At 59.5% G+C, this 115085-nt stretch carries 102 protein-coding genes and 2 pseudogenes (2 of these 104 cut by a window edge); 45 read left to right on the top strand and 59 right to left on the bottom strand.

All coding sequences use genetic code 11. From position 1 onward, the window contains the following. The 3 genes in view from AB8W27_RS10155 to opgC are tightly spaced (at most 14 nt apart) and all read right to left on the bottom strand, a layout consistent with a single transcriptional unit that may run on beyond the window. Nucleotides 1–704, bottom strand: partial view of a PP2C family protein-serine/threonine phosphatase gene (locus AB8W27_RS10155; RefSeq protein WP_015741270.1) — the 5' portion only. Its footprint begins 517 nt before the window's first position; 704 of the gene's 1221 nt are visible here — the first part of the coding sequence; its start codon is at nucleotides 702–704; the stop codon falls past the left edge of the window. A 9-nt stretch (nucleotides 705–713) separates the two neighbouring features. After that, the gene (locus AB8W27_RS10150; protein ID WP_041923551.1) at nucleotides 714–1628 is read right to left on the bottom strand and encodes a hypothetical protein; all 915 of its coding nucleotides are present in this window, start codon (nucleotides 1626–1628) and stop codon (nucleotides 714–716) included. Between the two features lie 14 nt (nucleotides 1629–1642). Further along, nucleotides 1643–2863, bottom strand: coding sequence for an OpgC domain-containing protein (gene opgC / locus AB8W27_RS10145; RefSeq protein WP_041923552.1), 1221 nt, complete (start codon nucleotides 2861–2863; stop codon nucleotides 1643–1645). Between the two features lie 327 nt (nucleotides 2864–3190). Here opgC and AB8W27_RS10140 point away from each other — a divergent pair, with 327 nt between their 5' ends. The 8 genes from AB8W27_RS10140 (at nucleotide 3191) to AB8W27_RS10105 (ending at nucleotide 16376) form a co-directional block, all read left to right on the top strand. Beyond that, complete coding sequence (locus AB8W27_RS10140) at nucleotides 3191–5005, top strand: glycosyltransferase (RefSeq protein ID WP_015741274.1); 1815 nt, start codon at nucleotides 3191–3193, stop codon at nucleotides 5003–5005. Further along, nucleotides 5002–6342 (top strand): DUF3131 domain-containing protein, encoded by a 1341-nt coding sequence (locus AB8W27_RS10135; RefSeq protein ID WP_015741275.1) that lies wholly within the window; start codon nucleotides 5002–5004, stop codon nucleotides 6340–6342. Before AB8W27_RS10140 ends, AB8W27_RS10135 begins: the two co-directional genes overlap by 4 nt. After that, a complete protein-coding gene (locus AB8W27_RS10130; RefSeq protein WP_041923553.1) occupies nucleotides 6339–7889 on the top strand; it encodes a DUF3131 domain-containing protein in 1551 nt (516 codons plus the stop codon). Before AB8W27_RS10135 ends, AB8W27_RS10130 begins: the two co-directional genes overlap by 4 nt. Continuing rightward, a complete protein-coding gene (locus tag AB8W27_RS10125; RefSeq protein WP_041923554.1) occupies nucleotides 7874–9271 on the top strand; it encodes a DUF3131 domain-containing protein in 1398 nt (465 codons plus the stop codon). The genes AB8W27_RS10130 and AB8W27_RS10125 overlap by 16 nt, the downstream gene beginning before the upstream one ends. Next, a complete protein-coding gene (locus AB8W27_RS10120; RefSeq protein WP_015741278.1) occupies nucleotides 9268–9705 on the top strand; it encodes a globin in 438 nt (145 codons plus the stop codon). The genes AB8W27_RS10125 and AB8W27_RS10120 overlap by 4 nt, the downstream gene beginning before the upstream one ends. Next, nucleotides 9702–12386, top strand: a complete 2685-nt coding sequence (locus AB8W27_RS10115) for a response regulator (protein WP_041923555.1) — start codon at nucleotides 9702–9704, stop codon at nucleotides 12384–12386. Before AB8W27_RS10120 ends, AB8W27_RS10115 begins: the two co-directional genes overlap by 4 nt. Next, nucleotides 12383–14590 (top strand): glycoside hydrolase family 2 protein, encoded by a 2208-nt coding sequence (locus tag AB8W27_RS10110; RefSeq protein ID WP_041923556.1) that lies wholly within the window; start codon nucleotides 12383–12385, stop codon nucleotides 14588–14590. Before AB8W27_RS10115 ends, AB8W27_RS10110 begins: the two co-directional genes overlap by 4 nt. A gap of 145 nt (nucleotides 14591–14735) precedes the next feature. Then, nucleotides 14736–16376, top strand: coding sequence for an alpha,alpha-trehalase (locus AB8W27_RS10105; protein ID WP_015741281.1), 1641 nt, complete (start codon nucleotides 14736–14738; stop codon nucleotides 16374–16376). Between the two features lie 64 nt (nucleotides 16377–16440). Here the strand turns inward: AB8W27_RS10105 and AB8W27_RS10100 are convergent, their stop codons facing one another. From AB8W27_RS10100 to sad, 10 genes are all read right to left on the bottom strand, one after another. Continuing rightward, nucleotides 16441–18420, bottom strand: a complete 1980-nt coding sequence (locus AB8W27_RS10100) for an autotransporter domain-containing esterase (protein ID WP_041923557.1) — start codon at nucleotides 18418–18420, stop codon at nucleotides 16441–16443. Nucleotides 18421–18689: 269 nt separating this feature from the next. Continuing rightward, nucleotides 18690–20141, bottom strand: a complete 1452-nt coding sequence (locus tag AB8W27_RS10095; RefSeq protein WP_041923558.1) for a tagaturonate reductase — start codon at nucleotides 20139–20141, stop codon at nucleotides 18690–18692. Between the two features lie 117 nt (nucleotides 20142–20258). Continuing rightward, nucleotides 20259–20786 (bottom strand): GNAT family N-acetyltransferase, encoded by a 528-nt coding sequence (locus AB8W27_RS10090; protein WP_041923559.1) that lies wholly within the window; start codon nucleotides 20784–20786, stop codon nucleotides 20259–20261. A gap of 87 nt (nucleotides 20787–20873) precedes the next feature. Then, nucleotides 20874–21845 carry a sensor domain-containing diguanylate cyclase gene (locus AB8W27_RS10085; protein ID WP_041923560.1) on the bottom strand — a complete coding sequence of 324 codons (972 nt, stop codon included), beginning with the start codon at nucleotides 21843–21845 and terminating at the stop codon, nucleotides 20874–20876. Nucleotides 21846–21914: 69 nt separating this feature from the next. Then, a complete protein-coding gene (locus tag AB8W27_RS10080; RefSeq protein WP_041924169.1) occupies nucleotides 21915–22907 on the bottom strand; it encodes a diguanylate cyclase in 993 nt (330 codons plus the stop codon). A gap of 224 nt (nucleotides 22908–23131) precedes the next feature. Continuing rightward, a complete protein-coding gene (locus AB8W27_RS10075; RefSeq protein WP_041923561.1) occupies nucleotides 23132–24574 on the bottom strand; it encodes a GGDEF domain-containing protein in 1443 nt (480 codons plus the stop codon). Between the two features lie 129 nt (nucleotides 24575–24703). Continuing rightward, complete coding sequence (locus AB8W27_RS10070) at nucleotides 24704–25051, bottom strand: DUF4186 domain-containing protein (protein ID WP_015741288.1); 348 nt, start codon at nucleotides 25049–25051, stop codon at nucleotides 24704–24706. Between the two features lie 9 nt (nucleotides 25052–25060). Next, nucleotides 25061–25987 carry a glutaminase B gene (gene glsB, locus AB8W27_RS10065; protein ID WP_041923562.1) on the bottom strand — a complete coding sequence of 309 codons (927 nt, stop codon included), beginning with the start codon at nucleotides 25985–25987 and terminating at the stop codon, nucleotides 25061–25063. A gap of 51 nt (nucleotides 25988–26038) precedes the next feature. Then, the gene (locus AB8W27_RS10060; RefSeq protein ID WP_041923563.1) at nucleotides 26039–27628 is read right to left on the bottom strand and encodes a methyl-accepting chemotaxis protein; all 1590 of its coding nucleotides are present in this window, start codon (nucleotides 27626–27628) and stop codon (nucleotides 26039–26041) included. Between the two features lie 229 nt (nucleotides 27629–27857). After that, a complete protein-coding gene (gene sad / locus AB8W27_RS10055) occupies nucleotides 27858–29246 on the bottom strand; it encodes a succinate-semialdehyde dehydrogenase (RefSeq protein WP_015741291.1) in 1389 nt (462 codons plus the stop codon). 141 nt (nucleotides 29247–29387) lie between these two features. On the opposite strand from sad, the gene AB8W27_RS10050 reads away from it, so the two are divergent. Then, nucleotides 29388–30263, top strand: coding sequence for a LysR family transcriptional regulator (locus AB8W27_RS10050; protein WP_015741292.1), 876 nt, complete (start codon nucleotides 29388–29390; stop codon nucleotides 30261–30263). Here AB8W27_RS10050 and AB8W27_RS10045 read toward each other — a convergent pair. Continuing rightward, on the bottom strand, nucleotides 30220–30696 hold the full coding sequence (locus AB8W27_RS10045; protein ID WP_015741293.1) for a GNAT family N-acetyltransferase: 477 nt from the start codon (nucleotides 30694–30696) through the stop codon (nucleotides 30220–30222). The genes AB8W27_RS10050 and AB8W27_RS10045 overlap by 44 nt on opposite strands. Nucleotides 30697–30865: 169 nt before the next feature. On the opposite strand from AB8W27_RS10045, the gene AB8W27_RS10040 reads away from it, so the two are divergent. Continuing rightward, nucleotides 30866–31810 carry an L-lactate dehydrogenase gene (locus AB8W27_RS10040; RefSeq protein WP_007761316.1) on the top strand — a complete coding sequence of 315 codons (945 nt, stop codon included), beginning with the start codon at nucleotides 30866–30868 and terminating at the stop codon, nucleotides 31808–31810. A gap of 36 nt (nucleotides 31811–31846) precedes the next feature. On the opposite strand, the gene AB8W27_RS10035 is transcribed toward AB8W27_RS10040, so the two are convergent. Beyond that, the gene (locus AB8W27_RS10035) at nucleotides 31847–32644 is read right to left on the bottom strand and encodes a PhzF family phenazine biosynthesis protein (RefSeq protein ID WP_041923564.1); all 798 of its coding nucleotides are present in this window, start codon (nucleotides 32642–32644) and stop codon (nucleotides 31847–31849) included. A 211-nt stretch (nucleotides 32645–32855) separates the two neighbouring features. Between AB8W27_RS10035 and AB8W27_RS10030 the strand changes: the two genes are divergently transcribed. From AB8W27_RS10030 to marB, 4 genes are all read left to right on the top strand, one after another. Beyond that, nucleotides 32856–34055: a sugar transporter gene (locus AB8W27_RS10030; RefSeq protein WP_041924170.1), complete on the top strand. Its 1200-nt coding sequence runs from the start codon at nucleotides 32856–32858 to the stop codon at nucleotides 34053–34055. 246 nt (nucleotides 34056–34301) lie between these two features. Further along, nucleotides 34302–34736, top strand: a complete 435-nt coding sequence (marR, locus tag AB8W27_RS10025; RefSeq protein WP_041924171.1) for a multiple antibiotic resistance transcriptional regulator MarR — start codon at nucleotides 34302–34304, stop codon at nucleotides 34734–34736. A gap of 18 nt (nucleotides 34737–34754) precedes the next feature. Beyond that, the gene (marA, locus tag AB8W27_RS10020; RefSeq protein ID WP_004384918.1) at nucleotides 34755–35129 is read left to right on the top strand and encodes an MDR efflux pump AcrAB transcriptional activator MarA; all 375 of its coding nucleotides are present in this window, start codon (nucleotides 34755–34757) and stop codon (nucleotides 35127–35129) included. 68 nt (nucleotides 35130–35197) lie between these two features. Beyond that, on the top strand, nucleotides 35198–35410 hold the full coding sequence (gene marB / locus AB8W27_RS10015) for a multiple antibiotic resistance protein MarB (protein WP_015741299.1): 213 nt from the start codon (nucleotides 35198–35200) through the stop codon (nucleotides 35408–35410). A gap of 27 nt (nucleotides 35411–35437) precedes the next feature. Here marB and eamA read toward each other — a convergent pair whose 3' ends face one another. After that, on the bottom strand, nucleotides 35438–36334 hold the full coding sequence (eamA, locus tag AB8W27_RS10010) for an O-acetylserine/cysteine exporter (RefSeq protein ID WP_015741300.1): 897 nt from the start codon (nucleotides 36332–36334) through the stop codon (nucleotides 35438–35440). 208 nt (nucleotides 36335–36542) lie between these two features. Between eamA and ydeE the strand changes: the two genes are divergently transcribed. Next, on the top strand, nucleotides 36543–37736 hold the full coding sequence (ydeE, locus tag AB8W27_RS10005; protein WP_015741301.1) for an efflux MFS transporter YdeE: 1194 nt from the start codon (nucleotides 36543–36545) through the stop codon (nucleotides 37734–37736). Between the two features lie 38 nt (nucleotides 37737–37774). Here ydeE and AB8W27_RS10000 read toward each other — a convergent pair whose 3' ends face one another. From AB8W27_RS10000 to AB8W27_RS09940, 13 genes and pseudogenes are all read right to left on the bottom strand, one after another. Beyond that, nucleotides 37775–38185, bottom strand: a complete 411-nt coding sequence (locus tag AB8W27_RS10000; protein WP_015741302.1) for a hypothetical protein — start codon at nucleotides 38183–38185, stop codon at nucleotides 37775–37777. A gap of 81 nt (nucleotides 38186–38266) precedes the next feature. Further along, complete coding sequence (locus tag AB8W27_RS09995) at nucleotides 38267–38581, bottom strand: DUF1493 family protein (protein WP_041924173.1); 315 nt, start codon at nucleotides 38579–38581, stop codon at nucleotides 38267–38269. Between the two features lie 196 nt (nucleotides 38582–38777). After that, nucleotides 38778–39476: an urea ABC transporter ATP-binding subunit UrtE gene (gene urtE / locus AB8W27_RS09990; protein ID WP_015741304.1), complete on the bottom strand. Its 699-nt coding sequence runs from the start codon at nucleotides 39474–39476 to the stop codon at nucleotides 38778–38780. A 9-nt stretch (nucleotides 39477–39485) separates the two neighbouring features. Continuing rightward, nucleotides 39486–40283, bottom strand: coding sequence for an urea ABC transporter ATP-binding protein UrtD (gene urtD / locus AB8W27_RS09985; RefSeq protein WP_041923565.1), 798 nt, complete (start codon nucleotides 40281–40283; stop codon nucleotides 39486–39488). Then, nucleotides 40283–41356, bottom strand: a complete 1074-nt coding sequence (gene urtC, locus AB8W27_RS09980; protein ID WP_015741306.1) for an urea ABC transporter permease subunit UrtC — start codon at nucleotides 41354–41356, stop codon at nucleotides 40283–40285. The genes urtD and urtC overlap by 1 nt, the downstream gene beginning before the upstream one ends. Then, entirely contained in the window at nucleotides 41353–42918 is a 1566-nt protein-coding gene (gene urtB / locus AB8W27_RS09975; protein WP_041923566.1) for an urea ABC transporter permease subunit UrtB, read from the bottom strand. Before urtB ends, urtC begins: the two co-directional genes overlap by 4 nt. Before the next feature lie 167 nt (nucleotides 42919–43085). Next, nucleotides 43086–44357: an urea ABC transporter substrate-binding protein gene (gene urtA, locus AB8W27_RS09970; protein WP_015741308.1), complete on the bottom strand. Its 1272-nt coding sequence runs from the start codon at nucleotides 44355–44357 to the stop codon at nucleotides 43086–43088. Nucleotides 44358–44393: 36 nt separating this feature from the next. Then, the gene (locus tag AB8W27_RS09965) at nucleotides 44394–45095 is read right to left on the bottom strand and encodes a GntR family transcriptional regulator (RefSeq protein ID WP_041923567.1); all 702 of its coding nucleotides are present in this window, start codon (nucleotides 45093–45095) and stop codon (nucleotides 44394–44396) included. 74 nt (nucleotides 45096–45169) lie between these two features. Beyond that, a pseudogene (uca, locus tag AB8W27_RS09960) lies at nucleotides 45170–48777 on the bottom strand (urea carboxylase). A 10-nt stretch (nucleotides 48778–48787) separates the two neighbouring features. Further along, on the bottom strand, nucleotides 48788–50602 hold the full coding sequence (gene atzF / locus AB8W27_RS09955) for an allophanate hydrolase (protein ID WP_041923569.1): 1815 nt from the start codon (nucleotides 50600–50602) through the stop codon (nucleotides 48788–48790). A gap of 427 nt (nucleotides 50603–51029) precedes the next feature. Beyond that, nucleotides 51030–52133 carry a cobalamin-independent methionine synthase II family protein gene (locus AB8W27_RS09950; protein WP_015741312.1) on the bottom strand — a complete coding sequence of 368 codons (1104 nt, stop codon included), beginning with the start codon at nucleotides 52131–52133 and terminating at the stop codon, nucleotides 51030–51032. A 207-nt stretch (nucleotides 52134–52340) separates the two neighbouring features. Then, nucleotides 52341–53114, bottom strand: a complete 774-nt coding sequence (locus tag AB8W27_RS09945) for an OBAP family protein (RefSeq protein ID WP_015741313.1) — start codon at nucleotides 53112–53114, stop codon at nucleotides 52341–52343. Between the two features lie 111 nt (nucleotides 53115–53225). Next, a complete protein-coding gene (locus AB8W27_RS09940; RefSeq protein WP_004386224.1) occupies nucleotides 53226–53396 on the bottom strand; it encodes a general stress protein in 171 nt (56 codons plus the stop codon). 313 nt (nucleotides 53397–53709) lie between these two features. On the opposite strand from AB8W27_RS09940, the gene AB8W27_RS09935 reads away from it, so the two are divergent. The 4 genes from AB8W27_RS09935 to mgtS all read left to right on the top strand — a co-directional run bounded on the left by AB8W27_RS09935 (nucleotide 53710) and on the right by mgtS (nucleotide 56027). Next, nucleotides 53710–53874 (top strand): hypothetical protein, encoded by a 165-nt coding sequence (locus AB8W27_RS09935; protein WP_007671379.1) that lies wholly within the window; start codon nucleotides 53710–53712, stop codon nucleotides 53872–53874. An 80-nt stretch (nucleotides 53875–53954) separates the two neighbouring features. Continuing rightward, nucleotides 53955–54866 (top strand): bestrophin family protein, encoded by a 912-nt coding sequence (locus AB8W27_RS09930; protein WP_015741314.1) that lies wholly within the window; start codon nucleotides 53955–53957, stop codon nucleotides 54864–54866. Between the two features lie 166 nt (nucleotides 54867–55032). After that, on the top strand, nucleotides 55033–55836 hold the full coding sequence (locus AB8W27_RS09925; protein ID WP_041923570.1) for a MerR family transcriptional regulator: 804 nt from the start codon (nucleotides 55033–55035) through the stop codon (nucleotides 55834–55836). Nucleotides 55837–55931: 95 nt separating this feature from the next. Continuing rightward, complete coding sequence (gene mgtS, locus AB8W27_RS09920) at nucleotides 55932–56027, top strand: protein MgtS (protein ID WP_146378559.1); 96 nt, start codon at nucleotides 55932–55934, stop codon at nucleotides 56025–56027. A 132-nt stretch (nucleotides 56028–56159) separates the two neighbouring features. On the opposite strand, the gene dcp is transcribed toward mgtS, so the two are convergent. After that, the gene (gene dcp / locus AB8W27_RS09915) at nucleotides 56160–58205 is read right to left on the bottom strand and encodes a peptidyl-dipeptidase Dcp (RefSeq protein ID WP_015741316.1); all 2046 of its coding nucleotides are present in this window, start codon (nucleotides 58203–58205) and stop codon (nucleotides 56160–56162) included. A gap of 159 nt (nucleotides 58206–58364) precedes the next feature. Between dcp and ydfG the strand changes: the two genes are divergently transcribed. From ydfG to ydfZ, 4 genes are all read left to right on the top strand, one after another. Beyond that, nucleotides 58365–59111: a bifunctional NADP-dependent 3-hydroxy acid dehydrogenase/3-hydroxypropionate dehydrogenase YdfG gene (gene ydfG / locus AB8W27_RS09910; RefSeq protein WP_015741317.1), complete on the top strand. Its 747-nt coding sequence runs from the start codon at nucleotides 58365–58367 to the stop codon at nucleotides 59109–59111. 88 nt (nucleotides 59112–59199) lie between these two features. After that, the gene (locus tag AB8W27_RS09905) at nucleotides 59200–59886 is read left to right on the top strand and encodes a GntR family transcriptional regulator (RefSeq protein WP_007761383.1); all 687 of its coding nucleotides are present in this window, start codon (nucleotides 59200–59202) and stop codon (nucleotides 59884–59886) included. 38 nt (nucleotides 59887–59924) lie between these two features. Then, on the top strand, nucleotides 59925–60818 hold the full coding sequence (locus AB8W27_RS09900) for a hypothetical protein (protein WP_015741318.1): 894 nt from the start codon (nucleotides 59925–59927) through the stop codon (nucleotides 60816–60818). A 124-nt stretch (nucleotides 60819–60942) separates the two neighbouring features. After that, a complete protein-coding gene (gene ydfZ / locus AB8W27_RS09895; RefSeq protein WP_015741319.1) occupies nucleotides 60943–61146 on the top strand; it encodes a putative selenium delivery protein YdfZ in 204 nt (67 codons plus the stop codon). 155 nt (nucleotides 61147–61301) lie between these two features. Here ydfZ and AB8W27_RS09890 read toward each other — a convergent pair whose 3' ends face one another. The 6 genes from AB8W27_RS09890 to AB8W27_RS09865 all read right to left on the bottom strand — a co-directional run bounded on the left by AB8W27_RS09890 (nucleotide 61302) and on the right by AB8W27_RS09865 (nucleotide 68672). Further along, on the bottom strand, nucleotides 61302–62768 hold the full coding sequence (locus AB8W27_RS09890) for a mannitol dehydrogenase family protein (protein ID WP_041923571.1): 1467 nt from the start codon (nucleotides 62766–62768) through the stop codon (nucleotides 61302–61304). A 170-nt stretch (nucleotides 62769–62938) separates the two neighbouring features. Then, entirely contained in the window at nucleotides 62939–64312 is a 1374-nt protein-coding gene (locus AB8W27_RS09885; protein ID WP_041923572.1) for an MFS transporter, read from the bottom strand. Nucleotides 64313–64441: 129 nt separating this feature from the next. Then, complete coding sequence (locus tag AB8W27_RS09880; protein ID WP_015741322.1) at nucleotides 64442–65461, bottom strand: Zn-dependent oxidoreductase; 1020 nt, start codon at nucleotides 65459–65461, stop codon at nucleotides 64442–64444. Between the two features lie 103 nt (nucleotides 65462–65564). Further along, nucleotides 65565–66848: an MFS transporter gene (locus tag AB8W27_RS09875; RefSeq protein WP_041923573.1), complete on the bottom strand. Its 1284-nt coding sequence runs from the start codon at nucleotides 66846–66848 to the stop codon at nucleotides 65565–65567. 125 nt (nucleotides 66849–66973) lie between these two features. Continuing rightward, a complete protein-coding gene (gene manD / locus AB8W27_RS09870) occupies nucleotides 66974–68188 on the bottom strand; it encodes a D-mannonate dehydratase ManD (RefSeq protein ID WP_015741324.1) in 1215 nt (404 codons plus the stop codon). Between the two features lie 157 nt (nucleotides 68189–68345). Then, the gene (locus AB8W27_RS09865; RefSeq protein ID WP_032806519.1) at nucleotides 68346–68672 is read right to left on the bottom strand and encodes a YnfA family protein; all 327 of its coding nucleotides are present in this window, start codon (nucleotides 68670–68672) and stop codon (nucleotides 68346–68348) included. A 116-nt stretch (nucleotides 68673–68788) separates the two neighbouring features. Between AB8W27_RS09865 and AB8W27_RS09860 the strand changes: the two genes are divergently transcribed. Beyond that, complete coding sequence (locus tag AB8W27_RS09860) at nucleotides 68789–69118, top strand: DUF1283 family protein (RefSeq protein WP_015741325.1); 330 nt, start codon at nucleotides 68789–68791, stop codon at nucleotides 69116–69118. A gap of 67 nt (nucleotides 69119–69185) precedes the next feature. Further along, nucleotides 69186–69746, top strand: coding sequence for a spermidine N1-acetyltransferase (gene speG, locus AB8W27_RS09855; RefSeq protein ID WP_015741326.1), 561 nt, complete (start codon nucleotides 69186–69188; stop codon nucleotides 69744–69746). Between the two features lie 53 nt (nucleotides 69747–69799). Here the strand turns inward: speG and AB8W27_RS09850 are convergent, their stop codons facing one another. Further along, nucleotides 69800–70507 (bottom strand): YnfC family lipoprotein, encoded by a 708-nt coding sequence (locus AB8W27_RS09850; protein WP_007761429.1) that lies wholly within the window; start codon nucleotides 70505–70507, stop codon nucleotides 69800–69802. A 116-nt stretch (nucleotides 70508–70623) separates the two neighbouring features. Here AB8W27_RS09850 and AB8W27_RS09845 point away from each other — a divergent pair, with 116 nt between their 5' ends. The 6 genes from AB8W27_RS09845 to dmsD all read left to right on the top strand — a co-directional run bounded on the left by AB8W27_RS09845 (nucleotide 70624) and on the right by dmsD (nucleotide 78177). Then, complete coding sequence (locus tag AB8W27_RS09845; protein WP_007671423.1) at nucleotides 70624–70920, top strand: DUF1161 domain-containing protein; 297 nt, start codon at nucleotides 70624–70626, stop codon at nucleotides 70918–70920. 188 nt (nucleotides 70921–71108) lie between these two features. Then, the gene (gene ynfE / locus AB8W27_RS09840) at nucleotides 71109–73541 is read left to right on the top strand and encodes a selenate/tellurate reductase subunit YnfE (protein ID WP_041923574.1); all 2433 of its coding nucleotides are present in this window, start codon (nucleotides 71109–71111) and stop codon (nucleotides 73539–73541) included. Between the two features lie 72 nt (nucleotides 73542–73613). Then, entirely contained in the window at nucleotides 73614–76046 is a 2433-nt protein-coding gene (dmsA, locus tag AB8W27_RS09835; protein WP_015741329.1) for a dimethylsulfoxide reductase subunit A, read from the top strand. A gap of 9 nt (nucleotides 76047–76055) precedes the next feature. Beyond that, entirely contained in the window at nucleotides 76056–76673 is a 618-nt protein-coding gene (locus AB8W27_RS09830) for a DMSO/selenate family reductase complex B subunit (protein WP_015741330.1), read from the top strand. A gap of 1 nt (nucleotide 76674) precedes the next feature. After that, complete coding sequence (locus AB8W27_RS09825) at nucleotides 76675–77523, top strand: DmsC/YnfH family molybdoenzyme membrane anchor subunit (protein WP_041923575.1); 849 nt, start codon at nucleotides 76675–76677, stop codon at nucleotides 77521–77523. A 45-nt stretch (nucleotides 77524–77568) separates the two neighbouring features. After that, nucleotides 77569–78177, top strand: coding sequence for a Tat proofreading chaperone DmsD (gene dmsD / locus AB8W27_RS09820; RefSeq protein WP_015741332.1), 609 nt, complete (start codon nucleotides 77569–77571; stop codon nucleotides 78175–78177). Here dmsD and AB8W27_RS09815 read toward each other — a convergent pair. Beyond that, on the bottom strand, nucleotides 78174–78509 hold the full coding sequence (locus AB8W27_RS09815) for a GlpM family protein (protein ID WP_015741333.1): 336 nt from the start codon (nucleotides 78507–78509) through the stop codon (nucleotides 78174–78176). The two genes, dmsD and AB8W27_RS09815, sit on opposite strands and share 4 nt — an antisense overlap. 328 nt (nucleotides 78510–78837) lie before the next feature. Between AB8W27_RS09815 and osmY the strand changes: the two genes are divergently transcribed. From osmY to osmV, 4 genes are read left to right on the top strand one after another with little or no spacing between them, the layout of a single operon-like run. Further along, the gene (osmY, locus tag AB8W27_RS09810; protein ID WP_041923576.1) at nucleotides 78838–79551 is read left to right on the top strand and encodes an osmoprotectant ABC transporter permease OsmY; all 714 of its coding nucleotides are present in this window, start codon (nucleotides 78838–78840) and stop codon (nucleotides 79549–79551) included. A gap of 16 nt (nucleotides 79552–79567) precedes the next feature. Beyond that, entirely contained in the window at nucleotides 79568–80473 is a 906-nt protein-coding gene (gene osmX, locus AB8W27_RS09805) for an osmoprotectant ABC transporter substrate-binding protein OsmX (protein ID WP_041923577.1), read from the top strand. Nucleotides 80474–80482: 9 nt separating this feature from the next. Then, nucleotides 80483–81130 carry an osmoprotectant ABC transporter permease OsmW gene (osmW, locus tag AB8W27_RS09800; protein ID WP_015741336.1) on the top strand — a complete coding sequence of 216 codons (648 nt, stop codon included), beginning with the start codon at nucleotides 80483–80485 and terminating at the stop codon, nucleotides 81128–81130. Beyond that, the gene (gene osmV, locus AB8W27_RS09795) at nucleotides 81130–82275 is read left to right on the top strand and encodes an osmoprotectant ABC transporter ATP-binding protein OsmV (protein ID WP_007761455.1); all 1146 of its coding nucleotides are present in this window, start codon (nucleotides 81130–81132) and stop codon (nucleotides 82273–82275) included. The genes osmW and osmV overlap by 1 nt, the downstream gene beginning before the upstream one ends. 138 nt (nucleotides 82276–82413) lie before the next feature. Here osmV and bioD read toward each other — a convergent pair whose 3' ends face one another. The 3 genes from bioD to AB8W27_RS09780 form a co-directional block, all read right to left on the bottom strand. Next, a complete protein-coding gene (bioD, locus tag AB8W27_RS09790; RefSeq protein WP_015741337.1) occupies nucleotides 82414–83106 on the bottom strand; it encodes a dethiobiotin synthase in 693 nt (230 codons plus the stop codon). A gap of 115 nt (nucleotides 83107–83221) precedes the next feature. Further along, the gene (mlc, locus tag AB8W27_RS09785) at nucleotides 83222–84439 is read right to left on the bottom strand and encodes a sugar metabolism global transcriptional regulator Mlc (protein WP_041923578.1); all 1218 of its coding nucleotides are present in this window, start codon (nucleotides 84437–84439) and stop codon (nucleotides 83222–83224) included. 94 nt (nucleotides 84440–84533) lie between these two features. Then, nucleotides 84534–85466: a LysR family transcriptional regulator gene (locus tag AB8W27_RS09780; protein WP_041923579.1), complete on the bottom strand. Its 933-nt coding sequence runs from the start codon at nucleotides 85464–85466 to the stop codon at nucleotides 84534–84536. A 119-nt stretch (nucleotides 85467–85585) separates the two neighbouring features. Between AB8W27_RS09780 and AB8W27_RS09775 the strand changes: the two genes are divergently transcribed. The 3 genes from AB8W27_RS09775 to AB8W27_RS09765 all read left to right on the top strand — a co-directional run bounded on the left by AB8W27_RS09775 (nucleotide 85586) and on the right by AB8W27_RS09765 (nucleotide 89606). Next, the gene (locus tag AB8W27_RS09775; protein WP_041923580.1) at nucleotides 85586–86836 is read left to right on the top strand and encodes an MFS transporter; all 1251 of its coding nucleotides are present in this window, start codon (nucleotides 85586–85588) and stop codon (nucleotides 86834–86836) included. Nucleotides 86837–86909: 73 nt separating this feature from the next. After that, nucleotides 86910–88394: a carboxypeptidase M32 gene (locus tag AB8W27_RS09770; RefSeq protein WP_041923581.1), complete on the top strand. Its 1485-nt coding sequence runs from the start codon at nucleotides 86910–86912 to the stop codon at nucleotides 88392–88394. A 390-nt stretch (nucleotides 88395–88784) separates the two neighbouring features. Then, nucleotides 88785–89606 carry a serine protease gene (locus AB8W27_RS09765; RefSeq protein ID WP_041923582.1) on the top strand — a complete coding sequence of 274 codons (822 nt, stop codon included), beginning with the start codon at nucleotides 88785–88787 and terminating at the stop codon, nucleotides 89604–89606. A 40-nt stretch (nucleotides 89607–89646) separates the two neighbouring features. On the opposite strand, the gene mdtI is transcribed toward AB8W27_RS09765, so the two are convergent. Next, complete coding sequence (gene mdtI, locus AB8W27_RS09760) at nucleotides 89647–89976, bottom strand: multidrug/spermidine efflux SMR transporter subunit MdtI (protein ID WP_015741343.1); 330 nt, start codon at nucleotides 89974–89976, stop codon at nucleotides 89647–89649. Continuing rightward, nucleotides 89963–90322 (bottom strand): multidrug/spermidine efflux SMR transporter subunit MdtJ, encoded by a 360-nt coding sequence (gene mdtJ / locus AB8W27_RS09755; RefSeq protein WP_015741344.1) that lies wholly within the window; start codon nucleotides 90320–90322, stop codon nucleotides 89963–89965. Before mdtJ ends, mdtI begins: the two co-directional genes overlap by 14 nt. Before the next feature lie 509 nt (nucleotides 90323–90831). Here mdtJ and AB8W27_RS09750 point away from each other — a divergent pair. Next, a complete protein-coding gene (locus AB8W27_RS09750; RefSeq protein WP_015741345.1) occupies nucleotides 90832–91239 on the top strand; it encodes an ASCH domain-containing protein in 408 nt (135 codons plus the stop codon). Nucleotides 91240–91313: 74 nt separating this feature from the next. Here the strand turns inward: AB8W27_RS09750 and umuC are convergent, their stop codons facing one another. The 4 genes from umuC to AB8W27_RS09730 form a co-directional block, all read right to left on the bottom strand. Then, the gene (gene umuC / locus AB8W27_RS09745; RefSeq protein WP_015741346.1) at nucleotides 91314–92582 is read right to left on the bottom strand and encodes a translesion error-prone DNA polymerase V subunit UmuC; all 1269 of its coding nucleotides are present in this window, start codon (nucleotides 92580–92582) and stop codon (nucleotides 91314–91316) included. 1 nt (nucleotide 92583) lies between these two features. Then, nucleotides 92584–93003 carry a translesion error-prone DNA polymerase V autoproteolytic subunit gene (umuD, locus tag AB8W27_RS09740; protein ID WP_041923583.1) on the bottom strand — a complete coding sequence of 140 codons (420 nt, stop codon included), beginning with the start codon at nucleotides 93001–93003 and terminating at the stop codon, nucleotides 92584–92586. A 204-nt stretch (nucleotides 93004–93207) separates the two neighbouring features. Continuing rightward, nucleotides 93208–95172 carry a U32 family peptidase gene (locus AB8W27_RS09735; RefSeq protein WP_015741348.1) on the bottom strand — a complete coding sequence of 655 codons (1965 nt, stop codon included), beginning with the start codon at nucleotides 95170–95172 and terminating at the stop codon, nucleotides 93208–93210. A 235-nt stretch (nucleotides 95173–95407) separates the two neighbouring features. Next, nucleotides 95408–95938, bottom strand: a complete 531-nt coding sequence (locus tag AB8W27_RS09730; RefSeq protein ID WP_041923584.1) for a helix-turn-helix domain-containing protein — start codon at nucleotides 95936–95938, stop codon at nucleotides 95408–95410. A 94-nt stretch (nucleotides 95939–96032) separates the two neighbouring features. Here AB8W27_RS09730 and AB8W27_RS09725 point away from each other — a divergent pair, with 94 nt between their 5' ends. Next, nucleotides 96033–97196 (top strand): benzoate/H(+) symporter BenE family transporter, encoded by a 1164-nt coding sequence (locus AB8W27_RS09725; RefSeq protein WP_041923585.1) that lies wholly within the window; start codon nucleotides 96033–96035, stop codon nucleotides 97194–97196. A gap of 31 nt (nucleotides 97197–97227) precedes the next feature. On the opposite strand, the pseudogene AB8W27_RS09720 reads toward AB8W27_RS09725, so the two are convergent. Both AB8W27_RS09720 and tehB read right to left on the bottom strand, forming a co-directional pair. Continuing rightward, nucleotides 97228–97895, bottom strand: a pseudogene (locus AB8W27_RS09720) (DUF3313 domain-containing protein). 217 nt (nucleotides 97896–98112) lie between these two features. Next, on the bottom strand, nucleotides 98113–98706 hold the full coding sequence (gene tehB, locus AB8W27_RS09715; protein ID WP_041923587.1) for a tellurite resistance methyltransferase TehB: 594 nt from the start codon (nucleotides 98704–98706) through the stop codon (nucleotides 98113–98115). Nucleotides 98707–98865: 159 nt separating this feature from the next. On the opposite strand from tehB, the gene ydcK reads away from it, so the two are divergent. Beyond that, the gene (ydcK, locus tag AB8W27_RS09710) at nucleotides 98866–99846 is read left to right on the top strand and encodes a YdcK family protein (RefSeq protein ID WP_041923588.1); all 981 of its coding nucleotides are present in this window, start codon (nucleotides 98866–98868) and stop codon (nucleotides 99844–99846) included. Here the strand turns inward: ydcK and rimL are convergent. The 4 genes from rimL to AB8W27_RS09690 all read right to left on the bottom strand — a co-directional run bounded on the left by rimL (nucleotide 99843) and on the right by AB8W27_RS09690 (nucleotide 105691). After that, nucleotides 99843–100412, bottom strand: coding sequence for a 50S ribosomal protein L7/L12-serine acetyltransferase (gene rimL / locus AB8W27_RS09705; RefSeq protein ID WP_015741355.1), 570 nt, complete (start codon nucleotides 100410–100412; stop codon nucleotides 99843–99845). The genes ydcK and rimL overlap by 4 nt on opposite strands. Before the next feature lie 164 nt (nucleotides 100413–100576). After that, on the bottom strand, nucleotides 100577–102232 hold the full coding sequence (locus AB8W27_RS09700; protein WP_041923589.1) for a glucan biosynthesis protein D: 1656 nt from the start codon (nucleotides 102230–102232) through the stop codon (nucleotides 100577–100579). 560 nt (nucleotides 102233–102792) lie between these two features. Continuing rightward, on the bottom strand, nucleotides 102793–104289 hold the full coding sequence (locus tag AB8W27_RS09695) for a carboxylesterase/lipase family protein (RefSeq protein WP_369833011.1): 1497 nt from the start codon (nucleotides 104287–104289) through the stop codon (nucleotides 102793–102795). Nucleotides 104290–104347: 58 nt separating this feature from the next. Further along, on the bottom strand, nucleotides 104348–105691 hold the full coding sequence (locus AB8W27_RS09690) for a VOC family protein (protein WP_041923591.1): 1344 nt from the start codon (nucleotides 105689–105691) through the stop codon (nucleotides 104348–104350). Between the two features lie 354 nt (nucleotides 105692–106045). On the opposite strand from AB8W27_RS09690, the gene AB8W27_RS09685 reads away from it, so the two are divergent. Together AB8W27_RS09685 and AB8W27_RS09680 are read left to right on the top strand one after the other, a co-directional pair. Then, nucleotides 106046–106969 (top strand): LysR substrate-binding domain-containing protein, encoded by a 924-nt coding sequence (locus AB8W27_RS09685; protein ID WP_007761614.1) that lies wholly within the window; start codon nucleotides 106046–106048, stop codon nucleotides 106967–106969. Nucleotides 106970–107087: 118 nt separating this feature from the next. Beyond that, complete coding sequence (locus AB8W27_RS09680; protein WP_041923592.1) at nucleotides 107088–108155, top strand: alkene reductase; 1068 nt, start codon at nucleotides 107088–107090, stop codon at nucleotides 108153–108155. 120 nt (nucleotides 108156–108275) lie between these two features. Here the strand turns inward: AB8W27_RS09680 and AB8W27_RS09675 are convergent, their stop codons facing one another. From AB8W27_RS09675 to AB8W27_RS09660, 4 genes are all read right to left on the bottom strand, one after another. Then, a complete protein-coding gene (locus tag AB8W27_RS09675) occupies nucleotides 108276–108776 on the bottom strand; it encodes a ferritin-like domain-containing protein (RefSeq protein WP_007761620.1) in 501 nt (166 codons plus the stop codon). Nucleotides 108777–108972: 196 nt separating this feature from the next. Next, nucleotides 108973–110670, bottom strand: coding sequence for a methyl-accepting chemotaxis protein (locus AB8W27_RS09670; RefSeq protein ID WP_015741361.1), 1698 nt, complete (start codon nucleotides 110668–110670; stop codon nucleotides 108973–108975). Between the two features lie 173 nt (nucleotides 110671–110843). Next, entirely contained in the window at nucleotides 110844–111962 is a 1119-nt protein-coding gene (locus AB8W27_RS09665; RefSeq protein WP_015741362.1) for an S-(hydroxymethyl)glutathione dehydrogenase/class III alcohol dehydrogenase, read from the bottom strand. A gap of 31 nt (nucleotides 111963–111993) precedes the next feature. Beyond that, nucleotides 111994–112269, bottom strand: coding sequence for a metal/formaldehyde-sensitive transcriptional repressor (locus AB8W27_RS09660; RefSeq protein WP_015741363.1), 276 nt, complete (start codon nucleotides 112267–112269; stop codon nucleotides 111994–111996). Between the two features lie 366 nt (nucleotides 112270–112635). Between AB8W27_RS09660 and AB8W27_RS09655 the strand changes: the two genes are divergently transcribed. Further along, nucleotides 112636–113118: a DUF2778 domain-containing protein gene (locus AB8W27_RS09655; RefSeq protein WP_015741364.1), complete on the top strand. Its 483-nt coding sequence runs from the start codon at nucleotides 112636–112638 to the stop codon at nucleotides 113116–113118. 384 nt (nucleotides 113119–113502) lie between these two features. Here AB8W27_RS09655 and AB8W27_RS09650 read toward each other — a convergent pair whose 3' ends face one another. Beyond that, entirely contained in the window at nucleotides 113503–113610 is a 108-nt protein-coding gene (locus tag AB8W27_RS09650) for a DUF2188 domain-containing protein (RefSeq protein ID WP_015741367.1), read from the bottom strand. A gap of 352 nt (nucleotides 113611–113962) precedes the next feature. Between AB8W27_RS09650 and AB8W27_RS09645 the strand changes: the two genes are divergently transcribed. Beyond that, nucleotides 113963–114322 carry a hypothetical protein gene (locus AB8W27_RS09645; protein ID WP_015741368.1) on the top strand — a complete coding sequence of 120 codons (360 nt, stop codon included), beginning with the start codon at nucleotides 113963–113965 and terminating at the stop codon, nucleotides 114320–114322. 21 nt (nucleotides 114323–114343) lie between these two features. Here the strand turns inward: AB8W27_RS09645 and AB8W27_RS09640 are convergent, their stop codons facing one another. After that, nucleotides 114344–115085, bottom strand: the 3' portion of a protein-coding gene (locus AB8W27_RS09640; protein ID WP_041923593.1) for an MFS transporter. The gene runs 584 nt beyond the window's last position; only the last 742 of its 1326 coding nucleotides appear in the window; the start codon falls outside the window, past its right edge; its stop codon occupies nucleotides 114344–114346.

Genomic DNA, 115085 nt, shown 5'->3' with positions numbered 1-115085 from the left:
TCGCCATCGAACAGAAACCGCTCTACCGCGCGTCCGTGCAGGAACTGGCGCGCCACGGCAAGCGACATCATCGCCGCGCCCACGCCGTGTCCCGCCACATCCACGCAGTAAAAACCGAGATGTCTGTCGAGCGGGAAAAGATTAAAGATATCGCCGGACACATAGGCTGACGGCACAAACAGCCAGTCGGCGAAGAAGCTGTCGTACTGCATGCGCCGCCCTGGCAGCACAGAGCGCTGTAACTGCGCCGCGGCCTGAAGATCGCTTTCGATTTGCGTCAGCGCCTCGCGCAGCCGCGCGTTACGGGCCGCAAGCGTCGCTTCCAGCTCCAGAATTCGCTCGCCCGCATGCAGTCTGGCGCGCAGCTCGCTCTGGTTGACAGGTTTACTGAGAAAGTCATCGGCGCCCGCCTGAAAGCCGAGCGCCAGATCGTCCACACTCTCACGCGCCGTCAATAAAATCAGGTAGATGTAGTGTTCCTGGAAGCGCGCGCGGATCTCCTGACAGAGCGTCAGGCCATCCATCACCGGCATCTCCCAGTCGCTCAGCACCATATTGACCGGCTGTGTGGCCAGCACGTCCAGCGCGGCGACGCCGTTAACGGCTTCCAGCACCTCGTAGCCCCACTTTCCCAGCATGCTGCCGATCAGCCGCCGGTAAACGGTAGAGTCATCAACAATCAAAATCCGCTGTCTGTCCGGCATCGAAGCTCCTCAGAGGGGTAAATACCAGATAAGGCTGACGGTGCCCTCGCGGAACTTGCCGTTGCCGCTTGCATGGCCCGGATACCGCGTGCCGCTGTAGTTGGCGTACTGGAGCGAGAACGTGCCCGGTTTATAGCCTGCATAGCCGAAGCTGTAACTGTAGTCGCCGTTCCACGGCTGCTGCTGGCTGCTGTCCGGGTACCAGAACGCGGTGGCGCGCACGAAGAAATGTTGTTTAAGCGTATAGCCGCAACCGCCCAGCACCACATTTTTGTTGCTGCGGATGTCATTGCTGTTGAGATCGTAATAGCGCGGCACCCACGTATAGCCCACCTGACAGATAATCGAATCGCCTTTGTTAATCAGCAGATGTTTCTCCAGCGGTTTCGGCAGCGAGAATTTATACGCCGCCGTCACGCCGCCCTGTTCAAAATAGCTGTGACGTTTGTTGTCCGATGGCCAGATGTGGTTATCGCCATAGTTGCTGTAGACGAGGCTGAAGGTGTTGGCGTGCCAGTCGTCGTAGCCAAAGCTGTAACGGAAATCCGTGGTATAGCGGTTTAAGTCGCGCACCGGCGCGCGCAGCGTGACGTTGGCGAAGAGATAACTCCACGGCGAATATTGCAGGCTCAGGTTGAGCGTCTGGTTAATTTTATTGGTCTGCGACGCCGTATCGCTACTGTTCGGGATCGTGACGTATTGCTCTTTCAGCCCGCTGTTAAAGCTCAGCGCGCCGGAAAATTTATTATCGTTACCCGAAAACAGCCGTCCCCAGCGGCTCGTAAACACGCCCGCCTGGATAGGCTCGGATTCATTATCGGCACTGGCCCCGCTCTGCGCGCTCGCAGGCGTCTGTGCGGCAAGACCCGGCTGCGCCGCCAGCGCGAGCGTTGCCAGACCGAAGCAGTGATATATCCTCGTCATACCCGTGTCGTTCCTTAATTGGGGATCCAGCGTCCGGCGACATCATATTTCGCCATCAGCCAGAGAATGCCCAGCGCCACGCTGTGGACCAGCGTATTCACAAGCCAGGCCTGATGCCATAAATCGAAATGCACGACCTGACTGACCAGCAGCACCACATAGACATGCAGAATAAAGGTGTAGAGCGAATGCTGGCCGAGCGGGATAAGAAACCAGCCGGTCAGGCGATAGAGCGGCGTCCAGCACCAGGTCAGCAGCAGATAGACTGTGACCATCAGACAAAAATCGTTCAGAACGCGCAGCGGCCCGAGGCCGTTTTTGGCCGCCCAGGTGTGGTAAATCATGTTGAAATCCGCCGGCGAAATCACATGCATCAGCAGGCCCGGCGGCATAAAGGGATTGGTATGATTCTGGGCGATAAACATCATGACCAGCGCGCAGATAACCATAAAGGTGACCGTCACCTTGCCGGCACCGGTGCGCGCGAGCGACAACAGCTCTTCTTTGTACCAGCCGCAGCACATCCCCAGCACGTAGATGAACTGCCAGGCCATCAGCGGGAACGCAAACTCGAATTCGCTGGCGGTCAGACGAAACGGCGTCACCTGATACAGGCCATAAACCAGCGCCGCCCCGGCAATCAGCCACGGGGTTTTACGATAATGCAGCAGCGCCAGAAAAAACGGGCTCATGAGCAGGAGAAAGACGTAGAGACCCAGAATTTGCGTCTGGTGTGGGCCAATTTGCAAAAACAAAATAATATTGAACCAGGTTTCTTTAATTTGCGGCGTAGTCGGAAACAGCGACCAGCTATTCCCGGAGAAACGATCGACGAAATGGGTTATTTCAAACGTATTGATAAGAGTTATTTTTGATAACAGCAGTACGCTCAGGATAATAATGATATTAACCAGATAGATCTTCCACGCACGCCGCCACAGCGTCCAGCCGACGGTCAGTAAAACAGCCTTATGCAGACGCTGGCGATTGAGCATGCCGAGCATAAATCCCGCCAGGATCACAAAGCCTTCGGCCCCTGTCGTTAATCCGAATCGCTCCCACGTCAATATATTAAATATCGACATGACTTCCGTATGGGCGACCACCATCATCACGAGCGCGATGCCGCGCATCAGGTCGATACGCAGATCGCGCCGGTCGGCCGCTACGTAGCGCCAGGAGACGCGCGCGCGCGGCATGTCGCGGGTTGAAGCTACGCTTGCAGTATCGCTCATCGGCTTGGTTTCTTATCGGCTGGGGCCGCCGGTTTCCGGCGGCGCAATATATTCTGAGTATTATCAGAAGAGTGTATACGGCAATAAGCGGCTGTCAGCGTTTCGCGGAAAATATATTTTCACCGGTGGGTAAACGAAAAGACGAAGCGGCGCAAATTCTGATGTGAATTTATCCTGCTGGAAAGTTTAGCGCGGGCATCTACAATCACTTCATAAACTTAAAACGAATGCACTGCTATGCCAGAGATATTTCGCTGACGGTGAATAGTTACCTTTGATAATTATTCCCCGCCACTGTCTTTGTTGTGTCTGGATGATGATGCCGCTATGGGTTTTTATTTCTCCCGTTTTGAAGACCGTAAACCGCCGGAGCCGTTAAAAACGCCCCGCGTGGTGAAGATTCTCTGGCAGGTAATGTCGGTCGCGGCATTAGTGCTGGGCGCGAATTATATTCGCTGGCGCTGGATGGAATCGCTGAACATGGATGCGCTGTGGTACGCCCTGCCGCTGGTCATTGCGGAAACCTGCGCCTGGATTGGCACGGTGCTGTTCACTATCAACCTGTGGCGTGAAGACGATCCGCCCCAGCAGCCCGCGCCGCTGGATATTAACGACTGCCTGAATGCGCAAGACCAGGCCGAGCCGCGCCCGGTGCGCGTCGACCTTTTCATCGCCACCTATTCCGAAGATGTCGAGCTGGTGCGGCTCTCCATTCAGGATGCGCTGAAGATGCGCTATCCCGGCCCGCTCGATTACCGTATTCACGTGCTCGATGACGGGCGCAGGCCTGCGATGCGCGCGGTCTGCGAGGAAGAAGGCGTCAATTACATTACCCGCGAAACCAATATCGGCTTTAAGGCGGGCAACCTGCGCAACGGCCTTGAGCAGACCGACGGCGATTTTATCGTGATTTGCGACGCCGACACCCGCGTCTTTCCTACGCTGCTTGAGCATACGCTCGGTTATTTCCGCGACCCGGATGTCGCCTGGGTGCAGACGCCGCAGTGGTTTTTCGATTTACCCGAAGGCGAGCGGCTGCCGCGCTGGCTGTCGCGTAAGGCGGGTAAACCGGGTTACGCGCTCGGCTGGCTGTCGGAGAAAATCGTCGGCCCGGTGACTATCGGGCGCGATCCGTTCTTTAACGATCCGCGCATGTTTTATGATGTGATCCTGCGCCGCCGCAACTGGGCCAACGCGGCATTTTGCTGCGGCGCGGCGTCGGTGCACCGCCGTGAAGCGATTATGCAGGCGGCGCTGCGCAGCTATGTCTGGACGGTGGAAGAAGAGATTGACCGCCACACGCGCGATATCAGCGACCCGTCGATGCGCGAAGCGCTCCAGGACGCGATGCGCCCGCATGTGCTCTATGACACCGAGCTGACGCCCTATAAATTCCACGTCTCGGAAGATATCTACACCTCCATCGTGCTGCATGGCGACAGCGCGCGCCGCTGGCGCTCGGTGATGCACCCGCGTATCGAATCCAAAATGCTTTCGCCGCAGGATATGCTCACCTGGATTATCCAGCGCTTTAAATATGCCGCCGGCTCCCTCGATATTCTCTTTCACGACAATATTTTCAGCCGCCGCCGCTTTAAGCTCTCGCTGCCCCAGACGCTGATGTACGCCACGACGTTCTGGTCTTATCTGGCCTGCGTGTGGAATACGGTGTTTCTGATCTCGCCGCTGATTTATCTCTTCACCGGTATCCCTCCCGTCTCCGCCTGGTCGACGCCCTTCTATCTGCACTTTTTGCCCTTTTTTATTGTCTCGGAGCTGGCGTTTATGTTCGGTACCTGGGGGATTTCGGCGTGGGATGGCCGCGCCTCGTATCTGGCGTTTTTCTCAATGAACCTGAAAGCGCTCGATACGGTGTTGCGCGGCGAACAGATTAAGTTTCACGTGACGCCCAAAGAGCGCCAGACCGGGCGGTTTCTCTACCTGGTGAAGCCGCAGATAGCCATTGTGGCGCTCACGTTAATCGGGCTTATCTGGGGCGGTATCCAGGTGGCGCGCGGCGCGGTGGATGACCCTTCCGGCTATGTGATTAATATCTTCTGGGGCGCGGTGAATATCGCCGCCATGCTGCCCATGATCATGGCCGCCATGTGGCAACCGGCGGATGAGGAGAGCGGCGCATGAAAGTGACCGACGCCCTGCTGAGCGCACGCAGCTATATCACCATTCTGGTGGGGTTTCTGATTGGCTTCGCGGTGGTGGTCTGGGTTGAGCGCCAGATGCCGACGCGCGTGGAGAGCAGCAGCGGCATTACGTTAAGCGCAGATTTCCCGCCGCTGCCCGATTCCCGCCCGCTCACCTTTGATGAAGCCATCTGGGCGCGCGTGGCCTGGCAATATTTCGTCAATAACACGCGCCCCGACGGGTTGGTCAACGCCCAGGACGGCGCGCCGTGGTTCAGCCTCTGGAGCACCGGCAGTTATCTGCTGGCGGCCGTTTCTGCCTACCGGCTGGATGTCATTACCCGCGACGAATTTGACGAGCGCGTGGCGCAGGCGCTGTTTGCGCTGGGCGAACTGCCGCTGACGCCGAACGGTCTGCCCGCCGCTTACTACCGCGCGGATAAACAGGAGATTTTAGGCAAGCCCGAAAGCAGCGCGGTCGGCGCCGGACGGCTGTTGATGGCGCTTCAGGTATTGCTGTGGCACTACCCGCAACATGCGCCTGCCGTCCAGGCGCTGCTGGCGCGCTGGGATCTCGACGCGCTGTTTGTGCAGGCGAAAAATACCAGCGCCGCGCTTGCGGTACGCCACTGGGTGATCCCGACCGACGAGCCGCGCGACAACTTTGGCTATCGCACCTACGCCAGCCACACCCTGCGCCTGATTAACACCACGGCCGGGCTTGCAGTCACGCAGCCGCCGGAAGGCCAGAGCATGATCGATATCGACGGGATCATGGTGCCGGATGAAGGGCTACGCACCCCGTGGGGCAAACAGCCGTCGCTGGTGAGCCTCCCCTGGCTGTTGACCGGCCTTGAGCTGGGCTTTGACGCCCAGAGCGGCGAAGTGGCGTGGCGCATCATGCAGATCCAGCAACGTCGTCACAGCCTGCGGGTGCGCAAGCCGCCCATCAGCACAGATTACGCCGAACAGGCGCCTGACTACGCCGCCGCGATTCCCGAACGCCAGCCGCAGCGCGAACCGGGCGAGACCGCGTACGACAAAACCGCGCCGGAGCGTACGGCGATAACGTCGACCCGCTCGGCCTTCGCCTGGTATGCGCTGTTTCGCAACGGCTGGAGCGAAGCCCTGCGCCAGCAGGTGCAGCCGCTCCTCGTGCCGGGAAAAGGCTGGCAGCGCGGCCTGAATTTAAATAACAGCGTGAATACTGTGATTGATGCCGACACCAACGCGGTGGTGCTGGAGAGCCTTGCCTATATCACGGGCGGGCAACTGCTCTGTCTGGGATGCCAGTACACGCCTTCTACCGCCACTGCTTCTGCGGGAGTTACGCCATGAGTCTGAAATCTTTGCCCCTGTTTATTCGCTTCTGCGCCTGCGTCTTTTTGCTGCTGGGCTGCACGGTGACGGCGCAGGGCCGGGGCGAACTGCCCGCGAATGACTATCCGGCGCGTCATGGCGAGCTGACCGAGCGCGAAATGAAAATGGCGAAAAACGCCTGGCAATATTTCGTGGTCAACTATCAGCCGACGACCGGGCTGGTCAACGCCGTCAACCAGTATCCCTCCACCACTATGTGGGATACCGGCTCCTATATCGGCGCAATGGTTGCCGCCCGTGAACTGGGGATTATTGATAAAGCGGAATTCGATCGCCGTATGCTGAAGCTGCTCGGCACGCTCAATAAACTCGATCTCTTCCGCAGCCAGGTGCCAAACAAAGCCTATAACACCATCACCGCGCAGAAAGTGAACTACCTGAACAAACCGGGCGAAATCGGCTTTTCGGCGCTGGATATCGGCCGCATGCTGATCTGGCTTAAAAACGTCAAAGAGCGCTACCCGGAGTATGGCAACAGCGTCGATAACATCGTGCTGGGCTGGGATTTCACCAACGTGATAGATCCCTGCGGCACCATGTATGGCGCTTATCTGGAAAATAACCAGCCCAAATATGTTCAGGAAGGCCGTCTGGGGTATGAGGAGTATGGCGCGGCGGGCTATCAGCTCTGGGGCTTTAATACCTGTCAGGCGAGCCGCCCGGAGCCTTACGCGCTGGCGGACATCTATTGTGTGCTGGTGCCCTATGACTCCCGCGACCCGCGCCGTACCAGCCAGCATAACTATGTCGTGACCGAGTCATACCTGCTCTACGGGCTGGAGATGGGCTGGGATACCGCTAAAGATCGCGAAGACAGCCCGAACAACTACTCGCACCCGTGGATGAAAAACTTTGCCGACCGCGTTTATCAGGCGCAGGAGAACCGCTACACCATCACCGGCGTGCTCACCGCCCGCTCCGAGCATCAGCTCGATAAATCGCCGTACTTCGTTTACGACACCGTCTTTAGCGACGGCTTTAACTGGAACACCATCACCGACAAAGGCCAGTACGTGCCGCAGGTCGCGGCGGTGTCGCTCAAGGCGGCGCTTGGCATGTGGGTACTGTGGGATTCGCCTTACACTGACCGTCTTTTCACGACCATTGAGAACGCCAACGATCCGAAACAGGGCTATTACGAAGGCATCTATGAAAATGGCGACGGGCCGATCAACGCGTTTACCGGCAACAATAACGGCATCATGCTCGAAGCGCTGCTCTATAAAAAACAGGGCAAGCTGCTGCGCTTTAATACCGACGATCCGAAAAATAAACATTACGCCCCGTCGCTGTGGGAGAAAAAGCTGGTCGATCTCTTCGAGGATAACAATACCCGCCGTAACCGTCCGTTCCTCAACATGACGCCGGGCATCCAGAACTGGTGCCAGCAGAGCGGCACGGCGATACGCAGCAAGCCGACCTGTCAGGCCTGCCAGTGCGCGACCTGTAAAGAGGACGAACCTGTGAAACTGCCACCGGTCACCGCGACATGCTTAAAACAGTAAGCCGCCTGCTACTTATCCTCGCCGTGCTGGGCGCGGTCATTGCCTGGCTTCTGCTACGTGATGACCGCGCGGGATGGCGCTGGCTCTCGCACGGGGGCTGGCACACCTCGGCGCGCATCAGCGCGCTGACCCCGCAGGAGCGCGAATGGGCCGCCATCGCCTGGCGTTATTTTGAAAATAACACCCAGGAGGCGACGGGCCTCGTGAACGGCAGCGATAAGCGCCCTGTCGCCTCGCTCTGGCAGATAGGCGATGCCCTGATTGCGTTAACCGCCGCGCGCGAGCTGGCTCTGGTGGATGAAAAAACGTTCGACGACCGGCTAACCCGCATTCTCGGCACGCTGAACCGTCTGCCGCTCACCGCCCGTCAGACGCCGAACCGGCTCTATTCCACCTGGTCGCCCACCATGGTGGATTTTACCGGCAAACCGGGCGTCATGGGCTGGTCGGCGCGCGATATGGCGCGTCTGATGCTTGCGCTGCGCCTGGTGGCGCAATATCACCCGCAGTACAGCGAATATCTGGATCGCGTGGTGATGCGCTGGAATTTCTGCCCGGTCATCGATAAAGACGGCACGCTTTACGCCGCCCAGATGCAAAACGGGCAACTGGCCCCGCGCGATGAAATCCGTCTGGGCGAAAGCGAATACGCCGCCGCGGGCTTCAGCCTGTGGGGATTTCAGCCCGCGAAAGCCTGGGGCCCGCCGTCGCAGAACGTTATTTTATACGACCGCGCGCTGCCGGTGGACGCCCGCGACCCGCGCACGACCTGGCAGCCATCGCTTATCACAACCCTGCCGTACACGCTGCCGGGGCTGGAATTTGGCTGGGAGGTCCCGGGCGTCGATCGCGAGAAAATCGACAACCTGCGCGAGCGCGCGAAGCTGGTCTATCTCTCGCAGGAGAGCCGCTGGCAGCAGGAGAAGATCCTTACCGCCCGCGCCGATTTCAATCTCGCCACCGCGCCGTGGCACGCCGCCGATACCATCTGGGCCAACGGTTATCCCTGGAACACCCTTGGCGACGACGGCAAAGAGTATCCGCGCCTCGCGCAGGTCTCCACCAAGGCGGTGTTCTCGCTCTGGGTCCTGTGGGATACCCCTTATACCGACGCGCTGATGCAGACGACCCGACTGATGTATGACGAAAAACGCGGCTGGTATGAAGGCCGCGTCGAGGCGACCGGCGACTATAACCGGGCGCTGACGCTCTCGACCAACGCGACCGTACTGGAAGCGCTCTTTTATAAAGCCAACGGCGGCCCGCTGCTGACAAGCGACGCCCCCGCCCCCGGCAGCTACTTCAGCCGCCGCCTGAGCGATGTGTTCAACCCCCTGCGCCAGTGTCTGCCTGGCGAAAGCCGCCCGGAGGTTCGCCCATGATGCTCTATCGGGATCTGTTTGATGAAAGCTACAGCCGTCTGTTTCCCGACGACGACAAACAGCCGTTTTTTGAACGCTTTTTTACCCGCTTTATTCATATGACGCCGGAAACCGAACACCACTTCGCGGCCGTCGAGCCGCGGCTGCTGCGTAATTTCGTCTATAAAAGCTTTTTCGCGATGCTGATGGTCGACGGCGTGCTGATGGTGCCCGATTTTCTGGAACGGCTGGCGCGCCAGCAGGAGAGCAACGGCGTGCGCCTGCCGCCCAACTTTTTCGCGCACTGGCGACGCGCGATCCTCGACACCGTGGCGGAGCTTGATCCTGACTGCGATGAAGAGGTACTGACCGCCTGGGCGATGACGATAGCGCCGGGGCTTGAGTATATGCGCCGCCAGGCGGAGCTGAACTATCAGCCTGGGGCGCCGTTATGAACCGCGCCGCCTTTGCGGACGCGCTTGATGCGCTGCCCGCCGCCCTGCTGTTTTACGATAAAGACGAGCGGCTGGTCGCCTGGAATGCTCAGGTCAGCCGCTTTTATCCAGGCATCGGGCCGCATCTTGTACCGGGCGCGGCGTTAAGCGCGCTGGCGGTGGAATTTATCAATACAGGTTTTCAGACCGACAGCCGCAGCCGCGACACGCTTATCGCCTCGCTGCTCGCCAACTGCCGCCACGATGGCCACTGTGAAGTGCGCCAGCTACATGAACGGCGGCTGTTTATTCAGCATCAGCGAACTGCCGATGGCGGCATCATCAGCCTCCATACCGACATCACCGCGCTCGATACCGTTCAGAGTACGCGTCAGTTGCTGCATGACGATTTCCTGCTGGCCGCCGAATCGATTCATATCGGCATCTGGGACTGGCAGGTCACTACCGATGTCCTGCACCTGAACGACGCGTTTCTGAATCTGCTGGGCGAACCTCGCGGCCAGTTGCAACATACCAGCCGTTTTTTACTGTCGTTGATCCACCCGGAAGATCGGGATCTGCTGAAAAACGCCATGCAGCGCGCCAGCGAACATCAGATGCCGGTCTTTGAATGCGAGATCCGCGTGCAGCACCGCAGCGGCAAGTGGCTCTGGATGCTGCTCTCCGGGCAGATCATCGCGCTGACGGTGACCGGCGAAATCGAGCGGTTGATAGGCACCCTTCAGGACATCACCCGCCGTAAAGAGGCGGAGCTGATTTCACGCGATGCGGCCAATGCCGCGCGCGCCGCGAATGAGGCCAAAAGTGCGTTTCTCGCCAATATGAGCCATGAGATCCGCACGCCCATGAACGGCATTCTCGGTATGACGCAGCTCTGCCTGGATACCGAGCTGAACGGCGAGCAGCGTGAATACCTGTCGCTGGTGATGAGTTCGGCGCAGTCGCTGCTGCATATCATCGACGACATCCTCGATTTTTCGAAAATCGAGGCGGGCAAAATTGTGCTGCATGAGGAGTACGTGGCGCTGCGGCCGTTTATTCAGTCGCTGGTGCGCCCGCTGATGCCGCTCGCGAGCGAAAAACAGATAGAGCTGCTGGTCGAGGTGGATGAACGCGTGCCGGAGATGATGCGCGTCGATGTGGTGCGCCTGCGCCAGGTACTGACCAACCTGCTCAGCAATGCGCTCAAATTTACGCCGCAGGGCGAAATTCTGCTCGCCGTCGCCCCGGCCGCGCAGGACGGCGAATGGCGCTTTCGGGTACGCGACAGCGGCATTGGCATTCCGCCGGAAAAACAGCAGGTGATTTTTGAGGCCTTTAGCCAGGCGGATACCTCCACCACGCGCCGCTACGGCGGCACGGGGCTCGGACTCACGATCTCCGCGCGACTGGTGGCGATGATGGGCGGCCAGCTGACGGTGGCGAGCGAGGCGAACCAGGGCAGCGAATTTAGCTTTACCCTGCCGCTGCACAGTGCCGAACAGGCGACGCCGGAAGTCCAGCCGCTGACGCACTTCAACGGCGAGCGGGTGCTGGTGGTCGATGACAACGCCACGAACCGCCGTCTGATGCAGGCGATGCTCAATCAGCTCGGCTTAAACCCGGTTTGCGTCTCCGGCGCCGCCGGGGCGCTGGCGCTGCTGGAAAACGACAGCGATTTCCCGGTGATCGTTCTCGACGCCCAGATGCCGGAAATGGACGGCATTTCGCTGGCGCTGGAGATTTCCGTCCTCCCGCAGGCCTCGCGCAGCAAAATTATTATGCTCAGCTCCATGAGCCGCGATCTCGATCTCTCCACGCTGCGCCGTACCGGGATCGCCTGGTACCTCAATAAACCGGTCGATCAGCAGGAGCTGGCGCGCGCCCTTGGCGAGGCGCTGCGCCCGGATCCGGCCAAACCCGCGCCGGTGAAAACGGCGGCCTCCGTAGTCGCGGAACTGGCGCACAGCGCGCCGATGCGCATTCTGCTGGCCGAAGATAACCCGGTGAATCAGCTACTGGCGGTGCGCCTGCTGGAGAAACTCGGCCATGAGTGCGTCACGGTCGATAACGGGCTGCTGGCGCTGGAGGCGTGGCGCCGTGGCGGCTGGGATATTCTGCTGATGGATTTGCAGATGCCGGTCATGGATGGCGAGGCGGCGATCCGCGCGCTGCGTCAGGAAGAGGCGCTGCGCGGCGGGCATCAGATTGCGATTGTGATGACCGCTCACGCCATGCAGGGCGATAAAGAGCGCTGTCTCGCGATGGGCTTTGATGGCTATCTCTCAAAACCGGTGGCGCTGGTCGCGCTTGCCGATGAACTGTCGCGTTTCGCCCCGCAAAGCGCCCCGCCGCCGCCCGATGGCCTGCCGGACAGCGCGCAGCTTCTGGCCGCCTTTGACGGCGATATGGAACTGTTAAAAGAGCTGCTCGGGCTGTTTGCGGAAGGCTTTGACGAGCTGGCGGCGCTGCTGGATGCCGCCCTTGCCGCGGGCGACGGCGATCAGGCTCACCGGCTGGCGCATAAGCTGCGCGGCGAAGCGGCGACGTTCGGCTTTACCGGGCTGACGGAACTTTTACAGGAGATAGAAAGCCAGGAGCCTGGCGCGCCGTCGGCGCGGCGCGAGGCTTGGCGTCAGGCGCTCGGGACGCAGCAGCGTCGCGTGCGTGAATTCCTGATCCAACTGCTGGAGGGGGCATGAAACATCTGGCCTGTGCGTTATTTGTGCTGACAAGCGGCGCGGTCATCGCCAATCCGGCGCCGTCGGTGCCGGTGCCTGCCAACTGGTCGCTCGCGGGCAACTGGCGCGCCCATGACGGCAATGACGCCGCGTTTATGGGGCGACAAGGGCCGGTGCGCGACTGGCGCACGTTAAAGGTGCCGTCAAACTGGTATACCGCAGGCTGGGATCATCAGGGCGTGCTCTGGTATCGCCATGAATTCACTCTGCCACCGTTACCGCAGGACACCATGGCGACGCTGGTGTTCGACGGCGTCGACTACTACGCCGACGCCTGGCTCAACCAACAGCCGCTCGGCAGGCATGAAGGCTACTTCCAGCGTTTCGCGTATGATATTACCGATAAGTTACAACGTCACAACAAGCTGGCGGTGCGCGTCGACAGCCCGTTTGAAGATCCGAAGACTATCTGGCCGCTGCATAAAACGATGGTGAAAGGCGTACTGAATCAGCACGATACCCGCCCCGGCGGCGCGTGGTCGCCGCGCGGTCAGGATGCTAATTCCGGCGGGATCTGGGCGCCGGTGCGGCTGCATTTAAGCCGCGGCGTCACGGTCGATAACCTTATCCTGCGCCCCGACTGGCAACATGGGCTTGATAAACCGCAGCTGCGTGTCGAGCTGGTCTATCGCGCCCCCACGGCGCGCGAGGCTGAGTTAACCCTGCGCGCCCGCCCGGCGAATTTTGCAGGCGCGCACTTTACACAGAAACAAAAGGTGCGTCTGGAGGCGACCGGCGCCACGCCGCAGCGCCTGACGTTCACGCTGCCGATGGAAAACGCGCAGCTCTGGTGGCCGAATGGCTACGGCTTTCCGCACCTTTATCGCGTCAGCGCCACGTTCAGCGATGGCCAGGGCGAGATGGAGCGCATCACAAGCCGCACCGGCCTGCGCCAGATTGTCGAACAGCCGGATAACAAAGGCTGGGTGCTGAACGGCAAGCGAATTTTTATCAAGGGCAGCAACTATATCGGCTCGCCGTGGCTGAGCGAAATGGATGAGAAAAAATACCGCCGCGATATCACTCTGGCGCTGAAAATGAACGCCAACGCCATTCGCGTGCACGGGCATGTGGCAGGCCGCCCGCTCTATCGCATGGCCGACGAAATGGGGCTAATGATCTGGCAGGACGTGCCGCTCCAGTGGGGCTATAACGACAGCGCCGAATTCGCCGATAACGCCGCGCGTCAGAGTCTGGAGATGATCGAGCAGATCGGTAACTCGCCTGCGATTATCGCCTGGGGTGGCCATAATGAGCCGCCGTGGAACTCGCCGTGGATGGAGAAGCGCTTCCCGGACTGGCATAAAAATCTCAACCGCGTGTTGACGGAACGCGTGGCCGACGCGCTCGCAAAGGATGACAGCCGCATCGTGCATCGTTTCTCGGCGGTGGAAGAACACTACTGGCAGGGCTGGTATTTCGGCGTAATGACAGATGTGCTGCAACCGGCGAAAACCGGCATCATCACCGAGTTCGGCGCGCAGGCGCTGCCGAAACTCTCCACGCTCAAAACGATTATCCCCGCCGATAAACGCTGGCCCGCCTCGACAAAAGCGGACGATCCGGACTGGACCGTCTGGAAATACCATAACTTCCAGCCGTTCCAGACCTTTGGGTTTGCGAAGATCCCGCGTGGTGAGAATATGGAGGAATTCATCCATAACACCCAGAAATACCAGGCCGACCTGGTGGGGATGGCGGCGGAAAGCTATCGTCGCCAGCGGTATCAACCGGTGACCGCCCTGTTCCACTTTATGTTTGTCGAAACCTGGCCGTCGATTAACTGGGGCGTGGTGGATTATCTGCGCCAGCCGAAAGCCGGTTATTATGCGCTGCAGCGCGCGTATCAGCCGCTTCTGCCGTCTATCGAGCCGGTGACCCTAAACTGGCGCGCCGGCGCCCCCGGAGTGGTTAATTTATGGGCGATAAATGATAGTTTTTCGGCCTGCGACGGGTGTACACTGCGCTGGCGCGTGAAAACGCCCGGCAATACCGGGCAGCAAGAGAGCAAACCGATGACCCTTCCGCCTGACAGTGGCCGCCAGGTTGCCCGGTTGACGTTCACTCCCTCCGCCCCTGGCGCGCTGCGTATTGAGTACGAAATCCTTGATGCGCAAGGCAAAATGGTTGGTCGTAATTTTTACGAGACCACCATTGCGCCCTGAGGCGTTACGCATACTGTACGGATAACTGGACGCCTCGCGGCGTTCAGTCTCTTCTTAAACTCTTTACCGTCCGGTTAAAGAGCGATAACGATTTGCTAAACTTACAGAATCTGAAACGAAAGCCGCTCTGGAGGTACGTATTAGCATGTTTCAACAGACAACACGCTTACCTTTTACAGAGGAGTTAGCTGAAAAGGCGCGCATGGACCCTGAATCGGGTGAACTCATCCCGGAAACCCGCGATGTCGAGCCGCAGCCTGAATCTATTGAGGGGATGCCCTCCCCGGACGCGCTGACGCCGGCAGACCGCTATTTAGAGCTGTTTGAGCATGTTCAGGCCTCCCGTATTTTTGCGGACAGTAAAACGTTCCCGGACTGCGCGCCGAAAGTATCGCCGCTGACCATTCTGATGAACTATCGTCAGGCGAAACGCCTGCCGGGCTTCGACCTGCGTCGTTTTGTCGAAGAACACTTTTACTTTCCGGTTATCAATACTAATCCGTATGTCTCGGACCCTAACCGGACGCTGACTGAACATATCGACAGCCTGTGGCCAATCCTGACGCGCCAGCCCCATGAGCATCTGGAAAACTCCTCGTTGTTGCCCCTGCCTCAGGCCTATATCGTGCCGGGCGGGCGCTTTACGGAGACCTATTACTGGGACTCCTATTTCACGATGCTCGGCCTTGCCGAAAGCGGCCGCCACGATATGTTGCGCTGCATGGCGGATAACTTCGCCTGGATGATTGAGAACTACGGGCATATCCCGAACGGCAACCGTACCTATTATCTGAGCCGCTCGCAGCCGCCAGTGTTCGCGCTGATGGTCGAACTGTTCGAAGAGGACGGCGTGCGCGGCGCGCGGCGCTATCTCGATCATCTGCTGATGGAATACGCGTTCTGGATGGATGGCGCGGAAAACCTTGAACCCGGTCAGGCCTTCCGCCACGTGGTGAAAATGCCGGACGGCACACTGCTAAACCGCTACTGGGATGACCGTGATACGCCGCGAGACGAATCCTGGCGCGAGGATGTGGAAACCGCGAAGTTGTCCGGGCGACCGGCGAATGAAGTCTATCGCGACCTGCGTGCGGGCGCGGCTTCCGGCTGGGACTACTCTTCCCGCTGGTTGCGCGACGCTGACCGGCTCGCGAGCATTCGCACCACGCACTTTTTGCCGGTGGATCTCAACGCGTTTATCTACAAGCTGGAAACCGCCATCGCCAATATCGCGCAGCTTAAAGGCGATCCGGTGACCGCGACGGTATTTCGTAAAAAGGCCATTGACCGCCGCGAAGCGGTTAACCGCTACCTGTGGGATAACGAGATGGGCACGTACCGCGATTACGACTGGCGTCGCGGTCAGCTGGCGTCGTTCTCCGCCGCCTGCGTGGTGCCGCTCTACGTCGGGCTCGCCAGCTACGCGCAGGCGGAACGCATCGCGGTGAATCTGCGTGAACGCCTGCTCTCGCCGGGCGGTATTCTGACCACGGAAGTGGAAACGGAACAGCAGTGGGATAAACCGAACGGCTGGGCGCCGTTGCAGTGGATGGCCATTCAGGGTCTGAAAAACTACGGCGACGATGCGCTGGCGGATATTATCGCCAACAACTGGTTGCGTACGGTGAAACGATTCTACAACGAGAACCACAAACTCATTGAGAAGTACCATATCGCCGATTATTCGCCGCGCCCCGGTGGCGGTGGCGAATACCCGTTGCAGGACGGCTTCGGCTGGACTAACGGCGTAACGCGCCGCCTGATTTCGCTGTATGGCGAGCCGTAACCGGCTAGTGGGTAAAATACAGAGGGCAGCCCGACGGCTGCCCTTTTTTATGGCGTGAATTGACTCAGAACGACGCGCTGACGCCGATGTTATAGCGCGTCTGCTCGCCGCTGCTAAGCCCGGCGGTTTGCGACAGCGCCGCAAACGCCGACACGTTGCTGCTCAGCGCGACGCTGGCGCCTGCGGTGATATCCATCCAGTTTTTGTCATCTTCCGCGCCGTCGCGGCTGAAGGTGAGCGACGTGGACTTCAGCCCGCCCTGTCCGCGCCAGACGGAATCACCGAACTGATGCTTGTAATCGACCTGCGCGTAAGGTTTCACCATGCCGAGATCGGCATCCAGACGCCAGCCGACGCTGCCGATTTGCGAATGGAAGTTCTGATCGCGAAAGCGCATCGCGGTGCTGTCGTCGCCCGCTTCGCTGTAACCATCGACATGGCTGTAATCCCACGCGTACTGTACCACCGGCCCGGTAGTCAGCGCGCGGGTCACCGGCAGATCCAGCCCGGCAGTCAGGCGCGCCCCCCAGAGTTTAGCGTCGGTTTCACCCGTCTCGACGCGCGTCAGCGGCCCGAGCTCCACGCGGCGCTGAATATTGCGGTATTCGCCTTTCAGCCAGTGGACGTCGGCATTAACCCATCCCGGCCCGAAATCGACCGCGGTAAAAAGCGCCGCCTGATAACCGCGCGCGTCAAAGCTCAGGTTATCGGTCGGTCGCTGGTCATCGAGCGAGCCTGCAATCAGCGCGCCGACCAGCCAGTTTTCCGTCACCCGGTAATCCGCGCCGATCGTCAGATTATTGGTGTTGGCGCTGCCGTCGCCGGTCTCGTTCTTTGTGTAGCGGGCATATTCGCCGCTGTAGCCGCCAAAGACGCCCGCGCTGCCCTGTTCCGCCTGTTCGCTACGGCGTTGCTGATAACGGCTGTCGAGCGTGGCGCGGCTGTTCTGCACCTGCGCGGCTGTCGCCTTGTTAAGCAGCGCGACCTGCGACGGCGCGGCGAGGATCGACTGGATATAGTCCGCCATCAGGCGGTGCACCTGCGGGCCTGGATGCAGGTGATCGGCAAACAGCCACGCCTGACTGGCGTTAAACCCGGCGCTCGATGACGTACAGTCAGCGGCGGAAAGCCCCGGCGGACAGGCCATACCCGCGGTATTGGTAATGCCGAATTGCGCGGGATTAGCGAGAATTTCATTGAAGATTTTGTTGATGTCGGCGCGCACGATATTACCGCCGCCGTTCGCGACCAGCGCCTGTTCTTCGGTGGCGTTATAGAGCTGGCTTAACGCCGAGACCTGTTCGGCGGCCGTCTCATAAGCGGCGTAAAGCGCATCGCCAAGGGCCTGTTGCAGCGCCGGGAGCGGGCTCACTTCTCCCGCCGCCGCGTAAAATGCGTTGCGGATCGCCTCCTGACGCGCCGCGAGCGTCGGGGTTTGCGCGCTCCCGAGCGAGGCGAACGCGGCCTGTAGCGCGGCGCTGTTACCGGCGGTTCCCAGCTGAATCACGGTTTCGACTAACGTTGGCGTGGCGGAAACATCCGGCACCGTCGGCACAATCACCGTACCGGCGCCCGCGTTTAAGAGCGTGCGCACCTGAGAAGCCGCCGCCGTGGCGCTGCCGGTCACGATGGACTGCGCCTGTAGCGGTTGCAATACGGCGGCGCCGAGGTCGTTGCCGCCGACATAGTGAATATACAGTCCGTCGCCATCCGCCCGGCCATTTGTCTGGCTTAGATAGCGCTGCACCTGATCCTGCGTGTTGTCTGCGCCAAGCGCCGGTACCGCTACGCCGCCGCCTGCGGCGTAGTTATTGCCGCCCTGGTCAGACGGCGAAAGCGTGAGGCCATATTTTTTCGCGAGGATTTCGTCATACAGCGAATGACTGCTGCTGTCGAAGGTGTAGCGGCCATTGTTGCCGGTATCGCTCAGACTGTCGCCAAAGACATAGAGATTATCCCAGGCAGCGGCGGGCGCGGCAACGCCACAGGCTAAGCCCAGAGCCAGCCCTACCCGCAGAGAAAGACCAGAGAGTGGAAAAGACATACGCGCTCCTGCGTTTCAGAGGTAAATATCGAAAGAAAGTCATGCGTTATAGAGTGTAGAGCGTTTCTGCAAGCGCACCCGGATAACGCCTGGAATTGAGAGTCTGCGCGAAGAATGTGACGGTTTGCTCTTTTTACTTTGCCAGACGGTACAGGAAGCCGACGCGTAAGTTCAGGTTTTTGAAATCAACAAAAGGATGTTGTAACTAAAATGAGTGCTTTATGAAAAACCCGGCAGGCGCCGGGTTCGGTTTTGACATTATTCGCGTATCAGCACAGCGGTGCGACGGCGTGACGCATGCCCTGGGTAAGGATAGCGTCGAGATCGCGCGTCACCTGCTCCGCCAGCCCCGGTACGGTGGTCAGATCCTGCTCCCAGTGCTCGCTATCTCCCAGTACGGCGTCCACCAGCTCGCGCAGCGTAATGGTTTTATCGCCGAATTTCGTCCAGAGCTGCTGATAGCGCTCCAGCCAGTGGGCGTCATCCTGCAGCGGATAGCGTTCGCCATTGCGCTCGCCGCGATAAAACGCGATGAGCGACGCCAGCGCAAACGTCAGACGCGGCGGCAGCGTCCCCTTCTGCGCCTGCCCCGCCAGCAGCTGCGGCAGGATACGGGTGCGGAATTTGGTCATGCCGTTGAGTGCAATAGAGAGCAGCTGATGTTTGATATACGGGTTGCGGAAACGGCTCACCACCGCATCGGCAAAGGATTCCAGCTCGTCGCGCGGCAGATCCAGCACCGGGATTATCTCGTCATGGATGGCCTTCTCAACGAACGCGCAAATCTGCGCGTCATCCATCGCCTCGCCCACCGTATTGAGCCCGGCCTGGAAAGCGACCGGCACCAGCGCGGTATGCGCGCCATTCAGAATCGCCACCTTACGCGCTTTATACGGCTTGATGTCATCGACAATCAGCACGTTGAGCGGGAGTTTATCGAGACGCAGCTCCTGCGCGAGCCACTGCGGCCCCTGTATCACAAACAGGTAGAAATGTTCGGCGGTATCCAGAAAGGCGTCGTGATAGCCGAGACTCTCCTCAAGTTGCGCCACTTCATCGCGCGGATAGCCGGTAACAATACGGTCAACCAGCGTCGAGCAAAAAGTATTGGCGCTCTCAAGCCAGGCGGTAAAGGCGGCAGGCAGCGCCCATTCGTGAGCATAGCGCAGCACCAGTTCACGCAAAGCCTCGCCGTTATAATCGATAAGCTCACATGGAATAAGCACCCAGCCTTTATCCTGCGCGCCGTTAAAGTGGCTGAAACGCTCGAACAGCAGGCGTGTAAGTTTCGCCGGGTAGCTTACCGCCGGAGCGTCTTCGAATTTATCGCCGGCGTGATAGCTAATGCCCGCCTCGGTGGTATTGGAGAACACAAAGCGGATATCCGGATTATGCGCGAGCTTCAGGAACTCGTCGTACTGACCGTAAACGGCAATCTCACGATTCACGGAGCGAATAAGTCGTGACTCGCTCACCGCCTCGCCCTTCTCATTCAGACCGCGAATGATCGTGGTATACAGACCCTCCTGCGTGCTGAGCGAAGGCGGGAAATCGCTGGCGATAGGACGCACCACGACCACCCCGGCGTTCAGATCGGTATGTTCATTGAGAAGATCAACCTGCCAGTCGACAAAAGCCCGCAGGAAGTTCCCTTCACCGAACTGGATGATGCGCTCCGGATAGAGCGCGCCGGGAAAATCACGACGATTCAATGTTTTCACAATGGGTTCCTTGATGGATTAACAGCAGAACGCTGACTGAAACTGTCCTCCACGCTATCAGAACAAACATTAATGAAACCCCGTTTCGATCAAACTGAGCTGATTTATTAAAAAATTTTATAGCTGCTTAAAAAAAAGAGTTGTGCCGCAGGGACTGCCGTCCGGCATCAGGGCGTAATTCGGGATCACGCCGGCCTTTTTCCATTGATGACGTGAATAAAATCGTTCGGCATCGCTGCCAGTGGAGGTATCCAGCACCAGTACCGTTTTGCCCGCTTTACGCGCCTCGCTTTCCAGCGTTTCCATCAGCGCCTGGGCGATGCCGGCGCGACGCGCGCGTCGATGGACTAACAGTTTCGAGACATCCGCGCGGTGCGGCTGGTTTTCCGGCTGGCTCAGGATAAGTTGTACGGTGCCGACAGGCTTACCTTCCTCATCGAACGCCGCCAGCACAAGGCGGTCATCGCGGGCCGCGCTTTGCGCGACATCAAGCCAGAACGCGCGCGCTTTCTCGGGACTGAATGGCAGCATGAAACTGACGGACGCGCCGCCTTCCACGCAGTCGGTCAGCACATCGCACAGGGAAGCAAGATGAGTGGGGATTTCCGCCGCGCTGAGGCGACGAACGGTATACGCCAGGGTCATTGGTACTCCGCCATGGGGATTTATCAAAGGGTTATCAGATATTCCCTATCATGGCGGAGATACGCCGCAACGCATCAGAGGAAAATCTTATCCTGCGGCGCGCTTGTGGGTGGTTTTCATCTGGTACATTTCGTTATCGGCCCCTTTCAGCAGCCCGGCAAGATCGCGATGCTTGTCTTCATCAAACTGCACCACACCCCAGGAAAGGCCGAGCCGCCACGGTTTGCCGCTCTCGCGGTTAAAAGCGTCGGTCTGCTCGACCAGATACTGCATCGCAATCCAGGCGCCTTTATCGTCGGTATCGTTAAACAGCACCACAAATTCATCGCCGCCGAGCCGCGCCAGGAGATCGCTGTCGCGGAATGCGTTTTTCATCAGCATCGCCATCGCGTTTAACGCTTCATCCCCGGCCGCGTGCCCCCAGGTATCGTTAATCTCTTTGAAATAGTCGAGATCGATAAAGCCGAGCGACATCGGCTCGCTGCGACGCCGGTGGGTTGAGAAGGCGTAACCGGCAAGCGAGGTAAAGCCGCGACGGTTCAGCAGCCCGGTGAGATCGTCGATGGTCGCCACACTCAGCACCATAAACTCATCTTCAACAATCGCCGCCAGATCGCGCAGCAGCAGCGTGTCAGCCTCGCTGAATTCGCGTGGTTCGGTGTCGATAATGCACAGCGAACCGGCGGTGGCGCCATCGGGCAGTTGCACCGGGCAACCGGCATAAAAACGAATATGCGGCGGGCCGTTCACCAGCGCATTATCGTGAAACCGTTCATCGCTCAGCGCATCTGTGATAATCAGCGGCGCGTTGTTTAAAATCGTATGGCCGCAGAACGAGACGTTGCGGGGGATAGGTTTGGGCTCGACGCCATCGCAGGAGGCGAACCAGAGCTGCTCCTGATCGACGAGACTGATCAACGCAACCGGGGCGTTAAAAAGGCGCTTCGCAAGCCGGGTAAGACGGTCAAAACGCTCTGTCGGCGCCGCATCAAGCAGGCCAGAATCATGCAGGGACTGAAGACGCGCCTGCTCATTAACCGGGATATCGGGTGTTTTCATTGCGCAACCTGTAAGCACTGTTTAATTGAAGCATAGCGTATCCGGCATCAGGCAAAGAGACCGCCGCCGTCAAAGCGCGTAAATACGATTTTTACCTTCACGCTTGGCGCTGTAAAGCGCGTCGTCCGCCGCTTTCAGCCACTGCGCCGCGCCGCGCATGTCCGCCGTGGCGCGCGCGATACCAATACTGAGCGTGCAGCGCAACGCGCTGTCCGGGAAAACGTTCATCTGCGCGGCCTGCGCCATGATGCGATCGGCTATCGCACAGGCGCGGCCAAAGGAGGTATCAGGCAGCAGCACCACAAATTCATCGCCGCCAAAGCGCGCCACCGTATCGCCCGCCCGCGTCGCCTCGCGCAGGGTCTCAGAAAACGTCACCAGCAGCTGATCCCCCGCCTCGTGGCCATAGCGATCGTTCGCGGCTTTAAAATCATCAATATCAATAAACATAAGCGCCGCGGGCTGCTCATGTTTGTGAAAACGTTGCAGCGCCGCATCAATGTCGTGTTCAAGCCTGCGCCGGTTAGCAATATTGAGCAGCGGATCGGTATTGGCGTAACGCTCAAGCTCCCGGGTTTTCTCCCTCAGGCGCGCGGAGAGCGCATGGCTTACCATACTGAGCGCCAGCACATAAATGGAGATCAGCGGCAGCGTCGCATAAAGCGTGCGGGAAGAAACGGCCAGGTGGACCGGCAGCCCGAGCGCAAACCAGGTGGCGCCGAACATTAACGTCATGACGCCCGCCGCCTGGCGCATCAGCGGGAAACCGCCCGCCGCGAGCCTGTCGGAGAGCAAAATGGTGGCGATCGCAACAGACGTGAGCGGCGAAAGCGCCGTCTGGGCTATCCAGAAGCCCCCCGCCGCCGCGTCCGCCAGCAGGTTTTGCAGTTCGGTGCGCGCGGGGTGATGGCTGCGGCGTGCGCGGTAACGCGCGGCCAGGGGCCAGAGAAACGCATTCGCGGCCAGCAGCGCCTGCGCCCATAACGGGCGCTGAAGCTCCAGTAATAGCGCGAACAGCGGGATGAAGCAGAGCGTGGTGCCCAGCTGGCGCATAAAAAACATGCGCCTGACGAACCTGAGCGCGGAGGAATGCTGATGACGGTTTAGCTGCTCAGATGCGCTCTTCATACCAGTATCCGGTGACGAAACCCAGCCATCTTAGTAACCCAGGATCCTGGCGGCAAGTACTTTAAAGCGCTCGCGGAAACAATCGCTCACATTCTGAAAAGAAACGGCAGTTCAATATGTTATTCACGTGACATGGTCACGGGATCGTTACGATAACGTTATGACAAATGTTGCGCCAGGCGCAGCGTCGGCTGATGCTCATCGTGTACCGATGTCCGGTTGCGCCCCTCTCGTTTGGACTGATACAACAGACTGTCCGCCTCGCGCATCAGGCGGGTAAACGTGTCGCTCACGCGATCCTGCGGCGCGGCCTCATAGCCAAGGCCGATACTGACGCTGAAAGAAAGCGTCTGCCCTTCACAGACAACAGGCTCACCGGCCACCTGCTGGCGAAGGGTCTCAGCCAGTTGGCAGGCGCGGTCGAGCGTCATATCCGGGCAAACCACCACGAACTCTTCGCCGCCCATACGCGCCACGCGTCCGGCGTCGCCCGTCAGCTCGCGCAGTTTCTCCCCGAAGGTCGCCAGCACCGCATCGCCGCACTCATGGCCATAGTTATCGTTAATGCTTTTGAAATGATCGAGATCCATCAGCATCACGCACAGCGGCCGCCCGGCGAGCGCTGGATTGTTATCGTCGCGCGCCAGCGCCTCGAAAAGCCCGGAGCGGGAATAAACGCCGGTGAGATGGTCGTAATTGGCGCGCCGGGAGATCTGCGCCAGCAGTGAGTTAATGGCGCTGACGCTCACCGCCACAATCGCCGGGCAGATAGCGATGGTCGCCACACCCAGACGCGTTGAAAACATCTGGCTGCCGACAGAGAGCTTCGCGGAGCTGATTTCAATGATCCCGGCACTCACGAGAATAATTTGCAGCACGCCGGTGCAGAGCGTTAAGAAACAAGTGACGTTGAGCGGGTAGCGCACCGCACACCAGATAAGCGCCGCGACCGGAAACGCCAGAGAGCCCGCGCCGCCGATCACCACCGAGGCCGCAAGCGACGCCACCAGCGCCAGCAGCGGCCAGAGGGCTTCCGGCTTCACGCGCGCAGGCCACGACGGGCGCGCCAGCGTTAAGATCCACGGCATCAGGAGCACGCCGGTACAGAACTGCTCGCTAAACCAGTCGCACAGGAGCGGCAGAAAGCCCTGATCGTTAATCCTGAGGCTCCCCATCGCGCCAAAAAAGCCGCAGAGTAGCGCCGCCAGCAGACAGTAGTTAAAGAGCCGCAGCGCGTTAACGGGCCTTGAGAAGGCAGGTCCGCGCCGTTTATCGCGCACCAGCAGCAGCGCCACGGTGATGATAAACACCATATTGGAGAAGTTAATCAGCAGCGAAGCCGCGCCCCAGTTAGTGGTCATCGCATCATAGGCCAGCATCGCCACATAACAGATGGCGTAATACCCTGGGCGGTTCAGAAACGGGTAACGGGCAAACACCGCCGCCATAACCGCATTCAGCGGCCAGAACAGCGACAATGGCTCAATCAGGCGCATCATCGCGCCCACGAAATAAAACAGCGTGGTCAGAAGAAAAAGGAGGGATGCGTTGAGCAACATGTTTTCTTCGCGAAAACCAGCCAACTGCGCCTGGTTAAACATAATCTATCGCTTACGGCTGCGGGCGGCGGCTGAGAGACGGCGCCGGGATAACGGAATGGCAATAAGCTTAACACGTTTTAAACACAAATTTGGCGGTGTTTGAGCACGGGCGGAAAATCGCGCCGTCGTTTAGCGGTTCATCTCCTGCACCAGCCAGCGATGGATAACAGCAACGATATAGGCCTGCTGCGCGGCGCTGAGCGCGACGCCCGCAGGCAAATTATGCCATTTCGCAAGACATCCCCGACAACACGTCGCGGTAGCATGCTGGGCGATAAACACCGGGTGCCCGCGCATCGGCGTCTGCTTGCCATCATTAGCGGGCTCGGCGGGCGCCAGCCGTTTCGCGATAAAGTCCGCGGCGTGCTGGTCAATCACCTCCGGGCCTTTATCCATGCAATATTGCCGCTCTTTCGCGCCGAGATGAAAACGGCGGCGAAAGGCGGAGCGATTCAGTCGCGCAAACAGCGCATCCATACGGCCTCCTCAGAAAATTGAACGGCCAATCTCGCGCGCGAGAATTTCCAGCGCCGCGATGCCTGCCAGGGAATTTCCGGCGTGATCGAGCGCCGGGCTCCAGACCGCGATAGACATCTCATGCGGCACCACAGCGATAATCCCCCCGCCGACGCCCGATTTCCCCGGCATCCCCACGCGCCAGGCAAATTCGCCGGAGCTTTCATACATCCCGCTCGTCGCCATCAGCGCATTAACCTGACGGGCCTGCACCGGGCTTATCACCGGCGTATCGAGGTGCGGCGCCCGTCCCTGATTCGCCAGAAACAGAAAGGCGCGCGCCAGCTCCGCGCAGCTCATCTTCAGCGCGCAGTAGTGAAAATAGTTTTGCAGCACAGTGATGACATCGTTATGGAAATTGCCGAAGGATTTCATCAGATACGCGATGGCGGCGTTACGGGCCGAGTGTTCAAACTCAGAGCGCGCCACGGCGGTGTCGTAGGTAATATCCGGCGCGCCGCAAAGGCTGCGCACCACTTCCAGCATCCGCTGTTTCGGGGCGCTGAGGCGGCTTTGCAGCATATCGCAAACCACCAGCGCGCCCGCGTTGATAAACGGGTTACGCGGTTTGCCCTGCTCCAGCTCCAGCTGCACCAGCGAGTTAAAGGGCTGCCCGGAGGGGTCTTTCCCTACCCGCTCCCAGATCTCGTGATCGTCATAGCGGCCCATGGCGAGGACCAGGCTCAGGACTTTAGAGATCGACTGAATGGAGAAGCGCTCGTCGGCGTCGCCTGCGCTGAAGCAGTCGCCCGCCACGGTGCAGACGGCGATGCCAAGCCGGTCGGCGGGCACATCGGCCAGCGCCGGAATATAGTCCGCCACCTTGCCCTGTACCGCGAGCGGGCGCACCTGTTCAAGAATTGAAGCCAGTAATTCGTTATTAAGCGTGTGGGTCACCAGAGACTCCCGGCGCGAAGGACGATCGTTCGGGCCGGGAGTATAGCAATCTCAGGCGGGGAGACGAAAGCGCGAGACGGCATCCGTGAGGCGACGCGACTCATCGCGCAGGCGCAGCGAGGCGTGCGTGGTGTGCTGCACCAGCGATCCGGTTTCCCCCGCCACCTGGTTGAGCGCGCCGATGCGCTGCGTCACCTTGCGAATGCTGTCGCCCTGATTCACGGTCGCCACGGCGATCTCCCCGAGCAGGCCCGTCAGATGGCTGACCAGCGCCATCACCCGCCCCAGATTTTCTTCGAGCTTCGACACCGCCTCCGACCCCTTCTCGATCCCCTGTAAGGAGTGATGGATAAGCGCCTGGATGGTCTGGGTCGAATGGCTGCTCTTACGCGCCAGCAGCCCGACCTCTTTCGCCACCACGGCGAAACCGCGTCCATGACTCCCGGCGTGCGCCGCTTCAATGGCGGCGTTCAGCGCGAGAATATTGGTCTGGAAGGCGACGCTGTCGATCATCGCCACGATCCCGCGCATTTCGGAGGAGCGCGACACGATATCCTGCATCGAGTGGTTCACCGTCTGCATCATTTCATCGCCGCCAGCGGCAATACCGCGCGCTTCATCGGCGCGGGCGTTCGCCACGCGGGCATATTCGCTGTTCTCTTCCACATGCGCTTCGAGCGTTTCAATATGCGCGGTCACTTTGCGCAGCTCCTCCGCCTGCAGCGCCGAATGGCTGAAAAGCTGCTCGTTGCCCACGGCCAGCTCGCCGATATTCGCGACCATCGCGGACGTCGCCTCGCGCACCTCGTTGACCAGCTGTTGCAGCCCGCCCTGCATCTGGCTGATGCTCTGGCTCAGTTCAGCCATCTCCCGGTTCACCAGCCTGCCCACGGGCAGCGGCGCGCAGAGATCGCCTGCCGCCAGCCGGTTGATATGAGCGATAAGCCGCGTGAGCGGGCGGATAACCCAGACGGCCATACTGCGCCACACCAGCAGCGCGATAATCAGCAGTACGCCGAGCGCCATGATAAATAGCCGTTGCGCCTGCTCCAGACTATCCAGCAGCGTGCGGCTGTCGCGATCCGCACGCTGCGCGTTCGCGCTCTGGTAGCGGGCGAAGTTGTCGTTAAAATCGGCCTGGAACGCCTGCACCGGCACCGCGAAAAACGCGTCAATGCTGTTGGTGGTGACCAGCCCGTCCGCCTGCTCTTTCAGCGCGCCGTAGAAATTCTGGTAGCTCGCTTTCAGCGGATCGTTTTTGGCCGGGTTAAGCGTGCTGTAGCGCTCGAATGCAGTATGGGAACGTTTCAGCGCGGCCTGCGCCTCATCCATCAGGCTGTTCCAGCTCCCCACCGAGCCGGTTTCTTTATCCTGCATAAAGTAGATGCCTGCGCGATTCAGCAAATCGCTTGCCATCAGGAGCGTAACGCGGGCGTCATCCATCGCCGACTGTTGCTGACGTTGCGCTTCGCGATGCTGGACCTGCTGTTGCGTGTCGCCAAGGAGTGACGACAGCATTACCGTTGAGAGAATTTGCAGTGCGGAAAAAAGCGTAATAACACACAGAATACCGGCCATCAGCCCGAAGCGAGTGCGCGGTACGACGCGCCGGATGGCGCGGTAAATTTTAGTTAGGTTCATGTTTTTCTTCGTTAAACAGCGAAAACCACCGCGAGTTTACAAAGCAAAAATGACAGAACCATGTCACGGATATGACAAAGGGCCGCGCAGGCGGCCCCTGAGTAAGTAAAGCGCACCTGCCGGCCAGGCTGAACCACGACCACCGTAGGGCGGGTAAGCGAAGCGCACCCGCCGGTAAAACCAGACAACTATACGCAGGACGGGATAACGCTTTTATTCGCCGTAGCGTTTAGCGACGGTTTTTCCAGACGGTCTGGATGTTGCAGAACTCATGCAGGCCGAAGTGCGACAACTCGCGGCCAAAACCGCTCTTCTTCACGCCGCCGAACGCCACGCGGGCGTCGCTTGCGCAGTAGCCGTTAATAAAGACGCCGCCGCACTCCAGACGCGCCGCGAAATCATTCGCGCGGGCATCATCGGCGGTCCACACCGTGGCGCACAGACCAAATTCGCTCTCGTTCGCCAGTTCCAGCGCCTGTTCGGCGTCTCGCGCCACGCTAATCGTCGCCACCGGCCCGAACAGCTCCTGGCGAAACGCGGTCATCTCGCGCGTCACGTTGCCCAGCACTGTCGGCGCGTAGTAGTTCGCCGCGCCGGCTACCTTCTCGCCGCCCAGCAGCAGCGTCGCGCCTTCGCTGAGCGTTGCCGTCACCTGCGCATGCAGCTCGTCGCGCAGATCGTAGCGCGCCATCGGGCCGAGGAAGGTGGATTCGTCCGTCGGCGCGCCCATCTTCAGCTGCTGCGCGGCCGCGACGAATTTTTCGCTAAAGGCATCGGCGATGCTGGCTTCGACGATAAAACGCTTGGAGGCGGCGCAGACTTGTCCGGTGTTCTGGTAGCGCCCGGCCACCGCCGCTTTCACGGCCTCGTCGAGATCGGCATCCGCCAGCACGATAAACGGATCGGAGCCGCCCAGCTCCAGCACGCATTTTTTCAGCGCCGCGCCCGCCTGCGCGCCGATAGCGGCACCCGCGCGCACGCTGCCGGTGACGGTGACGGCGGCGATCCGCGGATCGTTAATCGCCTGGCTGACGCCGTCGTTGGTCGCGTTAATGACCTCGAACACGCCATCCGGCACGCCCGCATCTTCAAAAATCTCATTAATCAGCAGCGCGCAGCCCATCACGTTCGGCGCGTGTTTGAGCAGATAGGTGTTGCCTGCGAGCAGAATGGGCACCGCGCCGCGCATCACCTGCCACAGCGGGAAGTTCCACGGCATTACGGCGAGGATTGGCCCGAGCGGACGGTATTCAATCACAGCCTGCTGATTTTCCACCTGGGTCGGTTCTGTCGCGAGCATCGCCGGGCCGTGTTCGGCATACCAGTCGCACAGCGCGGCGGATTTCGCCACTTCGCCGCGCGCCTGAAGAATGGGTTTACCCATTTCGGCGGTGATCATCTGCGCCAGCGCTTCACTGCGCGCGCGCAGCGCATCGCCGATATTACGCAGCGTCTGCGCGCGCTCATCCAGACTGGCCGCGCGCCAGCGGCGAAAGCCAGCGCTTACGCGGGTTATCGACAGTTCAACCTCTTCAGCGCTCGCCAGCGGGTATGCCGCCAGGGTTTCGCCGGTGGCCGGGTTTACGGAAATCGCATGGGTTGCAGGGGAAATGCTCATCAATGGGCCTCTCTCTTATGAGTGGTTATGGGCGACGATTTTTCACACCACATCGTCAATGCTATTGCCATAGCCTGGCCTGCTCTGGTATTTCTGAAAAGTGAATAATATTGACGATTCCATTCACCCGGAGAGAATGCGATGGATTTAACCCAGCTTGAGATGTTTAACGCCGTGGCCGAAACCGGCAGCATCACGGCCGCCGCCCAGCGTGTCCACCGGGTGCCGTCAAATCTGACCACCCGCATCCGCCAGCTTGAAGACGATTTAGGCGTGGATCTGTTTATCCGCGAGAACCAGCGCCTCAGGCTTGCGCCCGCCGGGCACAGTTTTCTCGCTTACAGCAAACGTATTCTGGCGCTGGTGCAGGAGGCGCGCGAAGTGGTCTCCGGCGACGAGCCGCAGGGGATTTTCTCACTCGGATCGCTTGAGAGCACCGCGGCGGTGCGCATCCCCGCCGTGCTCGCTACCTTTAACCAGCGCTACCCGAAAATTCAGTTCGATCTGGCGACCGGCCCGTCCGGCACCATGATTGACGGCGTGCTGGCGGGCGAACTCAGCGCGGCGTTTGTCGACGGTCCGGTCCTGCATCCGAATCTGGAAGGTATGCCGGTCTACCAGGAAGAGATGATGCTGGTGGCGCACGCGAATCATCCGACCGTGACGCGCGCGCAGGAGATCAACGGCGCCAGCATTTACGCTTTTCGCGCGAACTGCTCCTACCGGCGGCATTTCGAGAGCTGGTTTAAAGAGGACCAGGCGATGCCGGGCAAGATCCACGAGATGGAGTCTTACCACGGCATGCTGGCGTGCGTGGTGGCCGGGGCGGGTGTGGCGATGATCCCGCGAAGCATGCTGGAGAGTATGCCGGGCAGCCATCAGGTGCAGGCGTGGCCGCTGGCCGATAAATGGCGCTACATTGATACCTGGCTTATCTGGCGACGCGGCGCGAAAACCCGCCAGATTGACGCCTTCACAGCACTGCTGCCGCCGTGTCCGACACCCGCTTTTGCATAAACAGGCTCAGCGGATCGGGCTGGTATGGCGCAAACGGCCCGGTCTGCGTATAGCCGCAGCGCTCATAAAGTTTCACCGCCGCCTGCTGGTGAATGCCGGTTTCCAGCTGCAATGTATGGCAACCGCGTGACCGCGCGGCGGCTTCCAGCGCCGCCATCAGTTTTTCGCCGAGCCGCTGCCCGCGGTGGCGCTCATCAATATACACCCGTTTGATTTCCCCGCAGCCGTCGCCGGTCAGCATGACCGCCCCGCAGCCCACGGCCACGTTCTGATGGCGGATCACCATAAAAATCATGGCGTCATCCGGGAGTCCGGCGAGGTCCACCAGATGGTTACTTTCTGCGGGATACAGCGTGCTCTGGTAAGCGTCCAGCGCGGCGATCAGCGCCCGGCTTTCTGCGCTGCCTGGCGTTTCGATGGATATCGGGTACATAGCGGCTCCTCCGTGTTTTTTACTAGCTTTACCGGCTGCGCGCCGCGCACGCAACCGGGTTGTCAGAGGATTGTCTTATGATATGCCCTTTAATACGCAAAGGGGATTTCCCGGCACCGGGTTGTGCAGGTACTCTGTGCGGCGAAATGGGTTAACAAGGAATGACGCCATGAATAACAGAGCACGAAAAGTGATGATTATCGGCGCGGGCAACGTCGGCACCGCCGCCGCCTGGGCGCTGCTGAACCAGAATATCGGCGAGGAGCTGATTCTGGTGGATCTCGACGCCGCGCGCGTTGAAGGACACTGTCAGGATCTGCGCGACGCCGCCGCGTATATGCCGGGGATGATTACCATCTCCACCCGCCAGGCAAAGGAGTGCGCGGATGTCGATATCGCGGTGATCACCGTCTCCGGCGGCGCGCTGAAACCGGGCCAGACGAGGCTTGACGAGCTGACCAATACCGCGCGCATCGTCGGCCAGATTGTTCCGCAGATGATGGCGGGCGGCTTTAACGGCATTTTCCTCGTAGCGACTAACCCGTGCGATATCATCACGTGGCAGGTATGGAAACTCTCGGGCTTGCCGCGCAATCAGGTGATCGGCACCGGCGTCTGGCTCGACACCACCCGCCTGCGCCGCACGCTGGCGGAAGCGCTGGAGATCGGCCCGCAAAGCATCGACGCCTTTATTCTGGGCGAACATGGCGACACCCAGTTTCCGGTCTGGTCGCACTCCTCGGTGTATGGCTCGCCGGTGGCGCAGGTTTATGAGCGCAAAACGGGTAAGCCGCTCGACACCGCGGCGCTCGCCGACAGAGTGCGCAAGCTGGGCTTTGAGATTTACGCCCGCAAAGGCTGTACGGAATATGGCATCGCGGGCACTATCGCCGAGATCTGCCGCAATATCTTCACCGGCAGTCACCGGGCGCTGGCGGTATCGTGCATTCTTGATGGCGAATATGGCGTGGACAATGTGGCCATTGGCGTACCAGCGGTACTGGCCCAGAACGGCGTGCAGCAAATTATTGAACTGCAGCTGGAAGGCGAAGAGCAGGCCAAATTTCAGCATTCCGTGGCGGTGATTAAAGCGAACATCGCGCGCCTGCCCTGAAAATAATAATGGCGCCCGCGCCGGGCGCCGACACCGTCAGCGCAGCAGCGCCTGCCCGATAAGATAGGTCACCGCCTGCCCGCCAATCAGCACGCGATCGCCCTGCCATTCACAGCGTAAATCGCCGCCCCGCGCCGACACCTGGCGCGCCATCATTGACGTTTTGCCAAGCTTTGCGCCCCAGAACGGGATAAGCATACTGTGCGCGGAGCCGGTCACCGGATCTTCCGCCACGCTTTCGCCGGGGCAGAAAAAGCGGCTGACGAAATCATACGGACCGCCAGGCGTGCCGGGCGCGGTCACGCAAACCTGCTTGCCGAGCGGCAGCAGCGCCTGGATATCCGGCGTCAGCGCCTCCACCTGCGCCTGGGTTGGGAGCTCCACCAGATAGTCGCGGTAAAGCGCGACCGACACCGCGCCGTCAATCCCCAGCGCGCGCAGCAATAACGCGGGCGCGTCCACCGGCTGCGCCTGCCACGCCGGGAAGTTCAGCGTCAGCCAGTCGCCGCTGCGCGTGACCGTTAACTCGCCGACAAACCGCGTCGAGAAGCGGATTTCGCTGTGCGGATAATCGAGATGCTCGAAAATCACATGTGCGGCGGCAATCGTGCCATGCCCGCAGAGATTAATTTCATCAAGCGTGGTGAACCAGCGCAGCTCAAAACCGTCGTCGGTGCGCACGAAAAAGGCGGTCTCTGACTGGTTATGCTGCTGCGCCATCGAAAGCAGCGTCTCATCCGGCAGCCATTCGCTTAACGGACAGACCGCCGCCGCATTGCCGCCGAAGGTTTTCTCAGCAAACGCGTCCACCAGATAAAAATCAATTGGTTGCATTGTTATTTCCGCCCTGTTCTCTGTGCCCTCTTTTTTTCAGACTATCACGCGTGCTGAAAACCGTGACGACATTTGCTTTGCTGCCGTTTCGCCTGTTTCATAAAGGGCGTAAAAATGAGATTTGCGTCACAAAATGGTTGTATCCCGACAGGCGAACGTTTTAAGATCGCTTGCTTCTTATTCACTTCTGACCAGCGCGAATCTTTTTTTTATGACGATGAATACAGTCTCTCGCAAAACGGCGTGGCTGCGGGTAGTTACGCTTGCGGTCGCGGCATTTATTTTTAATACCACCGAGTTTGTGCCGGTGGGTCTGCTCTCCGATATCGCCGCGAGTTTCCATATGGAATCCGCGCAGGCGGGCATCATGCTGACCATCTACGCCTGGGTGGTGGCGCTGATGTCGCTGCCGTTTATGCTGCTGACAAGCCAGGTGGAGCGCCGCAAACTCCTGATTGCGCTGTTTGTCGTCTTCGTCGCCAGCCACATGCTGTCGTTTATGGCGTGGAGCTTTGAGGTGCTGGTGATTAGCCGTATCGGCATCGCCTTCGCCCATGCGATTTTCTGGTCGATTACCGCCTCGCTGGCTATTCGGCTGGCGCCGCCTGGCAAACGCGCCCAGGCGCTGAGCCTGATTGCGACCGGCACCGCGCTGGCGTCCGTACTCGGTCTGCCTATCGGGCGCATCGTCGGGCAATATTTCGGCTGGCGCACCACGTTTTTCGTCATCGGCATCGGCGCGCTGATTACGCTCGCCTGCCTCGTGAAACTGCTGCCGAAAATCCCGAGCGAACACTCCGGCTCGCTCGCGAGCCTGCCGGCGCTGTTCCGCCGCCCGGCCTTGCTGTGCATTTACGTGCTGACCGCCGTGGTCGTGACCGCGCACTTCACCGCCTACAGCTATATTGAGCCGTTTGTGCAGAACGTCGCGGGCATGAGTGAAAACTTCGCCACCTTCCTGCTGCTGGTGCTCGGCACCGCCGGGATTATCGGCAGCGTGATTTTCGGCAAGCTCGGCAACCTGCACGCGTCCGGGCTTATCAGCAGCGCAATCGGCGTACTGGTGATTTGTCTGCTGCTGTTGCTGCCGGCGTCGCACAGCGCTGTTAACCTGACGGTCCTCTGCGCCTTCTGGGGCATCGCGATTATGCTTATCGGCCTTGGGATGCAGGTGAAAGTGCTGGCGCTGGCGCCGGACGCCACCGATGTTGCGATGTCGCTTTTCTCCGGCATCTTTAACATCGGTATCGGCGCGGGCGCGCTGGTGGGCAATCAGGTGAGCCTCCAGCTTTCCATGTCGTCCATCGGCTATATGGGCGCTATCCCGGCGCTCGCCGCATTTGTCTGGGCGATTGTGATTTTCCGGCGCTGGCCGGTTCAGCTCCCGGAAGAGCAGCCGCACCACGGTTAACCTTAACGCCGCCTTTTCAGGCGGCGTTTTTACCTCTGCTTTCTGGTTTTCCCGCCGTCCGCATTGCACCTTCCTGCCATTAACAGGCAGCAGCTATCACACTGATAGACAACAACTCACCTTTGATTTTGAAGGATTTTTGACACGTTTTAGCAGATCGTGTGATCTCAAAAATCATTCGGTTGACTTATGTTTGCCTGGGCAATAATATCTCGCGTGACTAATCTACTTGCCTGGGCAACTATGTTGGAAAATAACAGCGATCTGTTTAACGAGATTATTCCTTTAGGACGGCTGATTCATTTGGTGAATCAGAAAAAGGATCGCCTGCTCAATGAGTACCTCGCCCCGCTCGATATCACCGCGGCGCAGTTTAAGGTGCTCTGTTCCATTCGCTGTCCTGGCCGCATCACGCCGGGGGAGCTGAAAAAAGTGCTCTCAGTGGATTTAGGCGCTCTGACGCGCATGCTGGATCGTCTGGTATGCAAGGGCTGGGTGGCGCGGCTACCCAACCCGAATGATAAACGGGGCGTACTGGTTGAGCTCACGGAAGAAGGCGCGGTGCTGTGTGAACAGTGCCACCAGCTTGTAGGACAAAACCTGCATCAAGAATTAACAAAAAACCTGACGGCAGACGAAGTGGCGACCCTCGAATACCTGCTTAAAAGGGTGCTGCCGTAACAGCAAAGAGGTAAGACGATGTCCAGACGCAACAATGATGCCATTACTATTCATAGCATTTTGGACTGGATTGAAGATAACCTGGAATCCCCCCTTTCCCTTGAGAAAGTGTCGGCGCGTTCGGGTTACTCGAAATGGCACCTGCAACGTATGTTCAAAAAAGAAACCGGTCACTCGCTGGGCCAGTATATCCGCAACCGGAAGCTGACTGAGATTGCGCTCAAGCTCAAAGAGAGCGACGAACCGATTCTTTATCTGGCCGAGCGCTATGGGTTTGAATCCCAGCAGACGCTGACCCGCACGTTTAAGAACTATTTCTCCGTGCCGCCGCATAAATATCGCGTGACGCGGATGCCGGGCGAAGGCAAGTATCTTCACCCGCTGAATCACTGAGCAGCAAAGAACGCCGACGGCGGCACTCCGCCGTTACACTTCTCCTTTGGGAGATAACCGAGGATATGATGAAATCCGTAACGTGCGCCGCAGCGCTGTTGCTGGCGCTGACCTCCGGCTATGCGCTGGCAGGCAGCCCCAAAACCGACGCGTGCGCCGGGGACCAGAGCACGATGATGGTGCCGATTGAGCATCACGAGTCGCTGGATCTCAGCCATCGCAGCGCGGGCAGCGATAAATCAGACGAGCTGGGTGTGCCGTACTACAACCAGTCGCGTTAAAAAAAAACCGGGCTCAGCCCGGTTTTTTTATGCGCTGCGCACCGCCCGCCGTACCCGCCAGCCAAACACATTGATATACAGCCCCGCCATCACCAGCAGCGCGCCGATAATCTGTAATGCCGAAAGCCGCTCATCAAGCAGCAGCGCAGCGCTGGCAAGCCCCACCACCGGCACCAGCAGCGAGAGCGGCGCCACACGCCAGGTCTCGTAACGCCCAAGCAACGTCCCCCAGATGCCGTAGCCCAAAATCGTCGCGATAAACGCCAGATAGACCAGTGAAAGCGCCGTCACGCTGTCGATATTCACCAGGCTCTGCACCACGGCATCCGCGCCGTCGAACATCAGGCTCGCCGCAAAAAACGGCAGCACCGGGATCAGCGCGCTCCACACCACCAGCGACATCACCGCTGGCGGCGTCGGCAGTTGCATGATTTTTTTATTGAAGATATTGCCGCAGGCCCAGCTCAGCGCCGCGGCGAGCGTCAGCATAAAGCCGGTCAGCGCCACATGCTGGCCGTTAAGGCTGCCCTCAATCAGCACCAGCATCCCGCCGATGGCGAGCGCAATGCCGGTCAGCTGTTTGGCCTGGAGACGTTCGCGAAACGCAAACACGCCGAGCACGATCGTGAAAAATGCCTGCGCCTGGAGCACCAGCGAGGCGAGCCCCGCGGGCATCCCGAACTTAATAGCGGTGAAGAGAAACGCGAACTGCCCGAAGCTTATCGTCAGTCCATAGCCCAGCAGCAGGCGAAACGGGACTGTCGGGCGGGCAATAAATAACAGCGCGGGAAAGGCGACCAGCAAAAAACGCAGTCCTGCCAGCAACAGCGGCGGCATGGCGTGTAACCCGACTTTGATTACGACGAAATTCAACCCCCAGGCCAGTACGACCAGTAGTGCCAGCAGCCCGTCTTTACGCGTCATCCCCTGCCCCTGTTATTTATTAAAATTATGTTAATACTTCACCATACCGGAATCTTCCGGTGAGAGACAGATCACTAATTTATGGGGGGAAAGTAAAGCACTTCTGAACCCGGAACGGGGTGTACAGGGCGCAAATGGCGTGTTATTGCTGTAAAAGAGACCTGAATCAGGCGCTCGCTCCCGCTCACCCCATAAAAAAGATAAGAAAATGTTATCAAAGAAAACGCGTTCCACCGTCGCGCTGTTGGGCTCGTCGTTAATGCTGACTATCGGTCGCGGCGCCACGCTGCCGTTTATGGCGATTTATCTCGCGAAACGCTTCGCGATGTCGGTTGATGAAATCGGCGTCGCGCTCACCAGCGCCATGACCGCAGGCGTCTTTTTCAGCCTGGCGTTCAGCGTGTTCGCTGACCGCTTCGACAAAAAGCGCTACATGCTCATCGCTATTGCGGTGTTTGTGGCGGGTTTTGTGGCGATCCCGCTGGCGCATAACGCCCTGTTGGTGATCCTCTTTTTCGCCATCATCAACTGCGCGTATTCCGTGTTTTCTACCGTCCTGAAGAGTTATTTCGCCGATACGCTGGGCGTGGCGGCCAAAGCGCGTATTTTCTCGCTCAACTACACCTTTCTGAATATCGGCTGGACGGTCGGTCCGCCGGTCGGCACGCTGCTGATGGTGTATGGCCTGAATATGCCGTTCTGGCTCTCGGCGGTGACCTCCGGCATGACCTTTATGGTGATCAGCGTTTTTGTACAGCGCGTGGCGCCCGCCCATGAGCAGGCCGATTCGCCCGCAGGCCCGCCCCCGCTCTCCCTGCTGTGGCGCGATCAGCGTCTGCTGTGGTTTACCGCCTCGGCGTTTCTCGGCTCGCTGGTGGCCGGTTCCTTTGCCATCTGTATCTCGCAATATGTGCTGACGTTCTCCGACAGCGCGCTGGCGCAGCAGATTGTCGCGGTAGTGCTGCCGGTCAACGCCGTTCTTGTAGTTTCGCTGCAATATCTGGTGGGCCGAAAACTGCGCGCCGAGAACTTAAGCCGCCTGATGCTCTTCGGCACCGTCTGCTTTATTCTCGGCCTCGGCGGTTTCCTGATGTCAGGCACCAATCTCTGGATGTGGGGCGCGGCGGCGGCGGTTTTTACGCTTGGGGAAATCATCTACGCGCCGGGCGAATATATGCTGATCGACAATATCGCCCCGCCGGGCCTGAAAGCGGGCTACTTTTCCGTACAGTCGCTCGGCTGGCTGGGCGCGGCGTTCAACCCGATGTACAGCGGCTTTGTACTGACCACACTGCCTTCCTGGTCGCTGTTCGCGTCGCTCATGGTCTTCGCCGCCACGGCGTATCTGATGATGGTGAAAGGCATGCGCGTTAAAACCGTCGGCGTGATGCAGCCAGAGTAAAAAAAATGCGGGCCGGGGGAATATGCCGCCCGCATTTTTTAAAACGGAGCGATCTTTAGTAATACTGTGACTCTGCGATAGGCTACATACTTTATGAAAAGCATCAGCCCACAGCCGAGAAGCCAGTAAAAGCTTAACAGTACGCAGAGCATGAAATGTGTTGAGCCACCGAAACCAAAAAGCAGCGTCGGTATTAAAAACATCAGAAAGAAATAGCCATTAATTAATCGAAGCGGTAATAAAGCCATCACAATAAATGCCGGGAACATGCCATACCACAAGACTAAATTAAGCGAAGCCGCCAGCCGAACGCTATAAGCGCCATAATATACCCGCCAGACAGAGTAATAGATCGCATCATGTAACATGAGCATGCAAGACATGGAGACGAGCACCATCAGGGGGCGGAAAATTATCTCACAGAAGAATCGCCTGAAATCGTTATCCATGCTCATTTATCCTTTCTGCAACACCGCGCTCAGTCCACGTCGTTGAGAAATTTAGCCATATCGTCAAGAGATTAACGGGATTTATTCATATAACCAGCGCCCCGCCTCGGCGCTCTCCACCAGCATACCGATGGTGAGAGGTTTATGCGGGTCAGGCTCTTTGCTTCCAAAATAGTCGGGATGGAAATAATCGAGAATTTCAAAGCTGCCCGGCTCGACACTCCATCGGCTGAAATAGGCTTGCAGCAGTTCTTCATTATCCTCGAAGACAAGTTTCAGGTCATCTCTGATTCGGGTGTCGCGCGTCACGGGACGTTTGGGGCCAAAGAGAAAATACTCTCTGGGGTTATAATCCCGCTCTATGAATTCGATGATTTCTTTCTCGATATCTCTCATCAGAAGCTTGTCCATCGTATGTATTTCAGTGGCATCCATTTGCAACCGCCCTGTTCCAGTAATCAATTTCACATCGAATCATTTTATACTTATTATTCGCTCAGTCACTGGCGCGAGTAACGCACTGATTACCGGTTATCACCATCAGCATTCGTTAAATAAAGGCCAGCCTCCCACCAGCCTTTCATCACAGCCGTTATATCGCCACCAGCCTTCGCACACCGTCAGCTTCCATCGCTTTGCCAGTGCCGCGCTGGACGATAGCGCCGCGCGACATCACCAGATAGTTATCCGCCAGTCCGGCGGCGAAATCGTAAAACTGCTCCACCAGCAGAATAGCCATATCGCCGCGCGCGGCCAGCGCCTGGATAACTGCGCCTATCTCTTTGATGACCGACGGCTGAATGCCCTCGGTGGGTTCGTCGAGGATCAGTAACTGCGGACGGCTGGCGAGCGCCCGCCCGATGGCGAGCTGTTGCTGCTGCCCGCCGGAGAGATCGCCGCCGCGCCGCTGGCGCATCGATTTCAGCACCGGAAACAGCGTGTAGATCTCCTCGGGCACGCTTCTGGCGTCGGCGCCGCGAAAGCGCGACAGCCCCATCAGCAGGTTTTCCTCCACCGTCAGTCGCGGGAAAATCTCGCGCCCTTGCGGCACATACGCGATGCCCGCCGCCACGCGCTGGTGCGGTTTATAACGGGTAATGACGTCGCCCTGCCAGGTCACCGAGCCGGTACGTGCCGGGATCAGTCCCATCAGGCATTTCAGCAGCGTGCTTTTGCCGACGCCGTTGCGCCCGAGCAGACAGGTCACTTCGCCAGGGCGCGCCTCAAGCGACACGCCGCGCAGAATATGGCTGCCGCCGTAGTATTGATGCAGTTCGTTTACGTTTAACATCGCTGTTCCTTAACGCCCGAGATAGACGTCGATCACCTGCTCGTTGGCCTGAACGTCCGCCAGCGACCCTTCCGCCAGCACCTGGCCCTGATGCAGCACCGTCACTTTGTCGGCGATGGTTTCCACAAAGCCCATATCGTGTTCCACCACCATCAGAGAATGTTTGCCCGCCAGCGCGCGAAACAGCTCGGCGGCATAGTCGGTTTCCGCGTCGGTCATGCCCGCCGCAGGCTCGTCGAGCAGCAGCAGATGCGGCTCCTGCATCAGCAGCATGCCGATTTCCAGAAACTGCTTCTGGCCGTGTGAGAGCGCCCCGGCCAGACGCTGGCGCTCAGCCCCTAAGCGCAGCGTCGCCAACATCGCGTCGATGCGGTCCGTCTGCTCGCTGTTCAGCCGCGCGCGCAGCGTCCCGCGCACCGTTTTATCGCCCTTTTGCGCCAGCTCCAGATTCTCAAACACCGTCAGCGCCTCAAACACCGTCGGCTTCTGGAACTTGCGCCCGATGCCGCGCCGGGCGATCTCTACCGGATCAAGACGCGTCAGATCCGTTTGCTGATCGTAAATCGCCCGCCCGCTCTGAGGCCGGGTTTTGCCGGTGATGACATCCATCAGCGTGGTTTTGCCCGCGCCATTGGGGCCGATAATGCAGCGCAGTTCGCCGACGCCGGTCGAGAGCGTCAGATTGGTGAGCGCCTGAAAACCGTCGAAACTGACGTTGATTTTCTCCAGTTGCAGCACCGGATCGGTCTGCGCGCGAAAGCGGTCGGTCTCATACTGCCGGGTATAGAGCGTATCCGTAGCGTGCATTATTTCTCTCCTCTGCGCAGAAGCCCCGCCACGCCGCGCGGCAAAAACAGGGTGATGAGGATAAATATCAGCCCTAAAAAGAGTTGCCAGTACTCCGGCATCACCACCGTAAAGAGACTTTTAGCCCCGTTGACCAGCAGCGCCCCGAACACCGGCCCCACCAGCGTGCCGCGTCCGCCAAGCGCCACCCAGATGGCGGCTTCGATGGAGTTGGTCGGCGACATTTCGCCGGGGTTAATGATGCCGACCTGCGGCACATAGAGCGCGCCGGCAAGGCCGCACATCACGGCGGAAATCGTCCAGACCAGCAGCTTGAAGCCGCGCGGATCGTAGCCGCAGAACATCAGTCGGCTTTCGGCGTCGCGCACCGCCGTCAGCACCCGGCCAAACTTGCTGCGCGCGAGCCACAGTCCGACCGCCAGGCAGGCCAGCAGCAAGGCGAGCGTGGCGATAAAGAGCGCGATGCGCGTGCCGGCCGCGGTGAGTGAAAACCCAAGCAGCGTGGTAAAGCCGGTAAAACCGTTGTTGCCGCCAAAGCCGGTTTCATTGCGAAAAAAGAGCAACATCCCGGCGAAGGTCAGCGCCTGGGTAATGATGGAGAAATAGACGCCCTTGATTTTCGAGCGGAACGCAAAGAAACCGAAGACAAGCGCCAGCAGCCCCGGCACCAGCACCACCAGCAGCAGCGCCCAGAGAAAATTCGACGTGCCCCACCAGTACCACGGCAGCTCGCTCCAGGAGAGAAACGACATAAACGCGGGCAGCCCGTCGCCTGCCGCCTGGCGCATCAGGTACATGCCCATCGCGTAGCCGCCGAGCGCGAAGAAAATCCCGTGGCCGAGCGACAGCAGCCCGGCGTAGCCCCAGACCAGATCCAGCGCCACGGCGACAATCGCGTAGCAGAGGATTTTGCCCATCAGCGTCAGCGTCCAGGTCGAGACCGCAAGCGGGTGGCTTGCGGGTAAGAGCGTGAGAAACGGCAGCGCGAAGAGCGCCGCCAGCGCCAGCCCGCCTGCGATAACGCTCAGGCGCGGCGCTTTTTGAACCAGCGTTAAGGCGATCGGCTGCGTCATTCCACGGCCCTCCCTTTGAGTGCGAACAACCCCTGCGGGCGTTTCTGGATAAACAGGATAACCATCACCAGGATGGCGATTTTGCCGAGCACCGCGCCGACCTGCGGTTCGAGGATTTTATTGAAAATACCCAGACCGAACGCCGCCGCCACGCTGCCCGCCAGCTGACCAACGCCGCCCAGCACCACCACTAAAAAGGAATCGATGATGTAACCCTGGCCGAGCTCCGGCCCGACATTGCCAAGCTGGGAGAGCGCCACGCCGCCGAGGCCCGCGATACCGGAGCCGAGTCCGAAGGCCAGCATATCGACGCGTCCGGTCGGTACGCCGCAGCAGGCCGCCATCGCGCGGTTCTGCGTGACCGCGCGCACGTTCATCCCAAGCCGGGTTTTAGTGAGCGCAAGCCAGGTGAAAAACAGCACCAGCAGCACAAAGCCCATCACCACCAGACGGTTCCACGGCAGGATCAGGTTTGGCAGCACCTGGATGCCGCCGGAGAGCCAGGCCGGGTTCGCCACCTCGACGTTTTGCGCGCCGAACGTCATGCGCACCAGCTGGATAAGCATCAGACTGATCCCCCAGGTGGCGAGCAGCGTCTCCAGCGGGCGGCCATACAAATGGCGAATAATGGCGCGCTCAAGCGCCATCCCCGCGCAGGCCGTGACCATAAACGCCACCGGCAGCGCCAGCACCGGATAGAACGCCAGCCACTGCGGCGCGAAGGCCGCCAGCGCGTTCTGCACGCACCAGGTGGCGTAAGCGCCAAGCATCAGCATTTCGCCGTGGGCCATATTAATGACGCCGAGCAGGCCGTAGGTAATCGCCAGCCCCAGCGCGGCCAGCAGCAGAATCGAGCCGAGCGACAGCCCCATAAACGCCTGGCCGAGCAGCTCGCCCACCTTCAGGCGGCTGTCAATGGCGTGAACGCTGGCGGTGGCGGCCTCACGCACGCGGGCGTCAGGCTCGCTGGCGGCGTCGGTAAAAGGCTGAAGCCGCGCGCGGGTTTGCGGCTCGCCGGATTCGCCAAGCCGCGTGACCGCTTTCAGGCGCACGGCGGAATCAGGGCTTGTCAGCTGAAGCGTGGCGAGCGCAGTGGAGAGCGCCTCGCGCACGGTGGCTTCTTTTTCGTCCGCCAGGCGCTGGGTCAGTAACGGCGCCATGTGCGGGTCGCCGTCGCGCTGTAAAGACCGGGCGGCATCAAGGCGTTCCGTGACGTTGTCACTCACCAGACGATGGGTAGCCAGCGCCGCGGCGGCCAGATTGCGCAGGCGGTTGGTCAGCCGCAGCGGTTTCACCGCCCCTTCCGGCGTGGCGGCGCTCCCGAGCGCGGTCAGGCCATCAGGGCGCTGTGCGAACGGATGCTTTTGCGTATCGACGACCAGATTTTCCTGACCGAGCGCCACCAGCAACGGCAGACGCGCGGCATCCGGCGACGCGGCCCAGGTTTGCAGCAGCGTCGCCTGTTGGCTGCGGCTGGCGGCCGCGAAGTCGTCGGCGTCACCGGCGCGCGCGAGCCACGGCGCCAGCAAGGCGGCGATCATCAGCCAGCGGAATAATGTCATGGGTATCTCCTTTGCAACCGTTATGCCTCGGTGGTGTCGGGCGGCATTTATGGCGGGTGCGCTTCGCTTACCCGCCCGACAAAACACAGGCTTTCCTGTAGGGCGGGTAAGCTTGCGCACCCGCCAGTTCAACCGCGTAACCTGAACCATGCCTGGCTCAACGCCCGTTAATGACTGGCGGTTTTCACTGGCGTATCGGCTTTTTTATCGTTACCGGCGATATACGGGCTCCACGGCTGCGCGCGCACCGGTGCTTCGGTCTGCCACACCACGTTGAACTGGCCGTTGCCTTCAATTTCGCCAATCATCACGGGTTTATGCAGATGGTGGTTGGTGTTGTCCATTGTCAGCGTAAAGCCGGACGGCGCCTTAAACGATTGCCCTGCCATCGCCGCGCGCACTTTATCGACATCCGTCGTGCCCGCCTTCTCTACCGCCTGCGCCCACATATGAATGCCGACATAGGTGGCTTCCATCGGATCGTTAGTGACCACCGTACCGGCGTTCGGCAACTTGTGCGCTTTGGCGTAAGCGCGGTAATCCGCGACGAATTTTTTGTTCTCGGGGTTATCGACCGACTCGAAGTAGTTCCATGCGGCCAGATTGCCCACCAGCGGTTTGGCATCGATACCGCGCAGTTCCTCTTCGCCCACCGAAAACGCCACCACCGGAACGTCGGTCGCCTTCAGCCCCTGGTTCGCCAGCTCTTTATAGAACGGGACGTTGGAATCGCCGTTAATGGTGGAAACGACGGCCGTTTTACCGCCTGCGGAGAATTTCTTGATATTGGCGACAATGGTCTGGTAGTCGCTGTAGCCAAACGGGGTGTAGACCTCTTCGATATCTTTGTCCTGAACGCCTTTAGAATGCAGGAACGCGCGCAGGATTTTGTTGGTGGTGCGCGGATAGACATAATCGGTGCCGAGCAGGAAGAAGCGTTTCGCGCCGCCGCCATCTTCGCTCATCAGATATTCCACTGCCGGGATCGCCTGCTGATTGGGCGCGGCGCCCGTATAGAAGACGTTCGGCGACATCTCTTCGCCTTCGTACTGCACCGGGTAGAAGAGCAGCCCGTTGAGTTCTTCAAAGACCGGCAGTACGGATTTGCGCGAGACCGACGTCCAGCAGCCAAAAACGGCGGCGACCTTATCCTGGCTCAGCAACTGGCGGGCTTTCTCGGCGAACAGCGGCCAGTTGGAGGCCGGATCGACCACCACAGGCTCCAGCTTTTTACCGAGAACGCCGCCTTTGGCGTTGATCTCATCAATGGTCATCAGCGCCACGTCTTTGAGCGGCGTTTCGGAAATCGCCATCGTGCCGGAGAGCGAGTGCATGATGCCCACTTTGATAGTGTCGGCGGCCTGGGCGCTGAAGGCGAACCCCATGCTGATGACCGAGGCGGAAAGGGCGAAAGCTTTTAACAGAGTACGACGATGCATAAGGGTGACTCCTGATAATGGATGCTGTGTGTACGGTTAATCTGGCGTTCCACGCCGCGCCTGTTGCAGGGCGTGAAGCGTAATCTTGCGAACCTCTTTCTGGCTTTGGGCAATATGGTCGTGCAGTCGGGTCCGGGCCTCCTTCAGGTTGCGTTCAAAAATGGCGAGCAGGATCTGGCCATGCTCGGCGTAAGTCGCGCTGATGCGTGACGCCTGGGTGAAATCCATGCGGCGCACAATGCGGATTTTTTCCGTGACCTCGCGATGCACGCGCGCCATCTCCGGGTTGCCCGCGGTGCCGACGAGCGTCATGTGAAACGCCTCATCGTGCGGCGCGACATCGCCGCCCTGGGCAAGCGGCGGCGACGCTATCCAGAATTCGCGCAGCTCGCACAGCGGCAGCGGCGTGACGTGCGCCGGCAAGGCGCAGAGCCGTGCGACGGCTTCCGTTTCCAGCACAATGCGCAGATCGTAGAGCGCCTCCAGGTGGTCGAAGTCGATCTGCCGCACCTGCCAGCCGCTGCGTGGCTGGACATCGAGATAGCCTTCCTGTTCAAGCCGGTGCAGCGCCTGGCGCACCGGCGTGCGGCTCGCGCCCATGCGCGCGGCGACGTCGTTTTCGCTGAAGCGATCGCCGGGCAGCAGCCGGAAATCGAAGATCTCCTGTTTCATCAGCCGATAGATGCGATCGCCCTGCGCCTCCGGGGGCGCCGCGCGGTGTCGGGCGGTGAATGGCATAGCGCCTCCTGTGTTCCCTGTGTCTGGCGAGTGCGCGTTGCTTACCCGCCGCCTGTCATAACAAGTAAGCCCGCTCAACCCAGCCACAAAAGGGCATCGCCGGGCGCGACAGGCCGCCCCTGCTGACAACGAATGCGCGCCACCACGCCATCCACCGGCGCATGCACCATCAGCTCCATCTTCATCGCCTCCACCACGATCAACGGCTCGCCCTGCTTCACCCGCTGGCCCGGCTCAACCAGGATCTTCCAGATGTTGCCGTTGAGATCGGCGCTGACCAGCCGCCCCTCGCTTTCTGTCTCGTCTTCAGCGTCAGCCTCATACGCGTCGGCCTCCGGCTCCTGGGTGTGCCAGTGCGCCACTTCGGCGTTGAACGCGGCCTGCTGACGCGCGCGGAACGCGCAGATATCCTGCTCGTTGTCCGCTAAAAAGGCGCGATACGCCGCAAAATCAAACTCGCTCTCTTCAATGCGGACAGACGCGCGGCCCTCGCGGAAGGCGTCGCGGAAATCGTTCAGCTCCGCTTCGCTCACCGGGTAGAAGCGCACCTGATCGAAGAACTTCAGCAGCCACGGCTCCTCGCCGAACTGCGGGTTTTTGAGGAATTTGTTCCAGATGGGCAGCGTGCGCCCCACCAGCTGGTAGCCGCCGGGCGAATCCATGCCGTAGATGCACATATACATCCCGCCGATGCCGACGGTGCCTTCGGCCGTCCAGGTACGCGCGGGGTTATATTTCGAACTGAGCAGGCGATGGCGCGGATCGACCGGCACCGCGCACGGCGCGCCGAGATAGACATCCCCCAGCCCGAGGATCAGGTAGCTCGCGTCAAATACGATGTTTTTCACCTCGTCGCGGTGCGACAGCCCGTTCGCGCGGCAGATAAAATCGACGTTATTCGGCAGCCACGGCGCCTGGGCGCGCACGGTTTGCTGATACCGCTCCACCGCGCCAAGCGTTGCGCTGTCTTCAAACGCCATCGGCAGCCAGACGACTCGCGAGGGATCTTCAGCGATTCCACATCGCCGAGCTGCTTCTCAAGGTTCATCAGCAGCGTCAGCAAGGGCCGCTGCCCGAGGCGCTGGCTGTCGTAACGCACCTGCAACGACCGCACGCCGGGCGAAAGCTCCTCGATGCCCGCGACGCCGCTCTCGCGGAGAGCGTTCATCAGCAGATGCACCCGCAGGCGCAGCGCCAGATCCAGTACGTTGTCGCCATATTCAATGAGAATGTAGCTGTCGCCCGCCTGCCGCCAGACCACGGCGGGCAGCCCGTTTTGCGCTGGCGACTGCGCGAGGATCGCCGCACTCCCGGTCGCGCCTGGCAGCAGCGACGGCGTCTCGTCCAGGCGAGCGCTGACCGCGCGCAGATGGTTGCACGCCACTTCCTGGGCGAGCTCCAGCGACTGCGCATGTTCGATGCTAATCGGATGAAAACGGATGCGGTCGCCGGGCTTCACCTGGCCGACTTTCCACAGCTCCGCGCGGGCAATGGTGACCGGGCAGACAAACCCGCCGAGGCTCGGCCCGTCGCGGGTGAGGATCACCGGGAAATCGCCGGTAAAGTTAATCGCCCCGATGGCGTATTCGCAGTCGTGAACATTAGACGGATGCAGGCCCGCCTCGCCGCCGTCGGCGCGGCTCCATTCCGGTTTCGGGCCCACCAGCCGCACACCGAGACGGTTGGAGTTGTAATGCACCTGCCATTCGGCGGCGAAGAACGCATCCATCGACTCGGGAGTGAAGAAATCGGGCGCGCCGTGCGGGCCGTAAAGCACGCCGATATCCCACACCTCGCCATAGCGCGGGATAAGCCCCGGCTCCGGCGTCTGAGGCGGCGAGATGGGCGCAGGCGTGGCGCAGGCGGCGAGCGCCGGGCGTGATATCGCCAGCACGTCGCCGGGGCGCAGCGTGCGTCCGGCATGGCCGCCAAACTGCCCGAGCGCGAAGGTGGAACGGCTGCCGAGATATTGCGGCACGTCAATACCGTTACGCACCGCCAGATAACCGCGACAGCCTGTGCGGGCGCGGCCCAGCGTCAGCGTCTGTCCGCCGCGGGCGGTGACCGGCTGCCAGCAGGCGACCGGCTCGCCATCAAGTTCCGCGTCGCAGTCCGCGCCGGTGAGCGCGAAGATGGCGTCGCTGTGAAAGCGCAGCGTCGGTCCCTGGAGCGTGAACTCAAGCCCGGCGGCCTCCGGCGCGTTACCCACGATACGGTTGGCCAGCCGGAAGGCGTAATCGTCCATCGGCCCGGATGGCGGCACGCCGATATCCCAGTAGCCCAGACGGCCCGGATAATCCTGCACGCTGCTCCAGGTGCCCGGCTCCAGGACTTCGATGGCGTGGGCGCGGTAGCTCACCTCATCCAGCAGACGCGTCCACATGGTGGCGTTTTCAAACGCCTCCAGCCGGATAATCTGGCGCAGATAATCGAGATTGGTGGCGATGCCGTGCAGCCGCGTGGCGTCGAGCGCCAGGCGCAGTTTCGCCAGCGCCTGCGGGCGGTTGTCGCCGTGAACGATGATTTTGGCGATCATCGGATCGTAAAACGCGCTCACCTCCGCGCCGGTACTGACCCAGCCGTCCACCCGCACGTCATCAGGAAAGTACACATCGGTAAGCTGCCCCGGCGACGGCTGGAAGTGTTTCAGCGGATCTTCGGCATAGAGGCGCACTTCAATGGCGGCCCCCTGCGGGGTCTGCGCCAGCCGCGCCCTGTCCAGCGGTTCGCCCGCGGCGATATTTATCATGCATTCAATCAGATCCAGCCCCGTCACGGCCTCGGTCACCGGGTGCTCCACCTGCAAACGGGTGTTGACCTCCAGAAACCAGAAGCGATCGCTCCCGGCGTCATAGATAAACTCCACGGTGCCGGCGCTGCGGTAATTGACCGATTCCCCAAGCGCCGCCGCGGCGGCGTGCAGCGCTTCGCGGGTCGCCTGCGGCAGCCCCGGCGCAGGCGTCTCTTCCACCACTTTCTGGTTGCGGCGCTGGAGCGAACAGTCGCGCTCGCCGAGCGCCGCCACGTAGCCTTCGCCATCGCCGAGAATCTGAACTTCCAGATGACGGGCGCGGCTGATGAACTTCTCGATAAATACGCCGTCGTCGCTGAAAAACTGCTGGCCCTGGCGCCTTACGCTCTCCCAGGCCTGCGCCAGCGAAGGCGCGTCGTCGCAGCGCGTCAGCCCGATGCCGCCGCCGCCCGCCGTGGTTTTCAGCATCACCGGGTAGCCAATGTCTGCGGCCGCCTGGGTTGCTTCCTCAAGCGAGCGCAACAGCCCGCTGCCTGGCGTCATCGGCACGCCCGCCTGTGCCGCGAGCGCGCGGGCGCGGTGCTTGAGACCAAAATCGCCAATCTGCTGCGGCGTCGGGCCGATAAACACCAGGCCCGCGGCTTCGCACGCCGCGGCGAATTCAGCGCGCTCGGAAAGAAAGCCGTAGCCGGGGAAGATAGCCTGCGCCCCGCTCGCTTTCGCCGCTGCGAGAATTTTATCGACGTTAAGGTAGGTGTCGCGCGCCGCGTCGCCGTCGAGCGCAATGGCGATATCGGCGTCGAGCACGTGTTGCGCGTTACGATCCGGTGCGGAATAAACCGCGACGCTGGCGATGCCCATTTTCTTCAGGGTACGAATGGCGCGACAGGCGATCTCGCCACGGTTAGCGATAAGCACTTTGCTGAACATGGTTTTCTCCTCAGGCGCTCTGGTGGCGGGCAAGCCAGGCTTTCCAGCCGCCCCATTCGGTGATGTCCGTGGCGCTCGCAAGCGCCTGCGGTTCGCAGATAAAGCCTTTTACGGCGCGGCCGTCGGCAAGCGTCAGCGTGCCGATACCGAGCGGCGCCGGGATCTCCGCGACAAACTCACCAAAGCGTGCCAGCGGGATATCCCACAGCTCCACCGCGATGGGCTGCCCGGTGCTGGCGCGCGCCAGCCCCGGCTTTGGCGGCGTGGTGTTGGCGAGCGCATAGAGGCGATAGTCCGCCGCCGTGGTGGTTTCTTCGATAAACACGGCGTTGCGGGTCGTAAGCTGATGATTGAGCGGCATGCCGCGCAGGTGGGCACCGACGACTGCGAGGCGCACATGGTGCGGCGACGGCGCAAACGGTTCGACCACAGGCAGCGCTTTAGCGGTCGCGCCGAGCGGCAGCGGCACCGCCTGCTGCCAGCGCGCGCCGAAGTGCGCCAGCGCGGCGTCATGCCAGGCGGGCGCGATAAGCGTGATGCCAGCCGGCAGGCCATCGGCGCGGAAATCGCCGGGCAGCGCCAGCGCGCAGAGATCGGCCAGGTTGGTGAAATTGGTGTAGTAGCCGAAGTGCGAGTTGTAGCGTACCGGCTCCGCGTTCATTTCCCTGAGTGTATGAATGGTCGGCGAGGTCGGGACGACCAGCGCCTCTACGGCCTCCAGCACCTGCGCAATCTGTCGGGCGAGCGCGGCGCGGGTATATTCCGCCTGCCAGGCGTCGCAGGCTGTATATTTCAGGCCGCCCTCCACGATGCCGCGTACGGTCGGGTCCATCGCCTCCGGCGGCTGGCTGAGCATCTCGCCCACCGCCACGGTGCGCTCCGCCACCCACGCGCCCTGATAGAGCTGCTCCGCAAGCTGGCGAAACGGCGTGAAATCGACCGGCACCAGCGTGACGCCGAGCGCTTCCAGGCGGGTCAGGCTCTGGCGGTATGCCGCCTCGCTGTGGGTGTCGCCATAAAATTCAGGCGCATCGGGCACCGCAAAGCGCGGTTGTGCAGGCAGACGCGCGGGCGCGCTGCGCGGGTTAGCGCGCGAGTAGGCATCGGCGGCGTCATAACCGCCCGCAAGGCTTGCCACCTGAAAGGCATCGGCGGCGCTTAGCGCGAAGATGGAGACGCAGTCGTTCAGGCGGCACGCGGGCACCACGCCGCGATTCGACAGCCAGCCTTTGGTGGGTTTGAGGCCGACAATGTTATTGAAACCGGCCGGGACGCGCCCGGAGCCTGCGGTGTCGGTGCCGAGCGCGAAAGCGACCAGCCCGCGCGCCACGGTTGAGGCCGAACCGGCGCTGGAGCCACCGCTGACATACGCCGGGTTAAAGGTATTGGGCACCGCGCCGTACGGCGACCGGGTGCCGACCAGCCCTGTCGCGAACTGATCCAGATTGGTTTTACCCAGCACGATGGCGCCTGCGGCTTTGAGTTTCGCCACCACGGTGGCGTCCTCCTGAGCGGTATACGCAAACGCCGGGCACGCGGCCGTGGTGGGCAAACCGGCAACATCGATATTGTCTTTCACCGCAAACGGCACGCCGAAGAGTGGAAAATCCGCAAGGCTTTTGCCCGCTTTTATGGCCGCCAGCAATGGCGCAATTTGGGCTTCAAGATGCGCCGGGCTGGCGCGGGTGATCCATGCCGGATCGTTATTCTCTTCATCAGTAAAAGCCGTGGAATAAATTTCCGTAATGCGCGTCGGATCGTCCTGATATTCCCTGCGCCACTCAGCAAGCGTCAGAGGCGTAAACAGCGGTGAACTCGGTGACATAACTGGCATCCCATCTGGTATACAAGATGAGAGTTATTTAGCAAAGGGAGTGCCAGTTTTTAAAATTACTTATATTTCAACTTATTGTGAATTTTTTATTGAATATAGAGGGGGAGTTTAATTAACAGGACAGGGTTTTCAATAATAACCACGATCGCGATGGTGCAACGGTGCGTCATAAATGTGCAATGAGGGGGGAAATAATTAAAGATGATGATGAATCAGCGCAGGAATCATTTTTTGCGATGATTAAGGGAATTGTGTGTCAGCGGCGCGCATTATAAAGGGTGGGTGCGCTGCGCTTACCCACCCTACGGTGAGGACGGCTTTTTGTAGGGCGGGTAAGCGCGCCCGCCATAGGATGAGGGTGAATTTTTGTAGGGCGGGTAAGCGACGCGCACCCGCCGTTTACATCAAAAGCCCCGTCTTACCACACTTCGCTGGCAACCTTCGTCACCAGGCGCACTTTTTCCCACTGCTCGGCTGGCGTAATGCTGTTGCCTTCTTCGGTCGAGGCGAAACCGCACTGCGGGCTTAAGCAGATCTGGCTGATATCGACATATTTCGCCGCCTCTTCCAGCCGCGTTTTAATCAGTTCCGGGTTCTCCAGCTCGCCATTTTTGGTGGTGATAAGCCCCAGCACCACCTGCTGTTTGCCCGGACGGATAAAGCGCAGCGGCGCGAAATCGCCGGAACGGTCGTTATCATATTCCAGGAAAAACGCATCGATGTTGACGGTGCCGAACAGCACTTCGGCCACCGGCTCATAGCCGCCTTCGGCTATCCAGCTGGAGCGGAAATTACCGCGGCAGACATGCAGCCCGATGGTTAAATCCTCCGGCTTGCCTGCCAGCGCCTGGTTCAGCACGCGGGCATAAATGCGCGCCAGCTCGTCCGGATCGTCGCCGCGCTCACGGATTTGACGACGCTGCTCGTCAGAGCACAGGTACGCCCAGACGGTATCATCCAGTTGCAGGTAGCGGCAGCCTGCGTCGTAAAAGGCACGGATGGCGTCGCGCCAGGTCGTGGCGAGATCGTCGAAATAGTCATTCAGATCCGGGTAGACGTTACGGTCGATGGCCGCCGCGCCGCCGCGAAAATGCAGCACGCTCGGGCTCGGGATGGTCATTTTCGGCTCGGCATTGCCGCTGACGCTTTTCAGGAAGCGGAAATCCTCAAGCATCGGGTGGTCGCCAAACGCCACTTTGCCGGTCACGCGCACGCTCTGCGCTTTGGTCTGAATACCGTTGAACTGAATCCCCTGATTCACTTCCACCAGCTCCACGCCCTGCAGCGCGCCAAAGAAATCGAGATGCCACCAGGCGCGGCGGAATTCGCCGTCGGTCACCACATGCAGGCCGCAGGCGCACTGCTGCTCGACCGCATGGCGAATGGCGTCATTTTCGATGTTGCGCAGATGCGCGGCATCTATCTCCCCTGCCGCAAACTGCTGGCGGGCCTGCTTAATGGCATCCGGGCGTAAAAAGCTGCCGACGATATCGGCGCGAAACGGGGCATGTTGACGCTGCATGGTGTTCTCCTCGTAGCCTGCCGCGATGGTCACGTCAGGTGATAGTTCAAAACTTGAATATTTGGCCGTCTGGATGGCTATATGTCCAGAGAGTCGCACGTCGCCCTGCCTCTGGCAAACGAGGAAATTTCATGGGTGATGAAAAAAATTCATGCAGGAATAAAAAATCCCCACCGGAGTGGGGAAAACGAAAGGCACAAACAAGGGTTATTTTTTCTCAGACGCGGTATTGCTGTCTACAACGCCAGGGATGTCTTTGATGTCGCCTTTGAACTGCCCCTTCAGGGCATCGACGCCGCTTTGCGGCTTCGCGAGTTTCTCAAGATCGGCGCGCGAGCGGCGGATCTCTTCAGTATTCACGCCCAGCTTTTTATCCCGCTCGGACACCAGCTCCGGCTTCGCCTCTCCGTCGCGGTTAAACGACCAGGCGAGCATCGGCTGGCCGAGCGGCAGCGCGTCGCCTTTATCGCCCGGTCCGCCGGTATGCCAGACGTGCCAGGTTTTGCCATAGCTGTTCATTTTATCCTGCATCAGGCGGTGCTCCACCGGCGCCGGAATACCCGGTGCGATAAGCTGCCCGCTGAGGATTTCGCCATTGTGTGGATGCCAGTACTGTTTTTCCTGCGCCGGCAGTTCATTAAAGAGTTTTTCGGAGATGATATATTCTACACCATTCATCCTGGCGTCTTTAGTATTACCATCAAATAAGACACACTGGGCGAAATCCTGATTAACCTGATGGCAATAATGATGCGCTTCCATCTGTTTTTCCGGGATCTCTTTCATCGGATGAAAGCCTACCAGATATATATCAAATCCTTTTAACGGGGCGTTGCTCTGCAATACCGCTGAGCCGGTTTCCAGTAAATTGGTCGTCGTGCTTTTATCAGCACCCGGCGGCGTATCTTTTTCTGCCTGCGCTAAAAAGGCGACAGAAAGAAGCGGCAGCAACGTTATTTTTAATGCGCGTTGTAATTTCATAAGGTAATTAAATAAATAAGAGGTATTTACGTCATGCGCAACAACCTCCGGTATGGGCAGTAACCCATACCGGAGAGACGTTATGTCGGGCGCATGCGGCCCGCCGGTCCGTCAGGAAGACGAACGGCTGCTGCTTTTGCCGCCTTTACGGCCAGCTTCTGCTGCGCGCTCGCGGTCATTTTTAAAATTCCCGCCGCTGTTCTGACCGCCTTTACGACCGGCTTCAGAAGCGCGTTCACGATCCTCAGCAAAATTACCTGAACCACCACGATGTTGAGCCATAATATTCTCCTCGGATAAGCAGAGATAATTTAAACCGCGTCCTCACAGTGCGAACGCAGAAGTAACTATAGGCAGGCCTCCCCGTTTCGCAAGTCACATTAGCCGCCAGCAAGTATTTTGCCGTTACGTTCTGTACGATATATCCCGTGTTGCGCTTTTATCTCCTGAATAGCAAAGGAATTTCTGCTCCAGCGCCTTCGCTTAATAAGAAAAATCTTAAAAGAAAGCGTTAATTATTTCAGTGCCGCTGTCAGGACTATTATTTATCTGCGAAGTGTCGTTCGTTGATTTAATTTCCGCCGAGGAGTGATTAATGAAACAGAAATGGTACTGCTGCCCCACCATGAAGTTAAAAGACCGGTTTATGGTGCTCATTATGGGACAGGATGTGTTTCTGCTGTTCCGTAAAGGCGGTTCGCTGAGAAAATCCCGCGACTGGCTGGCACGTGAAAAGGCCAATTTTATTCCTTTAGGGTAAGACGCTGCGTTTTTCTTGTTGCAGACGAAAGCGCTATCTCGTTTAATACGTAGCGCTTTTGTTAACCCCTTGTGAGTATCATGATTGTTCGTCCCCCACAGCACTGGTTTGCCCGACTTTTTGTCTGGCATGGCTCCGTATTAGCCAAAATCTCTACGCGTCTACTCCTTAATTTCCTGCTTTCAGTGACGGTAATTTTCTTCTTACCGTGGTATGAGGCGCTGGGAATAAAACTCACCACCGCGCCATTCAGTATTCTCGGCGTGGCGATTGCGATTTTTCTCGGCTTTCGTAATAGCACCTGTTTCGCGCGTTTTAATGAGGCGCGCCAGATATGGGGCCAGTTGGTTATCCACTGTCGCTCGCTGCTGCGCACCGCCCGCACCCTGATGCCTGATAATGCCCAGGAGCTGCACCATCTGGTGAATTTAGAAGTGGCGTTCTGCCACTGCCTGCGCCTGACGCTGCGCCGCAAAAAGCTCGATAACGTGCTTGACCGCTATCTCACCCGCAGCGAAATGGCGCGCGTGATGCACAGTAATTCGCCCTGTAATACGATTTTACTTATTATGGGCGAATGGCTCGCCGCGCGGCGCAACGGACTTTCCGATATTCTGTTCCAGACGCTCGATCAGCATATTAACCAGCTTTCGGCAGTACTGGCGGGCTGTGAACGCATCGCCAATACCCCGCCGCCTTTCGCGTATTCCCTGATGCTGCACCGCACGGTTTATTGCTTCTGCATTATGTTGCCTTTCGCGCTGGTGACCGACCTGCATTTTATGACGCCGTTTGTTTCGGTATTTATTTCATACACGTTTATTGCGCTGGATACGCTGGCGGAGGAGCTGGAAGATCCGTTTGGCACCGAAGATAACGATCTGCCGCTGGACGCGCTTTGTAATAATATTGAAATAGACTTGCGTGAAATGAATGACGAGCCGCAGAAGCCGGTGAAATTATTGCCGAACCGGCATTATCAGCTCACCTAATGAATATTCATATTCACTACGAATAATGAATAATGCGCAGTAAATGATTAGCAGGGTAGACGAAGTATGTTAGCGTAGACCCTGTTCTCTTCTTCCTTTCGTTTCTTCTGCTGAAAGGGCCACTCCTCTCCTGTTTTGTATAGCAGCTGGCATTTAAGGATTCGCCATGTCTCATTTCACGATCGAAATGCTCTCCGATCAGTGCGGAGTTAGCATGCCTAACTTACGCGCGTGGCAGCGGTCAGGATTACTGCAGCCCATGCGCGACGACAGCGGCCGACGCTATTTTGACTACAGCCATCTGATGCGCATTCACGCCATCCTGAAATGGCTCGATCGCGGCCTGCCGCTGGATGAAGTCGCCCGCATCCTGAAGGGTGAAAAAAGCGCGCTGGTGAGCCAGTGGGAAGTGTGGCAGGAACAACTGCTCGCAACGCTTGAGAAAACCAGCATGGAGAAAGGCCGCGCCCTCTTGCGTAAAATGGGCCGCGAACTGCCCGCCGCGATGCTGCTGGATAACGTCGTGCAGCCGCTACGCCTGTGGCTGAACCACGGCCACACCAGCGCGCAGCTGACCCGCCGCGCGCGCTTCGACACGCTGATTATTGAGTACGCCACCTTTCTGATGCAGCCGCTGCGCAAGCGTCCGGCGTGCGGGCTGGTGGTGATGGCGATGAACAGTCACGATCCGCTGAACGTCTGGCTGGAGGCGATTCGCTTCTCCGGCGAAGGGTTTCGCATTGATGTGATGCATCAGCCGGTGCCGCTGCCCGATCTCACGCAGTTCGCCGCCGATCACTATCTGGTCTACAGCGATGTGCCGCTGACCCCCGCCCAGCTTGCGCTCTGGCAGCAGTGGCAGCTTGACGGTATGCCGCTGTTCAGCGCCGGCGCCGGTTTCGCGGCCGCGCCTGAACTGCCGGATGCGGCTAATCTTCCTGACGAGCCGCTCCGCGAAGAAGCGCGCTGAGCGCATCTGTCGCATAACGGTTATCGGACTGTCGTCTTAACGTCACACATGAAGGTCTTTCATAAAGGATGGTGTGACTCAGGGCGGGAGTGGCGATGCCGGGTGCCGCGGATCTGTTTATCTGTATGCCGGGAATTGTATTGCTGGCGGGATTTCTTGCCGCGTATTGCAGCAACAAATGGGATGACTGAACGTCAGACAAAAAAATACCGCCAGAAGAGTCTGACGGTAAGGCTTGCATGGATTGTTATTGTCCTGCGCTCAACAACACGCTTATTTCTGCATCATGCCACGCGCAGGTTCAACGTCACCTAAACGTGGGCTTATTCGCTTAACCCACGGTTTTTCAGCATCGGCTCAATGCGCGGGGCATGACCGCGCCACGCGAGCCACAACGCTTCGAGATCGCTGCTGTTGCCGCGGGAAAGAATCGCCTCGCGAAAGCGCGCGCCGTTTTGCGCCGTTAACCCGCCCTGCTCCACAAACCACTGATAGCCGTCGTCGGCAAGCATCTGCGTCCAGAGATAGGCGTAATAGCCCGCCGCATAGCCGCCGCCAAAAATATGGGCGAAATAACTGCTTCTGTAGCGCGGCGGTACGGCCCGCAGCGCGATGTTCTCCTGCGCCAGCGCCGCAGCCTCAAACGCGGACACCTCCTCTGGCGACGATTGCGGCGTCAGGCTGTGCCAGTGCTGATCAAGCAGCGCGGCGGCCAGCAGTTCGGTCATGTCGTAGCCTTTGTTAAAGCGCGCCGCGCGGAAGAGTTTTTCACGAAGCGCGTCCGGCATCGGCTCGCCGGTCTGATAATGTCGGGCAAAGTTCGCGAACACATCCGGATGGCTCGCCCAGTGTTCGTTGATTTGCGACGGGAACTCCACGAAATCGCGCGGCGTGTTGGTGCCGGAGAGCGTGGCGTAGCGCTGGCTGGCAAAGAGACCGTGCAGCGTATGGCCAAACTCATGGAACAGCGTGATAACGTCATCCCAGGAGATCAGCGCAGGCTGACCGGCGGCGGGCTTCAGGTAGTTACAGACGTTGTAAATGACCGGCCTGTGGCCCGCGAGCGTCGACTGGTCAACAAAATTCCCCATCCAGGCGCCGCCGCTTTTGCTGTCGCGCGCGAAGAAATCGCCGTAAAACAGCGCCAGCCCGCGACCGTCCTGGTCGAAAATCTCCCAGACGCGGACATCCGGGTGGTAGACCGGGATATCGGTACGCGCCTGAAAACTGAGGCCGAACAGCGTGCTGGCGGCGTGGAAGACGCCGTGGACGAGCACATTGTCGAGTTCGAAATACGGTTTGATCTGCGCGTCGTCGAGCGCGTATTTTTCGCGCCGCACCTGTTCGGCATAAAACGCCCAGTCCCAGGCCTCGGCCTGAAAACCGCCGTTCTGGCGGTCAATCACCTGCTGAATATCCGCAAGCTCCCGATTCGCGCGCGCCGTCGCCGCCGGCACGATATCGCGCATAAAGCGCAGCGCCGCCTCCGGCGTTTTGGCCATTTGATCGGCGATAGTCCAGGAGGCGAAATCCTTAAAGCCGAGCAGCGCCGCCTGCTGCGCGCGTAACTGCGCAAGACGCAACACCAGCGCGCGGGTATCGTTGGCGTCGCCTTTTTCGGTGCGATGCCAGCCCGCCTTAAAGAGCGCCTCGCGCGTTTCGCGATCCTCAAGCGCCTGGAGCGCAGGCTGCTGCGTGGTGTTGAGCAGCGCGATAAGCCAGCGTCCTTCTTGTCCTTTTTCCCGCGCGGCCTGCGCGGCGGCGGCGATTTCCGCCTCGCTCAGCCCGGCCAGCGCCTCGCGGGACGATACCAGCAGCCCGCCCGCTTTATCCGCCGCCAGCAGACGCTGGTTAAACTGGCTGGTAAGCTGCGCGGCTTCGCGGTTAAGCGCCTTAAGCTGCGCTTTTTGCTCCGCGCCGAGCGTCGCGCCCGCGAGCATAAATTGCTGCCAGACAACCTCCACCAGCCGCCGCGATTCATCATCCAGCCCGAGCGCGTCGCGCTGTTCATACACGGTATTGAGCCGCGCGAACAGCGTATCGTTGAAGTGAATATCATCGGCAAGCGCCGCCAGCTCCGTAGAAAATTCCTCATCCAGCGTTTGCAGATAATCATTGGTGTGCGCTGACGTCATCGCGAAAAAGACGTGGGTGACGCGCGTGAGCATCGCCCCGCTGCGCTCCAGCGCCAGATACGTGTTTTCAAACGTCGGCGCGGCGGGGTCGGCGGCGATCGCCTCCACCTCTTCGCGCTTCTGGCGCACCGCCTCATCAAAGGCCGGGCGATAGTCGTTATCGGTTATCGCGTCGAACGGCGGCGCCTCGTAAGGCAGCGTACTGGCTGAAGAAAAAGGGGTGGTTACCGACATGAGGATCTCCGCAAAGGCGTGATGGTAAAAACACAGCTTATGCACCCTCGCCGCAAACGGCAATGCTTTAACGCCGCCAGGTATCAGGAAGTGATATTCCACAGGGCGCGTCGGGCGTGCTAAGGTAACAGCTCTGAAAAAGCCTTGAGGAACAGCGAGATGATTATTCTGGTTACCGGTGCGACGGCAGGTTTTGGCGAGGCCATTACCCGTCGTTTTGTGAAGAACGGTCATAAAGTCATCGCGACAGGCCGCCGCCAGGCGCGTCTCGACGCGCTAAAGGATGAGCTTGGCGAGAGCGTGCTGACGCTGCAACTGGACGTGCGCAACCGCGCGGCGATTGAAGAAGCCATCAGCAGCCTGCCGCTGGAGTGGCGCGATATCGACGTGCTGGTCAATAACGCCGGGCTGGCGCTGGGCATGGAGCCTGCGCATAAAGCGAGCGTCGAGGACTGGGAGAATATGATAGACACCAATAATAAAGGTCTGGTGTATATGACCCGCGCGGTGCTGCCCGGCATGGTCGAGCGTAACCGCGGCCACGTGATTAACATCGGCTCCACGGCGGGCAGCTGGCCTTACGCGGGCGGCAACGTGTACGGCGCGACCAAAGCGTTTGTGCGTCAGTTCAGCCTGAACCTGCGCACCGATCTACACGGCACCGCGGTCCGCGTGACGGATATCGAGCCGGGCCTGGTCGGCGGCACCGAATTTTCTAACGTGCGTTTTAAAGGCGACGACGATAAAGCCGGTAAAACTTACGCAAATACGACCGCGCTCTCGCCGGACGATGTGACCGAAGCGGTCTGGTGGGTGGCGACGCTCCCGGCGCACGTCAATATCAACACCGTGGAGATGATGCCGGTCAGCCAGAGCTTCGCCGGGCTTAGCGTACATCGGCAGTAATTCCCTTATGCCCGCTGCCTGCCCATGCTGGGCGGGGTGGGCAATTAATGTTAAATTGCCGCAGTTACCCGCAAATTAAGACAATAGAATGGCCGCTGAAACTCCGCTCAACCCGACCCAGCCGGTGAGTCAACAGATTTACCGCATCCTGCGCCGCGATATCGTGCACTGTTTGATCCCGCCGGGCACGCCGCTTTCTGAAAAGGAAGTCTCGGTGCGTTTTGACGTGTCGCGCCAGCCGGTGCGTGAGGCGTTTATCAAGCTGGCGGAGAACGGGTTGATTCAGATCCGCCCGCAGCGCGGCAGTTTTGTGAATAAGATTTCGCTGCGCCAGGTGCGCAATGGCTGTTTTGTGCGCCAGGCCATTGAGCGCGCCGTCGTGCAGCGCGCCGCCACGATGGTGACCGATGCCGATCTCTACCAGCTTGAGCAAAACCTTAACCAGCAGCGCACGGCCATCGATCGCAAACAGCTGAGCGATTTTTTTCAGCTCGACGACGAGTTTCACTACCGCCTGACGCAGGTCGCCGACTGCCAGCTCGCCTGGGACACCGTGGAGAACATCAAAGCGACCATTGACCGGGTGCGCTATATGAGCCTCGATCACGTCTCCCCGCCGGAAATGCTGCTGCGCCAGCATAACGATATTTTTCACGCGCTGGAGCGCCGCGACCCGCAGGCGGCCGACGACACCATGCGCCTGCATTTGCAGGAGATCAGCGAATCGGTATTGCTGATCCGCCAGGAAAACCGCGAGTGGTTTACTGAAGAGTAACCGCGCGGCGCGATTAAACAACTCAGGATGGACAGGTGATGCGCGCATTACTGCTCGTGGGCTGTGCCCTTTTCTCTTCGCCGCTGCTGGCTGACTGCCTTCAGAGCGAAGCGAACGCCGCGGCCGCCGCGGATTTTACGTGGTCGGCGAGTACCGTCACCGCTACGCCCCGCGCGCATTTTTACTCCGCGCCGTCACCGGAATGCCGCCTTGGGGCTTTTCTGGTGCCGGGCGATGCCGTACAGGTTTATCGCCTTTCCCGTAGCGACGCCCCGGACGCCGATGAAAAGGTGCGCCCGTTCGCCTGGGTGAGCTATCGCGACAATCAGGGCCGCGTGGCGACCGGGTGGATCGAAACCGCCGCGCTTAACGCGCAGCCCGACGCGCTCAAGCCTGAAGGCGCTTGCGCCGCTCGTCTGCGTGAGCTGGACGATGCGCAGGACACGCCGGAAACCGCGAACCGCTACGAAGTCACCGGCAGCGGCCGTCATTTCTTTTACACCGCGCCCGACGCGCAGTGCCGCAGCCAGCAGGTGTTTCTGGTGGCGGGCGATACGGTGAGCGTGAGCCGCACGCGGCCGGGCTTCAGCGAGGCGACGTGGTACGGCAACGACGGGCGCATCGTGAAAGGCTGGCTGGAATCGGCGGCGCTTCACGCCACCGGCGCGGGCGAGACGTGGCGTGAGGATATCAGCGCCAGCCCACTTGCCAGGGTGACCCGCACCGTCTCGTTGCAGCTTAATCCCCACGGCCAGTGCATTTTTTATGAGAACGCGCAGGACGGCGGAATTTTCCGTTTGCTGGTGCGCGAAAATCATACCCGCGAAGACTGCCGTGGAGGCGCAGACCCTGAAGTGGCGCCTGTCGTGGCGACTATTGATATCGATATCGCGAGCGGAAAGATTGTGCGTAACGCGCCCGCAGGCGAGTAGTAGCGGGCAGTGACATTCATCACACAATTGCCTCGTTTTTGATCGAGATTAACATTTTTCCGGTAGTGATTTTTAAAATGGGGCTCGTCTGGATCTTTCCCAACTATTCAGAGGAGATAACACCATGATGACCTACGATCGCAACCGTAATTCCATTACCACCGGCAGCCGCGTGATGATTAGCACCACCGGGCAGACCGGCGTAATTAAAGCGATTCACGGCGACGGCATGACGCCGGAGCAGATCCGCCGTGGCCGCACCGTTGAGGTGGAAGGTTGCGAAGGGAAATTCGAGCCGATCGAGTTGATTCGTCTGGGCCTGCATTAATCGTCCGGCGGGCGGGGTTGATATTGTGAGATGGCGGGTGCGCTGCGCTTACCCGCCCTGTGAATGATAAATGTGATGGGGTTATGTAGGGTGGGTAAGCGCAGCGCACCCGCCACATTTAAAAACCCACCCTCAGAATCAACCCACTCGCGCTGTCAACACCCTGCTTTCACATACTGCGCCACGGTCGCTCTGGCGCCGTTCTCCCGCAAAAGCTTATACGCCTCGGTCACCTGCGCGACAAATTCTGTCCGCGTCGCCAGATCCTCGCCAAAAATCGCGCGAATGCTGAGCAGCGCTTTCACCCGCGCGTCACCGTCTTCGCTTGTGCGTACCGCCTCCTGAATAACATTCAGCAGCGGATCGCACACCTCAATCGCATTGCCCTGCTCATCAACGCCACTCACGTAGCGCATCCAGCCCGCCACGCCGAGCGTCAACAGCGGGGCCGCGCTGCCGTGCGCCTGATGCCAGCGCAGAGAATCCAGCCAGCGCTGCGGCAGTTTCTGGCTCCCGTCCATCGCGATTTGCCAGGTGCGGTGACGCAGCGCCGGGTTGCTGTAGCGCTCAATCAGCAGATCCGCGTAACGCGCCAGATCAACACCCTGCACGCCGAGCGTCGGGGCTTGCTCGTTAAGCATCAGCGCATGCGCGGCATGGCGGTAATTCGCATCTTCCATGCAGTCGTTGATGTGCTGATACCCCGCCAGATAGCCGAGATACGCCAGGAACGAGTGGCTGCCGTTAAGCATACGTAGCTTCATCTCTTCGAACGGCACCACATCACGCACCAGCTGCGCGCCCGCCTTTTCCCACGCCGGGCGGCCCGCGACAAAATTATCCTCAATTACCCACTGACGGAACGGCTCGCAGGCGACACCCGCCGGGTCGCGCACGCCGGTCAGCTGCTCGATTTTATCGAGCATTTCCGGCGTCACCGCCGGCACGATACGGTCCACCATGGTGGACGGGAACGTCACGTTCTCCTCGATCCACGTCGCCAGGCTGGCGTCCAGCGCGCGGGCGAACGCCATCACGACGTTGCGCGCCACATGCCCGTTTTCCGGCATATTATCGCAGGACATCACGCTGAAGCCCGCAAGCCCTGCGGCTTTACGGCGCGCCAGCGCCTCCACAATCACCCCAACGGCAGAGGATGGCGCTTTGGGGTGCGCGAGATCGGCGGCGATCAGCGGATTATCCAGCACCAGCTCACCGGTGGCGGGCGAATGGCAGTAGCCTTTTTCGGTGATGGTCAGCGAAACAATCGCCACCTGCGGCTCGCACAGCGCGGCAAAGACGGCCTCAAGACCATCCACCTGCGCATGCAGCGCGTTTTTCACTACGCCCACCACGCGGGCGCGCCAGGCGTCGGCGGACATTTCCGCCACGGTGTAGAGATTATCCTGACGGCGGATATCGGCGATCTGCTGCTCGCCGCCGATAAGGTTGACTTCGCAGTAGCCCCAGTCGCTGCCGTGTTCAGCCGCCAGGATATCGGCGTAGACCGCCTGATGGGCGCGATGGAAGGCACCAAAACCGAGATGAACAATACGCGGCACCAGCGCGGTGCGGTCGTAAGTAGGGAGCAAAGCATGTGCTGTAAGGAGTGGTGTGGTCATAGCGGTGGCTCGTTTTGTAAATGAAACAGTGGTTCAACAGATTACGTGTCGCGTCGCGCAGGACGTTGATCCTGAACAGGCTCTGCCGACTACCTTGACTAGAATGGTAACAGGATGTTTCTGTTCTGCGCCCACCGGGCGGTGAGCGCAGAGAGAAAAGATGCGTGGCCTCAGACGTAGTGTCCTGCCCGCACGTTACGGGGAGCCGCGGGTTCGGCGGCGTCTTCCAGCTGGTTAAGATCGCGGTCGCACACCTCTGGCATCAGCCAGGCGCAGGCCAGACCAATCAGCGAGTAGATAACGATCATCACCACAATCGGCAACCAGCTACCGGTCATGTTGCACAGCACGCCGGCAATGAGCGGCCCGAAGCCCACCGCCACCAGTCCACCCGCCTCTTTGGAGATCGCCATGCGGGTGAAGCGGTTACGCGAACCAAACATCTCCGCCATGGTGATATTTTCCAGCGCGAACAGCCCAAGCACCGCGAAGTTATGTATCACGATAATCGACAGCATGATGGCGCCAGGGGCGTAGCTTTTATCGACGATAATCGCCAGCATCGGCCAGGCGAGAATAATCGCCGAGACGTTAAGCAGAATATAAGGGATGCGTCGTCCAAACTTATCCGACAGCCAGCCGAGCAGCGGAATGGTGATAAACCCAATAGCGGAGCTGATCATCAGCGCGTCGGTCGGGATCGCCTTATCAAACAGCAGGGTCTGCACCAGATAACCGGCAAGGAAGGTCTGAATCAGCCCGGAGTTACCCGCCTGACCAAAGCGCAGGCCGGTTGCCAGCCAGAACGATTTGCTTTTGAACATCGCACCCAGCGAGGCGTCCTGCGGATTCGCCTGGGCGGGTGCCTGGTCGCCTTCGCTCACGGCTTCAAATACCGGGCTCTCTTTCAGGTTCATCCTCAGCCAGATGGCGAAGATCATCACCACGACGCTGGCGAGGAACGGTACGCGCCAGCCCCACGCCACCAGCTCTTCACGGTCGAGGAGGAAGAACATCAGCGCCCAGATGGCAGTGGCGCTCAGGGTACCGCAGTTGGTGCCCATCGCCACCAGCGAGGAGATGATACCGCGCCGACCTTTCGGGGCGTACTCAGCAAGCATAGTGCCCGCGCCGGAGATCTCCGCCCCTGCGCCCAGCCCCTGGATAACACGCAGCGTTACCAGCAGTACCGGCGCGAAAATGCCGATCTGCGCATAGGTCGGCAGCACGCCAATCAGTGTGGTGCAGATGCCCATCATAGTGATGGTGATAAACAGCACCCGCTTACGCCCGATGCGGTCACCCATTCTGCCGAAAATAAACGCCCCGACGATGCGGGCGATGTAGCCCGCGCCGTAGGTGCCCATCGCCAGGATCAGCGCCATCGCGGCCGACTGTTCCGGGAAGAAGATCTCATGAAACACCAGCGCGGCACCCAGCGAATAGAGCTGGAAATCCATAAATTCGAGTGCGGTGCCCAGCCAGCCGGATACCGCAGCTTTAACCAGGTCTGAAGTCGATCGTTCAGCTTTTACGTGCGTCATAGTTGCTATCTCTGAATAGGTAAGATGCGGACCACAAACTCGCATGACGTTCCGGCATTTTTCAGGCAGCAGCGCTCCTGGCCCGTCCGTGAGCCATCGTCTCTGTCAGCCTGCGCCGGGTTTTCCTTATTAGGGGTTGAACGTGAGAAGCACCTTGCAGCACTGCCGCTGGTTCTTCTCAAACAGCTCAAGGGCGTCCGTAATATGCTGATATCCGAAGGTATGGGTAATGAGCGTTGTCGGGTCGATAAGCCCGCGACTCAGCCAGTCGATGACTATCGGGAACTTCATGGCGTTGAGCCGGGAGGTGAAAATGCTGATCTCCTTTCCGGTGATGCTCTGCTGAGTGATGCTGCTCGGTTCGCTTGAAAAGCCCATCAGCACAATGCGCGCGGCAGGAGAGGCAAGCAGCGCCGCTTCCTGCAAAATGGCCGGATGGCAGGCGGCATCCACGATAAGCGTGGGCTGGATGCCTTTCTCTTCAAGAATGGCCGCCAGCGACTGCTGGAGATTGTTGATGGCCAGATCCGCCCCGCTGCGCTGCGCCATCTCCAGCCGCTCCTCGATACGGTCCACGACAATCACCTGCTTCACCTGATAAACGTGCTTGAGCACCTGAATGGTGGTGAGACCCATCGGCCCGGCGCCGTACACCAGGGCGATGTCCTGCGCGCCAGGATTGACCTGGCCGGTGACGTTAGCGGCAATGGTAAATGGCTCAATCATCACCGCGTGCTCGTCGGGAATGACATCGGGCACCACCCAGGCGTTACGAGCCGGCACCACGGCGTATTCGCTGAAACCGCCATCGCGATGCACGCCGAGTACCACCAGCGAGGTGCAGACGTTGGGTTTCCCCACTGAGCACGGGTAGCAGTGACCGCAGCTGATCACCGGATCCACCGCCACGCGTTCCCCCAGGCGTGAGGGCGCTACGCCCTCACCGATGGCATCGATGATGCCGAAAAACTCGTGGCCGATGACCCGCGGGTATCTGGCAAACGGGTTATGCCCGCGGTAGATGTGGCTGTCTGAACCGCAGATGCCTGCCAGTTTCACCTTTACGCGGACCTCACCGGCGCCCGGCTGCGGCAGGGCACGCGTCTCAATTTCAAGCTGGTTGGGCTGTTTGATAACGATACTTTTCATCTTGCGCTCCAATAGTCAGTTCGACAGCAGGTCCGTTCAGTGCACGAACCGAACAGAGGTGGGCACTGCGCCCTGCCGCTTCGCCACCGGCGAGCAGGCGTTATTAGGTAATTGGGTCCTTGACGATAAACAGGTAACACAACGCCCCGGCGAAGGTAACGCAGGCGGCGATCACCAGCGCCAGGTTAAAGGAGTGCGTGGTATCAACCACCCATCCGGTAATCACTGGCGCAAAGGAGGCGAAGACAAAACTGCCGAAGTTTTGAATTGCCGCCACCGACGCCACCTTTTCCTCCGACACCATCACCTGAACCAGCCCCCACGCCGAGGTGCCCGCGAAATGTACGCAGAACAGCGCCATCGAGATAAAGGCCACCGCCTGCACCGGTGTAGAGGACTGCACCACCAGCAGCGTTCCTAGTGCCGAGAGCACCAGCCCCGCGACAATGGCGGTTTTACGCACCGTCGTCAGGCTGTACCCGGCACGGGCAAACTTATCTACCAGAAAGCCGTTCACCCACATCCCGACCGCCGCGGCAAGAAATGGGATGGCGGCAACCCACCCCGTCTTCGCCAGGCTAAATCCCTGCTGGGCTTGCAGATAGCCGGGAAGCCATGCGATGTACAGCCAGCCGGTATAGTTCACCCCGGAAAAGCCGAGGATCATGCCCCAGGTGGTACGGCGCTTAAACAGCGCCCGCCACTGGGCAAACTTCAGGCGTGGCGGCGGACTCGCCGGGGCTGACAGAAAGCGGCTCTCCTCCGCGGTCAGGGCGAAGCTCGCGCGGTTGCGGTACCATGCGTACCAGCAAACCCCGACGATGACCCCTGCCAGCCCGACGATGACGAACATGGTTCGCCATCCCCAGGCAAGTTGCATACACACCAGCACTGGCGGGGCGATAGCCTGGCCCAGCACCGTCGAGGAGTTAAAGATCCCCAGCGCCGCGCCCCGCTCTTTCTGGATGTACCAGTCGGTGATGGCCTTAACGCCCGCGGGCATAAACGGCGCTTCGCCAATGCCCAGTCCAATGCGCAACAGGATAAAGTGGCTGAATGAGTTCACCAGCCCGGTCAGCGCCTGCATCAGCGACCAGAAAATCAGCCCGGCACCGAGCACGATGCGCGGCCCAATGCGATCCAGCAGCATCCCGGCGGGCAGTTGCGCCAGCCCGTAGGAGAGTGAAAACGCCGACAGCAGCACGCCGAACTCCGTCGCCGATAGCCCCAGCTCTCCCCGTATCGCTTCGCTGGCGACGCTCAGCGATGAGCGATCCAGAAAATTAACGATCCCGGCGAGAAACAGTAAAATCAGCGTTACCGCCTCGATTTTCTTGATTCGCAACGGTTTTGCCATCGCGCCAATCTCTGTGACCCTGGTATCCATACAAGGCTCCTGTTGCACTCTTTACCGGCCGGGAATCCGACCGGCTGTCTGCGTCGCCCACGGCGACATCTCATGCATTTTCCAGATGTTCATCCCTGGAAAGCGTTCCTGCCCTGCCCCGGCGATTACCAGTTCCACAGCGTGCCGTCTTCAAGCCGGGCCACCGGCAGGTAAGCCGGATCGTAGGGGTATTTCGCCGCCAGCTTTTCATCGAACCCGATGCCCAGCCCCGGCTTCTCGCCCGGATGCATATAGCCGTTGTCGAATGTCCAGCTGTGCGGGAAGACCTCCAGCATCTGCTCTGAATAGCCCATGTATTCCTGCACGCCAAAGTTCGGCACCCAGAGATCGAAATGCAGCGCGGCGGCGTGACAGACTGGCGAGAGATCCGACGGCCCGTGCGAGCCGGTGCGCACCTGATACAGCGCCGCGAAATCCGCAATGCGGCGCATGCCGGTAATACCGCCCGCGTGGGTCACCGTGGTGCGGATGTAGTCAATCAACTGCTCTTCGATAAGCTGTTTGCAGTCCCAGATGCTGTTAAATACTTCTCCGACCGCGACTGGCGTCACGGTGTGCTGCCGGATGAGGCGGAAGCAGGCCTGGTTTTCGGCAGGTGTCGGATCTTCCATCCAGAACAGGCGGTAATCCTCAATGCTTTTACCGAAACGCGCCGCCTCGATGGGCGTCAGGCGGTGATGCATGTCGTGCAGCAGATGTTCGTTAAAGCCGAATTTCTCACGTACCGCCTCGAAGAGTTTCGGCGTGAAATCGAGATACTTTTCGCTGGACCAGAGCTGCTCCTCCGGCCACTGGCCTTTGGTGGCGGGCTCATACGCCAGTCCTTTGCCCTTCGCCATGCCGTAAGTGGTTTTCATGCCGGGCACGCCGCACTGCACACGAATCGCCTTGAATCCCTGCTCTTTATGGCGCGCGTAGTCTTCCAGCACCTCATCGATGGTGTGGCCCGTGGTGTGGCAGTAAACCATCACGCCGTCGCGCGACGCCCCGCCAAGCAGTTGATAAAGCGGCATTCCGGCGGCTTTGGCTTTGATATCCCACAGCGCCGTGTCGATAGCGGAAATCGCCGACATCGTCACCGGTCCGCGACGCCAGTAAGCGCCTTTGTAAAAAAACTGCCAGATATCCTCGATGCGCTGCGCATCGCGCCCCACCAGTTGCGGGCAGAGGTGATCGCGCAGGTAGCTGGCGACAGAAAGCTCGCGCCCGTTGAGCGTGGCGTCGCCAAGCCCGGTCAGACCTTCGTCGGTGGTGATTTTAAGCGTCACGAAGTTGCGCCCCGGGCAGGTGACAAATACTTCCGCTTTACTGATCTTCATGCATCTTTCCTTTTAGAAACGGCAATGCGTCATGCTGTACACATTGCGATCAACTGACTTAACTACCATACAAGTTCATTGGGCGGAAAAATGCGCGACGCTTCACAAAGCGTGAAGCGCTGTCAGTGACAAAAACGGGAAGACAGCAGGAACAACGTCAGGCGCGGCCCCAGCCTGCGACAATAATCAACATACCGCACAGCGCCACGGCGGCGCCTGCCCAGTCGTAGAGACTCAGGCGCACGCCATCCACTACCCGCAACCACAGCAGCGCGGTCATTACGTAGACGCCGCCGTAAGCGGCGTACACCCGCCCGCTCGCCGCCGGGTGCAGCGTTAACAGCCAGACAAAAAGCATCAGCGACAGCGCCGCCGGCAGCAGTAAAAGCACACTCGCCCCCTTGCGCAGCCACAACCACGGCAGAAAACAGCCAATAATTTCCGCAAGCGCGGTGGCAAAAAACAGCAAAGTGGTTTTAATCATATTGAGACTCTTTGAAGTAATATCGGTCATCGCTGCCGCTGTGCGCGATTCGCGCACGATGATATAGTAAAGCGTGTCGGCCTCACGACAAGAACAGCTTCATTAAGGATATCGCCATGAATAAACTCCTTCGCCACTCACTGCTGCTGGCGTTGCTGACCGGCGCGCTGTCAGGCGTTGCCCACGCGCAAACCGATAAACTGATTATTGAGTCCGGCGACAACGCGCGGACCCGCCAGGATGCTGCGATGGATAAAGAGCAATGGAATGACACCCGTTCTTTACGTCAGAAAGTGAACAAACGCGCCGAAAAAGAGTGGGATAAAGCGGATGTCGCGTTCGACGCTCAGGATAACTGCGAGAAAAGCGCGAACCTCAACGCTTACTGGGAACCCAATACCCTGCGCTGCCTTGACCGCCGCACCGGCCGCGTCATTAATCCGTAACCCCCGTTTGCATCACGGCTCCCGCGCCGCGGGGGCTGGTTTTTCCCGCGCATATAAAGGATGAACGATGTCAGATTACGTTGATGTCAAACTGCGCCCGCTCGAACGTGAAGATTTGCGTTTCGTGCATCAGCTCGACAATAACGCCAGCGTCATGCGCTACTGGTTTGAAGAGCCCTATGAAGCGTTCGTTGAACTCTCCGATCTCTACGACAAACATATTCACGACCAGAGCGAACGCCGCTTTGTCGTGGAGTGTGACGGCGATAAAGCAGGTCTGGTGGAGCTGGTGGAAATTAACCACGTCCACCGCCGCGCCGAGTTTCAGATCATTATTTCACCGGAGCATCAGGGCAAAGGCCTTGCCAGCCGCGCGGCAAAGCTGGCGATGGATTACGGCTTTACGGTACTGAATCTCTATAAGCTCTATCTCATTGTGGATAAAGAAAACGCCAAAGCGATTCATATTTACCGCAAGCTGGGCTTTATGGTGGAAGGCGAACTGGTTCATGAATTTTTCATTAATGGCGAGTATCGCAACACCATCCGCATGTGCATTTTCCAGCACCAGTACCTGACGCATCTCAAGCCCGCCGGGACGATGCTGTTGAAACCGACCGCGCAATAACGTGTAAGCGCAGGCATGCCTGCGCTTTTAACACGATCGCTCGTAAGAGCCTGTCAGTAGTAGTTGATTTCGTTCTGAATCGTGAATTTGTGCAGCACGGGCGGCGTCACGCTGGCGTCGGTAATTTCCAGTACGCAGCTTGACGGATTGAGGTGACGGTCATATTCGCAGCTCTGCTTTGCCGTATCGATCACTTTATCGTTAAGCTTCGTCACCGAGGTGTAATCGTGTTTTTTACGCTTATCGCTGGGCGTGGCCACGGTTAAGAGTTCAGCGTCTTTGGCTTTACTGGTTTTGCCGAGCGGATAACCTTCTTCATCGTAGCGGTAGTTCACGGTGACATCCGGCGTGTGCCCTTTCACCACAAATTCGCGATCGTTGGTTTCATACACCATGCCCACCGAAGGCAGTTCGGCCAGCTGGCATTTGCCCTGCAAACGAATACGTTTTTCACGGCTCAGCGCGTCGAGGTAGTAGTTGGCGTCCAGCACCAGCGACATATGGCTGTTGCTCGGTTTATCAACGTAGTTCAGCGTCTCGAAACATCCCTCCTCGGAGAGCGTGCCGTTCACTTCCGTCTCCACCTCGCCGCTGTCGTTAATCAGCTTCTGGGTGAAATTTTTTACCGGGCCGCGCAGCGGATCGAAATTAAACTCACTGGAGAAACTCGCCATCTCCGGGCTGAACGGCGCCAGCGCGTCTGGCTTATCGCAACCAGTAAGCACCAGCGATACCATCATTACCGTCACGTATTTTTTCACGTCTTTATTATCCTTCTGCGGCCTCGCCAAAAGCGGCATGATATCTGAAAAGTCAGTGATATATATAACAACTGCTATGCTTACTACATCTGTTTTACGTCAATAAGGAGCCGTTAATGAAAAAACGTTACTGGGCAGGCGCCCTGCTGCTGGCCGCGACATTACCGGTCAGCGCTGCGCAAAACTCCTGTGAACGAGTCAAAGCCGATATTGAACAGCGCATCATTAATAATGGCGTACCGGAGAACGGGTTTACGTTAACTATCGTTCCTAACGACCAGGCTGACCAGCCGGATGCGCAGGTTGTCGGTCATTGCGCCAACGATACGCAAAAAATTCTCTACACCCGCACCCAGAGCGGCAACGCCGCAGGCGGCGCAACGTCGCAGGGCGCAGCCAGCGAACCGCAATAATCGCATAAGGGGCTTCGGCCCCTTTTTTATATCCACATTCCCTTACGCCCCATCTATTGACCCTCGTTAACGTTTTCTACTCCATTCTGGGTAAAACTCTTCTTGCGCTAATCATTAGCGCTCTAATCATCTGAGTTTCTTACCTCATGGCCGCCCGGTGTTTTCAGCGGCCCGCCAGGGAGCGCGTTATGTCACAACAGCAAGAGGGCATCAGCCGTCGTCATTTTCTTACGACCACTTCACTGGGCGGCCTGGCGCTGGCGGCGGGCGGCGTCACGCTGCCTTTCGGTTTCAGCTGCATTGCCGCCGCCGTCAACACCTCCGTTACTCCGCCTGACGATAAGATTGTCTGGGGCGCCTGCTCGGTGAACTGCGGCAGCCGCTGCGCGCTGCGCCTGCATGTGCGCAACGACACCGTCTGGCGCGTCGAAACCGACAACACAGGGCTCGATATGTATGGCGATCATCAGGTTCGCGCCTGCCTGCGCGGACGATCGATCCGGCGGCGCATCAACCACCCCGCTCGTCTGAACTACCCCATGAAGCGCGTCGGCAAACGCGGCGAAGGGAAGTTTAAGCGCATCAGCTGGGACGAGGCGCTCGACACCATTACGGACAGCCTGAAGCGCATCGTCGCGCAGTACGGCAATGAGGCCGTGTATATCAACTACACCTCCGGCGTCGTGGGCGGCAATATCACCCGCTCCTCGCCTTACGCCTCGCTGGTGGCGCGGCTGATGAACTGCTACGGCGGCTTTCTCAGCCATTACGGCACCTACAGCACCGCGCAAATCGCGGCCGCCATGCCCTACACCTACGGCTCGAACGAAGGCAACAGCACGTCAGATATCGTTAACAGCAAGCTGGTGGTGATGTTTGGCAACAACCCGGCGGAAACTCGCATGAGCGGCGGCGGGATCACGTATCACCTTGAACAGGCTCGCGAACGGTCGCAGGCGCGCATGATTGTTATCGATCCGCGCTACACCGATACCGCCGCCGGGCGTGAAGATGAGTGGATCCCGATCCGCCCCGGCACCGACGCCGCGCTGGTCTCCGCGCTCGCGTGGGTGATGATCGATGAAGATTTAGTCGATCAACCGTTCCTCGATCGTTATTGCGTGGGCTATGACGAGAAAACGCTCCCGGCAGGCGCGCCCGCGAACGGTCATTACAAAGCGTATATTCTCGGCCAGGGCGAAGACGGCATTGCCAAAACCCCCGCCTGGGCGGCGCACATCACGGGAATTCCACAAGAACGCATCATAAAGCTGGCCCGCGAAATCGCGGGCGCCAGACCGGCGTATATCTGCCAGGGCTGGGGGCCGCAGCGCCAGGCGAACGGCGAGCTAACGTCGCGCGCCATCGCGATGCTGCCCATCCTCACCGGCAATGTCGGCATTCACGGCGGCAACAGCGGCGCGCGTGAATCGACGTACACCATCACCATTGAGCGTATGCCGGTACTGGAAAACCCGGTGAAAACGCAGATATCCTGCTTCAGCTGGACCGACGCCATCGCCCGCGGCCCGCAGATGACCGCGCTCGCCGACGGCGTGCGGGGTAAAGAAAAGCTCGACGTGCCCATCAAGTTCATCTGGAATTACGCGGGCAATACCATCACTAATCAGCATTCCGATATCAACCGCACGCATGAGATTTTGCAGGACGACACCCAGTGCGAAACCATCGTGGTAATTGAAAACTTCATGACCTCATCGGCCCGCTACGCCGACATCCTCCTGCCGGACTTAATGACCGTCGAACAGGAGGATATCATCCCCAACGACTACGCGGGCAACATGGGCTATCTGATCTTCACCCAGCCCGCGACGTCTGCGAAATTCGAGCGCAGATCGATTTACTGGATGATGAGCGAAGTGGCGAAGCGCCTCGGGCCTGAGATCCACCAGCGCTTTACCGAAGGGCGCACTCAGGCGCAGTGGCTGCAATACCTGTATGCGAAAATGCGCGCCCGCGATCCGCAACTGCCCGACTATGAGGCGCTCAAACAGCAGGGCATCTATAAGCGCCAGGATCCGGATGGGCATTACGTGGCTTATAAAGACTTTCGCGACGATCCCGACGCGCATCCGCTGAACACCCCTTCCGGCAAAATCGAAATTTACTCCGCCGCGCTTGCCCGCATCGCGCAGACCTGGCGGCTTCGCGAGGATGAAACTATCAGCCCTCTGCCCGTTTACGCCTCGACATTCGAAGGCTGGGATTCCCCGGCGCGCCGCGACTACCCGCTGCAACTCTTCGGCTTCCACTACAAAGCCCGCACCCACTCCACCTACGGCAACATCGACGTCTTACAGGCGGCCTGTCGTCAGGAAGTCTGGATCAACCCGGTCGACGCCCGCGCTCGCGGCATTGAAAACGGCGATCGGGTGCGCGTGTTTAACGCGCGCGGCGAAGTGCGGCTGGAGGCGAAAGTGACACCGCGCATCATGCCCGGCGTGAGCGCCATGGGCCAGGGCGCGTGGCACCATGCCGATATGAACGGCGACCGCATCGATCACGGCGGCTGCGTCAATGTTCTGACGACGCAGCGCCCGTCGCCGCTCGCCAAAGGCAACCCACAGCACACCAATCTGGTGCAGATAGCGAAGATCTGACGCGGGCTGAACACAAAAATCAGAACAACAGGAACCACATTGACTCTCCGTTCTGGAGACAAGGAGTGAGTAATGTCAAATACCGATAGTCCGGTCGGGATCAGCCGCCGCACGCTGGTGAAATGCACCGCGCTGGGCGGCCTGGCGCTCGCGGCAGGCGGCATCTCCCTGCCCTTCGGGCTCCGGCCTGCGGCGGCTGCGGTGGGACGCGCCATTGCGCCAGATGAACGCGTCGTCTGGAGCGCCTGCACCGTCAACTGCGGCAGCCGCTGTCCGCTGCGTATGCATGTGGCGCAGGGCGAGATCCGCTATGTCGAAACCGATAACACCGGTAGCGATGACTATGACGGGCTGCACCAGGTCCGCGCCTGCCTGCGCGGGCGCTCCATGCGGCGGCGCGTCTACAACCCGGATCGTCTGAAATACCCCATGAAGCGCGTCGGCAAACGCGGCGAAGGCAAATTCGCGCGCATCAGCTGGGAAGAGGCGCTGGATACTATCGCCCAGGGCATGAAGCGCATTATCAGCGAATATGGCAACGAGGCGATTTATCTCAACTACGGCACCGGCACGCTCGGCGGCACTATGACCCGCTCCTGGCCGCCGGGGAAAACGCTGATTGCCCGCCTGATGAACTGTTGCGGCGGTTATCTTAACCACTACGGCGATTACTCCAGCGCGCAGATCGCCGCGGGCCTGAACTACACCTATGGCGGCTGGGCCGACGGCAACAGCCCGTCCGATATTGCAAACAGCAAGCTGGTGGTGCTGTTTGGCAATAACCCCGGCGAAACCCGCATGAGCGGCGGCGGCGTGACGTACTACCTTGAGCAGGCGCGCGCGAAATCGCAGGCGCGAATGATAGTCATCGATCCGCGCTATACCGACACCGCCGCCGGGCGCGAGGATGAGTGGATCCCGATCCGCCCCGGCACCGATGCCGCGCTGGCCGCCGCGATCGCCTGGGTGTTGATCACCGAAAACTATGTCGATCAGCCGTTTCTGGATAACTACTGCGTCGGCTACGACGAGAAAACCCTGCCGCCTGGCGCGCCGGCTAATGGCCACTATAAAGCCTATATCCTGGGCGACGGGCCGGACAACACCGCCAAAACGCCCGCCTGGGCCGCGCCCATTACCGGGATTCCCGAAGCGCGCATTATCAAACTCGCCCGCGAAATCGGCGAGGCCAAACCGGCGTTTATCGCGCAGGGCTGGGGGCCGCAACGCCATTCCAACGGCGAACTGGCCTGCCGTGCGATAGCGATGCTCCCTGTTCTCACGGGGAACGTCGGCATTCACGGCGGCAACAGCGGCGCGCGCGAAGGTTCATTCTCACTCCCCTTCGAGCGGATGCCGACGCTGGAAAACCCGGTACAGACCAGTATCTCGATGTTTACCTGGACCGACGCCATTGAGCGCGGCCCGTCGATGACCGCTACCGCCGACGGCGTGCGCGGCAAAGAGAAGCTCGACGTGCCGATTAAGATGATCTGGAACTACGCCGGTAACTGTCTTATCAACCAGCACTCGCACATTAACCGCACCCACGAAATTTTGCAGGACGACAAAAAGTGCGAGCTGATCGTGGTGATCGACTGCCATATGACCGCCTCGGCGCGCTATGCCGATATTCTGCTGCCGGACTGCACTGCGTCTGAGCAGATGGATTTCGCGCTCGACGCTTCCTGCGGCAACATGGCCTACGTGATTTTCGCCGACCAGGTGATTGCGCCGCGCTTTGAATGTCGCACTATCTATGACATCACCAGCGCGCTCGCGGTGCGCATGGGGGTCGGTGAGCAATTTACCGAAGGCCGCACGCAGGAAGGCTGGCTGCGCCATCTTTACGCCCAGTCGCAGCGCGCGATCCCGGAACTGCCGGATTTCGACACGTTCCGCAAACAGGGGATCTTTAAGCTTCGGGATCCGCAGGGCCATCACGTCGCCTATCAGGCTTTCCGGGAAAACCCGACCGCGAACCCGCTCGACACGCCCTCCGGCAAAATCGAGATCTACTCATCGGCGCTTGCCGATATCGCCGCGCGCTGGCAGTTGCCGGAAGGCGATGTCATCCACCCTCTGCCGGTCTACAGCCCCGGTTTTGAACAGGCAAGCGATCCGCTGCGCGCGCAGTACCCGCTCCAGCTCACCGGTTTTCACTATAAATCCCGCACCCACTCGACTTACGGCAACGTCGACGTTTTACAGGCCGCGTGTCGCCAGCAGATTTGGATTAACCCGCAGGATGCGCAGGCGCGCGGCATACACGATGGCGACCCGGTGCGGGTCTGGAACGCGCGCGGCGAAGCGCGCATCGAGGCGAAAGTGACGCCGCGCATTATGCCGGGCGTCGTGGCGCTGGGCGAAGGCGCGTGGTACCAGCCTGACGCGCAGGGCGTCGATCACGCCGGCTCTATTAATGTACTGACCACCCAACGGCCGTCGCCGCTGGCGAAAGGTAATCCGTCTCACAGCAATTTAGTTCAGCTTGCCAGGGTTTAAGGAGTCCTGATGACCACACAATATGGCTTTTATATCGATTCCAGCCGCTGCACCGGGTGTAAAACCTGCGAGCTGGCGTGCAAGGATTACAAAGATCTCACCCCTGATGTCAGCTTTCGCCGCATCTATGAATACGCAGGCGGCGACTGGCAGGAAGATAACGGCGTCTGGCATCAAAACGTCTTTGCCTATTACCTCTCAATAGCCTGTAACCACTGTGAGGATCCGGCCTGCACCAAAGTGTGCCCGAGCGGCGCGATGCACAAGCGCGAAGACGGCTTTGTGGTGGTGAATGAAGACGTCTGTATCGGCTGTCGCTACTGCCATATGGCCTGTCCGTACGGCGCGCCGCAATACAACGCGGCCAAAGGGCATATGACCAAATGCGACGGCTGCTATGAACGCCTCGCTGAGGGCAAAAAACCGATTTGCGTCGAATCCTGCCCGCTGCGCGCGCTGGATATGGCGCCGATTGAGGAGCTGCGTAAAAAGTACGGTTCGCTGGCGCAGGTCGCGCCGCTGCCCGCCGCGCACTTTACCCGCCCGAATATCGTGATTAAACCCAATGCAAACAGCCGCCCGACCGGTGACACCACCGGCAAACTGGCGAATCCGAAGGAGGTCTGAAATGGGAAGCGGATGGCATGAATGGCCGCTGGTGTTATTCACCGTGCTCGGCCAGTGCGTGGCGGGCGGGCTTATCGTCACCGGGCTGGCGTGGTTTGCTGGCAGTCAGGATGAACGCACGCGCATTGTGCGCGCCATGTTTTTTCTGTGGGTTTTAATGGGTATCGCGTTTCTCGCCTCGGTGATGCATCTCGGCTCGCCGCTGCGCGCGTTTAATTCCCTGAACCGTCTCGGCCACTCGCCGCTCAGTAATGAAATCGCCAGCGGATCGCTGTTTTTCGCGGTCGGCGGGCTGTGGTGGCTGGTGGCGGCGCTCGGGAAAATGCCGCAGACGCTCGGGAAAATCTGGCTCATCGTGGCGATGGCGCTCGGCGTGCTGTTTATTTTCGCGATGACCCGTGTGTATCAGATAAACACGGTGCCGACCTGGCATAACGGCTACACCACGCTCGGCTTTTTCCTGACGGCATTCCTCGGCGGGCCGCTGCTCGGCGCGCTCCTGCTGGCGGGCGCGGGCGTTGCTGGCCCGCGGGCGTTCGCGGTGGTGTGCGTGCTCGCGCTGGCGGTAAGCCTGGCGGCGGCGCTGATGCAGAGCGCGGGTCTTGCGGGCATTCACAGCTCCGTCCAACAGGCGAGCGCCCTGCTGCCGGATTACGGCTTCTGGCAGGCGTGGCGCATGGTGTTGCTGGCGCTCGGCATCGGCTGCTGGCTCTGCCCGCTGGCGCGCCGCGTGCCGCCGCGCCCGTGGGGGCTGGCGGCGGGGTTTGCGCTGGTGCTGGTGGGCGAGCTTATCGGCCGCGGCCTCTTTTATGGTCTGCATATGACGGTCGGCATGGCCGTTGCGGGATAATCTCCGGGCGGCCCCGCCGCCCGGCTTTTTCAGGACAGTGACGCAGTGGAACAGAAATTAACGGATATCGCCTGTAGCGCCCGCATTCTGGGGGCGCTCTTTTATTACTCGCCGGAGGCTCCCGAGGCGCGCGCCATTGTTGACGCGCTGCGCGCGCCAGGCTGGGAGCGGGAATGGCCCTGTGCGTTCGATGCCGCATGCGTGGCAGGGTTTCGCGCGCGCTACGCCGGGGACGAAACGCTGGCGCAGGCGTGGCAGCGGCTTTTCATCGGTCCGCACGCGCTGCCGGCGCCGCCCTGGGGATCGGTCTGGCTCGATCGCGAGTCGGTCCTGTTTGGCGACTCCACGCTTGCATTGCAGGGCTGGCTGCGTGAGAACGCCATCGCTTTTGAAACGCCGCTTCAGGAGCCTGCGGATCATATCGGTCTGCTGTTGCTGCTGGCCGCCTGGCTCGCGGAGCAGGGAAAAACCCGTGAGCTGGACGAGCTGCTGGCCTGGCATCTGCTGCCGTTCGCGCCGCGTTTTCTGGAGGTCTTCTGCGCGCAGGCGCAGCATCCGTTTTACGTGGCGCTGGGTGGGCTGACCCGCGCGACGCTTGCCCACTGGCGCAGCGCGCTGCTGATGCCGGTTTCGCAAAAACCGCTTTACCGTTAGTGAAAGCGGCCCCACAACGCGATTAACAGCCAGGCGCTCAGGCACCAGCACGCCACCGCGCCGCCGAGCGCCAGGGGCACTTTGACCATCCCGCTTAGCACCCACAGCGAGGCCAGATAGACAAAGTAAGGAATGATGGCCCACATCCCGAAAATCACCGTCGTGCGCAGCGCCTCCACGCCGCGCCCGGTGACGACGATATAGTGGGCAATCAGCGCGAAGGTCGGAAAGAGCGGGATCAGCCCGGCGAGGTAATAGTTTTTCGTTTTCGACAGCATCCCTATCAGCACCACGACAGCCGCGCCGAGCAGCGCTTTTATCAACAGCCCCATCGTTTTACGTTCCGTCTTCTGGTTTCGGTTTTTTCCGACCCTACCATAACTGCGCGCTACGCCGGGATTTTTTCACCGCAGCGGTCTCTTTTGTTACGGTGTCACTTATTCTCCTTCGCTTTTAAGATAATTCTCTGTCGGGCCGCTCAAGCGAGGCGGGATAAGGGGAAACCGTTAATTTCCGGGGTAAATCATTGATCGGCTAAACGTTACCTCATGTGGAATCCTTCCCGCCCGGTTGCTATAGCTCAATACACCCTGCCGACACACGGCATAACAACAGGCGATCCTCATCGCCATAAAACGTGCACCAGGGAGACAACGCCTCATGCAGAAAGCCTCACTGAGTTTACGCGCCATCGGGGCGCTGGCCGGACTCGCGGTGGTCATCGGATTGCTGGTCTGGGGCATCGGCCCTCAAACCATCGCCGCCCGCCGCGAAGACCTGCTTTATCTGGGTAAACAGCATCTGATTCTGGTGTTCAGCTCCATGGCGCTGGCGCTCGCCGTCGGTATCCCGAGCGGCATTCTCTTAAGCCGCCCGGCCGCGCGCCGCTTTGCGGAATACGCGATGCAGATCTTTAACGTCGGCAATACCCTGCCGCCGCTGGCGGTACTGGCGCTGGCGATGGTGGTTGTTGGCATCGGCGATAAACCGGCTATCGTGGCGCTGTTCCTCGCCTCTCTGTTGCCGATTGTGCGTAACACCTACGCCGGGCTTTGCTCGGTGCCGGGGTCGCTGATTGAAGCGGCCAACGGCATCGGCATGACCAAAGGCCAGCGGCTATGGCAGGTGGAGCTGCCGAACGCCTGGCCGGTGATGCTCTCGGGCATTCGCATCGCCACCGCCATTAACGTCGGCACCGCGCCGCTCGCCTTTCTTATCGGCGCCAGCAGCTTCGGCGAACTGATTTTCCCGGGCATCTACCTGAACGATTTCCCGACGCTCATTCTTGGCGCCGCCGCGACGGCATTGTTCGCGCTGATTCTGGATATGGCGCTCGCCGCGCTGGGCCGCGTGCTCAGTCCGCATACCGCCTGATGATAAGGAGCTTCCGATGACCCTGCTGAATCGCTGGCTGACCATTGCCGCCGCTGGCCTGCTGCTGGCAACAACGACCGTTCAGGCCGCGCCGCTGGTGCTGACCACCAAGAGCTTTACCGAGCAACATATTCTCTCCGCCATGACGGTGCTGTACCTGCAAAAGAAAGGCTTTCAGGTGGAGCCGCGCACCAATATCGCCACGGTGATTTCACGCAACGCCATGATCAACAAACAGGTGGATATGACCTGGGAGTACACCGGCACGTCGCTGATTATCTTCAACCATATCAACAAGCGGATGACGCCCGAGGAAACCTATAACACGGTGAAACAACTCGACGCGAAGCTCGGCCTGGTATGGCTGAAACCCGCCAGCATGAATAACACCTATGCGTTCGCGATGCAGCGTAAGCGCGCCGAAGAGGAGCATATTTCGACGATCTCGCAACTGGCGGAGAAAATCGAACAGGTGCGCAAAACCGATCCGGACAAGAACTGGATGCTGGCGCTCGATCTGGAGTTTTACGGGCGCAGCGACGGCATGAAGCCGCTGCAACAGGCGTACAACATGCCGCTCGACCGCCCGCAGATCCGTCAGATGGATCCGGGGCTGGTCTATAACGCTATCCGCGATGGCTTTGTGGACGCGGGCCTGGTTTACGCCACCGACGGGCGCGTGAAAGGGTTCGATTTAAAAGTGCTGGAAGATGACAAGGGCTTTTTCCCGAGTTATGCCGTCACGCCGGTGGTGCGCAAGGATACGCTGGCGGCGAATCCGGGGCTTGAGGACGCGCTGAATACGATCTCCGGCCTGATGGATAATGACACTATCACCACGCTTAACGCGAAGGTGGATATCGATCACCAGACGCCGCAACAGGTCGCCCGCGACTTCCTGCGCGACAAAGGCCTGCTTTAAGGAGGGATGATGGAGACCATTCACTATATGATCGATAACGCCGGTTTCCTGGCGAGCCTCACGTTCCAGCATCTGTGGCTGGTGCTGCTGGCGGTGGGCCTGGCGATTATTATCGGCGTGCCGCTCGGCATTCTGATTGTGCGCCACAAATGGCTCGCCACGCCGGTGCTTGGGCTGGCGACGCTGGTGCTGACCATTCCGTCTATCGCCCTGTTCGGGCTGATGATCCCGCTTTTCTCGCTGATAGGTCAGGGCATCGGCGCCCTGCCCGCCATCACCGCCGTATTTCTCTATTCGCTGCTGCCGATTGTGCGTAACACCCACACCGCGCTCGACAGCCTGCCGCCGGGGCTTCGCGAAGCCGGTCGCGGTATCGGCATGACGTTCTGGCAGCGCCTGCGCTGGGTGGAAATCCCGATGGCGCTGCCGGTGATTTTCGGCGGCATCCGCACTGCCGTCGTGATGAATATCGGTGTGATGGCGATCGCCGCCGTTATCGGCGCAGGCGGTCTGGGGTTACTGCTGCTTAACGGCATTGGCGGGAGCGACATTCGTATGCTTATCGCCGGTGCGCTGATGATCTGTTTACTGGCCATTATTCTGGACTGGTTACTGCACCGCTTGCAGGTTGTGCTGACGCCTAAGGGGATCCGCTAATGATTAAACTTGAAAACCTCACCAAACAGTTTGTGCAGAAGAACGGCCAGACGTTTAACGCCGTCGATAACGTCAACCTGAACGTGCCGGAAGGCGAAATGTGCGTGCTGCTCGGTCCGTCGGGCTGCGGCAAGACCACGACGCTGAAGATGATTAACCGGCTGATAGCGCCCTCCGGGGGCAAGATTTTCATTAACGGAGAAGACACGACCGATCTCGATACCGTCACGCTGCGCCGCAATATCGGCTACGTCATCCAGCAGATTGGTCTGTTCCCGAATATGACCATTGAAGAAAACATCACCGTGGTGCCGCGGATGCTGGGCTGGGATAAAGCGCGCTGCAAGGAGCGCGCGACCGAGCTGATGGCGATGGTGGCGCTGGATCCAAAACGCTTCCTGAGCCGCTACCCGAAAGAGATGTCCGGCGGTCAGCAGCAGCGTATCGGCGTTATCCGCGCGCTGGCGGCGGATCCACCGGTGCTGCTGATGGATGAACCGTTCGGCGCGGTCGACCCGATTAACCGCGAGGTCATCCAGAACCAGTTCCTGGAGATGCAGCGTCAGCTGAAGAAAACGGTGATGCTGGTGAGCCATGACATCGACGAAGCCCTGAAGCTTGGCGATCGCATTGCGGTGTTCCGCCAGGGGAAAATCATTCAGTGCGCCAGCCCCGACGAGCTGCTCGCGAAACCGGCCAACGAGTTTGTCGGCTCTTTCGTGGGCCAGGATCGCACGCTGAAACGCCTGCTGCTGATCCAGGCGGGCGATGTGACCGACAAACAGCCGACCATTACGGTACGCACTTCGACGCCGCTTGCGCAGGCGTTCGCGCTGATGGACGACAACGATATGCGTTCCGTGACGGTGGTGGATGAAAACGAGAAGCCGCTGGGGTTTGTAAAACGCCGTGAAGCGCGTGGCGCGACAGGCGTCTGCGCCGATATCGCCCATCCGTTCCGGGTGACCGGCAAAGCGGAAGATAATCTGCGCGTGGTGTTATCGCGCCTTTACGAGCACAACACGGTCTGGATGCCGATCGTGGATGAAGAGGGCCGCTACAGCGGCGAGATTTCGCAGGATTATATCGCCGATTATCTCAGCTCCGGCCGCACGCGACGGGCGCTCAATATTCACGAGGGATAAGTAACACGACGGGTGCGCATGTAAAACGGCAAAGTCGTAGGTAAAACGGCGGGTGCGCTGCGCTTACCCGCCCTACATTATTCCCTCACCGTTGGTTCCGTAGGGTGAGTAAGCGCAGCGCACCCGCCATAAAACCACTCACACCGCGGCGCGCAACGGATCGGGCGCGCCAAGCCGCGTCACATCCACCCACTTCGCCAGCTCGCGCTGCTCGGCGCGCGGCAGATACGGTAATTCACCGATAAGCGGCGCAGGCAATTTCTGGCTTAACACCTCGATAATTTCGGCGTAATGCGCCAGCCCCGGATTGATACGGTTCGCCACCCAACCCACCAGCGGCAGGCCGTCGCTCGCAATCGCCTGTGCGGTTAACAGCGCATGGTTCAGACACCCTTCCTGAATGCCGACCACCATCAGCACCGGTAATTGCTCCTGCACCACCCAGTCGGAGAGCGGGCGTAAATCGTTCATCAGGCTGCGCCAGCCGCCGGTGCCTTCCACCACGACGTGATCCGCCTGTTCACACAGCTGCGCGAGGCCGTTTGACAGCAGCGAATAGTTAATGGCGCAGCTGTGCGCCACGCTGCTCTCTTCTTCGCTGAACGCGATGGGATTGATAGCCTCATACGGCAGCGTCAGGGTGGACACGCTTTGCAGCACCAGGGCATCTTTGTTCCGCAGCCCCTCCGGCGTGATTTTGCTTCCTTTCGCCACCGGCTTATAGCCCACCACGCGCTTGCCGGTGGCGGCCAGCGCCTGTAACAGGGCGCGGGACACCACCGTTTTTCCGACGGCGGTATCTGTACCGGTAATAAAGACGCGCTTAAGCATCGCTGACTCCATCTGCCATTGTGTTAAAGAGAATGATCCAGTGGCAAAAGTCTAAAAGAAGACTTTCAGGGTCAGCTTGAGATAGCGCAATTTTTAGTGGATCAGAGAAAAGTTGTCAGCCCTGCAACAGGCGAATCAACAACGAACCGTTATACATCGCGTCTTTCACCAGCGCCGCCCCGGCCATCGTGCCGCGGTTTGAGAACTGAGTGCTTTCCACGCTGATGTTCCGGCTGTAGGCGGGCAGCGACTGCTGGCGAACGGCGTCAGCAATCGCCGGGAAGAGAATATCGGACGCCCGGTTAAGCGGCGAACCAATCAGAATTTTTTGTGGATTAAACAGATTGACCATAATGGCGAGAATGCGCCCGACGTTAACCCCGACGCCGAGAATAATGTCGCGCGCCAGCAGATCGCCCGCCAGCGCCGCGTCGCACAGCGATTCCACGCCGAGCGGCTGGCCGTGCAGCATCGAGCCCATCGACTGGTTCATTCGCTGCTGGGCAAGCTCCAGCACGCTGTCGACGCTGGCGATGGTTTCCAGACAGCCGTGATTGCCGCAGTAGCAGCGCTTACCGTAAGGATCGACCTGAGTGTGGCCAATCTCCACCAGGCTGCTGCTGCCCGCGTGTAGCAGGCGGCCATCGGTGATGACGCCCGCGCCGACGTTATGATCGATAACCACCTGAATCACGTCGCGCGCGCCGCGCGAGGCGCCGAACAGCCCCTCGGCCATCGTCCAGGCGCTGATGTCGTGCTGGACGAACACCGGCACGCCGGTATGAGCCTCCAGCGCCGCGCCGAGCGGCATATCCGTAATATCGTAAAACGGCATCTGGCGCACCAGCCCGTGTTCGGTATCAATCACGCCAGGCAGCGTAATGGCGATGGCGGTCAGCCGCTCCAGCTGGCGCTGATGGCGGATAAAAAAGCGATCGATATGGTCGATAATGCGATCGAGCAGCGGGCGGGCGTCCTGCAACGGCAGGTCGAGCTGCTCTTCCACCACCAGTTTGCTGCTGAGATCGCGCAGCGCCAGGTTGATTTCGCCGCGGTTAATGCGCACCGACAGGTAGTGCCAGGCGTCGGTTTCCACCGCCAGCCCTACCGCCGGTCGCCCACGGCTGCCCGGCTCCTGGATTTCCGTTTCCTGAACCAGATGCGCCTCAAGCATTTCGCGCACGATTTTGGTAATGCTGGCCGGGGCGAGTTGCGCCAGTCTGGAAAGATCGATACGTGATACCGGGCCAAGCTGATCAATCAGGCGATACACGGCGCCCGCATTGGTCTGTTTTATCTGATCGATATGGCCCGGTTGACTGTCAGCAACCACGTTCCACTCCCTTATTTTCGCGCTTCGAAATAAACATTCGGCTATGGTGAATCACTTCGCCAGGGCGCGTCAAATTTTTACTTAGCCTTGTGATTTACCGCACATTTTTACGGGGATTCGCCGCTGTTTCCGGCCTCTGCGCCGCCCCATTAAGCAGAGAAATGAAACGCTGTGCCGCGGCGCTTTGCTCCCGATAGCGCGCCCAGACCAGCCACATTTCCGAAATCGCGTCTGGTTCCTGCAGCCTGACCCAGCGCATCTCCTCCAGCCGCACGCGCTGAAACGACGCCGGAAGAATCGACACGCCAAGCCCCGCCGCCACCAGCCCGATAATCGTCATCGCCTCGCCCACCTCCTGCGTGATGCGCGGCTGTACGCCGTAACGATGCAGCAGCCCGAGAATATCGTCGTACAGCCCGGTGCCGACGTGAGGATCGAAAAAGACGAACGGTTCGCCCGCCAGCTCGCTTAATGACACCGCCTCGCGCGCGGCGAGCGGATGATCGCAGGGGATCAGCGCCAGCAGCGGCTCGCGCAGCACCAGTTGCCAGGCGAGCGTCTCCGGCAGCGGCGTATTGCGCAGCAGCCCCACATCGAGCCGCCCTTCGGTCAGCGGGGCTATCTGCGAACGGGTGTTGATCTCAAGCGTCTGCAAATGCACATCCGGGTAGCGACGACGAAACACGGAGAGCGTATCGGAAATGGCGCGGATAAACGGCGCCGACGAGGTAAAACCGATGCGCAGCTCGCCGGTCTCGCCGTTATGCAGCCGCGCGGCGCGCACCGCCGCGGCCTCGACCTCGCTTAAAATCTGGCGGCTGTCGGCGAGAAACTGCCGGCCCGCCGCCGTGAGGCTGACGCTGCGGTTGGTGCGGGCCAGCAGCCGTGCGCCGGTCTGGGCTTCCAGCGCCTGGATCTGCTGGCTTAACGGCGGCTGGGAGATATTCAGCCGGGCGGCGGCGCGGCCAAAATGCAGCTCCTCGGCCACCGCCACGAAGTAGCGAAGATGACGCAGTTCGATATTCATATTTAATACGTATTATTTGAGATTATTAATATATTAGACAGATGATTCGCCGCTTTCTACTCTTCGTGTGTGCCTCACCCGCAGCCAGCAATCGCGGGGATATTACGTAAGGATATGCTGTGAGTCGTACCCCTACCGTCAGCGCCGCCCCGGCGCAGGCAGCTGACGATGCTGTGATTGCCGCGCCGGTAACGTACATCAAACGCGGCACGCCCGCTTTTATGCGCGTCACGCTCGCGCTCTTCTCCGCCGGTCTCGCCACGTTCGCCCTGCTGTATTGCGTACAGCCCATTCTCCCGGTGTTGTCGCAGGAATTTGGCGTCACGCCCGCCGCCAGCAGTATTTCGCTTTCGGTTTCAACGGGAATGCTGGCTGTGGGGCTGCTGTTCACCGGGCCGCTCTCCGACGCTATTGGGCGCAAAAATGTAATGGTCACCGCCCTGCTGCTGGCTTCCATCTGCACCCTGCTCGCCACCATGATGCACAGCTGGCACGGCATTCTGCTGATGCGCGCGCTGATTGGGCTGTCGCTGAGCGGCGTGGCGGCCGTCGGCATGACCTATCTTTCCGAAGAGATCCACCCCAGCATGGTAGCGTTCTCAATGGGTCTCTACATCAGCGGCAACTCGATTGGCGGGATGAGCGGCCGTCTGCTGACCGGGGTTATCACCGATTTCTTCAGCTGGCGCGTGGCGATGGCCTTTATCGGCTGCTTTGCGCTGGCGGCGGCGCTGATGTTCTGGAAAATCCTCCCGGCCTCGCGTCATTTTCGCGCCTCGTCGCTACGTCCGCGCACGCTGCTGATTAACTTTCGCCTGCACTGGCGCGACGACGGCCTGCCGCTGCTGTTCGCCGAAGGTTTTCTGCTGATGGGCGCGTTTGTGACGCTGTTTAACTACATCGGCTACCGGCTGATGCTCTCGCCCTGGCACTTAAGCCAGGCGGCGGTGGGCCTGCTGTCGGTCGCTTATCTCACCGGCACCTGGAGTTCGCCGAAAGCGGGCGCGATGACCGCGCGCTTCGGGCGCGGCCCGGTGATGCTCGGCTTTACCGGCATCATGCTGTGCGGCTTGCTGCTCACACTGTTCTCATCCCTGTGGCTGATTTTCGCGGGTATGCTGCTTTTCTCCGCCGGATTCTTCGCCGCTCACTCCGTCGCCAGCAGCTGGATTGGCCCGCGGGCGCGGCGCGCCAAAGGCCAGGCGTCCTCGCTCTATCTGTTCAGCTATTACTTAGGCTCAAGCGTTGCGGGCACGCTCGGCGGGCTGTTCTGGCACCGCTACGGCTGGAACGGCGTCGGCGGGTTTATCGCGCTGCTGCTGGTGCTGGCGCTGCTGGTCGGCAGCGGTTTGCATCGCCGCGTCCGCTAATCGCCCGCCAGGCCTCGTGTTTCGTCAGGGTTAGTGCTACCTTTTCAGCTTGCCGACAACGTCACGAGGCCTTATGGAAAACAAAAACTATCAACAGCTTAGCCGCACGTTCCTGCGGCTTTCCCGCTTCTCTCATCTCTCAGCTATCGCAAGCTGGGATATGTTCGCCATGATGCCGCCGGGCGGCAGCCGCGCGCGCGGCGAAGCCCTGGCGGAACTGAGCGTGCTGCAGCATCAGATCCTGACTGATAAAAAAATGGCTGAGTGGCTGCGCGGCGCGGAGCAGGAAGACTTAAACGATCTCGAACAGGCGAACCTGCGCGAAATGCAGCGCCATTACCAGCAGGCCGCCTTGCTGCCCGAAGCGCTGGTCGAGGCCAAATCGCTCGCGGGCAGCCGCTGCGAACACGCCTGGCGCAGCCAGCGTCCGGCCAACGACTGGGACGGCTTCTCGGAAAACCTCAAAGAGGTGGTAAAGCTGAGCCGTGAAGAGGCCGCCATCCGCGCGGAAGCCAAAGGCTGTTCGCGCTACGATGCGCTGCTCGATATCTTTGAACCAGACATGACCAGTGCGCGCCTCGATACGCTGTTTGGCGATCTGCGCGGCTGGCTGCCGGATCTCCTCGCCCGCGCGGTGGAAAAACAGGAGCGCACCGAACTCACCGCGCCGCAGGGGCCGTTCCCGGTGGCGCAGCAGCGCGAGCTGGGGCTTGAAGCCATGCGCCTGCTCGGCTTTGATTTCGACGGCGGCAGGCTGGACGTCAGCGCGCACCCGTTCTGCGGCGGCGTGCCGGAAGATGTGCGCATCACCACGCGCTATGATGAAAACGAACTCTTCAGCGCGCTGTTTGGCGTGATCCACGAAACCGGCCACGCCCGCTACGAACAAAACCTGCCGCGCGAATGGCCGGGCCAGCCGGTGGCGCTGGCTCGCTCTACTGCTATCCATGAATCCCAGAGCCTGTTTTTCGAGATGCAGCTCGGGCGCAGCCGTCCATTCCTGAAGCTGTTGCTGCCGCAGGTGGTCTCACGTTTCGGTCAGCAACCGGCGTTTGAGGAAGAGAACTATCTGGCCTGGAACCAGCGCGTGAAGCCGGGTTTTATCCGCGTCGATGCTGATGAGGTGAGCTATCCGGCCCACGTGGTGCTGCGCTATGAGATTGAGCGTGCGCTGATCGACGGCGATATCGAGGTGGACGACATCCCGGCCCTGTGGGATGAGAAAATGCAGCAGTGGCTGGGGATTTCCACCACCGGCAACTACCGCGACGGCTGTATGCAGGATATCCACTGGACGGATGGCGGCTTTGGCTACTTCCCGTCGTACACGCTCGGCGCGATGTATGCCGCTCAGCTTTTCCACGCTGCGCGCCAGGCGCTGCCGAACCTGGATGCCTCGATTGCCGCGGGCGATCTGCGCGCGCTGTTCGACTGGCTGCGCCAGTCGGTATGGCAGCACGGCAGCCGCTTTACCACCTCGCAGCTGATGATTAACGCCACCGGCGACGATCTCAACCCGCGTTATTTCCGCGATCACCTGACGGCGCGCTACCTCTGACGCCGTTGTACACACCGGGCCGCGCGCCCGGTGTGTACATTCCGTTACACGCCGATACTAATCACCTACGGACGCCCGCCCCGTCGCGCCGTTATAGTCCCTTCACGCCCCGCCGTTTTTCTTCGCCGCTTTTGTCAGGCCTGCGCGCTCAGGCACGCGCGTCGCCGTTGCGCCGGACGCGCGGGCTGCGTTTCCGGAGGCCCGACATGATCCGCCGTTATCAGTTTGAGATAATCCTGACGTTACTGCTGTTATGTGGCGCGCTGACGATCTTTTTTTACTGGTAAACGTCGCTAGCACGCTGATTTTATTCTCACTTTGCTCGCGTCACGTCTATAGTTACCTCACAGGGTTACTTTAATAATCATAATTGCCCCACCAGAGAGTGATATGCGCAAAACCGTTTTCTTGTTACTGGGATCGCTATTATTACCTGCTTTTATTACGCACGCCGACGAGGGCGATGACGCGGCCGAAGCGGCCAGTGACGTCCAGACTCTCTTTTTTGGCCACGATGACCGCACGCCCGTACCGGACGCCGCCGCTTCTCCCTGGGACGCCATCGGGCAGCTCGAAACCGAGAGCGGCAACCTGTGTACCGCCACGCTTATCTCCCCGCATCTGGCGCTAACCGCCGGGCACTGTCTGCTCTCACCGCCGGACGGCGCGCCCGATCGCGCGGTCGCGCTGCGTTTTGTTGCCCAAAAAGGTAAGTGGCGCTACGAAATTCACAGCATTGAAGGACGCGTGTCGCCGTCGCTCGGACATAAGCTGAAAGCCGACGGCGAAGGCTGGATTGTGCCGTCTTCCGCCGCGCCTGAAGATTTCGGGTTGATTATCCTGCGTAATCCGCCCTCGGGCCTGACGCCGTTGCCGCTGTTCGAAGGCGATCGCGCGGCCCTGAACCGCGCGCTGAAGGCCACCGGACGGCGTGTGACGCAGTCCGGCTACCCGGAAGATCATCTCGACGCGCTCTACAGCCATCAGGATTGTCTTATCACCGGCTGGGCGCAGCGCAACGTGCTGGCGCACCAGTGCGATACGCTGCCCGGCGACAGCGGCTCGCCGCTGATGCTGCACACCGACACCGGCTGGCAGTTGATTGGCGTACAGAGCTCGGCCCCCGCCGCCAAAGACCGCTGGCGCGCCGATAACCGCGCGATTTCAGTGACCGGTTTTCGCGAGCGCCTCGAAGCGCTGGCGAGCGAATAAAAAAAGGGGCGCTCAGCGCCCCTTTCTCTTTCTTTACGGCTTACGCCAGCTTGATGATCACCATCCCCACCAGCAGCAGCCCAAGCCCCGCCCAGCCTTTGCGGTTAAGACGCTGGCCGAACATTATCCAGCCTGCCGCTACCGTCGCAGCGATCCCGAAACCGCCCCACAGCGCGTACGCCACCGCCAGGTCGATGCCTTCCACCGCCTGCCCCAGCGCGCTGAAGGCGGCCAGTACGGCCGCGAGCGACGCCACGCCATACACCGGACGGCGAAAACCGTCAGAAAACTTCAGCCAGATATTGGCGACAATTTCGAGGACGATAGCCAGCAGCAGCCAGAGAATATGCTGTAACTCAACCTGCGACATGACGCACCTCTGCTTTGCGGGTTACGGTGCGGGTGCCGGTTTTGATCAGCAAAATCCCGGCAATTAACACCAGCAGACCCAGCGCTTTTTGCAGCGTCAGGGTTTCGTTAAACAGCAGCACGCTAAAGAGCGTAATTAAAACAATCCCGATACCTTCCCACAGAGCGTATGCCACGCCCAGCGCAATGCGCTTAATCGAAAAAGACAGCAAAATATAAGAAAGGGAAATCATCACCAGCATTAAAATAAATCCGGCGTGGCCACCGCCTACGCTTGCCCATTTTAATGCCAGCGTCCCGGTAATTTCTGACACGATCGCTAATGCTAATAAAATCCAGTAAAACATGGTCTCTCTCCCGCCTGAAAAAATACACAGGCCTGTTTGATGGCGCGTAAATACGCGTCATTAAAAATGACTAAAATAGCGACAGGCGTACAAGCATGGCCTGAAACGAAATTAAAGAGAGAGGCTGACTAAAGCGCTGTGCGCCAGTGCTGTTCACCGCAAAGAAGGCTGGATGGGAAAGGGCTGGAAAAAACGTAAAACAGTGCAATAAAACAATTGAACAGGTTGTCCATAATCTTTCAATTTATCCGCGGTCTTGCTTCTCGTCGTTGCGGATCAAAATTGGCCTCGGTAGTCAAACACGCCCGAATTAAACCATGCCGTTAGACTTTTCTCAACTCGTTTACACTACTTTACGGCACGATTAACTGCTTTAATGGGGAAAAAACAGCGTCTTATTTTACCGGCCAGCTTAATTAATCACACGAGACGATTAAATAATCATTAGCTGGCTTTCTATTTTCACGATATGCTATTTTCTTACATTAATTTAACAGGGAAGTATCAGAATGACCGTAGACGAGCTGCAACAGAAATATCCCGGCGCGCGGGCCTGGGGCTTTGGCGACTCACCGCACATGGCGGACGAGCTGGGCGCGCTGGTGGCGCACGGCGCCAAACGCGCCACCTGCAGCGATTATCACGCCTGGCGGCAGGATGCCGACCCGACCCTGCCGGGCGATTATCATATTATTCTCAACGGCGCGGGCGAGCCGCTGTGCGTTATCCGCACCCACACGCTGCGTCTGGTGAACTTCTGCGACGTCACCGAACAGCTCGCCGCTCTGGAAGGCGAAGGCGATTTAAGCCTCGCTTACTGGCGCAATGAGCATGAAGCGTTTTTCACCCGCGCCAGCTGTTTCTCTCCCGACATGCCGCTGATGTTTGAGGAATTCGAACTGACAGAGCGGTGCTGAGTTTATTACGACGTTCAGAAACACCTTAACCTGTGAGCCTTACGATGCCGGATGCTGCTTCGCGCCAGCTACCCTCACCACAAACTCGCGCGCGGCAGCTCGCTGAAACGTGTGGTGTAGCCGGGCGAGAGAAAGTCGCGCTTCATCGCCCAGGGTTTTACGATCCCCTGGCCTGCGAACCAGAGCTTTCCCCGGCCTGAGCGATTATATTCATCAAGCAGATGCATCAGCGGCGCGCTGTTGGGCTGCGGCGGGTGCTCGTCGAAAAGATTAAGCTGCGCCACGCCCTGACTGAAAAAATCCCCCAGCATGACGCCCGCTTTGATGTAGCGATACCCTTCGCGCCAGATGGCGTCCAGCGCGCTTACCGCCAGCCGCACGATCTCGCGGGTGTCGTTGGTGGGCGTCAGCGCCTGGCAGAGCGCCTGATTGCTGTAGCGGTCGTCCGGCTCGTCATGCGGGCTGGTGCGGATAAACACCGCCACCTGGCGGCAGAACTGATGCTCCTGACGCAGCTTTTCCGCGGCCCGCTCGGCCCAGGCGCAGACCGCCTGACGCATATCCTGATAATCCGTGACCCGGTAGCCAAACGAACGACTGCACACGATCTGCTGTTTCGCCGCGACAAATTCATCCATCGCCAGACAGGGTTCGCCGCGCAGTTCCCGCACGGTGCGCTCCAGCACCACGTTGAAATTTTTGCGGATCACCCACGCCGGGCTGTTGGCGAGATCAAACGCGGTCTCAATGCCCATCGCCGTCAGCTTTTTGCTGAGCCTGCGCCCGACGCCCCAGACATCCTCCACCTTAAAATGCGCCAGCGCCCTGCGCAGCCGGGCCGGATCGGAGAGATCGACCACCGCGCCCGATTTTGGCCACCTTTTGGTGGCGAGATTGGCAAGCTTGGCGAGCGTTTTGGTCGGCGCAATGCCCACGCCGACCGGCAGATGGGTTTCGCGCCAGAGGCGGTCGCGGATCTCCTGAGCAAACGTGGTCAGCGACATCACATTACTGACGCCGCGCAGATCGACAAACGCCTCGTCGATCGAGTAGATCTCCACCTGCGGCGCCATCTCTTCGAGAATATCCATCACGCGTTTGCTCATGTCGGCGTAAAACGCGTAATTGGAGCTGAAGACCGCCACGCGGTGACGCTCAAAGAGCGCGCGCTGTTTGAAATACGGCTCCGCCATGGTGATGCCGAGCGCTTTGGCCTGACGGCTGCGCGCAATGACGCAGCCGTCGTTATTGCTCAGCACCACGACCGGTTTATCCCGCAGATCCGGGCGAAACACCATCTCGCAGGAGGCATAAAAACTGTTCACGTCGACCAGCGCGTACATCTCAGCGCCTCTTCTTCAGCACCCAGGTCACCACGCCGAAAATCACCACGTCGGCATCGCCGACGAGCGGGATCGGCGCGAAATCCGGGTTCATCGGCACCAGTTGCGCCACCGGGTGCAGCCGCAGGGTTTTGACGGTGAACTCCCCTTCTAGCGCGGCCACGACAATGTCGTTTTCCTGCGGCTTCAGGGCGCTGTCCACCACCAGCAAATCGCCATCCTCGATCCCGGCGCCGTTCATCGACTCCCCGGACGCCCGCAAAAAATAGGTGGCGTTCGGGTGCACAATGCAGTGCGCGTCAAGGCTCACGCGCTTTTCGACGTAATCCTGAGCGGGCGACGGAAATCCGCAGGCCACTTTCTCAAGGAACAGCGGCAACCCCTCGGCATCAGGTTGTGGCAAGAGACGCATCATTAACATGGCGTGCTCCATCCATTCATTATGTTGTTATTTACTGTGTTTATATACAGTAGTTTGATTTGTACTGTTCTGACAACCCTATTTTTAAGCGAAGCGGCGCAATTGCCTGGAGAACGGCCAGTTTGTGCGGGTTTGTTGAGCGGTATGGAATGAAGATAAAAAAAGCCAGAGCGTAAGCTCTGGCTTTCAGGGATGGGCTATCTATCAGGCGTTTTTACGTTTCGGCAGGGTTTTCAGCAGATCTTCCGGGCTGATGGAGGCGACCACGCTGCCCGGCTGCGGCATTTTCAGGATATGGTTTTTGATTTTGCCGACCACGTGCATTTCACAGGGTTTGCAGTCAAAACGTAGCGTTAACACTTCGTCGCCGTGCACCAGCTGCATCGGCGTCGCCTTCCAGCTCTTGATGTTGCCCTTCGCCTGTTTCGGGCAGAGGTTAAAGGCAAAGCGCAGGCAGTGCTTGGTGATCATCACCGGCACGTCGCCTTTTTCCTCGTGCGCCTCATACGCGGCGTCGATAAGCTGCACGCCATAACGCTGGTAAAATTCACGCGCCTTATGGTTGTAGACGTTCGCAAGGAAGCTCAGGTGCGTTTCCGGGTAGACCGGCGGCGGCACGGAGACCGGCTTGCGCGCGCCGCGCTGGTAATTCGCCAGGCGCGCGGCATCCAGCGCCTCGACCGCTTCACGGCGAAACGCGTTGAGCTGGCTGTTAGGCACAAACAATGCGCCCGGCAGCGTAATCTGCACGTCGCGGGCGAAATAGATAGTCTGCCCCAGTTTCGCCAGGCCCTCTTTCAGGCTGGTCAGCGCTTTTTCCGGGTTATTGGCTTCGTCGAACTGCCCGTCGAGCGTATGCGTCACGCTGACGCCGTCTTCGCTGGTTAGCGTCAGGATCAGCTGTTCCTGCCAGCCGCCGAGTTCAATATCCACCCCGATGCGGCGCTCGCTGGAGGTTTTCAGCAGCGCCTGCTGCCAGTTGTGATCGAGGTTGCGGTTGAGCTTATGGCGCGGGCGCAGGGTTTTCAGCGCCGCCGGCATCTCGTTCGGGAAGACGCGGTAGCGGTTTTCACCGGTTTTTTCCGCCACATTGACGCGAAAGCCCACGACGTCGCGCTTGATCATGACGTTCAGCCCGTCGCCGTTCGCCAGCGGCTCGGTGGCTTCCACATCCAGATGCTCTTTGCCGACGCTCAGCACTTCGCCGACCGGCAGACCGACAAACGTCGGGGTATCGAACGCGCCGATATCTATCTTACGGGCGTTCACGAAGTAATCGGTGCTGCCGCGGTGGAAGGTCTTCTCGGTGGACGGCACGAAATAGTGCGCCGTGTTGCCCGCGGAAGAACGCGCCAGATCGCCGCGATCCTCAATAATCGCATCGAGCATCTGACGGTAGTGCGCCGTGATGTTTTTCACGTAACTCATGTCTTTGTAGCGCCCTTCAATCTTGAAGGAGCGCACGCCTGCGTCGATCAGCGCCGCCAGGTTGGCGGTCTGATCGTTGTCTTTCATCGACAGCAGGTGTTTTTCATACGCCACGACGCGGCCCTGATCGTCTTTCAGGGTGTACGGCAGACGGCAAGCCTGCGAGCAGTCGCCGCGGTTGGCGCTGCGCCCGGTCTGGGCGTGGGAGATATTGCACTGGCCTGAATAGGCCACGCACAGCGCGCCATGAATAAAGAATTCGATGGTGGCGTCGGTATTTTCATGAATGGCGCGGATCTGATTGAGATTCAGCTCGCGCGCCAGCACGATTTGCGAGAAACCGGCGTCGGAGAGGAACTTCGCTTTCTCGACGCTGCGGATATCGCACTGGGTGCTGGCATGCAGCTCGATGGGTGGAATATCCAGCTCCATAATACCCATGTCCTGCACGATCAGGGCGTCGACGCCCGCGTCATAAAGCTGGCCGATAAGCTTACGGGCCGGCTCCAGCTCGTCGTCATGCAGAATGGTGTTGAGGGTGATAAACACCTTCGCGCCGAAGCGATGGGCGAACGGCACCAGGTCTGCGATGTCCTGGAGGCTGTTGCTGGCGTTATGGCGGGCGCCGAAACCGGGGCCGCCGATATAGACTGCATCTGCGCCGTGCAGAATGGCTTCGCGGGCGATAGCGGTATCGCGGGCGGGGCTGAGCAGTTCAAGGTGATGCGATTGCAGGCGCATAATTCGTCGTTATCCGTTATTTGAAAGGCGGCTATTGTAGTCACATTCCGTGCGTTCGGGAACTCTTTCACGCCGCCGCCGCGGGTTTGCCGTTTTACGGGAAAGTATTGCACAAAGGTTTATTTCACGCGGCGCGCTGCAAGGGATACGCTGGGGCGGTATTCCTGACCTATCACCTCAGTTTCATCGTGTCGTTGTAGATTGTCGTTGACCGCAAGCTCGCTTGCGGTTTTTTTTATGGCGCCGGGTAGTGGATCAGCGAATGAAAGCGCACCGGCAGCGGCGTCGCGTTGCGATAGGCGTGCGGCCTGTCGCCGGCAAACTTCAGCCCTTCGCCGGGGCCGAGCCGCCGCCAGACGCCGTCCGTCTGCAGCTCCAGCTCGCCCTCAATCACCACCACATGCTCCGTCACGCCGTTTTCATGCGGCGTGGAGTCGCTCTGCGCGCCGGGCGCGAGCGTGACGGCGAGCATATCGAAGCGCAACTGTTCATCCCACGGAAAGAGCGGCTCCACGAGCATCGTCTGTTGGGCGTCAAACACCGTGCGCGCGCCCGGCGCAGGCGGCGTGATAAACACTGAAAACGGCACGTTAAAACCGGTGGCGATTTTCCACAGCGTCGCGACCGTCGGGCTCGATTCGTTGCGCTCTATCTGGCCGAGCATCGCTTTCGACACGCCGGTTTCCTGCGCCGCCTGGGTCAGGCTCCAGTTTTTCTGCTGGCGCAGCGCTTTCAGCGTCTGCGCGAGATGGGCGGTAATATCCATACGCTCTCCTTTAATAGTGGCCAGTATAGCGCCTTGTGCGTTATAGCGCACGATGATAGAGTCTGTGGACGTTATAACGCACAGCGGAGTTTTTATGCGTTTTTCTCTTCCTCCGGCGCCTGCCGTCATTGCGGGCTTTGTGGCGGTGCTGGTGGGCTACGCCAGCTCTGCCGCCATTATCTGGCAGGCCGCCGCCGCGGCAGGCGCCACGCCCGCGCAAACGGCGGGCTGGATGACCATGCTCGGCATCGGCATGGGCGTCAGCACGCTCGCGCTAAGCCTGTGGTATCACGCGCCGGTGCTGACCGCCTGGTCGACGCCCGGCGCGGCGCTGCTGGCGACAGGGCTTGCGGGAAGCAATCTGCATGAGGCGGTCGGCATTTTTATTTTCGCCTCGGCGCTTATCGTCATCTGCGGCGCTACCGGGCTGTTCGCCCGCCTGATGAAAATTATCCCGCCGGGCCTTGCCGCCGCGATGCTGGCAGGCATTCTGCTGCGCTTCGGGCTACAGGCGTTCGGCACGCTGGAGGGGCATTTTGCGTTGTGCGCCGCCATGACGGGCGCCTGGCTGCTCTGTAAAGTCTTCGCGCCGCGCTACGCCGTGGTGGCCGCGCTGCTGGCGGGGGTGGCGGTCTGTCTGTTACAGGGCGAAGTGAATACGGCGGCACTGCATTTTTACTTCGCGCCGCCGGAGTTTGTCTCGCCCGCGTTCAGCCTCTCTTCGCTGCTCGGCGTCGGCCTGCCCTTCTTTCTGGTGACGATGGCCTCGCAGAACGCGCCGGGCGTCGCCACGCTGCAGGCCTCCGGCTACCGGGTGCCGGTCTCGCCGCTGATGGTCGCGACCGGCCTGCTGGCGCTTATCCTTGCGCCCTTCGGCGTCTTTTCCATCTGCATCGCTGCCATCACCGCAGCCATCTGCCAGAGCCCGGAGGCGCACCCGGACCGCGACAAACGCTGGATGGCGGCGGCAATAGCGGGCGTGTTTTATCTGCTGGCGGGCGTGTGCGGCGGCTCCGTCGGCGCGCTGATGACCGCCCTGCCGCTGCCGTGGCTGCAAACGCTCGCCGGGCTGGCGCTGCTCGGCACCATTGGCGGCAGCCTGCATCAGGCGCTGGCGAATGAACGCGCCCGCGACGCGGCGCTGATTACGTTTCTGGTGACGGCGTCCGGCGTCACGCTGCTGGGCGTGGGGTCGGCGTTCTGGGGGCTGATAGCGGGCGGGATAAGCTACGCGCTGCTGGCGCGCCGGGCGGGATAAAAAAGAGGGAGCCAGGCTCCCTCTGTTCGGTTTATTTCGGCGCGGGATCGAACATGCGCGCATCGGTCGCCATGTCGTCGATCACCTGTTTGAGGTTGTCGACCGTCAGCGGCGTCTTCTCGTTGCTGAGATCTTTCCCCTCGCCTTTACGCACCACTTTGACGACCGTTTTTTGCGTCGCCGCGTCAATCAGCTCGCCTTCAAAGAACAGGCTGGTGTCCATGGTGCGATGGCCTGTCGCGACCTGGGTACCAGCCACCACCAGCGCAATCGGCAGCACTTCATAGAATTGCAGCCCCTCTTTGCTGCTGTCGACGGCGGTGATAGCCCCCGGAAAATCACGCTGCGCGGCCCAGGCGTCGTCACCAGCGGCTTACGGCTTGCCGCCGCGGTTTTCAGCTTGTCGTTGGTATATTTCAGCAGGCCGTCCAGCACCGGCTGGGTTATCTGCCCGGTCGGTTTCGGCGCCGGGTAATACACCACAGAGTTATAAACGATAGAGTCGTAGTTATTCAGTTTGAAGCCCGGCGCGACCCAGCGCATGACCGGTTTACCGGTGGCTGAGGTGGCTTTCTCCAGCCCCGAATAGTCTTTCAGGAAGCCGGAATATTGTTCAGGTTTGGTGGTGCTGGAGGAACAGCCGGCCAGCAGCAATAGCGCCGCCACGCCGGAAGCTTTAAATACCGATGAGCTGTGCATAGAAGGTTACCTGTGATTGGGGGAGCACAGAATTTATAGCAAACGGGCGCACAAAAAGAGTCATAAAAACGACGACATGACAGGAAAAAGCGATCCGGGACATAAAATCGGATTAGAACAATAAATAAAGCTGATGTTAATTATGAAAATATATAAAAAAATTAATGGCATTAATCCGGAGCCGCGTTACGGGCGGCTCCATAAAAAGCCAGTCACATTAACGTTTTTTCGCGAGCATGGTCGCAAAACGTAAGCTAATGCGGTTGCCGCTGGCGTCGGTTTTATGAAGCTGACCGACATCTTCATTGTATTTAATCAGATCCCAGCCTTCATAATAGCGGCGCAGTTCCCCTTCGCGGAACGCAAACGGAAACCCAACGGTGCACGGGTAATCGTCAGTATCCATCGCCGCGACAATCAGGTTATACCCGCCAGGCGCGGTGCAGCGCTGCATATTATCGATAAGCCCTGCAATGGTGTCGCGCTCAAGAAACATCATCACCACGGTGGAGAGAATAAAGTCATACTCCCCGTCAAAGCGCAGCGTATTTAAATCTTTAACCGCGATATGCAGGTTACTGAACCCTTCCGCCGCCGCGATGCGCTCCAGATTCGCGATACTCGCCGGGTTTTTATCCCACGCGGTCACGTCAAACCCACGGGCGGCGAGATAAAGGCTGTTGCGCCCGTTGCCGCAGCCGAGATCCAGCGCGCGGCCCGGCTCGACATAATTAACGGCGTTTAAGACATCAGAGTGTGTGGCCGTCAGGCCATATTTTTCAGTGAAGTAATTTTCATCGCGAATGTTCATCGTGGTTCCTTAAAAGGTGTCTGCCGGTGCCGCCAGGCGGCGAGCAGCAAAGATATATTCTGCATGCATTTTATAAAACTTCCCTCATGAACGCTATCACCTTCCCGGCGCGTAAAAATTTGCTACGGTTAATTTATCGTCTCTGACAAGGAAACCCTGATGAATAAATACCAGCTCAGCGAAGCCACGCGCGTCTTTCGCTACACCCGCCACGGCGAGCCGTGCACCGTGACGCTGCGCCAGCTTATCGCGCTGCGCGATTTCGCCGACGTGAGCGCCGGGACGCCGGGCGGCTGGGTGGAGAGCGAGGAAAACCTTAGCCAGCAGGGCGCATGCTGGGTGTATGACCACAACAGCGTGGTGTTCGCCGGCGCGAAAATTCGCGGCAACGCGCGTATCAGCCAGACCTGCGAGATTCATCATGACGCGGTGATCAGCGACGATGCCTGGATTGATGCCGCGGAAATCAGCGACGGCGCGCACGTCAGCGGCCGCGCGATGGTGCAGTGCTCGGTGGTGCGCGGCGAATGCCATCTGTTCGGCGACGCGCGGGTGATGCAAAACAGCCTGGTGGTCGGCGCGAAAGGCTTAACGGCGGACAGCGACAGCGCGCTGCATATTTACGGCAGCGCCACGATCAGCGCCTCGCGGGTGGTGCATCAGGCCCAGATTTACGGTCACGCGCTGGTGACGCACGCGTTTATCGAGCATCGCGCCGAAGTGTTTGAACACGCGATCCTCGAAGGCAACGAAGAGAACGACGTCTGGGTGTGCGACTGCGCGAAAATCCATGGCAACGCCCGGCTGGTAGCGGGCGTTGAGGAGAACGCCTCGCCGACGGTGCGCTACAGTTCGCAGGTCTCCGGCCACGCGGTTATTGAGGGCAACTGCCTGCTGGGGCATCACGTGCGCGTGGGTGAACACGCGGTGATCACCGGCGGCCCGGTGCGGCTCGATAACCATGTGACGGTCGCCGGACGGGCGCGGATAAGCGGCGACGTCATCCTTGAAGACAGCGTGACGGTGAACGATGACGTCATCATCGAAGCGCCGCCTGGCGAAACCATCCGGTTGTGCGGTTTTAAGACGCTGGGGGGTGACGAACACATTCAGCGCACGCCCCTTCCGGGCCTGGTTTAAGCATCCGCGTCGATAATGCGCCCGTAGATATGCTGGTCGTAGAACTGGCCGTTCAGGTATTCGGCCTCTTTTAACCGGCCTTCCAGCGTAAAGCCGTTGCGCTGCGCCACGCGGTTGCTCGCCTCGTTGGTGACGATGCATTTAATGACAAAACGCCGCACCTCGCCGGTCTGCGCGTAGTGCGCCATCATCGTTTGCAGCGCGCCGGAGATAATCCCCTGCCCCTGGTGCTGCTCATCCAGCCAGTAGCCGATATACCCCGTTTTGTTGGTCGGCTCAATCTGGTTAAACGACAGCACGCCCACCATTTCGCCATCCAGCAAAATCATAAACATTTTCGCGTAGCCGCGATGGTGCAACATCACGTTGCCCTGAATGGTTTGGCGCGTGTCTTCGATTTTGTTGACGTATTGCGGCCAGTTCATCGATTTTTGCAGCCAGTCTTTATTGCGCTGCACCAGTGAGAACAGCGGCCCGGTAAACCGTTCATGAACAGAATGCAGTTCAAGATTGTCGTTAACGATAAGCCTCTCGTCCTGAAAGGTAGCGCTGGTGGCGTTTTGCACGTGAGTCTCCTTCTGGTGTGTAAGTCTCTAGAGGTATCACAGCGGGCCGCGTAAAAACACTGCCGGAATCGGCGGGGTTGTGCGCAAACACCAGCCTGTCTCTCGTCTTTTGCGCATCGCGCCCATAAAAAAGCCCCGTCGAAACGGGGCTCGCGGGCGGCGGTTTAGCGCATCTGCCGATCGTCGACATATTTGCGTTTATCCGGCGCGGGCGGGAAATACTGCCACAGCCAGGTTTCGCTGATGGCCTCGCCCTGACAGCGCAGGAACATGCGCATCTCGACCGGGTCGACGGAGTCGGACGTCGGATACCAGTCGAACTGGATGCGATAGCCGTCAAACGGCTCGACGTAGAGGATCTCTACCTGTTTCGCCTCGCCGCTGGAGAGCGTAATCACCGGCTCGATGCCGCGCGGCGCGGCACCTTTAAGATCGCCGCCCACGAAATCCACGGCGACGCGGCGCGACCACTGCGCCGGGAAGTTCTCGCCCGGCGCCCAGCCTTCCGGGAAACTGCCCATCCCGGTGCGGGTGGCGTAAACGCGCGCCAGCGGCGTGCGTACCGGCGCGTCGGCGCTCCAGTAGAGACGATACTGGAAGTTAAGCTTATCCCCGGCGCGGATCGGTTTTTCCGGCTGCCAGAAGCAGACGATGTTATCCAGCGTTTCCCCGGTGGTCGGGATTTCCATCAGCGAGACGGTGCCTTTCCCCCAGCGGTTGCGCGGCTCCACCCACAGGCTCGGGCGCTTGTTATACCAGCCCATGACGTCCTGGTAGCTCTCGAATTTATGGTCGGTCTGCAACAGGCCAAACCCTTTCGGGTTTTCATCCGCGAACGCATTAAATTGCAGGCGCTGCGGGTTATTGAGCGGGCGGCACACCCACTCGCCGTTGCCGCGCCACATCGCCAGGCGGTCGGAGTCGTGGATTTGCGGGTGAATGGTGTCGCACATGCGGCGTTCGTTGTTGCCGCAGCTGAACATACTGGTCATCGGCGCGATGCCGAGCTGTTTGATATCTTTGCGCGCGAACAGGAAGTTTTCCACTTCCATGATCACCTGGCTCGATTCGCAATGAATGATGAACTTATACGCGCCGGTCACGCTCGGGCTGTCCAGCAGCGCGTAAGCGATAAACGTGGTGTCCTGCGCTTTCGGGGTTTCAAACCAGAAGGCGGTGAAATCCGGGAACTCTTCCGGCGTATCGGTAAACGTATCGACCGCCAGCCCGCGGGCCGACAGCCCGTACTGGAAGGTGCTGTCTACCGCGCGGAAATAGCTCGCGCCGAGGAAAGAGACGATATCGCGACGCGCCAGCTCCGGCGCTTTGAACGCGCGAAAACCGGCGAAGCCGAGATCGGTCTGCCCTTCCAGCTGGCGGGTATCGACGCCCGCGTCATGGTAGTTAAAGAGCTCAGGGCGGAAATGCACTTCGCGGGCCTGGCGGGTCGCCGGATCGAGCGAGAACATCCGCACCCGGCGGCGAAAGCCCATGCCGACGTGGAAAAACTGCACGTCGAGCTGGCGGCCCTCGATGTTATTCCACAGGGAATGTCCGGCGTCATACTGGATGCTGTTATAGGCCTGCGGGGTGAGCTTTGCGAGCGTATCGGGCAGCGGTCGCGGCGCGCCGCCCCACGGTTTTTGCGAGAGCTCGGCGGCCATAGCCTGTAACACGCTGAAATCAAAGGCGCGCGTCTGGCCGTCCGCGATATCGGACTCCTGCGCCCAGGCGTTGCGGGAGAAAAGCGTGGCGAGACCTGGAGTGCCGCATGCCGCGGCGAGGGCCAACGAGGCCTTGATAAAACGTCTGCGGTTCATGCCTGAAAACCGTCCTTTTTTGTCGAGGTATTTCGCAAGGCCGAAGCCTGGCGGCGGCAAATGTTACAAGCAATATGACCGCTCACTCTAGACAAAATTCAGGATGAAGCCAACAGGCGGTGGAAAAATTAAATAATTTCTTATTTTTCAAGTCAATAGATGACGAAGGATGGGTGAATTTATGTCAGGCGCGGCGGCGCGGGTGGCCGTAAAATCAACAGGTTACTTTATGCGCACCGGGTAAAACCGCGCAGCGTAGCGGGTTTCAGAGGGATTCGCGAGAACCATCACAAAAAACGATGACGGCCCATCTTGCCAGCCGCACCGGGACAGGATAGTTTCTGGCATCGCAGAGACTGGCGGCGTCACGCCGTTCAGGCCCCTGTATATGCCTATATTCCTCCCTGTGGGAGGGGCCGACAACAGCACGATACAAAACCGTCGGTCGACACCCTAATTTTAATGATGATAGCTCAAGGTGGCCCGGCTTCGCCGGGTTCTTTTCGGGAAACACCACCATCACCCCACGCCACCGCGCGGGGTTTTGTTTTTTTACGCGCTTAGTCCAGCGTCACGTGATAGCGCATTACCCGCTTAAAGAGCGCGAGACGCGCGCGCATAAAGCGATTTTCCAGTCGCCACCCCGCTTTTTTGTTAAGCCCTATACGCAGCAGGCGGTCGCGTCCGCGCACGCAGGCGAGCCAGCGCACCGGGCCGTCGAGCGCCTGGCTTTGCGCGCTGGCGTGTTTTGCAAAGCTGACCCAGTAGTCCGCCACCTGCCCGGCGAAGGTATAATCCGCCGCCGTGGCGTAATCTTTCAGCGGCTCGACCTGCCCCAGATTATCAAACACATAAGGCACTTCATTGCCGTGCCAGGCGCCATTGGCGAACGTCTCCCGTTCGCCTTCAGCCACGTAATCAAACCAGTAGCGCCAGCACGGCACGCCGCGTCGGCTTTGCGCCTGCATCACCACAAAGCCGAGTGTGGTAAACGCCATATCGCGGCAGACCTGGCGCCCCAGCTCCCGGTCGCCGCGCACGCCAGGGTACAACAACCGGATAAGCCCGAGCCCGAAGCGCCGTTCACGGCGCAGCTTGCGGATCTGCTCTTCCAGATTAACGCCGAAATAGGCCAGCACGCTGGCCTCGTCGCTGTTACTGCCGACCATCACCGGCATCGGATGCTGGCGCGCGGCGAAAAAGGTTTCCAGCATCGGCTCCGGCAGCACAATATCGCCCGCAATCGGCGCAGGCCCGGTGACATAAGGCGCGGTGAGCTGCCAGAAGGTATCGGCGGGCAGCGCGCGCAGATCGGCGGCGGTAGGCGCTTTAAGACCTAAGTGGCGGGTGAGCGCCGCGCCATTAAGCAGCGCTTTGCGGCGCGGGATATCGGGCAGCGTGTAGCCGCTCTGGATAATCGCTTTATGGAACAGCCCTTTCGCAAGCGGTGAAGCCATCAGCGACAGCACGCTGCGCGCCCCGGCGGATTCGCCAAAAAGCGTGACGTTGTCACGATCGCCGCCAAAGGCGGCAATGTTGTCCTGTACCCAGCGCAGCGCAGCGATTTGATCGAGCAGCGCAAAGTTATAAACCGGCCCGGCGGCGTCTTCGTCTTCCAGCGCCGGATGGGCGAAAAAGCCAAGATGCCCGAGCCGGTAGTTCACCGTCACCACCACCACGCCGCGACGCGCCAGCGCCTGGCCGTCATAGGGCGGCAGGCTGCCCGCGCCAAGCGTAAAGCCGCCGCCATGCAGCCAGACCATCACCGGCAGCGGCGCATCGCGCGCCACCGGCGCCCAGACGTTGAGATAAAGACAATCTTCGCTGAACGCGCCCGGATCGCCTCCGGCAAGCTCGCGGCAAAATCCGGCGTTCTGCCAGCTGGCAGCGGAAAAGACAGTCGCGTCGCGCACGCCCTGCCAGGCAGCCAGCGGCTGCGGCGCGCGCCAGCGGCGCTCGTCGACCGGCGGCGCGGCATACGGGATGCCCCGCCACACGGCGATATCCTTTTCTGTACATCCGCGCACGTCGCCGTGCGTGGTAGTAACTATCGGCATTTCCAGGTTGCACATACCTCTTCCTTTTTTAAACGGCAATCCTGGGAGCGTAGCCGTTTCAGAGCAGACCGCAACGTCGTTTGCTGCGATCTTCCGCCTCCTGATAGAGCGTGAACTCATCCAGCACCGGACAACCGAGCGCCGCTTCGAAGGTATCGCGGCTGGCGTTGCCGTGGCGACGGGCCCGCGCGTCCTCGCCGAGATTGGACTGGAAAATCCCCGCCGCGCTGACCGGCAGAAAATCTTCATAGATAATCGGCTGCGCCACCAGCCAGCCGCGCTCAATAAGCGTCTGCGGATCGTCGCCGGGACGAATAGCCTGACGGTGCGTTTCGCCGACCGGCGTCAGGCGGTAGCGGAAATAGGCCAGCCCCTGGCGGCGCAGCAGCGTATCGCTGTCCGGGAAGCGGCTGAACGCCTCCTGTAATTTCAGCTGATGCGTCAGGTTATCCTTGCCGCTCCCCGCCGTCGCCAGCAGTTCGTCGTAGAGCGCGCGGCCTTTGGGCGTCAGCGCCATGCCGCGCTGTTCGATTTCACCGAAGCGCGCGGTGTGGGTGCCGGGGCTGTCGCCGCCAAAGCGAATCGGCTCCTCCAGCGCTTTAAAGCTGGTCTGGCGCAGCAGAATGGGAAATTCACGGCGCGGCGGCCCTTCGATAACGGCTTTCGGCTCAATGCCATATTCCGGCATCAGCGACTGCACGCGGTCGATATCCAGCGTGCGGGGCGTGAGGTGATTGATGTGGCAGCCGCGAAAGCACACCACATCGGCAATCAGCCGGTGCTCATCATGGAGCGCCTGATAGGTGGCGGCGTCCACCGTCGCATGGCTGTGCCAGCGGAACGTTTCCAGCGCCTCGCGCACGAACTCCTCGGCCTGATCGGCGTTAAATGCGCCCTGCTCGTCGTAAATGTTCAGCAACTCATAGCAGCGACGGGTGAAGATATCGCGCCGGGAGAGCACCGTGGCGGCGCGCTTGCGCAGCTTTTCGTCTTCGATAAGCTCAAGGCGCAGCAGTGAAGTAAAAATGCGAAACGGGTTACGCGCCAGCGCCACGTCATCCACCGGGCGAAACGCCGTCGAGTGCACCGGCACCCCCGCCTGGGAGAGATCGTAATAGCTGACCGGGTGCATCCCCATAATGGCGAAAATCCGTCGGAGCGTCGCCAGCTCGCTGGCGGTGCCGACGCGAATCGCCCCGTGGCGCTCGACGTTAAGCCGCGCCAGCTCATCGGCGTTGGCAAGCTGCTCATGCAGCTGCGGGTGGCTTTCCAGTACGCCCAGGTTCACGTCGGCCACCAGTTCCAGCAATGTGCCGTACTGCGGCACTTCTTCCTGGTACATGGCCGACATGGCCTGCGAAAAATGTTCCCGAATCTCATCTGCCGTGATGCTGTTCGCCATGGTGTCGTGCCTCCAGTGAATATTGCTGAGATTGTAGAGAATCGCGGCACTATCAGCGGTGAAGAATTTACAATTTGTGATCCAAAACGTAACAAGCCATCCGGCGCCGCACGTCCGGCAAAACGCATGGCAAAACAACCGGGAACCGCGCGTTTACTCCGGCCCCCGCCAGCCGTCTGGTTTACACCCTGTCATATGAAAATCGTCTGGCCGATCTGCACATTAAAATATTCGCAGTCCGCCGGAGGATGATGTTGCATATTTATCTGTTTTGTTAATATTATTTTGCTATCAAGTTATCAAAATTAAACAAGTTATCTTGTCACGGCTCCCGCTCTGTTTTTAACATCAGCTATGGAAAAAAACGGTTTGTTCTCCCAGCGCATTCGCTTGCGCCATTTGCATACATTCGTCGCCGTCGCTCAGCAGGGCACTCTCGGGCGCGCGGCGGAAACCCTTAATCTCAGCCAGCCTGCGCTCTCCAAAACGCTCAACGAGCTGGAGCAGCTCACCGGCGCGCGGCTGTTTGAACGCGGCCGCCTCGGCGCTCAGCTCACGCTGCTTGGCGAGCAGTTTCTCACCCACGCGGTGAACGTGCTCGACGCGCTCAATCACGCCGGCCAGGCGCTGAACCGCAAGCCGGAAGAAGGCTGCGATGTCGTGCGTATCGGCGCGCTGCCCACGGCCGCGCTCGGCGTACTGCCTGCGGTCATTGGCCCTTTTCACAAGCAGCAAAGCGATATCACGCTGCAGGTGGCCATCATGAATAACACCATGCTGCTGGCGGGCCTGAAATCAGGCGAGCTGGATCTCGGCGTGGGCCGGATGTCCGATCCGGAACTGATGAACGGGCTGAATTACGAACTGCTGTTTATGGAATCCCTGAAGCTGGTGGTGCGCCCCGGGCACCCGCTGTTGCAGGATAACGTCACCCTGAGCCGCGTCATGGAGTGGCCGGTGGTGGTGTCGCCCAAAGGCACGGTGCCCCGCGATAACGCCGAAACGCTGCTGGCAAGCCAGGGGTGCCAGCTTCCCGCCACCTGTATTGAGACGCTCTCGGCGTCGCTCTCGCGCCAGTTAACGGTCGACTATAACTATGTCTGGTTTGTGCCCTCGGGCGCGGTCAAAGAAGATTTACGTCAGGGGACGCTGACGGCGCTGCCCATCGCTATCCCTGGCCCCGGCGAGCCTATCGGCATTCTGACCCGCGTCGACGCCCCGCTCTCTCAGGGCGCGCGGGCGCTGCTGTCGTCGCTTCGCAAATCGATGCTCAACTGAGTGGAAAGCGCGTCGCGGCATTAGTTAGCGTGAAAAGTAATAAGCCTCCAGGCTTGCCATCCGGCGCGTGATATCGTTTAAATGACAGATACGCCTTCATCCTGACGGGAGTTCTGTTATGTCAACGCTGTTAGAACCGGTAAACATTGGCGCGCTGGAGTTAAAAAATCGCGTCGTGATGGCGCCGCTCACGCGCATGCGCGCGGTGGACGAGCGCACGCCGGGCGAAATAGTCAAAACGTACTACACGCAGCGCGCCAGCGCCGGGCTTATCTTCACCGAAGCCACCTCCGTGACGCCGCAGGGCGTCGGCTACCCGAACACGCCGGGGATCTGGTCTGAAAAACAGGTCGGCGCCTGGCGCGAGATCGTTGATGCGGTGCATCAGGCGGGCGGAAGAATGGTGCTGCAACTCTGGCACGTGGGCCGCGTCTCCGACCCGGTCTTTCTGAACGGCGAGAAGCCGGTCGCGCCGAGCGCTATCGCCCCGGAAGGCCACGTGACGACGGTGCGCCCGAAACGCCCTTACGGCACCCCTCGCGCGCTTGAAACCCATGAGATCCCGGGCATCGTGGAAGATTTCCGCCGCGCGGCGATTAACGCCAAACGCGCGGGCTTTGACGCCGTGGAGATCCACGCCGCGAATGGGTATCTGTTTGATCAGTTCCTGCATGACGGCTCCAACCAGCGCACCGATCAATACGGCGGGAGCATTGAAAACCGCGCGCGCTTCCTGCTGGAAACGGTGGACGCGCTGCTGACCGAATGGCCTGCCGACCGCGTCGGGGTGCACCTCAACCTGATGTCTAACTCCTACTCGATGCACGACTCCAACCCGGTGGCGATGTTCGGCTACGTGCTGGAGCAGTTAAACCTGCGCCGCCTGGCGTTTATCTTCTCGCGTGAGGCGCTGGATACGCCCAACCGCGTCGGGCCGCAGATCCGCCATAAATTCACCGGCGCGTGGATTGCCAACGAAGGGCTGACTAAAGAGAGCGCCGAGGCCGTGATTGCCAGCGGCGAAGCGGACGCGGCGGCGTTCGGCAAGCTCTATATCGCCAACCCCGATCTGGTGGAGCGTTTTCGCAGAAACGGGCCTTACAACCCGCTGAATGACGCAACCATCTACGCCGAAGGCGCGACCGGTTATACCGACTATCCGTTCCTCGACGATAGCGCGCAGTAACAAACCCGCCAGCGCCAGGGCGCTACGGCGCCCTTTTCTTTTGTTATGCCATAAAAAAACCCCCGGCAAGCCGGGGGTTGGGCGTGTCGCGCTTTGAGGGTAAAGCGCGGGTAAGCGGGGTTACGCCGCTTTGGATGCTTTCGCGTTGACCGCGGTTTCTGCGATAGTGGTCAGCTTGCCGTCGGTGGATTTCTCCTCCTCAAGCGTGGCTGCCAGCAGTTTCTTCGCGTCTTTGTAGCCTAACTGTTCTGCCAGGGTGCAGAGCGTGCCGTAAGCGGCGATTTCATAGTGCTCCACTTTCTGTGCGGCGGCGATAAGACCAGCGTCGCGTACCGGGCCTTGCTCGATTTCGTCAATCACTTCCTGGCCTTCTTCAATCAGCCCTTCCATCGCCACGCATTTGATGCGGCGCAGTTTAAGCTCAGGCACGCTTTCCACCACCTGGTCGATGCGTTCAATCTGGCCCCGGGTTTCCTCGAGGTGAGCGCGGAATGCCGCGGCCAGCTTTTCATCGGATGCGGCGCGGGCCAGCTTCGGCAGAGCGCGGGTCAGCTGTTTCTCGGCGCTATAGGTGTCTGAAAGTAGATGTACAAAAAGATCCTGAGCGGTTTTGATCTGCATCTCGTGCCTCCATTAGGGTTGTCAAAAACAAAGCCCTTTAAGCATGGACAACGAATACGGAAATAAGCCAGGCGGCAAACGCGAAAAGTGATACAGCATAATCCGAAAACGATGCGCCAAAAAAAAGCCGCTCACGGGAGCGGCAAAGGTCGGGCTAAGAGTAGAGCGAGGGGCAGGCTGCGCTGCCCTTGATAGATCAGAAGGTTTCCCAGTGGTCGCTCTGTGCGAGCGCCGCGCGCGGCACGATGGGTGCCAGCGGCTGGGCGGCAGGCGGTTGCGGCTCGTTTTTACGCGCTGCGGAGGCGGCGCTTAAGCGGAAGGTGCCAACCGCCTGCGTCAGGCGACCCGCCTGCTCTTCGAGCGAGACCGCCGCTGAGGACGCTTCTTCCACCAGCGAGGCGTTCTGCTGCGTCACGTTGTCCATTTCCGCGATGGCCTGCGCCACCTGCTCAATGCCCTGACGCTGTTCGTCAGACGCCGCCGCGATCTCCAGCATGATATCGGTCAGGCGTTTCACCGCCTCGACGATGCCTTTCATAGTATCCCCGGCATTGACGACTTCGCTGGAGCCGCGATCGATAAGCGCCACCGATTCGCTGATAAGCCCTTCAATCTCTTTCGCCGCCTGGGCGCTGCGGCTGGCGAGCGTGCGCACTTCGCTGGCGACGACCGCGAAGCCGCGGCCCTGTTCGCCCGCGCGGGCCGCTTCCACCGCGGCGTTAAGCGCGAGGATGTTGGTCTGGAAGGCGATGCTGTTAATCACCGCCGTGATTTCCGAGATTTTCTTCGAGCTGCTGGAGATGTTGCCCATTGTGGTCACCACGCCGGAGACAATCTGCCCGCCGGTGGTGGCTTTACCGGAAGCATCCTGCGCCAGTTTGCTGGCATGGTGAGCGTTGTCGGCGTTCTGTTTCACGGTGGCGGTCAGCTGTTCCATGCTGGCGGCGGTCTGCTCCAGCGCGGCGGCCTGCTGCTCGGTGCGCGAAGAGAGATCGGTGTTGCCTGCGGAGATTTCGCTGGTGCCCTGGTAGATAGCCTGCGCGCCTTCGCGCACGGCGCTGACGGTTTTCACCAGCGACCGCTGCATCATTTGCAGATGCTGGCTCAGGCGGCCGATTTCGCTGCGCCCTGTCGCCTCTTCCGGCAGCGTCAGATCGCCGCTGGCGATAGTTTCAATGCGCGTCGCCGCATGTTGCAGCGGAACGATAACCACGCGACGGAGCACCACGAAGGTCAGGAGCGTCATGACCAGCGCGACCGCGAACGCGGCGACCATCACCATCAGGCTGAAGTGGGTGCGGGTGCTGGCGTCGCTACGCAGTTGCTCAACACGCTCGGTGCGGCTCGCCAGCGCTTTCGCCAGTACCTGGTTATAGTCGTCGTCAAGCTTGCGTGCCGTTTCGTTTTCATGCTCGATAATCGCTTCGAACATGCCGTTTTTGGCATATTTCAGCATCGGCGTCAGGCCGCTGATGTAGGCGTCGTAACGGGCTTTCAGCTCGCTGTCGAGCGCCGCTTCTGACTCCGCATGCGACTCGCGATCCACATACTGTTTAAAACCGACATTGGCCTGCGCTATCGCTTTTTCCGCATCGGCGATGTTGCGCTTCATCGCGTCCATCTCCGCGACGCGGCTGGCCGCGCCTGCGTGGATCATATTGATACGCGCCGTGCGAAGCTGGTTGGCGCTATCCGCAAGCCCACTGCGGATCTGTATCTCTTGCGTTACGTTGTTAAGCGCGCTGTCGCCCTGCATAAGGAAGTATCCTGCCAGCCCGCCGCAAAGCGCGAACAACACCAGAATCCCTCCCAGGATGACGGAGAACAGCGGGACAAGCCGAATGTGATGCCAGAAGCTTAGCGCCCCGGAATCACGGGTTGTTGTTTTTTTCATGGCCACGATTTCCCTTTGGGTAAGATGCAAAAATAGTCTTGCCTTTAGGACATCGGCAGTTTTGCGTAAACGCTTACCTTTAAAAGCGATACCTGGCTCACAGATTCGAAAAGAGGGGCTAAAGTCGGGGAAAGTGAAGGTGCCAGCAGCAGGTAAGCCGCTGGCAGATAAGGTTATTTGTCGCCGAAGTGGATAACGGTGCGGATCGATTTGCCTTCGTGCATCAGGTCAAACGCCTCGTTAATCTGCTCAAGCGGCAGGCGGTGCGTGATGAAAGGATCGAGGCGAATCTTGCCCGCCATCGCGTCTTCCACCATGCCCGGCAGCTGGGTGCGCCCTTTCACGCCGCCGAACGCCGACCCGCGCCAGACGCGGCCTGTCACCAGCTGGAACGGACGCGTTTTGATCTCCTGGCCTGCGCCCGCCACGCCGATGATAACGCTTTCACCCCAGCCTTTATGGCAGCATTCCAGCGCCGCGCGCATCACGTTTACATTGCCGATGCACTCGAAGCTGAAATCAACGCCGCCATCGGTCATCTCAACGATAACGTCCTGAATCGGCTTGTCGTAATCTTTCGGGTTAACGAAATCGGTCGCGCCCATTTCACCCGCCAGCTTGAATTTTTCCGGGTTGGTGTCGACCGCCAGAATACGCCCGGCTTTCGCCTGGACCGCGCCCTGAATGACCGCGAGGCCAATACCGCCGAGGCCGAACACGGCAACGGTGTCGCCCTCTTTCACTTTGGCGGTGTTATGCACCGCGCCGATGCCGGTGGTGACGCCGCAGCCCAGCAGACAGACTTTATCGAGCGGCGCCTGCGGGTTCACTTTCGCCAGCGAAATTTCCGCGCAGACGGTGTATTCGCTGAAGGTGCTGGTGCCCATGTAGTGATAAACCGGCTCGCCGTTGTAAGAGAAACGGGTGGTGCCGTCCGGCATCAGGCCTTTGCCCTGGGTGGCGCGCACGGCCTGGCAGAGGTTGGTTTTGCCGGATTTACAGAATTTGCACTCGCCGCACTCAGCGGTATAGAGCGGGATCACATGGTCGCCCGGCTTCAGGCTGGTGACGCCCTCGCCCACTTCCACGACCACGCCGCCGCCTTCATGGCCGAGCACCGCCGGGAATACGCCTTCCGGATCGTCGCCGGAGAGCGTGAACGCATCGGTGTGGCACACGCCGGTGTGGGTGATTTTGACCAGCACTTCGCCCTTTTTCGGCGGCGCGACGTCAATCTCTACGATTTCCAGCGGTTTGCCTGGGCCAAATGCGACTGCTGCACGTGATTTCATAATGTCCTTCCGTTGTAGTGAGTCGTCATAGTTATTTTAGATAAGCGCGCAAAAGCTGACCGATTTCCGTCATCCGTTGCGCGCGCTGCTCCGGCGTGGTGTCGCCGCTGACCAGCTCATCTTTTAAGTGAATTTCCACCATTTCGCCCATCAGGCCGTTGGCGGCGCCGCGTACGGCGGCGATTTGCTGGAGAATATGGAGACAGGGTTCGCCCGCCTCCAGCGCGCGCTCCAGCGCCTCCGCCTGGCCGCGAATGCGGCGTACGCGGGTCAGGATGCGCTTTTTGTCCTCAGGAGAATGCGGCATGGTTTTGGCTTCATGGATACTATAGGGGGGTATGGTATAGAAACGTGTACGCCTCTGCAAACGGTCATTTGCAGGCGGTATGTTTTTGCTGGCAGATAACCAGAACCAAACATATCCCCTGGCAGATAATTGAGCAGACGAATGAATACAATTAACATCATCCAACGCATTGATTTTAAGAAGAATAAGGCACAATAAATCAAAACAACATACGGTATAAGCGCCATTTTATTGGCATTATCTTTACAGGATTTTTGTGCTTTTGAAATATTGATACGGGTTAACAACTGTAGAAAAGGCACCAACTCACTGTAAAAGAAAAAAATAATATGGATTTGAATAGCACATTCACATGGAGTGATGGTAATGGATCTACTACGGTGCACTTTCCATCTTAATGGAAAAAGTAATGGTACGCTTTCTTGTCCAGGCGTCGGTTTTTTCTCAGCCTTTTCTGGTAATGGTTCTGCTACTAATAACCCAAATAAAACGGAGCTAAAAGATATTGGCCCCTTACCATGTGGGCGTTACTATATTATTTTACGTGGGAGGGGTGGTACCTTTGCCCGATTCAGGGATGATGCTAATGCTTTTATTACTGGTTCGGACCGCAGTACTTGGTTTGCCCTGTACCGCGACGATGGGGAAATTGATGATAGCACATTCATCAATGGCGTGCTTAGAGGAATGTTTCGTCTCCATCCTATTGGTCCAAGTGGTTTAAGCAAAGGCTGTATTACGCTTTATAATCAGCAAGATTTTGATATACTTGCCAGAGCTATTCTCCGAACAAGCGGACAATACATAGGAAATTATTTAATAGCGCATGGGGTTGTACAGGTTTACTGATGAAATATTTATTAATCCTCTTTATATGGTTCATCATATTTATTACAAGCTTGAAAAGCATGTACTTTTTCATACCAGCAACTGCTCAGTATGCCCTTGCAGAGAGTATAGGGAATTACGGTGATGAAAGCGTAATGGACTTTATTTTATATTTTTTTACCTGCTTTGCCATAGTCATCAGTTCGTTTGTGCTTTATCTTCTGTTACGTTTCATTAGACGCAGGTGAACTTTAAAAATATAGCCGCTACTAAGGCGGCTATGTCTACTCTACCCTTTCGACGTTTTGGGATCATCCTTCCTGGGATAAGTTCTTTCTTCCGGAATTCTACCATCTGATGTATGAATTTTGACTGATGCTTTTTTATCATCCATAACCTCCTGAGTTATCCCAAGCATTTCACTTTAGTGTCAGCAGTTTTGCTCGGCTTCGTATTACCCTCTTTTTGTAGTTTCCACTTATCACCCTCTTTTGTGATGTGATAGTTATCCATATAAACCCTCCTGCAATTATTCATAGACTTACATAGCCATAAGATTTTATTTAAAACGGCGTGAGCAGTTTGTGGAATCGATCTTGTCTTTACGGGTTTATTTTTTCTGCCGTATTTGACTTATCGTACACAGATACGATTTTGTAGCTGCGAATCTATAAGACCTGGTAAGACGAAATTAATGATAGCAAAGATGTTTTTATCACCAGTAAATTCATAAACTGCTTATCTGTCTACAAATCATTCACCAGTTGTATATATAGCCCTCAACCAAACTAACAGCATGATATATCTCAATACCAACGCCTTCGCAGGATGACATAACTGCCGCCCTGTAAAGGACAGGACTGGTATGAAAACGTTATTGTTAGTGGTTTTACTCGCGATCTTCCCCCCCTTCGCTTTCGCCCTCGATGTTAACAACAGTGTGTTAATGCTGCGCTGCCCCGGCAGAGAGACGATTGAAGTGATACTGCACCGCTATGCACACACGCAGGAGGCCTGGGGCCGGGATCATTTTGAAACCGGCGGCGGCCGCACGCAGCGGGGAAGTTTAATGGTCTTTCCGTTCGCGAATCTGGATCGGATGGTGTACGACCAGATGACGCAGTCGTTCGGCTTCTGGTATCAACGCGAAGCCAGGTTCGTCCACTGCCGGCTTCTGAGCCTGCGCAACGCCTGGCCGGTGGATCTTCCCGTGTTTCGGGAATAAAACCGGCCGAAGCGCTGGAGTTTAGCGGCGCAGCGGCAACCCGGCGGTTTCTTTCGCGCGCATCACGGTAATAAAGGTGATCAGCGCCGCGCCCATGACATAAAACGCGGGTGAGAAAAGATTGCCGGTGGAGGCGATAAGAAACGCCGAGAACCACGGCGTGATGCCGCCGAAAAAGGCGACCGAGAGGTTATAGGCGACAGACAGCCCGCCGTAGCGCACGCTCGTCGGAAACAGCTCCGCCATCGCCGCGCTGCACGCCCCGTCAAAGGCGGCGATAAACGCGCCCAGCAGCAACATCGCCAGCACCGCGGAGAGCATATTGCCATTCGCCATTACCATCAGCGCCGGGTAGGTAAAGAGGATAAATCCGCCGCAGCCCGCGAGCATCAACGGCCTGCGTCCATAGCGGTCAGAGAGCCAGCCCATAAACGGCACCAGTACCGCAATGCCGAACAGGCCGATGGTGGTGATCGCGTAGGCATCGAGCTTGCTGAAGTGCATCTGCGTTATCAGATAGCCCGGCATAAAGGTTTGCAGCATCCAGTGCCCGACCGCTTTGATAACCACAAACCCGACGCAGAACAGCAGCGCGCCGCGGGCGCTTTTAAGCGTACTGCGCAGCGGCGCGGCCTGTGTCGTGCCCGCTTTCGCCGCCGCCTGGAATTCCGGCGTGTCTTCAAGGTGCGTTCGCAGGTAAAGCCCCACCCAGCCGAGCGGCCCGGCGATCAAGAACGGAATGCGCCAGCCCCAGTCGTTCATC

Origin of the sequence: Cronobacter turicensis (assembly GCF_041222865.1) — a bacterium.
GTDB classification, from domain to species: Bacteria; Pseudomonadota; Gammaproteobacteria; order Enterobacterales; family Enterobacteriaceae; genus Cronobacter; species Cronobacter turicensis.
The sequence above is the reverse complement of the archived record's forward strand: the minus strand, read 5'-3'. Positions and strand labels throughout refer to the sequence as shown.

Bases quoted from the DNA above. Each gene is read 5' to 3' on its own strand.
- AB8W27_RS10150 (WP_041923551.1), bottom strand. From the start codon at position 1,628: ATGACGAGGATATATCACTGCTTCGGTCTGGCAACGCTCGCGCTGGCG.
- opgC (WP_041923552.1), bottom strand. From the start codon at position 2,863: ATGAGCGATACTGCAAGCGTAGCTTCAACCCGCGACATGCCGCGCGCG.
- AB8W27_RS10140 (WP_015741274.1), top strand. From the start codon at position 3,191: ATGGGTTTTTATTTCTCCCGTTTTGAAGACCGTAAACCGCCGGAGCCG.
- AB8W27_RS10135 (WP_015741275.1), top strand. From the start codon at position 5,002: ATGAAAGTGACCGACGCCCTGCTGAGCGCACGCAGCTATATCACCATT.
- AB8W27_RS10130 (WP_041923553.1), top strand. From the start codon at position 6,339: ATGAGTCTGAAATCTTTGCCCCTGTTTATTCGCTTCTGCGCCTGCGTC.
- AB8W27_RS10125 (WP_041923554.1), top strand. From the start codon at position 7,874: ATGCTTAAAACAGTAAGCCGCCTGCTACTTATCCTCGCCGTGCTGGGC.
- AB8W27_RS10120 (WP_015741278.1), top strand. From the start codon at position 9,268: ATGATGCTCTATCGGGATCTGTTTGATGAAAGCTACAGCCGTCTGTTT.
- AB8W27_RS10115 (WP_041923555.1), top strand. From the start codon at position 9,702: ATGAACCGCGCCGCCTTTGCGGACGCGCTTGATGCGCTGCCCGCCGCC.
- AB8W27_RS10110 (WP_041923556.1), top strand. From the start codon at position 12,383: ATGAAACATCTGGCCTGTGCGTTATTTGTGCTGACAAGCGGCGCGGTC.
- AB8W27_RS10105 (WP_015741281.1), top strand. From the start codon at position 14,736: ATGTTTCAACAGACAACACGCTTACCTTTTACAGAGGAGTTAGCTGAA.
- AB8W27_RS10100 (WP_041923557.1), bottom strand. From the start codon at position 18,420: ATGTCTTTTCCACTCTCTGGTCTTTCTCTGCGGGTAGGGCTGGCTCTG.
- AB8W27_RS10090 (WP_041923559.1), bottom strand. From the start codon at position 20,786: ATGACCCTGGCGTATACCGTTCGTCGCCTCAGCGCGGCGGAAATCCCC.
- AB8W27_RS10085 (WP_041923560.1), bottom strand. From the start codon at position 21,845: ATGAAAACACCCGATATCCCGGTTAATGAGCAGGCGCGTCTTCAGTCC.
- AB8W27_RS10080 (WP_041924169.1), bottom strand. From the start codon at position 22,907: ATGTTTTTTATGCGCCAGCTGGGCACCACGCTCTGCTTCATCCCGCTG.
- AB8W27_RS10075 (WP_041923561.1), bottom strand. From the start codon at position 24,574: ATGTTTAACCAGGCGCAGTTGGCTGGTTTTCGCGAAGAAAACATGTTG.
- AB8W27_RS10070 (WP_015741288.1), bottom strand. From the start codon at position 25,051: ATGGATGCGCTGTTTGCGCGACTGAATCGCTCCGCCTTTCGCCGCCGT.
- AB8W27_RS10060 (WP_041923563.1), bottom strand. From the start codon at position 27,628: ATGAACCTAACTAAAATTTACCGCGCCATCCGGCGCGTCGTACCGCGC.
- sad (WP_015741291.1), bottom strand. From the start codon at position 29,246: ATGAGCATTTCCCCTGCAACCCATGCGATTTCCGTAAACCCGGCCACC.
- AB8W27_RS10050 (WP_015741292.1), top strand. From the start codon at position 29,388: ATGGATTTAACCCAGCTTGAGATGTTTAACGCCGTGGCCGAAACCGGC.
- AB8W27_RS10045 (WP_015741293.1), bottom strand. From the start codon at position 30,696: ATGTACCCGATATCCATCGAAACGCCAGGCAGCGCAGAAAGCCGGGCG.
- AB8W27_RS10040 (WP_007761316.1), top strand. From the start codon at position 30,866: ATGAATAACAGAGCACGAAAAGTGATGATTATCGGCGCGGGCAACGTC.
- AB8W27_RS10035 (WP_041923564.1), bottom strand. From the start codon at position 32,644: ATGCAACCAATTGATTTTTATCTGGTGGACGCGTTTGCTGAGAAAACC.
- AB8W27_RS10030 (WP_041924170.1), top strand. From the start codon at position 32,856: ATGACGATGAATACAGTCTCTCGCAAAACGGCGTGGCTGCGGGTAGTT.
- marA (WP_004384918.1), top strand. From the start codon at position 34,755: ATGTCCAGACGCAACAATGATGCCATTACTATTCATAGCATTTTGGAC.
- marB (WP_015741299.1), top strand. From the start codon at position 35,198: ATGAAATCCGTAACGTGCGCCGCAGCGCTGTTGCTGGCGCTGACCTCC.
- eamA (WP_015741300.1), bottom strand. From the start codon at position 36,334: ATGACGCGTAAAGACGGGCTGCTGGCACTACTGGTCGTACTGGCCTGG.
- ydeE (WP_015741301.1), top strand. From the start codon at position 36,543: ATGTTATCAAAGAAAACGCGTTCCACCGTCGCGCTGTTGGGCTCGTCG.
- AB8W27_RS10000 (WP_015741302.1), bottom strand. From the start codon at position 38,185: ATGGATAACGATTTCAGGCGATTCTTCTGTGAGATAATTTTCCGCCCC.
- AB8W27_RS09995 (WP_041924173.1), bottom strand. From the start codon at position 38,581: ATGAGAGATATCGAGAAAGAAATCATCGAATTCATAGAGCGGGATTAT.
- urtE (WP_015741304.1), bottom strand. From the start codon at position 39,476: ATGTTAAACGTAAACGAACTGCATCAATACTACGGCGGCAGCCATATT.
- urtD (WP_041923565.1), bottom strand. From the start codon at position 40,283: ATGCACGCTACGGATACGCTCTATACCCGGCAGTATGAGACCGACCGC.
- urtC (WP_015741306.1), bottom strand. From the start codon at position 41,356: ATGACGCAGCCGATCGCCTTAACGCTGGTTCAAAAAGCGCCGCGCCTG.
- urtB (WP_041923566.1), bottom strand. From the start codon at position 42,918: ATGACATTATTCCGCTGGCTGATGATCGCCGCCTTGCTGGCGCCGTGG.
- urtA (WP_015741308.1), bottom strand. From the start codon at position 44,357: ATGCATCGTCGTACTCTGTTAAAAGCTTTCGCCCTTTCCGCCTCGGTC.
- AB8W27_RS09965 (WP_041923567.1), bottom strand. From the start codon at position 45,095: ATGCCATTCACCGCCCGACACCGCGCGGCGCCCCCGGAGGCGCAGGGC.
- atzF (WP_041923569.1), bottom strand. From the start codon at position 50,602: ATGTCACCGAGTTCACCGCTGTTTACGCCTCTGACGCTTGCTGAGTGG.
- AB8W27_RS09950 (WP_015741312.1), bottom strand. From the start codon at position 52,133: ATGCAGCGTCAACATGCCCCGTTTCGCGCCGATATCGTCGGCAGCTTT.
- AB8W27_RS09945 (WP_015741313.1), bottom strand. From the start codon at position 53,114: ATGAAATTACAACGCGCATTAAAAATAACGTTGCTGCCGCTTCTTTCT.
- AB8W27_RS09940 (WP_004386224.1), bottom strand. From the start codon at position 53,396: ATGGCTCAACATCGTGGTGGTTCAGGTAATTTTGCTGAGGATCGTGAA.
- AB8W27_RS09935 (WP_007671379.1), top strand. From the start codon at position 53,710: ATGAAACAGAAATGGTACTGCTGCCCCACCATGAAGTTAAAAGACCGG.
- AB8W27_RS09930 (WP_015741314.1), top strand. From the start codon at position 53,955: ATGATTGTTCGTCCCCCACAGCACTGGTTTGCCCGACTTTTTGTCTGG.
- AB8W27_RS09925 (WP_041923570.1), top strand. From the start codon at position 55,033: ATGTCTCATTTCACGATCGAAATGCTCTCCGATCAGTGCGGAGTTAGC.
- mgtS (WP_146378559.1), top strand. From the start codon at position 55,932: ATGCCGGGTGCCGCGGATCTGTTTATCTGTATGCCGGGAATTGTATTG.
- dcp (WP_015741316.1), bottom strand. From the start codon at position 58,205: ATGTCGGTAACCACCCCTTTTTCTTCAGCCAGTACGCTGCCTTACGAG.
- ydfG (WP_015741317.1), top strand. From the start codon at position 58,365: ATGATTATTCTGGTTACCGGTGCGACGGCAGGTTTTGGCGAGGCCATT.
- AB8W27_RS09905 (WP_007761383.1), top strand. From the start codon at position 59,200: ATGGCCGCTGAAACTCCGCTCAACCCGACCCAGCCGGTGAGTCAACAG.
- AB8W27_RS09900 (WP_015741318.1), top strand. From the start codon at position 59,925: ATGCGCGCATTACTGCTCGTGGGCTGTGCCCTTTTCTCTTCGCCGCTG.
- ydfZ (WP_015741319.1), top strand. From the start codon at position 60,943: ATGATGACCTACGATCGCAACCGTAATTCCATTACCACCGGCAGCCGC.
- AB8W27_RS09890 (WP_041923571.1), bottom strand. From the start codon at position 62,768: ATGACCACACCACTCCTTACAGCACATGCTTTGCTCCCTACTTACGAC.
- AB8W27_RS09885 (WP_041923572.1), bottom strand. From the start codon at position 64,312: ATGACGCACGTAAAAGCTGAACGATCGACTTCAGACCTGGTTAAAGCT.
- AB8W27_RS09880 (WP_015741322.1), bottom strand. From the start codon at position 65,461: ATGAAAAGTATCGTTATCAAACAGCCCAACCAGCTTGAAATTGAGACG.
- AB8W27_RS09875 (WP_041923573.1), bottom strand. From the start codon at position 66,848: ATGGATACCAGGGTCACAGAGATTGGCGCGATGGCAAAACCGTTGCGA.
- manD (WP_015741324.1), bottom strand. From the start codon at position 68,188: ATGAAGATCAGTAAAGCGGAAGTATTTGTCACCTGCCCGGGGCGCAAC.
- AB8W27_RS09865 (WP_032806519.1), bottom strand. From the start codon at position 68,672: ATGATTAAAACCACTTTGCTGTTTTTTGCCACCGCGCTTGCGGAAATT.
- AB8W27_RS09860 (WP_015741325.1), top strand. From the start codon at position 68,789: ATGAATAAACTCCTTCGCCACTCACTGCTGCTGGCGTTGCTGACCGGC.
- speG (WP_015741326.1), top strand. From the start codon at position 69,186: ATGTCAGATTACGTTGATGTCAAACTGCGCCCGCTCGAACGTGAAGAT.
- AB8W27_RS09845 (WP_007671423.1), top strand. From the start codon at position 70,624: ATGAAAAAACGTTACTGGGCAGGCGCCCTGCTGCTGGCCGCGACATTA.
- ynfE (WP_041923574.1), top strand. From the start codon at position 71,109: ATGTCACAACAGCAAGAGGGCATCAGCCGTCGTCATTTTCTTACGACC.
- dmsA (WP_015741329.1), top strand. From the start codon at position 73,614: ATGTCAAATACCGATAGTCCGGTCGGGATCAGCCGCCGCACGCTGGTG.
- AB8W27_RS09830 (WP_015741330.1), top strand. From the start codon at position 76,056: ATGACCACACAATATGGCTTTTATATCGATTCCAGCCGCTGCACCGGG.
- AB8W27_RS09825 (WP_041923575.1), top strand. From the start codon at position 76,675: ATGGGAAGCGGATGGCATGAATGGCCGCTGGTGTTATTCACCGTGCTC.
- AB8W27_RS09815 (WP_015741333.1), bottom strand. From the start codon at position 78,509: ATGGGGCTGTTGATAAAAGCGCTGCTCGGCGCGGCTGTCGTGGTGCTG.
- osmY (WP_041923576.1), top strand. From the start codon at position 78,838: ATGCAGAAAGCCTCACTGAGTTTACGCGCCATCGGGGCGCTGGCCGGA.
- osmX (WP_041923577.1), top strand. From the start codon at position 79,568: ATGACCCTGCTGAATCGCTGGCTGACCATTGCCGCCGCTGGCCTGCTG.
- osmW (WP_015741336.1), top strand. From the start codon at position 80,483: ATGGAGACCATTCACTATATGATCGATAACGCCGGTTTCCTGGCGAGC.
- osmV (WP_007761455.1), top strand. From the start codon at position 81,130: ATGATTAAACTTGAAAACCTCACCAAACAGTTTGTGCAGAAGAACGGC.
- bioD (WP_015741337.1), bottom strand. From the start codon at position 83,106: ATGCTTAAGCGCGTCTTTATTACCGGTACAGATACCGCCGTCGGAAAA.
- AB8W27_RS09780 (WP_041923579.1), bottom strand. From the start codon at position 85,466: ATGAATATCGAACTGCGTCATCTTCGCTACTTCGTGGCGGTGGCCGAG.
- AB8W27_RS09770 (WP_041923581.1), top strand. From the start codon at position 86,910: ATGGAAAACAAAAACTATCAACAGCTTAGCCGCACGTTCCTGCGGCTT.
- AB8W27_RS09765 (WP_041923582.1), top strand. From the start codon at position 88,785: ATGCGCAAAACCGTTTTCTTGTTACTGGGATCGCTATTATTACCTGCT.
- mdtI (WP_015741343.1), bottom strand. From the start codon at position 89,976: ATGTCGCAGGTTGAGTTACAGCATATTCTCTGGCTGCTGCTGGCTATC.
- mdtJ (WP_015741344.1), bottom strand. From the start codon at position 90,322: ATGTTTTACTGGATTTTATTAGCATTAGCGATCGTGTCAGAAATTACC.
- AB8W27_RS09750 (WP_015741345.1), top strand. From the start codon at position 90,832: ATGACCGTAGACGAGCTGCAACAGAAATATCCCGGCGCGCGGGCCTGG.
- umuC (WP_015741346.1), bottom strand. From the start codon at position 92,582: ATGTACGCGCTGGTCGACGTGAACAGTTTTTATGCCTCCTGCGAGATG.
- umuD (WP_041923583.1), bottom strand. From the start codon at position 93,003: ATGTTAATGATGCGTCTCTTGCCACAACCTGATGCCGAGGGGTTGCCG.
- AB8W27_RS09735 (WP_015741348.1), bottom strand. From the start codon at position 95,172: ATGCGCCTGCAATCGCATCACCTTGAACTGCTCAGCCCCGCCCGCGAT.
- AB8W27_RS09730 (WP_041923584.1), bottom strand. From the start codon at position 95,938: ATGGATATTACCGCCCATCTCGCGCAGACGCTGAAAGCGCTGCGCCAG.
- AB8W27_RS09725 (WP_041923585.1), top strand. From the start codon at position 96,033: ATGCGTTTTTCTCTTCCTCCGGCGCCTGCCGTCATTGCGGGCTTTGTG.
- tehB (WP_041923587.1), bottom strand. From the start codon at position 98,706: ATGAACATTCGCGATGAAAATTACTTCACTGAAAAATATGGCCTGACG.
- ydcK (WP_041923588.1), top strand. From the start codon at position 98,866: ATGAATAAATACCAGCTCAGCGAAGCCACGCGCGTCTTTCGCTACACC.
- AB8W27_RS09700 (WP_041923589.1), bottom strand. From the start codon at position 102,232: ATGAACCGCAGACGTTTTATCAAGGCCTCGTTGGCCCTCGCCGCGGCA.
- AB8W27_RS09695 (WP_369833011.1), bottom strand. From the start codon at position 104,289: ATGCCGATAGTTACTACCACGCACGGCGACGTGCGCGGATGTACAGAA.
- AB8W27_RS09690 (WP_041923591.1), bottom strand. From the start codon at position 105,691: ATGGCGAACAGCATCACGGCAGATGAGATTCGGGAACATTTTTCGCAG.
- AB8W27_RS09685 (WP_007761614.1), top strand. From the start codon at position 106,046: ATGGAAAAAAACGGTTTGTTCTCCCAGCGCATTCGCTTGCGCCATTTG.
- AB8W27_RS09680 (WP_041923592.1), top strand. From the start codon at position 107,088: ATGTCAACGCTGTTAGAACCGGTAAACATTGGCGCGCTGGAGTTAAAA.
- AB8W27_RS09675 (WP_007761620.1), bottom strand. From the start codon at position 108,776: ATGCAGATCAAAACCGCTCAGGATCTTTTTGTACATCTACTTTCAGAC.
- AB8W27_RS09670 (WP_015741361.1), bottom strand. From the start codon at position 110,670: ATGAAAAAAACAACAACCCGTGATTCCGGGGCGCTAAGCTTCTGGCAT.
- AB8W27_RS09665 (WP_015741362.1), bottom strand. From the start codon at position 111,962: ATGAAATCACGTGCAGCAGTCGCATTTGGCCCAGGCAAACCGCTGGAA.
- AB8W27_RS09660 (WP_015741363.1), bottom strand. From the start codon at position 112,269: ATGCCGCATTCTCCTGAGGACAAAAAGCGCATCCTGACCCGCGTACGC.
- AB8W27_RS09655 (WP_015741364.1), top strand. From the start codon at position 112,636: ATGGATCTACTACGGTGCACTTTCCATCTTAATGGAAAAAGTAATGGT.
- AB8W27_RS09650 (WP_015741367.1), bottom strand. From the start codon at position 113,610: ATGGATAACTATCACATCACAAAAGAGGGTGATAAGTGGAAACTACAA.
- AB8W27_RS09645 (WP_015741368.1), top strand. From the start codon at position 113,963: ATGAAAACGTTATTGTTAGTGGTTTTACTCGCGATCTTCCCCCCCTTC.